Source organism: Ensifer soli, from assembly GCF_041928815.1.
Taxonomy (GTDB): Bacteria; Pseudomonadota; Alphaproteobacteria; order Rhizobiales; family Rhizobiaceae; genus JBHFEI01.
Genome location: NZ_JBHFEI010000006.1, coordinates 167,447 through 278,204 on the forward strand (window position 1 = coordinate 167,447; position 110,758 = coordinate 278,204).

General features: G+C 65.6%; 113 protein-coding genes (2 of these 113 cut by a window edge). 55 read left to right on the forward strand and 58 right to left on the reverse strand.

Annotated features, from left to right (window positions below; genetic code table 11):
- The 4 genes in view from ACEVQ6_RS11210 to cysG are tightly spaced (at most 17 nt apart) and all read right to left on the reverse strand, a layout consistent with a single transcriptional unit that may run on beyond the window.
- Positions 1 to 392, reverse strand: the 5' portion of a protein-coding gene (locus tag ACEVQ6_RS11210) for a DUF934 domain-containing protein (RefSeq protein ID WP_374889056.1). Its footprint begins 112 nt before the window's first position; 392 of the gene's 504 nt are visible here — the first part of the coding sequence; the start codon lies at positions 390 to 392; its stop codon lies off the left edge, out of view.
- Positions 392 to 2,065 (reverse strand): nitrite/sulfite reductase, encoded by a 1,674-nt coding sequence (locus tag ACEVQ6_RS11215; protein ID WP_374889057.1) that lies wholly within the window; start codon positions 2,063 to 2,065, stop codon positions 392 to 394. The genes ACEVQ6_RS11210 and ACEVQ6_RS11215 overlap by 1 nt, the downstream gene beginning before the upstream one ends.
- Before the next feature lie 17 nt (positions 2,066 to 2,082).
- Positions 2,083 to 2,388: a DUF2849 domain-containing protein gene (locus tag ACEVQ6_RS11220; protein WP_374889058.1), complete on the reverse strand. Its 306-nt coding sequence runs from the start codon at positions 2,386 to 2,388 to the stop codon at positions 2,083 to 2,085.
- 13 nt (positions 2,389 to 2,401) lie between these two features.
- Entirely contained in the window at positions 2,402 to 3,850 is a 1,449-nt protein-coding gene (gene cysG / locus ACEVQ6_RS11225) for a siroheme synthase CysG (protein ID WP_374889059.1), read from the reverse strand.
- 229 nt (positions 3,851 to 4,079) lie between these two features.
- Between cysG and ACEVQ6_RS11230 the strand changes: the two genes are divergently transcribed.
- The 5 genes from ACEVQ6_RS11230 (at position 4,080) to ACEVQ6_RS11250 (ending at position 7,990) form a co-directional block, all read left to right on the forward strand.
- Positions 4,080 to 4,667: a deaminase gene (locus ACEVQ6_RS11230; RefSeq protein ID WP_374889060.1), complete on the forward strand. Its 588-nt coding sequence runs from the start codon at positions 4,080 to 4,082 to the stop codon at positions 4,665 to 4,667.
- Positions 4,668 to 4,670: 3 nt separating this feature from the next.
- Complete coding sequence (mazG, locus tag ACEVQ6_RS11235) at positions 4,671 to 5,501, forward strand: nucleoside triphosphate pyrophosphohydrolase (RefSeq protein ID WP_374889061.1); 831 nt, start codon at positions 4,671 to 4,673, stop codon at positions 5,499 to 5,501.
- Positions 5,502 to 5,795: 294 nt separating this feature from the next.
- The gene (locus tag ACEVQ6_RS11240; protein WP_374889062.1) at positions 5,796 to 6,062 is read left to right on the forward strand and encodes an usg protein; all 267 of its coding nucleotides are present in this window, start codon (positions 5,796 to 5,798) and stop codon (positions 6,060 to 6,062) included.
- Positions 6,063 to 6,129: 67 nt separating this feature from the next.
- The gene (locus ACEVQ6_RS11245; RefSeq protein WP_374889063.1) at positions 6,130 to 6,948 is read left to right on the forward strand and encodes a methyltransferase; all 819 of its coding nucleotides are present in this window, start codon (positions 6,130 to 6,132) and stop codon (positions 6,946 to 6,948) included.
- A 151-nt stretch (positions 6,949 to 7,099) separates the two neighbouring features.
- Positions 7,100 to 7,990 carry an NAD(P)-dependent oxidoreductase gene (locus tag ACEVQ6_RS11250; protein WP_374889204.1) on the forward strand — a complete coding sequence of 297 codons (891 nt, stop codon included), beginning with the start codon at positions 7,100 to 7,102 and terminating at the stop codon, positions 7,988 to 7,990.
- A gap of 43 nt (positions 7,991 to 8,033) precedes the next feature.
- Here the strand turns inward: ACEVQ6_RS11250 and ACEVQ6_RS11255 are convergent, their stop codons facing one another.
- Positions 8,034 to 8,522 carry an Lrp/AsnC family transcriptional regulator gene (locus ACEVQ6_RS11255; protein WP_374889064.1) on the reverse strand — a complete coding sequence of 163 codons (489 nt, stop codon included), beginning with the start codon at positions 8,520 to 8,522 and terminating at the stop codon, positions 8,034 to 8,036.
- Positions 8,523 to 8,587: 65 nt separating this feature from the next.
- Positions 8,588 to 9,220, reverse strand: a complete 633-nt coding sequence (locus tag ACEVQ6_RS11260; RefSeq protein ID WP_374889065.1) for a uracil-DNA glycosylase family protein — start codon at positions 9,218 to 9,220, stop codon at positions 8,588 to 8,590.
- A 155-nt stretch (positions 9,221 to 9,375) separates the two neighbouring features.
- On the opposite strand from ACEVQ6_RS11260, the gene ACEVQ6_RS11265 reads away from it, so the two are divergent.
- Complete coding sequence (locus tag ACEVQ6_RS11265; RefSeq protein ID WP_374889205.1) at positions 9,376 to 10,911, forward strand: sensor histidine kinase; 1,536 nt, start codon at positions 9,376 to 9,378, stop codon at positions 10,909 to 10,911.
- On the opposite strand, the gene ACEVQ6_RS11270 is transcribed toward ACEVQ6_RS11265, so the two are convergent.
- The 3 genes from ACEVQ6_RS11270 to cobT form a co-directional block, all read right to left on the reverse strand.
- A complete protein-coding gene (locus ACEVQ6_RS11270) occupies positions 10,912 to 11,301 on the reverse strand; it encodes a diacylglycerol kinase (protein WP_374889066.1) in 390 nt (129 codons plus the stop codon).
- Complete coding sequence (locus ACEVQ6_RS11275) at positions 11,298 to 12,959, reverse strand: phosphoethanolamine transferase (protein WP_374889067.1); 1,662 nt, start codon at positions 12,957 to 12,959, stop codon at positions 11,298 to 11,300. The genes ACEVQ6_RS11270 and ACEVQ6_RS11275 overlap by 4 nt, the downstream gene beginning before the upstream one ends.
- Positions 12,960 to 13,138: 179 nt before the next feature.
- Complete coding sequence (gene cobT / locus ACEVQ6_RS11280; RefSeq protein WP_374889068.1) at positions 13,139 to 14,155, reverse strand: nicotinate-nucleotide--dimethylbenzimidazole phosphoribosyltransferase; 1,017 nt, start codon at positions 14,153 to 14,155, stop codon at positions 13,139 to 13,141.
- 296 nt (positions 14,156 to 14,451) lie between these two features.
- On the opposite strand from cobT, the gene ACEVQ6_RS11285 reads away from it, so the two are divergent.
- Together ACEVQ6_RS11285 and ACEVQ6_RS11290 are read left to right on the forward strand one after the other, a co-directional pair.
- Entirely contained in the window at positions 14,452 to 15,930 is a 1,479-nt protein-coding gene (locus ACEVQ6_RS11285; RefSeq protein WP_374889069.1) for a DUF1800 domain-containing protein, read from the forward strand.
- A 13-nt stretch (positions 15,931 to 15,943) separates the two neighbouring features.
- Positions 15,944 to 17,122 (forward strand): DUF1501 domain-containing protein, encoded by a 1,179-nt coding sequence (locus tag ACEVQ6_RS11290; protein WP_374889070.1) that lies wholly within the window; start codon positions 15,944 to 15,946, stop codon positions 17,120 to 17,122.
- Between the two features lie 10 nt (positions 17,123 to 17,132).
- Here ACEVQ6_RS11290 and ACEVQ6_RS11295 read toward each other — a convergent pair whose 3' ends face one another.
- Positions 17,133 to 17,522 (reverse strand): acyl-CoA thioesterase, encoded by a 390-nt coding sequence (locus tag ACEVQ6_RS11295; protein WP_374889071.1) that lies wholly within the window; start codon positions 17,520 to 17,522, stop codon positions 17,133 to 17,135.
- Positions 17,523 to 17,751: 229 nt separating this feature from the next.
- On the opposite strand from ACEVQ6_RS11295, the gene ACEVQ6_RS11300 reads away from it, so the two are divergent.
- The 5 genes from ACEVQ6_RS11300 to ACEVQ6_RS11320 all read left to right on the forward strand — a co-directional run bounded on the left by ACEVQ6_RS11300 (position 17,752) and on the right by ACEVQ6_RS11320 (position 21,356).
- Complete coding sequence (locus ACEVQ6_RS11300; protein ID WP_374889072.1) at positions 17,752 to 18,828, forward strand: extensin family protein; 1,077 nt, start codon at positions 17,752 to 17,754, stop codon at positions 18,826 to 18,828.
- Positions 18,829 to 18,945: 117 nt separating this feature from the next.
- Complete coding sequence (locus tag ACEVQ6_RS11305) at positions 18,946 to 19,299, forward strand: DMT family protein (protein WP_374889073.1); 354 nt, start codon at positions 18,946 to 18,948, stop codon at positions 19,297 to 19,299.
- Between the two features lie 311 nt (positions 19,300 to 19,610).
- Positions 19,611 to 20,393 (forward strand): adenosylcobinamide-GDP ribazoletransferase, encoded by a 783-nt coding sequence (locus ACEVQ6_RS11310; protein ID WP_374889074.1) that lies wholly within the window; start codon positions 19,611 to 19,613, stop codon positions 20,391 to 20,393.
- A 43-nt stretch (positions 20,394 to 20,436) separates the two neighbouring features.
- Positions 20,437 to 20,658, forward strand: coding sequence for a DUF1289 domain-containing protein (locus ACEVQ6_RS11315; RefSeq protein ID WP_374889075.1), 222 nt, complete (start codon positions 20,437 to 20,439; stop codon positions 20,656 to 20,658).
- Positions 20,655 to 21,356 carry a TIGR02281 family clan AA aspartic protease gene (locus tag ACEVQ6_RS11320; RefSeq protein WP_374889076.1) on the forward strand — a complete coding sequence of 234 codons (702 nt, stop codon included), beginning with the start codon at positions 20,655 to 20,657 and terminating at the stop codon, positions 21,354 to 21,356. The genes ACEVQ6_RS11315 and ACEVQ6_RS11320 overlap by 4 nt, the downstream gene beginning before the upstream one ends.
- On the opposite strand, the gene ACEVQ6_RS11325 is transcribed toward ACEVQ6_RS11320, so the two are convergent.
- The 3 genes from ACEVQ6_RS11325 to ACEVQ6_RS11335 form a co-directional block, all read right to left on the reverse strand.
- On the reverse strand, positions 21,357 to 22,124 hold the full coding sequence (locus ACEVQ6_RS11325) for an ABC transporter permease (RefSeq protein WP_374889077.1): 768 nt from the start codon (positions 22,122 to 22,124) through the stop codon (positions 21,357 to 21,359). It abuts the gene before it with no gap.
- Positions 22,121 to 23,047 carry an ABC transporter ATP-binding protein gene (locus tag ACEVQ6_RS11330; protein WP_374889078.1) on the reverse strand — a complete coding sequence of 309 codons (927 nt, stop codon included), beginning with the start codon at positions 23,045 to 23,047 and terminating at the stop codon, positions 22,121 to 22,123. Before ACEVQ6_RS11330 ends, ACEVQ6_RS11325 begins: the two co-directional genes overlap by 4 nt.
- A 286-nt stretch (positions 23,048 to 23,333) precedes the next feature.
- A complete protein-coding gene (locus ACEVQ6_RS11335; RefSeq protein ID WP_374889079.1) occupies positions 23,334 to 24,158 on the reverse strand; it encodes a sulfite exporter TauE/SafE family protein in 825 nt (274 codons plus the stop codon).
- Positions 24,159 to 24,384: 226 nt separating this feature from the next.
- Between ACEVQ6_RS11335 and ACEVQ6_RS11340 the strand changes: the two genes are divergently transcribed.
- From ACEVQ6_RS11340 to ACEVQ6_RS11365, 6 genes are all read left to right on the forward strand, one after another.
- A complete protein-coding gene (locus tag ACEVQ6_RS11340) occupies positions 24,385 to 24,765 on the forward strand; it encodes a hypothetical protein (protein ID WP_374889080.1) in 381 nt (126 codons plus the stop codon).
- A 106-nt stretch (positions 24,766 to 24,871) separates the two neighbouring features.
- Complete coding sequence (locus ACEVQ6_RS11345) at positions 24,872 to 25,735, forward strand: RDD family protein (protein WP_374889081.1); 864 nt, start codon at positions 24,872 to 24,874, stop codon at positions 25,733 to 25,735.
- A gap of 70 nt (positions 25,736 to 25,805) precedes the next feature.
- A complete protein-coding gene (gene uvrB, locus ACEVQ6_RS11350; RefSeq protein ID WP_374889082.1) occupies positions 25,806 to 28,871 on the forward strand; it encodes an excinuclease ABC subunit UvrB in 3,066 nt (1,021 codons plus the stop codon).
- Between the two features lie 36 nt (positions 28,872 to 28,907).
- Positions 28,908 to 30,860: an ATP-binding protein gene (locus tag ACEVQ6_RS11355; protein WP_374889083.1), complete on the forward strand. Its 1,953-nt coding sequence runs from the start codon at positions 28,908 to 28,910 to the stop codon at positions 30,858 to 30,860.
- 731 nt (positions 30,861 to 31,591) lie between these two features.
- Entirely contained in the window at positions 31,592 to 32,143 is a 552-nt protein-coding gene (locus ACEVQ6_RS11360) for a hypothetical protein (RefSeq protein WP_374889084.1), read from the forward strand.
- A 296-nt stretch (positions 32,144 to 32,439) separates the two neighbouring features.
- Complete coding sequence (locus tag ACEVQ6_RS11365) at positions 32,440 to 32,652, forward strand: cold-shock protein (protein ID WP_374889085.1); 213 nt, start codon at positions 32,440 to 32,442, stop codon at positions 32,650 to 32,652.
- 71 nt (positions 32,653 to 32,723) lie between these two features.
- Here ACEVQ6_RS11365 and dusA read toward each other — a convergent pair whose 3' ends face one another.
- Positions 32,724 to 33,794: a tRNA dihydrouridine(20/20a) synthase DusA gene (dusA, locus tag ACEVQ6_RS11370; RefSeq protein ID WP_374889086.1), complete on the reverse strand. Its 1,071-nt coding sequence runs from the start codon at positions 33,792 to 33,794 to the stop codon at positions 32,724 to 32,726.
- A gap of 430 nt (positions 33,795 to 34,224) precedes the next feature.
- Between dusA and ACEVQ6_RS11375 the strand changes: the two genes are divergently transcribed.
- The 3 genes from ACEVQ6_RS11375 (at position 34,225) to ACEVQ6_RS11385 (ending at position 35,918) form a co-directional block, all read left to right on the forward strand.
- Positions 34,225 to 34,428 (forward strand): hypothetical protein, encoded by a 204-nt coding sequence (locus tag ACEVQ6_RS11375; RefSeq protein WP_374889087.1) that lies wholly within the window; start codon positions 34,225 to 34,227, stop codon positions 34,426 to 34,428.
- 168 nt (positions 34,429 to 34,596) lie between these two features.
- Positions 34,597 to 35,286: a fumarylacetoacetate hydrolase family protein gene (locus tag ACEVQ6_RS11380; protein ID WP_374889088.1), complete on the forward strand. Its 690-nt coding sequence runs from the start codon at positions 34,597 to 34,599 to the stop codon at positions 35,284 to 35,286.
- Between the two features lie 101 nt (positions 35,287 to 35,387).
- Complete coding sequence (locus ACEVQ6_RS11385) at positions 35,388 to 35,918, forward strand: gamma carbonic anhydrase family protein (RefSeq protein WP_374889089.1); 531 nt, start codon at positions 35,388 to 35,390, stop codon at positions 35,916 to 35,918.
- A 121-nt stretch (positions 35,919 to 36,039) separates the two neighbouring features.
- On the opposite strand, the gene ACEVQ6_RS11390 is transcribed toward ACEVQ6_RS11385, so the two are convergent.
- From ACEVQ6_RS11390 to ACEVQ6_RS11400, 3 genes are read right to left on the reverse strand one after another with little or no spacing between them, the layout of a single operon-like run.
- Positions 36,040 to 36,438: a Fur family transcriptional regulator gene (locus tag ACEVQ6_RS11390; RefSeq protein WP_374889090.1), complete on the reverse strand. Its 399-nt coding sequence runs from the start codon at positions 36,436 to 36,438 to the stop codon at positions 36,040 to 36,042.
- Entirely contained in the window at positions 36,435 to 37,259 is an 825-nt protein-coding gene (locus ACEVQ6_RS11395; RefSeq protein ID WP_374889091.1) for a metal ABC transporter permease, read from the reverse strand. The genes ACEVQ6_RS11390 and ACEVQ6_RS11395 overlap by 4 nt, the downstream gene beginning before the upstream one ends.
- Positions 37,252 to 38,181, reverse strand: a complete 930-nt coding sequence (locus ACEVQ6_RS11400; RefSeq protein ID WP_374889092.1) for an ATP-binding cassette domain-containing protein — start codon at positions 38,179 to 38,181, stop codon at positions 37,252 to 37,254. The genes ACEVQ6_RS11395 and ACEVQ6_RS11400 overlap by 8 nt, the downstream gene beginning before the upstream one ends.
- A gap of 99 nt (positions 38,182 to 38,280) precedes the next feature.
- On the opposite strand from ACEVQ6_RS11400, the gene znuA reads away from it, so the two are divergent.
- A complete protein-coding gene (gene znuA, locus ACEVQ6_RS11405; protein ID WP_374889093.1) occupies positions 38,281 to 39,291 on the forward strand; it encodes a zinc ABC transporter substrate-binding protein ZnuA in 1,011 nt (336 codons plus the stop codon).
- A 71-nt stretch (positions 39,292 to 39,362) separates the two neighbouring features.
- Here znuA and ACEVQ6_RS11410 read toward each other — a convergent pair whose 3' ends face one another.
- From ACEVQ6_RS11410 to gndA, 5 genes are all read right to left on the reverse strand, one after another.
- Positions 39,363 to 39,710, reverse strand: coding sequence for an RcnB family protein (locus tag ACEVQ6_RS11410; RefSeq protein ID WP_374889094.1), 348 nt, complete (start codon positions 39,708 to 39,710; stop codon positions 39,363 to 39,365).
- Between the two features lie 148 nt (positions 39,711 to 39,858).
- The gene (locus ACEVQ6_RS11415) at positions 39,859 to 41,307 is read right to left on the reverse strand and encodes a TRAP transporter large permease (RefSeq protein WP_374889095.1); all 1,449 of its coding nucleotides are present in this window, start codon (positions 41,305 to 41,307) and stop codon (positions 39,859 to 39,861) included.
- Positions 41,304 to 41,912: a TRAP transporter small permease subunit gene (locus ACEVQ6_RS11420; RefSeq protein WP_374889096.1), complete on the reverse strand. Its 609-nt coding sequence runs from the start codon at positions 41,910 to 41,912 to the stop codon at positions 41,304 to 41,306. Before ACEVQ6_RS11420 ends, ACEVQ6_RS11415 begins: the two co-directional genes overlap by 4 nt.
- Before the next feature lie 102 nt (positions 41,913 to 42,014).
- A complete protein-coding gene (locus tag ACEVQ6_RS11425; RefSeq protein WP_374889097.1) occupies positions 42,015 to 43,124 on the reverse strand; it encodes a TRAP transporter substrate-binding protein in 1,110 nt (369 codons plus the stop codon).
- Between the two features lie 317 nt (positions 43,125 to 43,441).
- Entirely contained in the window at positions 43,442 to 44,872 is a 1,431-nt protein-coding gene (gene gndA / locus ACEVQ6_RS11430) for an NADP-dependent phosphogluconate dehydrogenase (RefSeq protein WP_374889098.1), read from the reverse strand.
- A 565-nt stretch (positions 44,873 to 45,437) separates the two neighbouring features.
- Here gndA and ACEVQ6_RS11435 point away from each other — a divergent pair.
- Positions 45,438 to 45,791 (forward strand): VOC family protein, encoded by a 354-nt coding sequence (locus ACEVQ6_RS11435; RefSeq protein ID WP_374889099.1) that lies wholly within the window; start codon positions 45,438 to 45,440, stop codon positions 45,789 to 45,791.
- 4 nt (positions 45,792 to 45,795) lie between these two features.
- Here ACEVQ6_RS11435 and ACEVQ6_RS11440 read toward each other — a convergent pair whose 3' ends face one another.
- From ACEVQ6_RS11440 to ACEVQ6_RS11500, 13 genes are all read right to left on the reverse strand, one after another.
- Complete coding sequence (locus ACEVQ6_RS11440; RefSeq protein WP_374889100.1) at positions 45,796 to 46,491, reverse strand: PAS domain-containing protein; 696 nt, start codon at positions 46,489 to 46,491, stop codon at positions 45,796 to 45,798.
- Between the two features lie 365 nt (positions 46,492 to 46,856).
- Entirely contained in the window at positions 46,857 to 47,792 is a 936-nt protein-coding gene (locus ACEVQ6_RS11445; RefSeq protein ID WP_374889101.1) for a lipid A biosynthesis lauroyl acyltransferase, read from the reverse strand.
- Between the two features lie 11 nt (positions 47,793 to 47,803).
- Positions 47,804 to 48,832 carry a zinc-binding dehydrogenase gene (locus tag ACEVQ6_RS11450; protein WP_374889102.1) on the reverse strand — a complete coding sequence of 343 codons (1,029 nt, stop codon included), beginning with the start codon at positions 48,830 to 48,832 and terminating at the stop codon, positions 47,804 to 47,806.
- Positions 48,833 to 48,880: 48 nt separating this feature from the next.
- On the reverse strand, positions 48,881 to 50,176 hold the full coding sequence (locus ACEVQ6_RS11455; protein ID WP_374889103.1) for a beta-ketoacyl-ACP synthase: 1,296 nt from the start codon (positions 50,174 to 50,176) through the stop codon (positions 48,881 to 48,883).
- A 12-nt stretch (positions 50,177 to 50,188) separates the two neighbouring features.
- Entirely contained in the window at positions 50,189 to 51,394 is a 1,206-nt protein-coding gene (locus ACEVQ6_RS11460) for a beta-ketoacyl-ACP synthase (RefSeq protein ID WP_374889104.1), read from the reverse strand.
- Complete coding sequence (locus ACEVQ6_RS11465; RefSeq protein WP_374889105.1) at positions 51,391 to 51,882, reverse strand: 3-hydroxyacyl-ACP dehydratase FabZ family protein; 492 nt, start codon at positions 51,880 to 51,882, stop codon at positions 51,391 to 51,393. The genes ACEVQ6_RS11460 and ACEVQ6_RS11465 overlap by 4 nt, the downstream gene beginning before the upstream one ends.
- Positions 51,883 to 51,989: 107 nt before the next feature.
- Positions 51,990 to 52,268: an acyl carrier protein gene (locus tag ACEVQ6_RS11470; protein WP_075626524.1), complete on the reverse strand. Its 279-nt coding sequence runs from the start codon at positions 52,266 to 52,268 to the stop codon at positions 51,990 to 51,992.
- An 81-nt stretch (positions 52,269 to 52,349) separates the two neighbouring features.
- Positions 52,350 to 52,778, reverse strand: a complete 429-nt coding sequence (locus tag ACEVQ6_RS11475; RefSeq protein ID WP_374889106.1) for a L,D-transpeptidase — start codon at positions 52,776 to 52,778, stop codon at positions 52,350 to 52,352.
- A 123-nt stretch (positions 52,779 to 52,901) separates the two neighbouring features.
- Complete coding sequence (cbiB, locus tag ACEVQ6_RS11480) at positions 52,902 to 53,876, reverse strand: adenosylcobinamide-phosphate synthase CbiB (protein ID WP_374889107.1); 975 nt, start codon at positions 53,874 to 53,876, stop codon at positions 52,902 to 52,904.
- Between the two features lie 82 nt (positions 53,877 to 53,958).
- On the reverse strand, positions 53,959 to 55,257 hold the full coding sequence (locus ACEVQ6_RS11485; protein WP_374889108.1) for a cobyrinate a,c-diamide synthase: 1,299 nt from the start codon (positions 55,255 to 55,257) through the stop codon (positions 53,959 to 53,961).
- The gene (cobA, locus tag ACEVQ6_RS11490) at positions 55,254 to 56,087 is read right to left on the reverse strand and encodes a uroporphyrinogen-III C-methyltransferase (protein WP_374889109.1); all 834 of its coding nucleotides are present in this window, start codon (positions 56,085 to 56,087) and stop codon (positions 55,254 to 55,256) included. Before cobA ends, ACEVQ6_RS11485 begins: the two co-directional genes overlap by 4 nt.
- Positions 56,088 to 56,226: 139 nt before the next feature.
- Entirely contained in the window at positions 56,227 to 56,646 is a 420-nt protein-coding gene (locus tag ACEVQ6_RS11495; protein WP_374889206.1) for a cobalamin biosynthesis protein, read from the reverse strand.
- A 271-nt stretch (positions 56,647 to 56,917) separates the two neighbouring features.
- Positions 56,918 to 59,059: a sensor domain-containing phosphodiesterase gene (locus ACEVQ6_RS11500; protein ID WP_374889110.1), complete on the reverse strand. Its 2,142-nt coding sequence runs from the start codon at positions 59,057 to 59,059 to the stop codon at positions 56,918 to 56,920.
- Positions 59,060 to 59,428: 369 nt separating this feature from the next.
- Between ACEVQ6_RS11500 and ACEVQ6_RS11505 the strand changes: the two genes are divergently transcribed.
- Together ACEVQ6_RS11505 and ACEVQ6_RS11510 are read left to right on the forward strand one after the other, a co-directional pair.
- Positions 59,429 to 60,214 carry a TSUP family transporter gene (locus ACEVQ6_RS11505; protein WP_374889111.1) on the forward strand — a complete coding sequence of 262 codons (786 nt, stop codon included), beginning with the start codon at positions 59,429 to 59,431 and terminating at the stop codon, positions 60,212 to 60,214.
- A gap of 78 nt (positions 60,215 to 60,292) precedes the next feature.
- Entirely contained in the window at positions 60,293 to 60,499 is a 207-nt protein-coding gene (locus tag ACEVQ6_RS11510) for a hypothetical protein (RefSeq protein WP_374889112.1), read from the forward strand.
- Here ACEVQ6_RS11510 and cobO read toward each other — a convergent pair.
- From cobO to ACEVQ6_RS11535, 5 genes are all read right to left on the reverse strand, one after another.
- The gene (cobO, locus tag ACEVQ6_RS11515; RefSeq protein WP_374889113.1) at positions 60,496 to 61,143 is read right to left on the reverse strand and encodes a cob(I)yrinic acid a,c-diamide adenosyltransferase; all 648 of its coding nucleotides are present in this window, start codon (positions 61,141 to 61,143) and stop codon (positions 60,496 to 60,498) included. The genes ACEVQ6_RS11510 and cobO overlap by 4 nt on opposite strands.
- On the reverse strand, positions 61,140 to 64,904 hold the full coding sequence (gene cobN, locus ACEVQ6_RS11520; RefSeq protein WP_374889114.1) for a cobaltochelatase subunit CobN: 3,765 nt from the start codon (positions 64,902 to 64,904) through the stop codon (positions 61,140 to 61,142). Before cobN ends, cobO begins: the two co-directional genes overlap by 4 nt.
- A gap of 58 nt (positions 64,905 to 64,962) precedes the next feature.
- A complete protein-coding gene (gene cobW / locus ACEVQ6_RS11525) occupies positions 64,963 to 66,027 on the reverse strand; it encodes a cobalamin biosynthesis protein CobW (protein ID WP_374889115.1) in 1,065 nt (354 codons plus the stop codon).
- A gap of 4 nt (positions 66,028 to 66,031) precedes the next feature.
- Positions 66,032 to 66,556 carry a bifunctional adenosylcobinamide kinase/adenosylcobinamide-phosphate guanylyltransferase gene (cobU, locus tag ACEVQ6_RS11530; protein ID WP_374889116.1) on the reverse strand — a complete coding sequence of 175 codons (525 nt, stop codon included), beginning with the start codon at positions 66,554 to 66,556 and terminating at the stop codon, positions 66,032 to 66,034.
- A 175-nt stretch (positions 66,557 to 66,731) separates the two neighbouring features.
- Positions 66,732 to 68,201: a cobyric acid synthase gene (locus tag ACEVQ6_RS11535; protein ID WP_374889117.1), complete on the reverse strand. Its 1,470-nt coding sequence runs from the start codon at positions 68,199 to 68,201 to the stop codon at positions 66,732 to 66,734.
- Positions 68,202 to 68,437: 236 nt separating this feature from the next.
- On the opposite strand from ACEVQ6_RS11535, the gene ACEVQ6_RS11540 reads away from it, so the two are divergent.
- The 7 genes from ACEVQ6_RS11540 to ACEVQ6_RS11570 all read left to right on the forward strand — a co-directional run bounded on the left by ACEVQ6_RS11540 (position 68,438) and on the right by ACEVQ6_RS11570 (position 75,698).
- Complete coding sequence (locus ACEVQ6_RS11540; RefSeq protein ID WP_374889118.1) at positions 68,438 to 68,581, forward strand: hypothetical protein; 144 nt, start codon at positions 68,438 to 68,440, stop codon at positions 68,579 to 68,581.
- Between the two features lie 770 nt (positions 68,582 to 69,351).
- The gene (locus tag ACEVQ6_RS11545; RefSeq protein WP_374889119.1) at positions 69,352 to 70,350 is read left to right on the forward strand and encodes a glycine betaine ABC transporter substrate-binding protein; all 999 of its coding nucleotides are present in this window, start codon (positions 69,352 to 69,354) and stop codon (positions 70,348 to 70,350) included.
- Between the two features lie 258 nt (positions 70,351 to 70,608).
- Positions 70,609 to 71,520, forward strand: coding sequence for an ABC transporter permease (locus tag ACEVQ6_RS11550; protein WP_374889120.1), 912 nt, complete (start codon positions 70,609 to 70,611; stop codon positions 71,518 to 71,520).
- Positions 71,513 to 72,556 carry a quaternary amine ABC transporter ATP-binding protein gene (locus ACEVQ6_RS11555; RefSeq protein ID WP_374889121.1) on the forward strand — a complete coding sequence of 348 codons (1,044 nt, stop codon included), beginning with the start codon at positions 71,513 to 71,515 and terminating at the stop codon, positions 72,554 to 72,556. The genes ACEVQ6_RS11550 and ACEVQ6_RS11555 overlap by 8 nt, the downstream gene beginning before the upstream one ends.
- 338 nt (positions 72,557 to 72,894) lie before the next feature.
- Complete coding sequence (locus ACEVQ6_RS11560; RefSeq protein WP_374889122.1) at positions 72,895 to 74,304, forward strand: O-antigen ligase family protein; 1,410 nt, start codon at positions 72,895 to 72,897, stop codon at positions 74,302 to 74,304.
- A gap of 30 nt (positions 74,305 to 74,334) precedes the next feature.
- On the forward strand, positions 74,335 to 75,345 hold the full coding sequence (gene bmt / locus ACEVQ6_RS11565; protein ID WP_374889123.1) for a betaine--homocysteine S-methyltransferase: 1,011 nt from the start codon (positions 74,335 to 74,337) through the stop codon (positions 75,343 to 75,345).
- A 5-nt stretch (positions 75,346 to 75,350) separates the two neighbouring features.
- A complete protein-coding gene (locus ACEVQ6_RS11570) occupies positions 75,351 to 75,698 on the forward strand; it encodes a hypothetical protein (RefSeq protein WP_374889124.1) in 348 nt (115 codons plus the stop codon).
- A gap of 16 nt (positions 75,699 to 75,714) precedes the next feature.
- On the opposite strand, the gene ACEVQ6_RS11575 is transcribed toward ACEVQ6_RS11570, so the two are convergent.
- Positions 75,715 to 76,413: a ferredoxin gene (locus ACEVQ6_RS11575; protein ID WP_374889125.1), complete on the reverse strand. Its 699-nt coding sequence runs from the start codon at positions 76,411 to 76,413 to the stop codon at positions 75,715 to 75,717.
- A 107-nt stretch (positions 76,414 to 76,520) separates the two neighbouring features.
- Positions 76,521 to 78,086, reverse strand: coding sequence for a trimethylamine methyltransferase family protein (locus ACEVQ6_RS11580; RefSeq protein WP_374889126.1), 1,566 nt, complete (start codon positions 78,084 to 78,086; stop codon positions 76,521 to 76,523).
- Between the two features lie 345 nt (positions 78,087 to 78,431).
- Here ACEVQ6_RS11580 and ACEVQ6_RS11585 point away from each other — a divergent pair, with 345 nt between their 5' ends.
- Positions 78,432 to 79,130: a corrinoid protein gene (locus ACEVQ6_RS11585; protein WP_374889127.1), complete on the forward strand. Its 699-nt coding sequence runs from the start codon at positions 78,432 to 78,434 to the stop codon at positions 79,128 to 79,130.
- A gap of 55 nt (positions 79,131 to 79,185) precedes the next feature.
- On the opposite strand, the gene ACEVQ6_RS11590 is transcribed toward ACEVQ6_RS11585, so the two are convergent.
- Entirely contained in the window at positions 79,186 to 79,347 is a 162-nt protein-coding gene (locus tag ACEVQ6_RS11590; protein ID WP_374889128.1) for an entericidin domain-containing protein, read from the reverse strand.
- 39 nt (positions 79,348 to 79,386) lie between these two features.
- Here ACEVQ6_RS11590 and ACEVQ6_RS11595 point away from each other — a divergent pair, with 39 nt between their 5' ends.
- The 10 genes from ACEVQ6_RS11595 (at position 79,387) to ACEVQ6_RS11640 (ending at position 88,257) form a co-directional block, all read left to right on the forward strand.
- Positions 79,387 to 80,007, forward strand: a complete 621-nt coding sequence (locus tag ACEVQ6_RS11595) for a DUF1638 domain-containing protein (RefSeq protein ID WP_374889129.1) — start codon at positions 79,387 to 79,389, stop codon at positions 80,005 to 80,007.
- A gap of 120 nt (positions 80,008 to 80,127) precedes the next feature.
- Positions 80,128 to 80,772, forward strand: coding sequence for an exopolysaccharide biosynthesis protein (locus ACEVQ6_RS11600; RefSeq protein WP_374889130.1), 645 nt, complete (start codon positions 80,128 to 80,130; stop codon positions 80,770 to 80,772).
- A gap of 19 nt (positions 80,773 to 80,791) precedes the next feature.
- Positions 80,792 to 81,565, forward strand: a complete 774-nt coding sequence (locus tag ACEVQ6_RS11605; RefSeq protein ID WP_374889131.1) for a formyl transferase — start codon at positions 80,792 to 80,794, stop codon at positions 81,563 to 81,565.
- A gap of 107 nt (positions 81,566 to 81,672) precedes the next feature.
- Complete coding sequence (locus ACEVQ6_RS11610) at positions 81,673 to 81,975, forward strand: virulence factor (protein ID WP_374889132.1); 303 nt, start codon at positions 81,673 to 81,675, stop codon at positions 81,973 to 81,975.
- Positions 81,968 to 82,546: a methylenetetrahydrofolate reductase C-terminal domain-containing protein gene (locus ACEVQ6_RS11615; protein WP_374889133.1), complete on the forward strand. Its 579-nt coding sequence runs from the start codon at positions 81,968 to 81,970 to the stop codon at positions 82,544 to 82,546. Before ACEVQ6_RS11610 ends, ACEVQ6_RS11615 begins: the two co-directional genes overlap by 8 nt.
- 4 nt (positions 82,547 to 82,550) lie before the next feature.
- Complete coding sequence (locus ACEVQ6_RS11620; RefSeq protein ID WP_374889134.1) at positions 82,551 to 83,645, forward strand: methylenetetrahydrofolate reductase; 1,095 nt, start codon at positions 82,551 to 82,553, stop codon at positions 83,643 to 83,645.
- A gap of 67 nt (positions 83,646 to 83,712) precedes the next feature.
- Complete coding sequence (locus ACEVQ6_RS11625; RefSeq protein ID WP_374889135.1) at positions 83,713 to 84,675, forward strand: methyltetrahydrofolate cobalamin methyltransferase; 963 nt, start codon at positions 83,713 to 83,715, stop codon at positions 84,673 to 84,675.
- 22 nt (positions 84,676 to 84,697) lie between these two features.
- The gene (locus ACEVQ6_RS11630) at positions 84,698 to 85,039 is read left to right on the forward strand and encodes a hypothetical protein (protein WP_374889136.1); all 342 of its coding nucleotides are present in this window, start codon (positions 84,698 to 84,700) and stop codon (positions 85,037 to 85,039) included.
- A gap of 53 nt (positions 85,040 to 85,092) precedes the next feature.
- Positions 85,093 to 87,138, forward strand: a complete 2,046-nt coding sequence (locus tag ACEVQ6_RS11635; protein WP_374889207.1) for an ASKHA domain-containing protein — start codon at positions 85,093 to 85,095, stop codon at positions 87,136 to 87,138.
- A gap of 60 nt (positions 87,139 to 87,198) precedes the next feature.
- A complete protein-coding gene (locus tag ACEVQ6_RS11640; protein ID WP_374889208.1) occupies positions 87,199 to 88,257 on the forward strand; it encodes a DNA topoisomerase IB in 1,059 nt (352 codons plus the stop codon).
- Here the strand turns inward: ACEVQ6_RS11640 and ACEVQ6_RS11645 are convergent, their stop codons facing one another.
- A complete protein-coding gene (locus tag ACEVQ6_RS11645; RefSeq protein ID WP_374889137.1) occupies positions 88,258 to 89,142 on the reverse strand; it encodes a LysR substrate-binding domain-containing protein in 885 nt (294 codons plus the stop codon).
- 118 nt (positions 89,143 to 89,260) lie between these two features.
- On the opposite strand from ACEVQ6_RS11645, the gene ACEVQ6_RS11650 reads away from it, so the two are divergent.
- From ACEVQ6_RS11650 to ACEVQ6_RS11660, 3 genes are all read left to right on the forward strand, one after another.
- On the forward strand, positions 89,261 to 89,482 hold the full coding sequence (locus ACEVQ6_RS11650; RefSeq protein WP_374889138.1) for a hypothetical protein: 222 nt from the start codon (positions 89,261 to 89,263) through the stop codon (positions 89,480 to 89,482).
- A 104-nt stretch (positions 89,483 to 89,586) separates the two neighbouring features.
- Positions 89,587 to 89,799, forward strand: a complete 213-nt coding sequence (locus tag ACEVQ6_RS11655; RefSeq protein ID WP_374889139.1) for a hypothetical protein — start codon at positions 89,587 to 89,589, stop codon at positions 89,797 to 89,799.
- A 417-nt stretch (positions 89,800 to 90,216) separates the two neighbouring features.
- Positions 90,217 to 91,221 (forward strand): GlxA family transcriptional regulator, encoded by a 1,005-nt coding sequence (locus ACEVQ6_RS11660; protein ID WP_374889140.1) that lies wholly within the window; start codon positions 90,217 to 90,219, stop codon positions 91,219 to 91,221.
- 104 nt (positions 91,222 to 91,325) lie between these two features.
- Here the strand turns inward: ACEVQ6_RS11660 and ACEVQ6_RS11665 are convergent, their stop codons facing one another.
- The 6 genes from ACEVQ6_RS11665 to ACEVQ6_RS11690 form a co-directional block, all read right to left on the reverse strand.
- On the reverse strand, positions 91,326 to 92,648 hold the full coding sequence (locus tag ACEVQ6_RS11665; protein ID WP_374889141.1) for a GGDEF domain-containing protein: 1,323 nt from the start codon (positions 92,646 to 92,648) through the stop codon (positions 91,326 to 91,328).
- A gap of 284 nt (positions 92,649 to 92,932) precedes the next feature.
- The gene (locus ACEVQ6_RS11670) at positions 92,933 to 93,766 is read right to left on the reverse strand and encodes a response regulator (RefSeq protein WP_374889142.1); all 834 of its coding nucleotides are present in this window, start codon (positions 93,764 to 93,766) and stop codon (positions 92,933 to 92,935) included.
- A 162-nt stretch (positions 93,767 to 93,928) separates the two neighbouring features.
- Entirely contained in the window at positions 93,929 to 94,192 is a 264-nt protein-coding gene (locus ACEVQ6_RS11675; RefSeq protein WP_374889143.1) for a hypothetical protein, read from the reverse strand.
- A 152-nt stretch (positions 94,193 to 94,344) separates the two neighbouring features.
- Positions 94,345 to 96,864, reverse strand: a complete 2,520-nt coding sequence (locus ACEVQ6_RS11680; protein ID WP_374889144.1) for a mechanosensitive ion channel domain-containing protein — start codon at positions 96,862 to 96,864, stop codon at positions 94,345 to 94,347.
- Between the two features lie 36 nt (positions 96,865 to 96,900).
- Positions 96,901 to 97,461: a DUF924 family protein gene (locus ACEVQ6_RS11685; protein ID WP_374889145.1), complete on the reverse strand. Its 561-nt coding sequence runs from the start codon at positions 97,459 to 97,461 to the stop codon at positions 96,901 to 96,903.
- A 144-nt stretch (positions 97,462 to 97,605) separates the two neighbouring features.
- Positions 97,606 to 97,947: a hypothetical protein gene (locus ACEVQ6_RS11690; protein WP_374889146.1), complete on the reverse strand. Its 342-nt coding sequence runs from the start codon at positions 97,945 to 97,947 to the stop codon at positions 97,606 to 97,608.
- Between the two features lie 224 nt (positions 97,948 to 98,171).
- Between ACEVQ6_RS11690 and ACEVQ6_RS11695 the strand changes: the two genes are divergently transcribed.
- From ACEVQ6_RS11695 to ACEVQ6_RS11720, 6 genes are all read left to right on the forward strand, one after another.
- Entirely contained in the window at positions 98,172 to 98,438 is a 267-nt protein-coding gene (locus tag ACEVQ6_RS11695; protein ID WP_374889147.1) for a hypothetical protein, read from the forward strand.
- Between the two features lie 126 nt (positions 98,439 to 98,564).
- Entirely contained in the window at positions 98,565 to 98,987 is a 423-nt protein-coding gene (locus tag ACEVQ6_RS11700; RefSeq protein WP_374889148.1) for an RrF2 family transcriptional regulator, read from the forward strand.
- 127 nt (positions 98,988 to 99,114) lie between these two features.
- Positions 99,115 to 100,140, forward strand: coding sequence for a sulfate ABC transporter substrate-binding protein (locus ACEVQ6_RS11705; RefSeq protein WP_374889149.1), 1,026 nt, complete (start codon positions 99,115 to 99,117; stop codon positions 100,138 to 100,140).
- Between the two features lie 6 nt (positions 100,141 to 100,146).
- Positions 100,147 to 101,004 carry a sulfate ABC transporter permease subunit CysT gene (cysT, locus tag ACEVQ6_RS11710; protein ID WP_374889150.1) on the forward strand — a complete coding sequence of 286 codons (858 nt, stop codon included), beginning with the start codon at positions 100,147 to 100,149 and terminating at the stop codon, positions 101,002 to 101,004.
- Positions 100,994 to 101,887, forward strand: coding sequence for a sulfate ABC transporter permease subunit CysW (cysW, locus tag ACEVQ6_RS11715; protein ID WP_374889151.1), 894 nt, complete (start codon positions 100,994 to 100,996; stop codon positions 101,885 to 101,887). Before cysT ends, cysW begins: the two co-directional genes overlap by 11 nt.
- An 11-nt stretch (positions 101,888 to 101,898) precedes the next feature.
- Positions 101,899 to 102,957, forward strand: coding sequence for a sulfate/molybdate ABC transporter ATP-binding protein (locus tag ACEVQ6_RS11720; RefSeq protein WP_374889152.1), 1,059 nt, complete (start codon positions 101,899 to 101,901; stop codon positions 102,955 to 102,957).
- 9 nt (positions 102,958 to 102,966) lie between these two features.
- On the opposite strand, the gene ACEVQ6_RS11725 is transcribed toward ACEVQ6_RS11720, so the two are convergent.
- Complete coding sequence (locus ACEVQ6_RS11725; protein WP_374889153.1) at positions 102,967 to 103,413, reverse strand: MgtC/SapB family protein; 447 nt, start codon at positions 103,411 to 103,413, stop codon at positions 102,967 to 102,969.
- Positions 103,414 to 103,580: 167 nt separating this feature from the next.
- On the opposite strand from ACEVQ6_RS11725, the gene ACEVQ6_RS11730 reads away from it, so the two are divergent.
- Both ACEVQ6_RS11730 and hutC read left to right on the forward strand, forming a co-directional pair.
- Complete coding sequence (locus ACEVQ6_RS11730; protein ID WP_374889154.1) at positions 103,581 to 104,387, forward strand: potassium channel family protein; 807 nt, start codon at positions 103,581 to 103,583, stop codon at positions 104,385 to 104,387.
- Between the two features lie 100 nt (positions 104,388 to 104,487).
- A complete protein-coding gene (hutC, locus tag ACEVQ6_RS11735; protein WP_374889155.1) occupies positions 104,488 to 105,195 on the forward strand; it encodes a histidine utilization repressor in 708 nt (235 codons plus the stop codon).
- Between the two features lie 4 nt (positions 105,196 to 105,199).
- Here hutC and ACEVQ6_RS11740 read toward each other — a convergent pair whose 3' ends face one another.
- The 7 genes in view from ACEVQ6_RS11740 to ACEVQ6_RS11770 are tightly spaced (at most 52 nt apart) and all read right to left on the reverse strand, a layout consistent with a single transcriptional unit that may run on beyond the window.
- Entirely contained in the window at positions 105,200 to 106,093 is an 894-nt protein-coding gene (locus tag ACEVQ6_RS11740) for a PfkB family carbohydrate kinase (RefSeq protein ID WP_374889156.1), read from the reverse strand.
- Positions 106,094 to 106,102: 9 nt separating this feature from the next.
- A complete protein-coding gene (locus tag ACEVQ6_RS11745; protein WP_374889157.1) occupies positions 106,103 to 106,750 on the reverse strand; it encodes a TenA family protein in 648 nt (215 codons plus the stop codon).
- 2 nt (positions 106,751 to 106,752) lie between these two features.
- The gene (locus tag ACEVQ6_RS11750) at positions 106,753 to 107,595 is read right to left on the reverse strand and encodes a BtpA/SgcQ family protein (RefSeq protein ID WP_374889158.1); all 843 of its coding nucleotides are present in this window, start codon (positions 107,593 to 107,595) and stop codon (positions 106,753 to 106,755) included.
- A gap of 52 nt (positions 107,596 to 107,647) precedes the next feature.
- Positions 107,648 to 108,412, reverse strand: coding sequence for a glutamine amidotransferase (locus ACEVQ6_RS11755; protein ID WP_374889159.1), 765 nt, complete (start codon positions 108,410 to 108,412; stop codon positions 107,648 to 107,650).
- Positions 108,413 to 108,444: 32 nt separating this feature from the next.
- Positions 108,445 to 109,509 (reverse strand): phosphotriesterase family protein, encoded by a 1,065-nt coding sequence (locus ACEVQ6_RS11760; RefSeq protein WP_374889160.1) that lies wholly within the window; start codon positions 109,507 to 109,509, stop codon positions 108,445 to 108,447.
- Positions 109,510 to 109,512: 3 nt separating this feature from the next.
- Positions 109,513 to 110,517, reverse strand: coding sequence for an ABC transporter permease (locus ACEVQ6_RS11765; RefSeq protein ID WP_374889161.1), 1,005 nt, complete (start codon positions 110,515 to 110,517; stop codon positions 109,513 to 109,515).
- Positions 110,514 to 110,758 carry the end of an ATP-binding cassette domain-containing protein gene (locus tag ACEVQ6_RS11770; protein ID WP_374889162.1) on the reverse strand. Its footprint extends 562 nt past the window's final position, so the window shows 245 of its 807 coding nt (coding positions 563–807); its start codon lies off the right edge, out of view; its stop codon occupies positions 110,514 to 110,516. The genes ACEVQ6_RS11765 and ACEVQ6_RS11770 overlap by 4 nt, the downstream gene beginning before the upstream one ends.

A 110,758-nucleotide genomic window follows, 5' to 3' on the forward strand; every position in this document is an offset into this window, starting at 1 on the left:
GTCGCATTGGTCACGGCGAAACTGTCGAAGCCGCAGCGCAACATCAGCGGGATCTGGTCGATCAGCACGTCGCCGACCGCGCGCAGCTCATTGGCATAGCCGAGCCGCGTGCGCAGGAGCGAGGCATGGCTGAAGCCGCGCCCGTCGTTGAAGGCGGGGAAGGCGACGGCAACGACCTCCAGGCGATAGAGATAGGGCTCCAGCCGCGTCACGTCGTCCGCCGGGCGAATGAGAACGCCGAGGCCGACCTCGTTGCTCTCGTCGGCACGCGCGATCAGGTCGTCGAGCGTCAGAAGCGGCTTCGTCGCCTCGCCGTCCGCCTTCACCTCGTCGGTCTCGACGATCCACGGGTCGCCCTCGACAAAACCGGTCTCTCTCCAGATCTTCGTCATCACGCGGCTTCCTTGGCATTGTCGCCATAGAGCGCGACCTTGAAGGGCTGGGGACCCACCCGGCGATAGGCGTCGAGGAAGGTTTCGGACGCATCCGTCCGCAGGCCGAGATAGGTCTCGACGATCGTCTCGATCGCATCGGTGACCTTCTCCGGCTCGAAACCGCGCCCGATGATCTCGCCGACAGAGGTGTTCTCGTCCGCCGAGCCGCCGAGCGTGATCTGGTAGAGCTCGGTGCCCTTCTTCTCCACACCCAGCAGGCCGATATGGCCGACATGGTGGTGGCCGCAGGCATTGATGCAGCCGGAAATCTTGATCTTCAGCTCCCCGATCTCCGCCTGCCGTGCCGCATCGCCGAAGCGGGCGGAGATTTCCTGCGCCAGCGGGATCGAGCGGGCATTGGCGAGCGCGCAGTAGTCGAGCCCGGGACAGGCGATGATGTCGGTGATGAGGCCGGCATTGGCCGTGGCGAGCCCTTGCGCGACGAGGGCGCGATAGACGGCTTCGAGGTCGGCGAGCGCAACATGCGGCAGGATCAGGTTCTGCTCGTGGCTGACGCGGATCTCGTCGAAGGCATACTCCTCGGCGATGTCGGCGACCGCGTCCATCTGCGCATCGCTGGCATCGCCCGGAATGCCGCCGATCGGCTTCAGCGAGATCGTCACCATGCCGTAATCGGGGTTCTTGTGCGGCTGGACATTCTGCTCGACCCAGCGGGCAAAGGCCGGATCGGCCTTCTTCCAGGCGGCAAGCCCCGCCCAGCCTTCCGCCCGCTCCGGCAGGGCCGGCGGCGCGAAATAGGCGGTGATCGCGCGGATGTCGGTTTCGGGCAGTGCCAGTTCGGTGTCCTGCAGGTTGGCGAACTCGGCCTCGACCTGGCGTGCGAGTTCCTCCGTCCCGGTCTCGTGCACCAGGATCTTGATGCGCGCCTTGTACTTGTTGTCGCGGCGTCCGTTGAGGTTGTACACGCGCATGATCGCCGTCGTGTAGGAGAGGAGGTCCTGTTCCGGCAGGAAATCTCGGATCTTCTTGGCGATCATCGGCGTGCGCCCCTGTCCGCCCCCGACATAGACGGCGAAGCCGAGCGCACCTGTCTCGTCCTTCTTCAGGTGCAGGCCGATGTCGTGCACCTGGATCGCGGCGCGGTCGCGCTCGGCGCCGGTGACGGCGATCTTGAACTTGCGCGGCAGGAAGGAGAATTCCGGGTGCACGGAGGACCACTGGCGCAAAATCTCCGCATAGGGACGCGGATCGGCGACCTCGTCGGCGGCGGCGCCGGCGAAATGGTCGGCCGTGACGTTGCGGATGCAGTTGCCCGAGGTCTGAAGCGCATGCATCTCGACGCTCGCCAGCTCCGCGAGGATGTCCGGCGTGTCCGACAGGCGCGGCCAGTTGTACTGGATGTTCTGCCGCGTGGTGAAATGGCCGTAGCCGCGGTCATATTTGCGCGCGATGTGGGCGAGCATGCGCATCTGCTTCGACGACAGCGTGCCGTAGGGGATGGCGACCCGCAGCATATAGGCGTGAAGCTGGAGATAGACCCCGTTCATCAGGCGCAGCGGCTTGAAGGCATCCTCCGCCAGTTCACCGGAAAGGCGGCGCTCGACCTGGTCGCGGAACTGGGCGACGCGGCCATGGACGAAGGCGTGATCAAACTCGTCGTAGCGATACATATCCTAAACTCTTCTCATCAGGCCGCCGGGCCGAGGCCCTTGTATCCGGGTGCATAGTCAATCGTCGGCCCCTCGGCGCGCACGCGCTCGCGCATGCGCAGCGGAAGGAGCCGGCCGTCCCTGTTTTCGACGTCGATGACGTTGGCGTCAACCACCGTATTGGCAAGGAAGGCGGCCTTGCCCATCGCCTCCAGCGCCGCGATGTCCTCGGCGCTTTTGACGACGCGGGCATCCTGCAGCGATTCGGCCCAGGCGCCGGACGCATCGAGCCAGACGGAAATCCCGTCGCTCAGGCGGTTTGCGGTGAGCACTTTGTCGGCCATGGATGCTGCCTTCTCAATTCACGGACAGGGATTGTGACGCCTGCGCGTCCGTCTTCGGTGGGACGGCGCGGGCCGCGAGCGGGGTGGAACGGGTAAAATCGGCGCCGGCAACGGCATCGCCGATGATGACCATCACCGGCCCGTCGAGGCCGTCGAGACGTTCGAGCGCCGGCAGGTCCTTCAGCGTGCCGTGCAGCAGCTTCCGCGCGGCGCGGCTGGCGTTTTCGACGACGGCGACGGTCGTTTCGGCCGGAAGGCCCGCCTCCAGCAGCCGGCCGGCGACGGAGGCCGCGACCGTCTTGCCCATATAGACCGATACCGTCGCGCCGGACGCGGCGAGCCGCGCCCAGTCGGGAAGGACATTGCCGTCGAGATCGTGCCCCGTGGTCAGCACCAGCGAGGACGAGACGCCGCGCAGCGTCAGCGGCAGGGCGAAATCCGCAGCCGCGGCCAGCGCCGAGGTGATGCCGGGCACCACCTCGAAGCCGATGCCGGCATCGCGCAGCGCCGCCATTTCCTCGCCGGCCCGGCCGAAGACCAGCGGATCGCCGGATTTCAGCCGCACCACGCGCCTGCCCTCGCGGCCGAGCCGGACGAGGAGCTGGTTGATCTCGGCCTGGGACTTGCTGTGGCAGCCCTTGCGCTTGCCGACCGCCAGCCTTTCGGCATCGCGCCGGCCCATGTCGACGATCGAGGCGGGAACGAGCGCGTCATGGACGATGACGTCGGCTTCCATCATCACGCGCTGGGCGCGCAGCGTCAGCAGGTCTTCCGCCCCCGGCCCCGCGCCGACGAGCCAGACATGGCCGGCAACGCTTGCCGGCGACGCCACGAGGCGTTCGGCGGCCCGGTTCGCGGCCGGAAGATCGCCCGCCCCGACATGGGCCGCGACCTCGCCCGTGAAGAAACGGCGCCAGAAGTTCCGCCGCGCCGCGCCGCGCGGCACGAGCCGTTCCGCCGCCTCGCGATAGCGCGTGGCGAGCGAGGCGAGAGCGCCGAGCGAGGGCGCCAGCATCTGGTCGATCTGGGCGCGGATCATCTGGGCGAGCACCGGCCCCGCCCCTTCGGTCCCGATCGCGACGGCGACGGGCGCGCGGTTGACGAGGGCCGGCGTCAGAAAGTCGCAGAATTCGGGCTGGTCGACGGCGTTGGCGGGGATCTTGCGCGCCCGCGCCGCCGCAACGATGGCGCGGTCCGCCGCCGCATCGCCGGTGGCGGCGAAGACCAGCACCGCATCGTCCATCTGCCGGGCGTCGAAGGCATCCGCCACCGTCTCGATGCCGTGGTCGCGAAGATGGGCGGCATAGGGCGGTTCCGGCGCATCTGCGATCGCGCGGATCCGCGCTTGCGTATTGCCGAGCAGCCGGACCTTGGCGAACGCCTCGTCGCCATTGCCGAACACCGCAACGCATCTCTGCGCCACGCAGAAAAACGCGGGGAAAGCGGTCAGTCGCTGCTGCATGGCGGAAACATCATATCCTTCGGATCGAACCGGACTATCCCCGATCGCGCCACCAAATTGAAGAAACCGGAATCCCGCAGCCGGACCGGGCGCGGTTTCCTATTCTCCCGTCCGGCGTAACCTGAGGAAATCTCTCTCACCCCTATCATATTTCGCCGCAATGCACACGGCCTCATTGCGCCGCGCGGGTATTTTCCCTTAACTGCGCCCGTGCTGAAGGGAGTGCGCCATGACATCCACGGATCTGGTCGGTCGGCTACTGACCGTCATCGAGAACGACATCCTGCCATTGACCGAGAAGGGTGTCGCGGCCGGCAACAAGGTGTTCGGCGCGGCGATCCTGCGCAAGTCGGACCTGTCGCTGGTCATCGCCGAGACCAACCACGAGACGGAAAACCCGCTCTGGCACGGCGAGGTGCACACGCTGAAGCGCTTCTACGAAATGGCGGAACGGCCGGAGACGCGCGACCTCGTCTTCCTCTCCACCCACGAACCCTGCTCCATGTGCCTTTCAGCGATCACCTGGGCCGGCTTCGACAATTTCTACTATTTCTTCAGCCACGAGGATTCGCGCGACAGCTTCTCGATCCCGCACGACCTGAAGATCCTGAAGGAGGTCTTCCGGCTCGAACCCGGCGGCTACGCCCGCGACAATGCCTACTGGCATTCCGCTTCGCTCGCCGCCCTCGTCGCCGCGGCGCCTGAGACGGAACGTGCCGCGCTCGACGAACAGTCGGCGCGGATCCGCCGGCGCTACGACGCGCTCTCCGGCGCCTACCAGGCCGGCAAGGCCGACAACGCCATCCCGCTCAACTGACCGATGAAGCCCTCCCGCGAGATAGGCGGCCTTCTGGCCGTGATGGCAGCGCTGCGGCATCCGGCGACGGGCTGCCCCTGGGACATCGCGCAGAGCTTCGCGACGATCCTGCCCTACACGATCGAGGAGGCCTACGAGGTCGCCGACGCGATCGAGCGCGACGACATGGAGGACCTGCGCGACGAACTCGGCGACCTGCTGCTGCAGGTCGTCTTCCATGCGCGCATGGCGGAGGAGGCCGGCGCCTTCGCCTTCGGCGACGTGGTCGAAGCGATCACCACGAAGATGATCCGCCGCCATCCGCATGTCTTCGGCACCGGAGAAGCGACGAGCCCCGAGGCGGTGAAGCGGACATGGGCCGAGATCAAGGACCAGGAAAAGGCCGAACGCCGGGCGCGCCGCGTGCGCCAGGGCCTGTCCGCCGAGGAAGAGCCCGGCTTCCTCGACGCCGTCACCCGCAACGGGCCGGCGCTGACCGAGGCGCTGAAGATCCAGGAACGCGCGGCGAAGGTCGGCTTCGACTGGTCGGAGCCCGCGCCGATCCTCGACAAGATCGAGGAGGAGATCGCCGAGCTGCGGCAGGCCCTCGCGGAGGACCGGCCGGAACGGGTGAGCGACGAGCTCGGCGACCTGATCTTCGCCCTCGTCAACATCGGCCGCCATACCGCGCGCGATCCGGAACTGGCATTGCGCGGCACGAACGCCAAATTCCGCCGCCGCTTCGCCTATATCGAGGCAGCGCTCGCGCTGCGCGGCACGACGCCGGAGGCAGCCACGCTCGAAGAGATGGAAACGCTCTGGCAGGACGCAAAGAGGCTGGAGCGCGACGGCTGATGGCTCGGGCGATCACCGCGCCGGTCACCCCTGCCGGACGCCCGACAGGGACCGGCCTGGAACACATCAGAAGAAGACGGAAGCAGATCCTTCCGCTCATGCCGTTCGCAGGACGTGCCGGCCGCGCAGCCACGCTCCACCTTGCGCCGGCACACTGGCAGCACTCTTCGAAAACCGCTGCTAACCCTCTGTAATTTCAATAAAAACTCCATTCCTCCGGCCTTGTCAAGACTTGATTAACCACGCGCGTGCTTCAATCATAGGGACCATCATTCAGCAACGGTGAGGTCCTGTATGACAAACGACTTCGAACTGCAGATGAAGGGCTATGGCCTGACCACCGCCCAGATCCTTTACCGCATGCCCGATCACCCCGCCGTGCTGCAGACCTATATCTGGCAGCACTACGATCTCGCCCCGGACTTCCCGGAGATGCGCGGCTTCCTCAAGTTCTGGCGCGAAAGCCTCGACGGGCCGTTGCATTCGGTGCGCTATGTCCACCGCAAGCTGATCTCGGCGTCCGAATGGCGATCGCTGAAGGGCGAACTCATCCTCCATTGACGGCATGGCTGATCGCGGGCGTTCCGGCGGATTGCTTTTCGCCGCGCCGGACCGTAAACGATCCGGCATGACCGAGATCGACGAAGACGCCCTCGCTGAAGCCTACAATCGCGCGCTCGCGCTGGAGAAATCCGGCGACCATGCGGCGGCCGCCCTCGCCTATCGCGAGGTTCTGGCGCTCGATCCGGAGGATCACGGCGGCGCCGCCGTGCGCCTTGCCGCGATGGGCCTTGGCGAAACGCCGCAAAAGGCGCCCGACGCCTATGTCGCGACGCTGTTCGACCAGCACGCCGAGGTGTTCGAGGACGTGCTCGTCGACCAGCTCGGCTATCACGTGCCCGTCCTCGTGCGCCAGCGTCTGCAGGCGCTTTCGCTCGGCCCCTTCCGCCACCTGCTCGATCTCGGCTGCGGCACGGGGCTGACCGGCGGGGCGCTGCGCGACATGACGGGCGAGATGACCGGCATCGACCTTTCGGAAAACATGGTCGAGGCCGCCCATGAGAAGGACCTCTACGAGACCCTCTACGTCGCCGAGGTGGTCGACTTCCTCGACGACAACGAGGACGGTCCCTTCGACATCATCACCGCCACCGATGTCCTGCCCTATATCGGCGCGCTGGAGCCGCTCCTCTTCGGCGCCGCCGACAATCTGGATCCGGGCGGCCTGCTGATCTTCTCGACGGAAACCCTGCCGGACACGGCCTTCGACGGCCAGGGCTTCAAGGTCGGGCCCAAGCAGCGCTTCGCCCACGCCGCCGCCTACGTCACGGAACGGCTCGACGCCACCGGCTTCGATCTCGTGGAAATGACCGAGATCACCGTGCGCCTCGAGGAGGGTGCCCCGACCCCCGGCCATCTCGTGATCGCGCGCCTGCGGCCGGAGTGACCGCCCGGCCGCGCCCGGTTCCGCCCGCCTAGGTCGAAGGTCGTCGCAAAGCCCTCCGCGGCCGTTCGGCCGACACGCGCGGGGGCAACGCCTCTGCGCCGTCGGCATGCAAGGCCTTTTCCCGCGGTGGCTCTTGCCGTAAACGACAGCGATCACCACGCAGGAGTTGACGATGGCAACAGTCGCATTCATCGGTCTCGGCGTCATGGGCTATCCCATGGCCGGGCATCTGAAACGGAAGGGCGGACACGACGTCACCGTCTACAACCGCACCTTCGCCAGGGCCGAGGCCTGGGTGGCCGAGCATGGCGGCGCCGCGGCGAGGACCCCGGCGGAGGCGGCCAAGGGAGCCGATTTCGTCTTCGCCTGCGTCGGCAACGACGATGACCTGCGCGCGGTCACAACCGGCAAGGACGGCGCCTTCTCGACACTGAAGCAGGGTGCCGTCTTCATCGACAACACCACGGCGAGCGCCGACGTCGCGCGCGAGCTTGACGAGGCCGCCCGCGCGCGCGGCGCCCATTTCATCGATGCCCCGGTCTCTGGCGGCCAGGCGGGCGCTGAAAACGGCGTGCTCACCGTCATGTGCGGCGGCGAGCCGGAGATCTTCGAAAAGGCGAAGCCGGTGATCGACGCCTATGCGCGCATGGTCGGGCTGATGGGCCCGGCCGGTGCCGGTCAACTGACCAAGATGGTCAACCAGATCTGCATCGCCGGCCTCGTCCAGGGCCTCGCCGAGGGCGTGCATTTCGGCAAGAAGGCCGGGCTCGACATCGAGAAGGTGATCGAGGTCATCTCGAAGGGTGCCGCCGGCTCCTGGCAGATGGAGAACCGCCATAAGACGATGAATGCCGGAAAATATGATTTCGGCTTCGCCGTCGACTGGATGCGCAAGGATCTCGGCATCGTGCTGGCGGAAGCGCGCGCAAATGGCGCGAAACTCCCGGTCACGGCCCTGGTCGACCAGTTCTACGGCGACGTCCAGGCCGAAGGCGGCGGGCGGTGGGACACCTCGTCGCTGCTCTCGCGCCTCGAAAAATAGGCCGTGCCGTGGCGGCGGCGCGCGGTGAGATGCGCCCGTCGCCTCAGTCCTCGCTCGACTTCGCCTGTTCCAGCACCATGTAGTCGAGCGGCAGTTCGGTCGTGTACTTGATCTGCTCCATCGCGAAGGCGGAGGAGACGTCGCGGATCTCGATCTTGGCGATCAGCCGCTTGTAGAAGGCATCGTAGGCGGCGATGTCCGGAACGACGACGCGCAGCAGATAGTCTACATCGCCGCTCATCCGGTAGAACTCGACCACCTCGGGGAATTCGCCGACGACCTCCGAGAAACGCCGCAGCCACTCGATCGAATGGGAATTGGTGCGGATGGAAACGAACACCGTCACCTTGGTGTTGATCTTTACCGGATCGAGCAGCGCCACCCGCCGGCGGATCACGCCCTCCTCCTCCATCCGCTGGATGCGGCGCCAGCACGGCGTCGTCGACAGGCCGACCTTCTTGGCGAGGTCGGCGACGGCAAGCGTCGAGTCTTCCTGCAGCAGGCGGAGAATTTTGCGGTCGAGACGATCCATGACAGGCCTTTCCGATAAATTATTCTCCGTATAGCGCAAAAAATGCTAAAATAAAGAAAAAAAATTCAAGCGATGCGGTCTTTCACCAGCGACTTCAGCAGGGGCAGCAAGTCTTCCGCGAACCAGGGATTGGCCCGGAGCCAGGCGGTGTTGCGCCAGCTCGGATGCGGCAGCGGCATCACCATCGGCGGCGCGTTGACGCGGCAATAGTCGCCAAAGCGCCGAACGGTCGCCGCGACCGTTTTTTCCGCCCGGGCGCCGAGATGCCAGAGCTGCGCGTGGCGGCCGATCGCCAGGACGAGGTCGACCGAGGGCATCGCCGCCATCACCGCCGGGCGCCAGGCCGGCGCGCATTCGCGGCGCGGCGGCAGGTCGCCGCCCTTCGCGTCGTAGCCCGGGAAGCAGAAGCCCATGGCGGCGACCGCGAACCGGTCGCGATCATAGAAGGTGGCCCGGTCGACGCCGAGCCAGTCGCGCAGCCGGTCGCCGGAGGCGTCGTCGAAGGGAAGGCCGCTCCGGTGCACGCGCAGGCCGGGCGCCTGCCCGGCGATCAGGATGCGGGCCTTTCGCGAGAGGACGGCCACCGGGCGCGGCTCGTGCGGCAGGCGGAAGGCGGGGCCGCGCGCCGGCTGGTCGCGGCAGATCCGGCAGGCGGCGATCCGCAGGCGAAGATCGTCAAGCCCGTCGTCGCCGTCCATCACCCGCCCTTTCGCCCGCCGGCCCGGTCGCCTCCAGGCAGCAAACTCTTAACGAATTGCAACTATTGTCGTTCCCGTCGACGAGGGCGCTCCGCGCGGGCGCCGCGTCCCGGTTCCGTTCGTCCTGTTCCATCGGCAGTTGCCTTACCATGACCATGCCCAGCGCCGCCAGCACGTCGACGGACAAGATCATCGTCGACAAGTCGCGCAGCCATCGCAACAAGGCTGTGTCGAAGACCGTGCGCACGACGCGCGAGCGGCTGCAGACCGGCCAGCCGAATGCCGGCAGCTTCGACCGCGAAATGCTCGGGCTCTATGTCAGCGCCGTCATGCAAGGGGCGATCGCGACGCCGATGTACATCATCGTCGTGACCGGCATCGGCCTCTATGTGATGAAGGACCTCAACCTCCTGATCTGGGGTCTGTTCGGGCTCGCCGTCAACGCATTGACGCTGATCCTTGCGCGCAAGGCCAATGCGGCGGAGATCCCGGCGGTGCGCGTCGCCGTCTGGCGCCGCCGCTTCCTCATCGCCCACACCGCCATGGGCCTCGTCTGGGCGATCTTCGCCATCACCGACTGCCGGAGCTGTTCCGGCTTCAGTTTCGACTTCTTCAAGGGCACGGCGCTGCTCATCGCGCTGGCGACGACGGCGATGGCGAGCTTCATGCTGCGCCGCGCGCTGGTCGCCACCTTCCTGCCCGTGATTCTCGCGCTCGCCGGCGCGGCGGCGATCCAGCGCGAGCCGGTCTATGTCGGCCTGACGGCGGTGATGTGCGCCGCGCTCTGCTTCCTCGAATTCATGACCAACCGGATGCACCGGGCGAACCTGCACATCCTCTCGGTCCAGTCGGAGAAGGACGACCTGATCGCCGAGCTCGAAGTGGCGAAATCCATGTCGGACGAGGCGCGCCGGCGGGCCGAGGAGGCAAACCTCGCCAAGTCGCGCTTCCTCGCCTCGATGTCGCATGAACTGCGCACGCCGCTGAACGCCATCCTCGGCTTTTCCGAAGTGATGTCGAGCGAGGTGCTCGGGCCGCTGAACAATCCCGCCTACAAGGAATATACCGACGATATCCACCGGTCGGGCAAGCACCTGCTCAACCTGATCAACGAGATCCTCGATCTCTCGCGCATCGAGGCCGGCAAATACGACCTCAACGAGGATGCGGTCCAGCTCGTCGACATCGCCGAGGATTGCATCGGCATGGTGCAGCTGCGCGCCCGCAGCAAGAACATCTCGATCGGCGAGCAGTTCGAGCCGAACATGCCGTCCGTCTGGGTTGACGAGAAGTCCATGCGGCAGGTGACGCTCAATCTCCTGTCCAACGCCGTCAAGTTCACCCCCGCCGGCGGCGAGATCACCGTCAAGGTCGGCTGGACGGCCGGCGGCGGCCAGTATCTCTCCATCCGCGACAACGGCCCCGGCATCCCGGAAGAGGAGATCCCGATCGTGCTCTCGGCCTTCGGCCAGGGCTCGATCGCGATCAAGAGCGCCGAACAGGGCACCGGCCTCGGCCTGCCGATCGTCCAGGCCATCCTCGCCAAGCATGACGGCGAGTTCATCCTGCGCTCGAAACTGCGCGAGGGCACCGAGGTGATCGCCATCCTGCCGGCAAAGCGCGTGCTGCAGAGCCTGCCGGCCGTCGAGGAGGCGCAGCCCGTCGAGCGCCGGCGCAAGAGCTTCGCCTGATCAGGCGCCGCCGAAGGCCGAGACGTAGACGACATAGGCCGCGTAGCCGGCATTGGCGAGGATCAGGCAGAGGCAGGCGAACGAGCCGAGATCCTTGGCGTTGCGCCCCATCTCCGAAATTTCCGGCGAGACCCGGTCGACGATCTCCTCGATCGCCGTGTTGATCGCCTCGAACGCCATCATCAGGAGAAACAGGATCGCCATCGCCACATACTGGAAGAAGGTCGCGCCGCTCACGGCAAAGGCGATCATCGCCGCCGCGAACGCGATCAGTTCGTGGCGAAAGGCCGATTCGCCGATGAGGCGCCGCGCGCCGCCGAAGGAGTAGCTCGCGGCGGCGAAGAGATGGCGGATGCCGGTCTGTTTCTTGACGGGAGAACCCGAAGTCATTGCTGCGTCCGTCCTTCGCTGCCGGTCGTCGCCATGTCGAGACCGCGCGCGGTGCAGGGGGCGAAGGCGTCGAGCGCGGCCGTATAGGCCGTCGTGCGCACATCCATCATCCCGAGCACGGTGTGGAAGAGGTTGTCATGCGACATGGGATGATCCGAATAGGCGAGAAGGCAGGATGCATCAAGGCCCCGCTCGTGCTGAAACGGCGTCGAGAACCAGGCGAGGAAGGGAATGTGCGTCTGCTCCACGGGGGCGATCGCGTAAGGCGCGCCGTGCAGGTAGAGCCCGTTCTCGCCGAGCGATTCGCCGTGGTCGGACATGTAGACCATGGCGCCGGCGACGCGGTCGGTATGGCGGTCGAGCGTGCGGACGATGCCGGCGAGCACGTGGTCGGTATAGAGGATCGTGTTGTCATAGGCGTTGACGATCTCCTCCTCCGTGCAGCTCATCAGCTCGGCCGTGCGGCAGTCGGGGGTGAAGCGGCGATAGGCGTCCGGGTAGCGCCGGTAATAGGCGGGGCCATGGCTGCCGATCTGGTGGATGACGATCACCGTGTCGGCCGTCGCCGCCGCGACCTTCTGCTCGAGCCCGTCGAGGAAGATCTCGTCGAGGCATTCCCCGCCGCGACAGAGCGGCGAATCGCCCTTGGCGTTCAGGCTGGCATAGTCGATCAGGCGGGCGACGCCCTTCGAACCGGTATTGTTGTCCCACCAGGCGACATCGATGCCGGCATGCTTCAGCACATCGGTCAGGTTCTCGCGGCCCTTGGCCCGCGCCGCCGTATAGGCCTCGCGGCCGAAACCGGAGAACATGCAGGGCAGAGAAACGGCCGTCGCCGTGCCGCAGCTCGTCGCATCGGTGAAGTTGACGACGTTCAGCGCCTTGAGCTCCGGGTTCGTCTCCCGGCCATAGCCGTTCAGGGAAAAGTTCATCGCCCGCGCGGTCTCTCCGGCGACGACGACGAGCACCCGGGGCTTGCGTCCCGGAACATGGGCGTCCGCCACCGTCGCGTCCCTGCCGTAGGGCGCCGCGACGATGCGGCTTTCGCTGAGGTCCTCGAGCGCATAATTGACCGCCGCGCTGATCGGCCCGGCCGGGTGAAAGAGCGCCATCACGTCGCGATGCTCGCGGATGACGAAGGCGAAGGAGGCGAAATTGGCGGCGATCAGCAGGCCGGCGCAGACGAGGCAGGAGACGATGACGGCCGCGTTGCGCCCGACCGTCCTCAGGAACGGCCGGTGCCGGATCCGGACCGCCGCGATCACGGCCGAAGGCAGAAGACCGTAAAGACAGAGATGAAGGAAGAGCGAGGGCGTCAGCATCTGCCCGCCCTCCGCGCTCGTCGTGGTCACGGCGTTGCCGATCATGTCGCGATCGATGATCACGCCGTAGCGGTCGGCGAAATAGGAACTCGCCGCCGCCGCCAGGACGAGAAGGATCGCGACCGGCTTCTGCACGTAAGGGGCGGAGACGACCGTCAACGCCGCGAAGGCGAGCAGGCAGATCGACACGCCGAAGGCGGCAAGGCTCGCCGGCGAATGGGAGAGCGCGGCGGCGGCGTGCGACCAGAAGCTGCGGTTCGTCACCGCAAGCACATAGACGAGGGTGACAAGGGTCAGGGTAAGGCTGCCGACCGCCGGCCGCCGAAGGACGATCATCGCAAGAGCTCTCCGCTGCGCATGTCGCGCTGCCTCAGCCGTGATTGTGGAGAAATGCGGGCAGGATCCTCCGCTCTCCCCAGAATTCGCCAGGCATCGCGCCCTTCATAAGAAAAACCTAAAGGAAAGGCAATGCGGCCACCCGGCGCAGGACCGCCGACCTGGCGGCGGGCGGTGTCTCAGTGGCCGGTGCTGACGCCGGCCTGCGCGAAGGTCGCCATGTCCGAATGGCAGGCGGCGGCGGCCTTGACGATCCCGGCAGCGAGCGCTGCCCCAGTCCCCTCGCCGAGGCGCATGCCAAGCGCCAGAAGCGGCGTCTTGCCGAGTTTCTCGATCGCAGCAAGGTGGCCCGGCTCGCCGGACACATGGCCGATCAGGCAATGGTCGAGCGCCGCCGGATTGGCCGCATGCAGGATGGCCGCCGCGGCCGTCGCCACATAGCCGTCGATGATCACCGGTACCTTTTCCATGCGCGCGGCAAGGATCGCGCCGGCCATGGCGGCGAGTTCGCGGCCGCCCAGACGGCGCAGCACCTCGAGGGGATCGCCGAGATGGGCGCGGTGCGTCTCGACGGCCTCATCGACCGCGGCGATCTTGCGCGCGAGGATCTCGCCCTGCGCCCCCGTCCCCGGCCCGACCCAGTCGCGCGCGCTGCCGCCATAGAGCGCCAGGTTGATCGCGGCGGCGATCGCGGTGTTGCCGATGCCCATCTCGCCGATGCACAGAAGATCCGTTCCTCCGGCCACCGCCTCCATGCCGAAGGCCATGGTCGCGGCGCAGTCGCGCTCCGAAAGCGCCGCCTCGACGGTGATGTCGCCGGTCGGATAGTCGAGCGCGAGGTCGAAGACCTTGAGCCCGAGATCGTAGGCGGCGCAGATCTGGTTGATCGCAGCACCGCCGGCGGCGAAATTCTCCACCATCTGCGCGGTGACGGAGGGCGGAAACGGCGTGATGCCGTTGCGGGCAATGCCGTGGTTGCCGGCAAAGATCGCGACCAGCGGCCGGTTGACGGCGGGCGGACGGCCGGTCCAGGCGGCGAGCCAGAAGGCGATCTCCTCCAGCCGGCCGAGCGCGCCCGGCGGCTTGGTCAGGTCCGCGTCGCGCGCCCGCGCGGCGGCGAGCGCCGCACCGTCCGGGCCGGGCAGCGCCTTGATGAGGTTGCGAAAGTCGTCGAAGGGCAGGCCGCTGGCGCTCACGATCGGATCTCCTCAAAACAAGGCGGGCGCGAACGCCCGTGTCGCGCACCGTCATAGTCAGATCGGCGCGTCCCGGCAACGCCTGCCGCCGACGGTGACGGGCCGCAGGACGACGCGGCCGCCATGCCTTTGCCACATGGCGCGCCTAGAGCATCTCCCGCAGACGTGTGCAGCGGTTTTCGCGAAAAGCCAGACGTGAAAACTGGCGACCTGAAGCAAGGGCGTGGACCTGCAGGATCGCGGCGTGCTTCAGGATGTCCCTGCACCGGTTCCCGCCGAAAGGATGCGACCTTCCCATGAGCCTTTCTTCCGCCACGCTCGCAGCGACGCGATTCGGCTACGGTCCGCGCGCCGGTGAAACCCCGCCGGCCTCCGCCGCGGACCTCATGCGCCAGCTGACGCGCGCGGCCGGGACCGCGCCTCGCTTTCCTGAAGGCGGCATCGCCGCGCGCAAGAAGGAGATCGCCCTGCTGTCGCGCATGCGCCTGACCTTCAACAGGTCGCCGCAGGGCAAGGACGAGCGCAGCAAGACCGCCTATCGCAAGGCCTACAATGCGCGGCTGATCGGCATGCTGACCCTCGACGAGCACCTGCGCTTCGTCGAGACGGTGATGTCGCCGAACGGCTTCCACGAGCGTCTCGCCGCCTTCTGGATGAACCATTTCGCCGTCAACTCGACGAAGACCGCCATGCTTCGCGTGCTCGTGCCGCTCTACGAGGCCGAGGCGATCCGCCCGGCGATGACCGGCCGCTTCGCCGATCTCGCCCGCCGCGCCGTGCTGCATCCGGCGATGCTCCTCTATCTCGACCAGCAGCGCTCGGTTGGGCCGGGGTCGCCACGCGGGCGCAAGGCCGGACGCGGGCTCAACGAGAATCTCGGTCGCGAACTCCTCGAACTGCACACGCTCGGCGCCGGGGCCGGCTACACGCAGGACGACGTGCGCAACGCCGCCCTGATCCTCACCGGCCTCGGCATCGACCGCATCACCCAGCAGACGACCTTCCGCGCCGACATCTCCGAGCCGGGCGAGCGGCAGGTCTTCGGCGGCCGCTATGGCGGGGGGAGCCGCAGTCTTGCGGACATCGAGGACATGATCGAGGATCTCGCCGCCGATCCGCGCACCCGCGACCATATCTGCCGCAAGCTCGTGCGCCATTTCATCGCCGACAGCCCGCCCGGCGACGTCGTCGACGCGATGGTCGAGGCCTGGCGCGACAGCGGCGGCCTGCTTCAGGCCGTCTACCAGGCGATGCTCGACCATCCGCGCTCCTGGTCGGAGCCGGGCGCCAAGGCGAAGCTGCCGTTCGAGTTCATCGTCTCGTCTTTGCGCGCGCTCGGCGCCGACGAGAAGGCGCTGATGCCGAAGCCGCGGCCCTTCACTGCCGCCGCCGGCGGCGAGGAGATGATGGCGGGCGCGGAGCCCGTCACGGCGATGGTGCCGGGAACCGATCCCGAACCGGTGCGCTACCGCCAGGTCGAGCTGACGGTGCCGGGTTCCGCGCGTCTCGGCCAACCGCTCTGGCGCGCGCCGAGCCCTGCGGGCTTTGCCGACGACATGGCCACCTGGATCACCGCCGGCCAAGTGACGGAGCGCATCGGCTGGGCGCGCAGGGCGGTCGCGACCTTCGGCAAGGGCGCCGATCCCCGCGCCTTCGTGCGCAGCACGCTCGCCGATTCGGCGCGGCAGGACACGATCGACACCGTCGCGCGCGCGCCAAACAGGGAGACCGGGCTGATGCTCGCCCTCGTCTCCCCCGAATTCAACCGCCGATAGGAGTGGCGCCGCGATGAATGACCTGTTCCGCCCGAGCCGCCGGCAGTTCCTTGCCGCCGCCGCCTGCTGTGCGGCCGCGGCCCCGCTCTCGACGCCGATGACCTTTGCCGCCGTGCCCGGCGAGCGCCGCCTCGTCACCATCATCCTGCGCGGCGCGATGGACGGGCTGTCGCTCGTCCAGCCCTATGGCGACCCGATGCTGAAGGTGCACCGTCCGACGCTGGCGCTCTCGCCCGGCGCCGGCCTCCTCGACCTCGACGGCATGTTTGGCCTGAACGAGGAAGCCAATGCGTTGCTGCCGCTCTGGCAGTCGGGAGAATTGACCTTCGTCCAGGGCCTCTCCACGCCCTATCGCAACGAGCGCAGCCATTTCGACGGGCAGGACGTGCTCGAAAGCGGCGGCGCGTCGGTGAACTCGGAACGCACCGGCTGGCTGAACCGTGCGCTCGCCGCCGTTCCCTCCGCCGAGCGCCGGGCGATCGACGTCAACCCCTCCGCCGATCTCCTGCTGTCCGGCCCCAATCCCGTCGACGTCTGGTCGTCGCGCACCGATCTCGACATGGGCGCGGACGAGCTCGTCTTCCTCGACCGGCTCTACCGCAACGATCCCGTCTTCGCCCGGGCGCTCGCCGAAGCCGCCAAGACCGATCTCTCCGCCGACGCGATCTACAGGCAGGACAAACGCGGCACCAAGGTCGCCGACATCGCCCGGCTTGCCGGCGGCATGCTGACGCGGGAATACCGGATCGCCAGCTTCTCGCTCGCCGGCTGGGACACCCATGCCGACCAGGTCAAGACCTTCCGCAAGCCGGCCGCCGAGCTCGCCACCGCCATCGTCACGCTGAAACAGGCGCTCGGACCCGCCGCCTGGCGCGAGACCGTCGTGCTGGCGATCACGGAATTCGGCCGCACGGTGCGCGAGAACGGCTCGGCCGGCACCGACCACGGCACGGGAAGCCTCGCGGTCGTCGCCGGCGGCGCGATCAGGGGCGGGCGCATGGCCGGCCGCTTTCCGGGGCTCGCCGAGAAGGACCTGCTCGACGCCCGCGACCTGGCGCCGACCGGCGACGTGCGCGAACTCGCGGCCGCAATGCTGCATCGCCAGTTCGGCATCACTGCGGAGACCATCACGAACCGCATCTTCCCCGGCCTCGACTTCGACCGCTCCTCGCCCTTGCTGAAGGCGATCTGACCGGCGGGGTTCAGCCTTCCCCGGGCACCGGCGTCGGCCGCCCGCCACCGTCGAGCGCGACCATGATGAAGACGGCGCCCGTCACCTTCTCCATGCGCGTGGTGAGGTAGCGCTGCGCCCAGGCCTCGACGCTGAGCGTGATCGAGGTGCGTCCGACGCGCACGACGTCGGTGTAGATGCACAGCGTATCGCCGATCTTCACCGGCAGTTCGAAGGCCATGTCGCGCACGGCGGCGGTGACGACGCGGCCGCGGGCGCGCTCGGCGGCGCGCATGCCGCTCGCCAGATCCATCTGCGCCATCACCCAGCCGCCGAAAATGTCGCCGGCCGCGTTCGCGTCGGCCGGCATCGCCTGCGTCCTCAGCGTCAGAACGCCGGCCGGTTCACCATTCGCGCCCATCCCGTCTCTCCTCTGGCCGATAGGTCTGCCGCCTTGATGCCCGATTCCCGCCGCCAAATCGACCGGCAGCGGCCGCAACGCTTCGTTTACCCTGATCGGATAAATTTCCCGGATCGGAACATCGGCAGGCGGCAAGGCCCTGACTTCGACGCATCGCCCCGGGACAGTCGCCGCCGGCACCGTGGTGATGCCGCCCCGCGTGGCGGGCGGCTTTTCGGGAGACGGCCCCTTGCGTTCTGCGTTCCTCACGCGTCTTCGCCGCTCCACCGGCTTTCTCGCCCTCTCGCTCGCCCTGACGGCCTGCAGCACCGACGGGCTTTCGCCCTCCGCCCGCATCGACGAGACGACCAATGTCGGCGCGATTCCGCCCGCCGGCACGACGGCCGCCGCGCCGGTGCCGGAGACGGATGTCGCCGCCTATCCCGTCGCCGTCGAGCCGGTTGCAAACGTGGCCGGCACGACCGCCGCGCTTTCGGCGCCGGAGGGCGGCGTCGATGTCGACGCCATGCTCGGCGTCGGCGGCGTCACCGGCCTTGCTGAGGAGCAGAGCCGCGAGATCGGTTCGCTGCCGCCCGGACCGCAGCCGGTGCCTTCCGACGCCGAAACCGGAAACGCCCTGCCGGCCGCGCGATCGGTGCGCGACGCCGAGTCCGTCCTCGCCGAGCGCAGGCGGCTGACGAAGGACGAGGTCGCCTTCCTGCCGCGCGCCGCCAATCCGGCACGCCTCGACGACGCGCCGACCGGCGACGGCATGCCGTCGACCGAAGCCGCCTGCCGCGCGGAACTGACCCGGCTCGGCGTGCGCTTTGCCGAGGTCCCGCCGATCTCTCAGGGCAAGTCCTGCGGCATCCCCTACCCTTTGAAGCTGAGCGGCCTGTCCGGCAACATCACCGTCAAACCCGCCGTCACCCTCAACTGCCAGGTGACGCTCGCCTTTGCCCGCTGGGTGAAGAACGAGCTCAATCCGGCCGCCCGCGCCCGCTATCTTTCCGGCATCGCCGCGATCGAGCCGATGGGCGGCTATTCCTGCCGCACGATCAATTCGCGGCGCGGCAATCCGATGTCCGAACATGCACGCGGCAATGCCATCGACATCGGCACCTTCGTGCTGAAATCCGGCAAGGAGATCGACGTGCGGCAGAAGGGTTTTTTCGCCTTCCGCGAGAAGGGGCTGCTGAAGGCGGTGCGCGGCGACAGTTGCAAGTACTTCACCACCGTGCTCGGTCCGGGCAGCGATCCGCAGCACTGGAACCATTTCCATTTCGACCTGCGCAGCCACAAGTCCGGCCGCCGTCACTGCGACTGACCGCCGACGCTAAAAAAGGCGGCCGAACATCAGTGTCCTCTTGCGGACGGCATCCGGCGCGGTAAATGCTGACGCGCCTGTCCCAGCCCTCCCGGGACACATCCCAAGGACATCTCCATGCCGTTCTCCCTCTCGTCCGCCGCCGTCCTGCCGATCCTGCTCCTCGTCGCCTCCAACATCTTCATGACCTTCGCCTGGTACGGGCACCTGAAATATACGAGTTCGCCCCTCTATATCGCCATCGTCGCGAGCTGGGGCATCGCCTTCTTCGAATATTGCCTCGCCGTTCCCGCCAACCGCATCGGCCACGAGGTCTATTCGGCGGCACAGCTGAAGACGATCCAGGAGGTGATCACCCTGATCGTCTTCGCCGGCTTCTCTGTGTTCTGGCTGAAGGAAAGCCTGACCTGGAACCACGCCGTCGGCTTCTGCCTGATCGCCGCCGGCGCCGCCTTCGTCTTCAAGGGCTGAAACCGCCTTTCTCCCTGTCGACGTCCAAGCCGAACCGGACGTCGCTGGCCGATCCCTCCGGCGGCATCGCCGATCGGCATGCCGCCGGCGGCGGGCACGGCGTCATATCCTGCACGCCCGGTCGATGCGCGACCCTGAACCTCGGCTTCGTCCCCGTCGAGGACGCCGGCGTCGCCGACGTAAACGTAGCGGGGCCGCAGCCGGTGATTGCCCGCGTGAGCGAAGACGCTTGATCCCGACAGGCGCTCCGTGACATCTGCCTGGCGGCAGCGGCGTCGGCGACAGGGCGGACCCCTTGCGGAGACGCATCGATGTTCTTGCTGGACTTCGCGGTCGACACGGGCCGCTCCCTCGCCTTCCTCAGCCGCCTCCGCGTTCCGGCCCGGGCCTTCGAAGGGTTCGACGGGCGCTACGTCCGCACGGCGCGGGCCTTTCCGGTCGCGGGCCTCGCCATCGCCCTGCCCCCGGCCCTGCTGGCCATAATCCTTGTCGCCATGGGGGCCGCGCCCCTCTTCGCCGCGACCGCGGCGGTCGCCCTTTCGGTCATCGTCACCGGCGCCCTTCACGAGGACGGGCTCGCCGACACCGCCGACGGCATCGGCGGCGGGCGCGACCGCGAGCGCGCGCTGATGATCATGAAGGACAGCCGCATCGGCACCTACGGCACGCTCTCGCTCGTCCTCGCGCTGGCCCTGCGCATCTCGGCGCTCGCGGGCGCGTTCGCCGCCCTCGGGCCGGTGGCGGCGGGCGCGGGGCTTCTCGCGGCCGCCGCCCTCAGCCGCGCGGCGATGGTCTGGCACTGGCACCACCTGCCGCCGGCCAGGAGCGACGGCGCGGCCGTCGCGCTCGGCCGGCCGGATCGCTCCGCCACGGGCGTGGCGCTCGCGACGGGTATGGCGGCGGCGCTCCTTCTCGTCGCCGGGACGGTGTCCGTCGGGACAGGACTTGCGGCACTGACGCTTGCTGCGACGGCAGCGGTCTTTTTTACCGGTTTCGTCCGCCGCCGGATCGCCGGCCATACGGGCGACACGATTGGGGCGACACAACAGGTGGTCGAGGTCGCCGTCCTTTCCGCCCTTGCGGTGGCCGCATGAGTTACCGATATTGCCATGGACACGAAGCCCCCGGAATCGCCTGATGGACTCCCCCTGCATTCTCGTCTGTTCGATCGATCTCGCCTCCGGCTACTGCTTCGGCTGTGGCCGCACGCGCGACGAGATCGCCGGCTGGATGGGCTACACCGATGCCGAACGCCGGGCGCTGATGGCGGTGCTGCCGGCGCGGGTCGCCACGCTCGAACGGCGCCCGCGCCGCGAGACGCGCCGCGCCCGCATGGCCCGGGAAGCGGGCGAACGATGATCCGCCTCGGGGTTCTGCTGGCGATCCTCGGCGTCGGGCTCGTGCTCCTCGTCGTCAACGACGACACCGGCCGCACCTTCGGCATGGACAATGACGATTTCGCCCGCGCCGTCTCCCTCACCGCCATCCTGACGCTGATCGGCGCCGGTCTCTGGCGCGGCCAGGCCCATCTCGGCGTCCAGCTCCGCCAGGCGGCGCTGTGGATCCTGATCGCGCTGGCGCTCGTCACCGCCTATGTCTATCGCGACGGGGTCGAGCGGATCGGTGCGACGGTGTTCTCAGGCCTCGTTCCCGGCCGCGCCACGGTGATCACCGACAGCGAGGGCGTTCAGGAGGTGGTGCTGCACAAGATGCTGAACGGCCATTTCGAGGCGGATACGGAGATCAACGGCACGACGCTCTCGATGCTGGTCGATACCGGCGCCAGCGCCGTGGTCCTTTCCTACGAGGATGCGCTGAGGATCGGCGTCGACCCCGCCAGCCTGAGCTTCACCGTCCCCGTGATGACCGCCAACGGCTCCGCGCTGGCAGCCCCGGTGACGCTCCCCTCCGTCGCCATCGGCCCGATCTTTCGCGAAAACGTCCGCGCCGTCGTCGCCGAGCGCGGCCGGCTCGACCAGAGTCTGCTCGGCATGACCTTCCTCTCGACGCTCGACTTCCTGCAGATGCGCACCGACGAACTGCGCCTTCGCGACTGATCAGTTGCGAAGGCGGTAGCCGGTACGGAAGATCCAGGCGAGCAGCGCCATGCAGATCGCAAGGAATCCGACGATCATGGCGACGCTCACCAGCGGGTTGACGTCGGCGATGCCGAAGAAGCTCCAGCGGAAGCCGCTGATCAGGTAGAAGACCGGGTTGAAATGGCTGACCACCTGCCAGAAGGGCGGCAGCATCGAGATGGAATAGAAGCTTCCCCCCAGGAAGACGAGCGGCGGCAGCACCAGCATGGGGATCAGGTTCAGCTGCTCGAAATCCCTGGCCCAGATGCCGATGATGAAGCCGAACATGCTGAAGGACACCGCCGTCAGCACGAAGAAGACCAGCACCATCAGCGGATGCAGGATCGACAGGTCGACGAAGAGCGCCGCCGTCGCCAGGATGATGACGCCGATCAGCATGCCCTTCGTCGCTGCCGCCCCGACATAGCCGAGCACGATCTCTGTCATCGACACCGGCGAGGAGAGGAGCTCGTAGATCGTCCCGGTGAACTTCGGGAAATAGATGCCGAAGGACCCGTTGCCGACGCATTGCGTCAGCAGCGTCAGCATGATCAGCCCCGGCGTGATGAAGGCGCCGTAGCTGACGCCCTCGATCTCCTGGATGCGCCCGCCGATCGCCGCGCCGAAGACGATGAAGTAGAGCGAGGTGGAGATGACCGGCGAGATCACGCTCTGCAAGAGCGTGCGCCGCAGCCGCGCCATCTCGAAGAAGTAGATCGCCTTGACGGCCTCGATGTTGAACCTCATGCGTCCTCTCCGACGAGCTGCACGAAAATATCCTCCAGCGAACTCTGGCGCGTGGAGATGTCCCTGAGGCGAACACCCGCCTCGGCCAGCGCCGAAAGCAGCGCGGTGATGCCGGTACGCTCGCCGGCCGTGTCGTATTCATAGACGAGCGTGGCGCCGCCGTCCCCGAGCGTCAGGTTGAAGCCGTCGAGACCCTCGGGAAGCGCGTCGATCGGCTGGACGAGCTCGATGGTCAGGAGCTTGCGGCCGAGCTTCTTCATCAGCGCCGCCTTCTCCTCGACGAGCAGGATGCGACCGCCGTTGATCACGCCGATCCGGTCGGCGATCTCCTCGGCCTCCTCGATGTAGTGGGTGGTCAGGATGATGGTGACGCCGGCGGCGCGCAGCTTCTCCACCACCTGCCACATGCCCTTGCGCAGCGTCACGTCGACGCCGGCGGTCGGCTCGTCGAGGAAGAGGATGCGCGGCTCGTGGCTCAGCGCCTTCGCGATCAGAACGCGCCGCTTCATGCCGCCGGACAGCTCGCGCAGCATGTTGTCCTTCTTCTCCCACAGCGACAGGTCGCGCAGCACCCGCTCGATATGGGCCGGATCCGGCTTCTTGCCGTGCAGCCCGCGGGAAAAGCTGACGGTGTTCCACACGGTCTCGAACTGGTCGGTGGTCAGTTCCTGCGGAACGAGGCCGATCATCTGCCGCGTCAGGCGGAAATCGCGCACCACGTCGTGCCCGCCGACCAGAACGGTGCCGGCGCTCGGGTTGACGATGCCGCAGATGATCGAGATCAGCGTCGTCTTGCCGGCGCCGTTCGGCCCGAGCAGCGCCAGGATTTCCCCCTCCTCGATGTCGAGGCTGACCGCCTTCAGCGCGGTGAAGCCGCTGTCATAGGTCTTGCGCAGGCGGGAGACGGAAACGATGGGAGGCATGGGCGGGGCTCGACCGTGGAAGGGACCGGTGATGTCGCGCTTATATGGGATGCGAGGCACCGATGTCACCGGTGGCGGGGCGGGAATTTCTCCGCGGGGAGGCAGGGCGCCTCAAGCGACGCGACGCCGTCGGCCGCGTGCCGCCTTGTTTTCGATCGGCGAAACCGTCATCCCCGGCCCGGCGGCACGGACGAACACACCGAACGGCATGGAGGACGTCGCCGCGCGAACACCGGCCCCGCTCCAGCAGGCGCATGCACCGTATCGCCGAAACGGGGAACGGACGCTATTGCCCCAGCGCCGTCTGGAAGAAGCGTGCCGAGATCAGCACGAGGAAGATGCCGAAGCCGATCTCGAGCTGGCGGCGCTTCAGCGCATGGGCCAGCCGCACGCCGAGCGGCGCGACGAGCAGCGTCACCGGAATGATCAGCGCGACGGCGATCCAGTTGATGTAGCCGGTCGAAAACGGCGGCCGCCCCGGCTCGCCCCAGCCGGCCCAGACATAGCCGATCAGCCCGGGGATCGAGATCAGCACGCCGAGACCGGAGGAGGTCGCCACCGCCTGGTGGATGCTGCGGCCGTGCAGCGTCATGAAGATGTTGTTGAACACGCCGCCGCCGATACCCATCAGGCCGGAGAGCGTGCCGAGCACGGTCCCGTAGGCAAACAGGGCCGGATGGCGCGGCAGGTCGTTGGCGACGCGCCAGCTCTCGCGGTTGAGGAACATGCGGAGCGCCATCGCGAGCGCCATCGTCGCGAAGATCAGCATCAGCGTGCGGCCGGAGACATAGGCCGCGATCACGGACGCCGCGAGCACGCCGAGCGGGACGGCGACGATCCAGGCGCGCAAAAGGCCGGTATCGACCGCGCCGCGCTTGCGATGGGAGAGGAACGAACGGATCGAGGTCGGCACGATGATGGCGAGCGACGTGCCGAGCGCCAGATGCATCGCCACGTCCTGGCCGATGCCGAGCAGCGTGAAGAGCTGGACGAAGACCGGCACGAGAATCGCTCCGCCCCCGATGCCGAACAGGCCGGCCAGCACGCCGGCGACGGCGCCGGCGGCGATCAGCGCGAGCGCGAAGGTGAAGAGTTCGGCAAGTGGCGGCATGGCAGGGCGGGTCCGGCATCAGAATCTTCGCCCACTGTCATCATGCCGTGATGCATTTCAACCAGTTTCCGCCCTGCGGTGCATGACGTGCCGTGATTTGCATCGGCCCGGCGGCAGTCCCGTTGTTCCGGACCGTTTTTCGCCGGCCTCTGCGCCGGCTTTTTTTCCGTCTTGCTTGACGTCGCAAACCGCTGGTGCACCATGGGGTGTTTTCAGGAGGAACGATATGCTCAAGATGATTTCAGTCTTAATGATGGTCACGGGTCTGATGAGCTTGCCTGCCGCTGCAGCAGGGAAAGACTTGAAAGACGCCGACCTGAAAGCCTTGCTGGAAGGCGGTAAGACATTGCAGCTCGGCGGGGCGGGCATGGGCTACACGGGAACGCTGAACCTTGCCGCGAACGGGACAGGAGCCGGATCCGCACAGACCGACAAAGGGGATAAGATCGTCATCCAGGGCCAATGGCGGATCAAGGGAAACAGGTTCTGCCGGAAATGGGAGGGGCTCGATGGCGGTAAGGAAATATGCGAGACGTGGCGTCTCGTCGCCCGGAACAACGTCGAGGTTAACCACGGAAAGAAGATGACCGGTGTGAACTCATGGTAACGCGGATCAGCGGCGAACAGACGGCGCTTTGATCACGCCGCCTGCCCGATCCGGCCGGCGTGTCTCGGGGGAATTCTCGTCTCCCGACCATCGGCCAGCCCTTTCCATGCCCGCAGTGATCGCGGAGCCTTTTCAGGAATTGCATGTCGTACCCTGCCCCGGCTGTCATCATGTCCCCGCCCGCCTCTTCTGGCGACGCGGCTTTGCCTACCTGATCGACGTCATCACCGCCAATCTCTTGATCTGGATCGTCCTGCTGGTGCTGTCGCTGGCGGCCTCCTGGTTTTTGGGTGTTTCCATGTCCGAACCGACGACCTGCGAGCAAGCGGCGACCGGCCCCGCAGTGGCGCTGATCGAGCGCGAGTGGCCCTTGGATGCCGGCGAGGAACGATTGAATATCGTCTGCCGCAGCACGTCCGTGCTGGGAGCGGGCAGCTGGCAATTCACCTCCTATACGCGATCCGGGTCCAGCTCCGACGCCTTCAGGCTGACGCGATCCGTCTCCTTCCCCGTCGATGCGCGCGGTGCGCCTCTTGCCGAAAGCGAACTGTTCCTGGAGACCGCCATCAGCGTACCGCTCGCATCGCTGCCCTGGCTGCTGACGATCGGGTTGTTCATCGTCTTCGGCGCGCAGGGGCGGCGGACGCCGGGCAAGCGGTTGATGGGTCTCCGGGTCACGACGGAGGATGGCATTCCGCCCGGTCTCGAACGCTCGCTGCGCCGTGAGCTGTGGAAGTTCATGCCTCTGCTGGCAGGAACGGTTCTCATCCTCCCCGTCCTCATAGTCGCAGTCGAGGATCTCCGCCTCCTGATCGCCTTCGCGCGTGATGGCGCCGTCCCGAATTGGGTCCTCGCGGTCGTGCTTCCGGCCGTTCTTGCCGGGGCCGTCTGGTGGCTCGGCCCCTTCCTGCGCTGGCGCGGCCAGACGTTTCACGATCGCCTCGCGGGCACGGTGGTGCGCCGCGCCTGAGGGCGCACCGTTTCCCTTTTGTACCGGCCGCCCCTTCCAATCCGGGCGGACTCTCGCCATATTCGCGGCCATGGCCAGAGCACCGAAAAAACCGTCCGGCTTCGAGGAAGCCCCGCAATCCGACTTCGAGGGCGCGCCGCTCGCGGGCAGCGTCTCCGACTGGGTGAAGCAGCTCGAGGCGGAGGCGGAGGCCGGCTCCGTCGAGACGCAGCGCTCGATCGCCTCCAAGGCCGGCAAGCACCGCAAGAGCGTCGAGATCGCCGCGTCGACGGCCAAACGCGGCAAGGCGGAGGCGCCGAGCGCCGGGCGCAGCGCCCGCGGCACCTCGATGGGTGGCTCGACCGACCCGAAGACCCGCGCCGCCGCCGGCCTCAATCCGGTCGCCGGAATGAGCGTGGCGCTCGAGGACGCCGCCGCCCCGTCCGCCGTCACCGCCACCGTCGAGGCGCTGTCGAAGCTGATCGAGAGCGGCAATCCTCTGTTCAAGGACGGCAAGCTCTGGACGCCGCACCGCCCCGCCCGCCCCGACAAGTCGGAGGGCGGCATCCCGATCCGCATGCAGACCGAATACCGGCCCTCCGGCGACCAGCCGACCGCGATCCGCGACCTGGTCGAGGGGCTCGGCAATGGCGAGCGCAGCCAGGTACTGCTCGGCGTCACCGGCTCGGGCAAGACCTTCACCATGGCCAAGGTGATCGAGGAGACGCAGCGCCCCGCCGTCATCCTCGCGCCGAACAAGACGCTCGCCGCCCAGCTCTATTCCGAGTTCAAGAACTTCTTCCCGGACAACGCGGTCGAGTATTTCGTCTCCTACTACGACTACTACCAGCCTGAGGCTTACGTCCCCCGCTCCGACACCTATATCGAGAAGGAATCCTCGATCAACGAGCAGATCGACCGGATGCGCCACTCCGCCACCCGCTCGCTGCTCGAGCGCGACGACGTCATCATCGTCGCCTCCGTCTCCTGCATCTACGGTATTGGCTCGGTCGAGACCTATACGGCGATGACCTTCCAGATGGCCGTCGGCGACCGGCTCGACCAGCGCCAGCTGCTCGCCGACCTCGTCGCCCAGCAGTACAAGCGCCGCGACATGGATTTCCAGCGCGGCAGTTTTCGCGTGCGCGGCGATACGATCGAGATCTTCCCGGCCCACCTGGAGGATGCCGCCTGGCGCATCTCCATGTTCGGCGACGAGATCGACGCCATCACCGAATTCGACCCGCTGACCGGGCACAAGACCGGCGACCTCAAATCGGTGAAGATCTACGCCAACAGCCATTACGTCACGCCGCGCCCGACGCTGAACGCCGCGATCAAGGCGATCCGCGACGAGCTGAAGCACCGCCTCGCCGAGCTCGAGAAGGCCGGCCGCCTGCTGGAGGCCCAGCGCCTCGAGCAGCGCACCCGCTACGACATCGAGATGCTGGAGGCGACCGGCTCCTGCCAGGGCATCGAGAACTATTCGCGCTACTTGACCGGCCGCAAACCCGGCGAGCCGCCGCCGACCCTCTTCGAATACATCCCCGACGACGCGATCATCTTCATCGACGAGAGCCACGTCACCGTGCCGCAGATCGGCGGCATGTATCGCGGCGACTTCCGCCGCAAGGCGACGCTCGCCGAATACGGCTTCCGCCTGCCCTCCTGCATGGACAACCGCCCGCTCCGCTTCGAGGAATGGGACGCGATGCGCCCCGACACGATCGCCGTCTCCGCCACGCCCGGCGGCTGGGAGCTCGAACAGTCCGGCGGCGTCTTCGCCGAGCAGGTCATCCGCCCGACCGGCCTCATCGATCCGCCCGTCGAGGTGCGCGCCGCCAAAACCCAGGTCGACGACGTGCTCGGCGAGATCCGCGACACCGCCGCGAAGGGCTATCGCACGCTCTGCACCGTGCTGACCAAGCGCATGGCCGAGGACCTGACCGAATACCTGCACGAGCAGGGCGTGCGCGTGCGCTACATGCATTCCGACATCGACACGCTGGAGCGCATCGAGATCATCCGCGACCTGCGTCTCGGCGCCTTCGACGTCCTCGTCGGCATCAACCTCCTGCGCGAGGGCCTCGACATTCCCGAATGCGGCTTCGTCGCCATTCTCGATGCCGACAAGGAAGGATTCTTGCGCTCCGAGACCTCTTTGATCCAGACGATCGGCCGCGCCGCCCGCAATGTCGACGGCAAGGTCATCCTCTATGCCGACCAGATCACCGGCTCGATGGCGCGCGCCATGGAGGAGACCAGCCGGCGCCGCGAGAAGCAGATGGCCTACAATGCCGAGCACGGCATCACGCCGGAATCGGTGAAGGCGAAGATTTCCGACATCCTCGATTCGGTCTACGAGCGCGACCATGTCCGCGCCGATATCTCCGGTGCGGCCGGCAAGGGCTTCGCTTCCGGCGGCCATCTCATCGGCAACAACCTGCAGTCCCATCTCGACGCGCTGGAAAAGCAGATGCGCGACGCCGCCGCCAATCTCGATTTCGAGACCGCCGCGCGGCTTCGCGACGAGATCAAGCGCCTCAAGGCCGCCGAACTCGCCGCCATGGACGATCCTCTGGCAAGACAAGAGGCGCGGAGCGCCGAAGGCGCGACCGGGAATGCAAGAAGCGCGGCGCGGAGTGCCGAAGGCACGACAGGGAGTGCAAGAAGCGCGGCGAGGAGCGCCGAAGGCGCGACCGGGAATGCAAAAAGCGGGGCGCGGAGCACCGAAGGCACGACCGGGACGGGGTCTGCGCACATCGGGGCGAAGGCGCGACGTGCCGAAGGCACCGAGGGTAACACGGACGCCGACGCCGGGGACGACGCGGCCGGTGCCTCCCTCTTCCGCAAACCCTCGCTCGACGACATGGGCCCTGGAACGGACACGGCCCGGCCGCTCTTCCGCAAGAACACGCTGGACGAGATGACCGTCGGGCGGACGGAAAAGCCGGTCTCCGGCCGCCTGCCGGAAAAGCCCGCCCCCCACGCCCCACCCGCCGGCCGCCATTCCCCCCTGCTCGAAGGCCAGCCGGACCGCGCCGATCCGTCACGGCCGCTGGTGCGGGGAAAGGTCGGCGCGGGGAGTTACGAGGACCCGGCGGAGGTCAAGCGCAAGGGCCGGACGAAGGGGAAGACGGGGCGGCCGGGTCGGTAGTGTTGTTGAAAACGAAGTTCAACGGTTGAGGTTATTATGGCAACGAGGCCGGGTATTCATCAAGATTTTCGGTATGAAAATTACTCTGCGACAATTAAAAAGGCAATATTCTCTATTGCAAATCAATTTTATATAACCAGGTCTTTCAAAAGTGTGCGCATAGGCAATAGTGATTACTACGCAATTTTAGCAAGACCTACTGATGAATTTTCCGTTTATGTTAACGCCGATAGAGAGTTAATTGTCTTATTTTCTGATTATAATACGTTTGAAATCAGAACGCTTGAAGCGTTTGATGAGTTTTATGCGACTGTCGACTCTGCGCGAGTTGATAAAAGCTTGAGGTTTCTCGTAAGTAGTGACAATGGGATCGAATCTATAATTCGACATTACTTAAGTCAGACGCCCGAATATCCAATAATAATTCCTATGACATTTACGCTAATTGAGAACTCTCGCCAAGCGCTTCTTGATGCAACTAGAAGAAATTATCTTCTCAGAGATTTATTTGGCTATCAAAATCCCCTTCGAGAAGAAACTTTTTTCTTTGGTAGACAGAACGTGGTAAATACAGTTTTAGATTTGGCAAAATCTGGTCAGTCTTCTAGTTTGTTTGGATTGAGGAAAAGCGGAAAAACATCAACTATATATGCTATTTCGCGGAAGTCGAAGGCGTTTGGATGTGTAACGTCAATTATTGATTGTCAAAATCCATCTGTGCATGCGCGAGATTATCGTGGCTTGCTAATTTTATTGTTAAATGAAGTCAGAAAAACTCTAGGTATTGGGAAGGCAATTGATACCTTAGGTGACACACCAGCGAAAATATCTGAAAATTTTGCGCAATTTATGAAATCGTTAACAGGTCAGGCGAAAGGAAAAATACTAATTATTTTTGATGAAATCGAGAATATCTCGCCGAATACGGCTGCGTCCCGTCATTGGAGGGAAGGAGGCGACTCTTTACTTTTTTGGCAGATCATTCGGTCTTTCATTCAATCGGAAGCGTCGTCGAAGATTTCCATTTGTTTGGTTGGAACCAGCCCCCATTTACTTGAATTGTCACATATTAACGGCGTCGCAAATCCAATGTACCTCTTCTCTCAGAAGAAGTTTATACCTAATCTTACATTTGATGAAACTCGAAATATGATTGAGAAGCTCGGCCATTTTATGGGGCTCACATTCTCACCAGATATTATAGCTGATATTCAGAAGACTTATGGTGGTCATCCGTTCTTTATAAGGCAAGCGTGCAGTACCATTCATCAAATATCAAGCACAAATCGACCAGTGAAAGTGTCTCAAGAAACATTAAGAATAGCGAAACAGCAGTTCTCGACTCAAATGATAGCGTATCTTTCGGAGATACTTAGGAATTTAAATGATTTCTATCCAGAAGAAATGACGTTGCTTGAAGATTTTCTCTTGAAAAAGAATTTCGATTTATTGGAGTTTGCTTCTGAGGCTCCAATCTATGTCGACCACTTGATTGGTTACGGATTGATAGAGCGTTCTGGGGCGCATTTTGATATAAAGTTTGATGCAATCAGACATGCCGTAGAACTAAATAAACCACACGAAAGTCTTGAGAAGAAGTGGGAGGAAATCCTTAGAAGAAGAAATAGTATTGAGAATGAGATTAGGAGATCGATTTTTTACAATTCAAAATTTATTACTTTAGAGGATTGGGTTGATATTTTGGAGAAGAATCTGACGTTAAAGAGATTTTCTGATTTGACATCTAATGAGCCAGCCTATCTTTTATCGAAGGAGACTAGCCCATTATATTTGACTGACCTTCTTATGATCATGAAAGATGAGCGAATTTTACCTTATATTGAAGATCGACGTTCGGATTTGCTGAAAGCAATCAATGTAGTGAACAAATTAAGAAAAGATACTCATGCTCGTGATATATCTAATTTAGAAATGACAAGTGTTAGGCAGGCATTTGAAACTCTCGAAGGAGAATTTTGCGGAATTTAAACTAAATTTCCCCCGCCCCCTCACTCCATGCCATACTCCTCTCGTCCCACCACGGATATCCCGCGAGGCGTCGCGGCGAGGTGGGGCCGGCGCGGGCCGTGAGGGGACGACGCATCGCCTCATCGTCCGGGTCCGTGCAACACGGTCTCCCTCCGGCGATCGCGGGGAGTGGCGGCATCGGATGTGCCGGCACTCTCGATCCCGCCGGACGTGCCTTGGCGGCACACAGGGGAGGTCGGGGCCGGAGGATGCCGCGGCATCGTCCGCCGGGCCTGCGAAACCCGCGCCCGGACACCGACGGCAGCACGCCGCCGGCCCCGCCCCTTCCGCAGAGAGACCGCCCGCGCGGGCAGAAACCGCCGAACGGGGCGCTGGAAAGTGCCGCATACCACCACCCGAACGAGGCTCTTTTCCGCGCCCCGTCCGCCTGCCCCCGCCGGCTCCGCCGCGCCGGGACGGCCAACCATGCCCAGCAGGCTCTGTCGAGCCGGCCGCGCTCGGCGACGACGGCGCGGACGTTTTCCCGAAAGATCGGGCCGACCCGGTGGCACGGCCACTCCGGTGGCACGACCAGTCCGGTGGCAAGGCCGCTCCGGCGGGGGGCCGGGCGGGCCTCACGCGGCCTTGAGCGGTACCCGCCCTGCGCCGCGTCCGGCCGCTGAGGCGCCGCCGCCCACAAAGGCCATGCCAAGCCGCGCCGGCCGTGCAACCGGGGGAAGGAGCCCGCGCCGATGTCCGATACCGATCTTCGATCCCTCGCCCTGCCGCTCGTCATCGATGCCATGGACCTGCCGCGCCGCCTCTGCCCGCATGGCAACTGCCGGCGCCACCGGCTCTGCCTGCGCGGCCGCGTCGAAGGCCATCCCGTCGCCTGCCTGGAGCGGCTCGATCCGGGGACGCGCGCAGAGCTCGACGCCTGCGTCGCCGTGGCGGTCGGGTTGCTTCGCGTGCTCGGCGATGCCCGCCTGCCCTTTCCCGTCTGGTCGCCCGAGGCCGGCGCGCGCCGGCGGCAATCCTTCGCGGCCGCGATGCTGCGCCGCGCCCTCCCGCTAGGCTCCGCCCGCGACGCGCTCGACGCCTGGCGCGCCGCCGCCCCGGATGGGACGCCGCCATCCGCTCCGGCGGTGCCGGTCGCTCCGGCCGTGCCGGTCGGTCCGGCCGTGCCGGTCGCGCCGGACGCTCCGGTCGCGAGGCAGACCGGGAGACAGTCGGTGAAACCATCGGCAACGCCGTCGGCGACGCCGTTGGCGGAACACGCCGCGACGGGAGCGGGCGGCGATTAAATCGCTTGCAATTTATCCGTCCTGCTGGCATCACTTTTGCCGTTCGGGCGTTTTCTATCCCGGAGACTGGACTGCTGTATGGCCCCGGAGGAGGCTTCGGGCGGGGCGAAAGCCCCTGTAGACGTTCTTTCCCCGTTATCGTGACTTCTCGACTTCGCATATCCGGTCCGGCGCCACCACGCGCGACGGCCCGGCAGGACAAGGCCAAGATCCCGGCACGCCGGGGTTTTGGCAAAACGGCCCGGCGGACGCGCTGCCGGGATGACTGAGACAACCGGGACAAGGACTTAATTCCCATGGCCACCAAGGGCACCGTAAAATTCTTCAACCAGGACAAGGGCTTTGGCTTCATCACGCCGGAAGGCGGCGCCAAGGACGTGTTCGTTCACATCTCCGCTCTGCATGCTGCCGGCATCCAGACGTTGAAGGATGGCCAGCAGGTCGTCTTCGACACCGAGCCGGATCGCATGGGCAAGGGCCCGAAGGCCGTCAACATCCGCGCCGCGTAATTCGCCCGCGCGTTTGACCGCTTGAGACGGCGCCCCTTGCGGGCGCCGTTTTCGTTTGCGGCCGGGGCCCCCTATTCCGCCGCCGCCGCGCCCGCCTCCATCGGCCCGAGGACCGCGGCAAAGGCGTCGGCGATCACCTCAGGTCCCGCGCCCGCCCGCGCCGCCTCCGCCGAGAGGATCTGCCGATAGCGCCGCGCGCCCGGCATCCCCTGGAACAGCCCGACCATGTGCCGCGTCACATGGATCAGCCGTCCCCCGCCGGCGATATGCCCGGCCGCATGCGCCATCATCGCATCCCGCACGCCCCGCCAGAGATCCGCGTCGACCGCGCGCGCCTCCGCCGCGGCCCCCGTGACCGGATGCGGAAAATGCCGGTCCACCTCCGTCAGGATCGCGCTGTCCTGGTAGGCCGCCCGCCCGAGCATCACCCCGTCCATCGCCGCGAGGTGCGCCAGCCCATCCGCCACGCCGCGAATCCCGCCGTTGATGCCGATGAAGAGATCCGGGTTCTCCGCCTTCACCCGATGCACGAGCCCGTAATCCAGCGGCGGAATGTCCCGGTTCTCCTTCGGCGACAGTCCCTGCAGCCACGCCTTGCGCGCATGCACCCAGACGCCATCCACCCCGGCCGTCCTGACGGCCGCCAGAAACGCCCGCAGGGCCGCCTCAGGGTCCTGGTCGTCGACGCCGATCCGGCACTTCACGGTCACCGGAATCGTCACCGCGGCCTTCATCGCCGCCACGCTGTCCGCCACCAGGTCAGGTGCGCGCATCAGGCAGGCGCCGAACGTTCCCGACTGCACTCGATCCGAGGGACAGCCGACATTCATGTTGATTTCGGCATAGCCAAAACCTTCGCCGATCCTGGCTGCCTCCGCGAGCTTCACGGGATCGTTGCCGCCAAGCTGCAACGCGACTGGGCTCTCGACGGAATCGAAGCCGAGCAGGCGCTGCCGATCTCCGCGCAGGATCGCGTCGGCGACGATCATCTCGGTGTAAAGCAGGGCATGGCGCGACAGCTGCCGAGCGAGAAAGCGGAAATGCCGGTCCGTCCAGTCGATCATCGGCGCGACGGCAAAGACGGGACGCCGGAAGTAATTAATTTCTTTGATTTCTTCCTCACGTTCCGATGTTCGCGCCATACCTTTTTCCTCTTAACTTTCTGCCGTTCTTGAACGCCTGCGCGCTCCGGCACACCATATGGCGCGCAACAACCCGCCATGCCCGATCAACCGCAAAGGGATCAGCACACACGTCCGCAACAGAACGGCACCGCACAGTCTCTAGCGCAGGCTCTGCTCAAAAGCGACCAGGGTCCTGTCGACCGTCGACGCTTCAGGGAAAGAAGAGGCCACCGGCATGTTCCGCCGCGCCTGCGAGGACCGTGAAAGCAGAATAAATATTGGGCATCTTGCCCGAAGATTGCCCATGTCAGCCGATCAAAACATTGCGGAACTCTAAATTTCGTGGTGTAAATTAAAGTCAGGGAGATGCCTCAGAAAGATCCTATTAAAGAGGCACGTTGGAGACACAGGCCGAACATAAAGAGGCCAGCCATCGGGAGGTCATGAGATGAACGATGATCATCTTTACCGTATCGTTGAAGTCAGCCTGAAACGCTCGAACGGTCGCAGCGACGTCGGTATCATGACGGTACGCCAGGCGCTGGAATTGCCGGTCGAGGCCGTGCTCGAATACAGCGACCCGGACCTCAACTCCCGCTCGGGCGGGAGGGCCTTCAATCGGGAGCAGCTCGTCGCTTATGCGAGCGGCTGACTCTTCCGTTATTTTCTCCGTGAGTGTCGATCGATAATCAACCGGTACGACGGTCGCCTGTTGTGAAGCCCGCACGTCGAAGGGTGACGTTTTTTGAACCCGCTCGGTTTCACGCCAGGTGTTTATGCGCTAGGCTTCGGGAATTGAGATCCCGTCTTGGAAGCCTCCATGCCCGATACCGTCTTTTCACCACCCGAGCCCGTTCTGCTGCCGGTGCTCGGAACAGCATCCTTGTTTCCCGTGCGGCGCGTCTATTGCGTCGGCAGGAACTACGAGGCGCATGCGCGCGAGATGGGACATTCGGGAGAACGGGAACCTCCCTTCTTCTTCCAGAAGAACCCCGACAATCTTGTGAACAACGGCGGTCGTTTCCCGTATCCGGCGCTCTCTTCAAGCGTTCATCATGAGGTCGAACTGGTCGTCGCGTTGAAAGCCGGAGGTGCGGAGATCGACGCGGACGGCGCCATCGCCGCCATTTTCGGGTATGGCGTCGGCATCGACTTCACCCGCCGCGATCTGCAGGCGGAAGCGAAAGCCGCCGGCAAGCCCTGGACCGCGGCAAAGGCCTTCGAGTTCTCCGCGCCCGTCTCTCCGATAACGCCGGTTGCAAGCGGGAAGCACCCGTTCGAGAACCGCATCTGGCTTTCGGTCAACGGCGATATGCGTCAGGATGCGACCACCGCGGAGATGATCTGGCGCGTGCCGGAAATCATCTGCGAGTTGTCGCGGCTGTTTACGCTCGCGCCCGGCGATGTGATCCTGACCGGCACGCCGGCCGGCGTCGGCGCGGTCCATCGCGGTGACAGGGTGGACTGCGGCGTCGACGGGGTCGCCACTCTTTCCGTGGACGTCATCTGACGGTTCATGGAAAAGAAGCAAGACCTTTCCACGGATCCGATATTCGGAGATACACGGGCTCCGTCACGACACCCTTTGCGATCGGCCTTCAGGAGACCATCATGCCGCTTTTTGCCCTCGGGGCGAGGACGCCCGAAACGCCGGCGCCGGACCATTTCTGGGTAGCGCCCGATGCCGACCTCGTCGGCGACGTGCGCGTCGGTCAGGATGTCGGCATCTGGTTCAAGGCGGTGCTTCGCGGAGACAACGAGGCGATCATTGTCGGAGCGCGATCCAACATCCAAGAGGGCGCGATCCTCCACACGGATCACGGGTTTCCGCTGACGATCGGCGCCGGCTGCACGGTCGGTCATCGTGCCATCCTTCACGGCTGCACGATCGGCGACAACTGCCTGATCGGCATGGGCGCGACGATTTTGAACGGGGCCGTCATCGGCGACAATTGCCTCGTCGGTGCCAATGCGCTGGTGACGGAAGGCAAGGTTTTCCCGGAGCGCAGCCTGATCGTCGGCGCGCCGGCGCGGGTCGTCCGCACGCTCACCGACGAGGCGATCGAGGGTTTACGTGCCTCTGCAAGCCATTACGTCGAAAACTGGCGGCGCTTCGCGCGAGACCTGCGTCGCATCGACTGACGGCGCCATCGCGATCGGCGGAGGGTTGAAGCATTTCCCGTCAAGTCCGCATCGGATACGACGCCCGGACCATGCGTCAAGACAGGGCATTTCCCGTGAACCCGTGCTCGCCGGAGAGATTTTAGCGGCAGTCGCGGCAGTGTCCGCGCACCTCGATCGTCGTCTTTTCGGTGCGGAAATCCTGAGCGGATACAAGCGCCGCGAGCCGGTGCTCGATCGCCGCGTCCTGAAACTCCGTCACCTGTCCGCAATCCTCGCAGATGGCGAAGGCGGTGACGCCGTGCTCATGGAGATGCTCGTGCGGCTGGGTGCAGGCGACAAACGCATTGAGGCTTTCCAGCCGGTGGATGAGGCCCTGCTCGATAAGCTTGTCGAGGGCACGATAGACCTGCAACGGTGCGCGAAATCCGTGATCACGCAACCGATCGAGGATCGTGTAGGCACTCAGAGGCTGGCCGGACGCGGTCAGCGCATCGAGCACGAGCGACTGGTTTCGGGTGAGTTTCGGTTGGGCCGTCATGGCGTGCCTCCCGACGCGGAAAGAGCCTGCGATGCGCGCCGCCTGAACGGCAACAGGCTGACGACGAAAAGACACAAGGCCGCGACGACGATCGAAGGACCGGAGGGCGTATCCCAGCGCAGCGAGCCAAACAGGCCGCCGACGACGGCGAGCACGCCGATCAGCGACGCGATCACCGCCATTTTCTCGGGCGAGCTGGAAAAGCGCCGGGCGGTCGCGGCCGGGATGATCAGCAGCGAGGTGATGAGCAGGATCCCGACGATCTTCATCGCGATCGCGATCACGAGCGCCATCAGCAGCATGAAGAAGAGCTGCGTGCGCTCCGGCTTCAACCCCTCCGCTTCCGCCAGCTCCGCATTGACGGTCGAGGCAAGCAGTGGCCGCCACAGGGCGACGATCGCCGCAAGGACGAGGATGCCGCCGCCCCAGACGAGATCGATATCCGCCTCGCTGACGGCCAGGATGTCGCCGAAGAGAAAGCCGACCAGATCGATCCGCACCCAGGTCATGAAGGCGACGATGACGAGGCCGATGGAGAGGGTCGAATGGGACAGGATGCCGAGCAGCGCATCGGCCGAAAGCGCCCCGCGACGCTGAAGAAAGAGCAGCAGCAGCGAGACGGTGGCGGCAACGAGGAACACGCTTACCATCAGCCCGAGATCGAAGAGGAGGGACAGCGCCACTCCGAGCAGGGCCGAATGGGCCATCGTGTCGCCGAAATAGGCCATCCGGCGCCAGATGACGAAGCAGCCGAGGGGACCCGTCATCAGCGCGACGCCGATACCCGCGACGAGGGCCCGGAGGAAGAAGTCGTCAAACATGGCGCCGGTCCTGCCGGGCGGGAGCGAGGCGCTGGTAGGCGTGCGAACAGCCGCAGTCCGGACCGTGGACATGGGCAGGCCCGCCCTCGCCTATCCCGGCCGCGCTCGACCCCTCGTGATGATGGCCGTCCTCCGGATGGCAATGTTCGGTGACAGTGCCGTCCGCATGCAGGACCCGCCCATCCGGGAGATGAGTATGATCGTGATCGTGGCTGTAGACGGCCAGAGCCTGCGCGGCACGGGCGCCGAAGAGCCTGAGATATTCCGGGCTTCGGCTGACGGCCTGCGGCGTTCCCCGGCAACAGACATGGCCGTTCAGGCAGATCACCGTGTCCGTTTCGGCCATGACCACATGAAGGTCGTGCGAAATCAGGAGAATGCCGCAGCCGGTGCGGTTGCGGATCGCCGTGATGAGGTCATAAAGCGCGATTTCCCCGGAGAAGTCGACGCCCTGCACCGGTTCGTCGAGAACAAGCAGGTCCGGGTTGCGGGCAAGTGCGCGCGCAAGGAGCGCGCGCTGGAACTCGCCGCCGGAGAGATGCTGCACCTCCGCTCCGGCAAGATGCGCGATTCCCGTCGATTCCAGCGCCGCAGCAATCTGGTGGCGATCGAGCGGCCCGGTCAACGTCATCAGCCGGCGCACCGTCAGCGGCATGGTCCAGTCCACCGACAGTTTCTGCGGGACATAGCCGATCTTCAGTCCGGCACGGCGGATGACCGTGCCTTCATCGGGCGCGAAGACGCCGATCGCGGTTTTTGCCGTCGTCGATTTTCCCGAGCCGTTCGGCCCGATCAGCGTGACGATCTCTCCCGGACGAACGGCGAGATCGACGCCGCGCACAAGCCAGCGGCCGTTGCGCCGGATCCCCGCCTGCTTCAGGGCGACGAGCGGTTGAGGATCGGAGGTCATGGTCTGCAGCATGATTTTTCCAGGGAACGCGGTTGCCAGTCGTTATCGCACACGTTATAGCATTACGCAATTGATGTAATAACATTACATCGAGAGTCCATGGAGTTTCCGATGAAAAAACTGTGCATGCTTCTTCTCGCCTCCTGCGCTCTCGGCGCCGCCGAGGCCCGTGCGGAGGCGCCGAACGTCGTCGTCTCGATCAAGCCGATCCACTCCGTCGTCGCCTCGATCATGCAAGGGGTGGGCGAACCGGCGCTGATCGTCGACGGTGGCGCCTCGCCGCACACCTACACGATGAAGCCGTCGAATGCCGCAGCACTGCAGAAGGCGGACGTGATCTTCTGGCTCGGCCCCTCCCTCGAGGCGTTCCTGACAAAGCCGCTGGCCGCCCTCGGCGGGAAGGCGACCGAGGTTGCGCTTTCGGAAGCGCCCGCGCTGACGAAGTTGCCATTTCGCGAAGGCGGCGCCTTCGAAGCGCATGATCACGGTCACGAAGGCGATCACGATCATGACGCGCATCACGATGGGCATGATCACAATGCCGCTGAGGGCGGCGAGCACGCCCATGCGCATGATGAGGACGGAGAGGAAGAGCACGAAGGGTTTGACATGCATCTGTGGCTGGACCCGAAAAACGCCGCCGTGCTCGCCGCGAAGGTCGCGGAGACGCTGGAGACCGCCGATCCGGCCAATGCAGCGCGCTATCACGCCAATCTCGATCGCTTCACCACCCGCCTGGAGACGCTTGACACAGAGATTCGCGAGACGATCGCGCCCGTGAAGGACAAGCCGTTCATCGTCTTCCACGACGCCTACCAGTATTTCGAGAAGCATTTTGGCGTTCGCGTGGCGGGATCCATCACCGTGAGCCCCGAAACCATGCCGGGCGCCGAGCGGATTTCGGAAATCCACGCCAAGGTCAAGACGCTCGGCGCGACCTGCGTCTTTGCCGAGCCGCAGTTTGAACCGAAGCTCGTCAAGGTGGTCACCGAGGGAACGTCGGCGAGAGCGGGCGTTCTCGATCCGGAAGGCGGAACGCTGACGGCCGGACCGGATCTCTACTTCGAGCTGATGGACGGCCTGGCGACATCCCTCAAGGCCTGCCTGGCGCCGGCAGGCTGAAAAAGGCGGCGGCAGGCTGAGGGAAAGCGCCGCCGGCCTCCCCGGGCGGAGGAGACCGGCGGGCATTCGGGTCATCGCGCGGCGACAAATCCGGCGATGACCCCGTTTGCGACGGAAATCAGAAGGAACTGGTTGTCGATGCGCACCCACTGCTGCCCCCTCGGCGGAGCGCGGAGCTTGTGGCGGCGATAGTCGTTGACGGCGACGATGCGCCGCCGCTCCTCGCGGCTGAGACGGTGTCCCTTTGTCCAGTGATGTCGCTTGACGACCTTGTGCCGCGTCACCGTCTTTTCGACACGCCGCTCCACGTGACCTTCTCGATGCTGGGCCACCTGATAGGATGCGCCACCCGGACCGGCATAGCTGACGGGCGCGAACAGGAACGAACTTGCGACAAGGGTGAGAAAAAGCCGTTTCATCGGGATGTCCTTTCGTTGTGACATCCCCAAACTAGGCGCGGCCCGGTGAACGGAAGCTGAAGACATGGATTACAAATATGTAATCAAATCCATGACTTATGAGATAGTTCTTTCATTCGCACCAATGCATGCAGCGGTCCGCGAGGACCTAGAATTTCGGCGGTGAATCAAGGCCGAAGGACGGTGCCGTGTCGAGCCCTGTCCCACCCGCATCGTTGCCGGGCACGAGGATATGGATGTTGTCCAGATCCTGCACGACGTCCTTGTCGAGGAAGAAGGTGACCATTTCCGGAAATGCGATCAGCAGACCGACAAGGATCAACTGAAGCACGAGCCAAGGGATCGCGCCAAGATAGATATCCTTCGTCGCGACCTGCGAGCGTGGAACGATGCCGCGCAGGTAGAAGAGCGCGAAGCCGAAGGGGGGGTGCATGAAGCTCGTCTGCATGTTGGCGCAGATCATCACGCCGAACCAGATGAGGTCGATGCCGAGCGCCGACGCGGCAGGGGCAAGCAGCGGCACGATGATGAAGGCGATCTCGAAGAAATCGAGAAAGAACGCCATCAGGAAGATGAAGATGTTGACGAAGATCAGAAAGCCGACGACGCCGCCGGGAAGCGAGGTCAGCATCTCCTCGATCCAGTGCCCTCCCCCGACCCCTTGAAAAACCAGGGAGAAGACGCGGGCGCCGAGCAGGATCCAGACAACCATCGCCGTCAGGCGCATGGTGGAATCCATGCCCTGATAGACCAGCGGCCAGGTCAGCCGACCGTTCATCCAGGCCAGCAGCATCGCGCCGACGACGCCCATGGCGCCCGCCTCGGTGGGCGTGGCAAGGCCGAGAAAGATCGTCCCGAGCACGACGAAGATGAGCGCCAGCGACGGCACCATGCCGCGAATGCATTTGCGGTAGAGCGGCCAGCCTCTCAGCGTGCGCGCCTCCGGCGGCAGCGCCGGGACCGCCTCCGGGCGGATGATGGAAAGTATGAAGACCCAGGCCATGAAGAGCAGGACCTGGACGATCGATGCACCGGTCGCGCCGATATACATGTCGCCCGGAGACTTCTGCAACTGGTCTGCCAGTACGATCAGCACGAGCGACGGCGGAATAAGCTGGGTGATGGTGCCGGATGCGGCGATGACGCCCGTCGCATGGCGGGTGTCGTAGCCGTATTTCATCATGATCGGCAGCGAAATCAGCCCCATGGCGATGACGGACGCGGCGACGGTACCCGTGATCGCACCCAGCACCGCGCCGACCAGGATGACGGCATAAGAGAGGCCGCCGCGCACGCCGCCGAACAACTGGCCGAAGCCTTCGAGCAGGTCCTCCGCCAGGCCACAGCGTTCGAGGATCACCCCCATGAAGGTGAAGAAGGGGATCGCCAGCAGCAGTTCGTTGGACAGGACCGAGAAGAGCTGATAGGTCAGATTTCCGAGGAAATCCGGCGCGATCAGTCCCAGTTCGATAGCGAGAAAGCCGAAGAACAGGCCGACGGCGGCGAGCGAAAAGGCGGCCGGATAGCCGATCACCATGAAGATGATCAGGCCGACGAACATCAGCGGCGCGATGTAGTGAATGAGAAGCTCGATCATTGCAGCGGCTTCTCATAGGCGTATTCACGGACATAGCCCGACGTCAGCGCCAGCACGCATTTGATGATCTCCGCAAGGCCTTGCAGCGCGATCAGCGCGAAGCCGAGCGGGATCATCAGCTTCGCCGGCCAGCGCGGCAGGCCGCCGGCATTGAGCGAGCCTTCGTTGGTCACCCAGCTCTCGACGAACCAGGGCCAGGTGAACCAGATCATCAGCAGGCACATCGGCAGGAGAAAGAAGATGCCGCCGAGAAGGTCGATCCAGGTGCGTGTGCGCTCACGGACCGACCCGTAGACCAGATCGACGCGCACATGCTCGTTGACCTTGAGAGTCCATGCCCCGCCGAGCATGACCATGCCCGCGAACATGTACCACTGGGCTTCTGAAAGCGTGTTCGAATTGTTGCGGTAGAGATCGAGAAGCGCGCCGAAGAAGCCGACACCGCCGACATTGCGCTCGAGCCAGAGAATGGAATCGGTGGAATAGCGGAAGACCGCATTGAAGGCCGCGATCAGCGAGGAGAACAGAACCAGATAGATCGCCACGATGCCGATCCGCCGCGACAGTTCATCGACGGCGGCGGTAAACCTCAAAGCCAATGTCACCTCTGTCCCCTTCCGCTTCTTGTGACGGATCGTGCCGCGCCGGCATTCTTCGACCGGCGGGATCAAGGCGCCGGCCCGGGGCCGGCGCCGGCATGTCGTGCGTCAGCCCAGCTTTCCGGCGCGCTGGAGCTGCATCATGAAGGTGTCGTTGGTGTATTCGGCCACCTGCTGCCACAGGAAGGTTTCCTTGCGGAACGCCTTGATCGAACCCCAGATCGTCTTGAAATCCTCGTTCTTGCCTTCGTACTCGGCGTAGACCGCCTCGGCGGCCTCGAAACAGGCTGTCAGGATCTCCGGAGAGAAGGGGCGAAGCTGGGCACCGGCGGCAACCAGCTTCTTGATCGCGGTCGGGTTCAGGTAATCGTATTTCTGCAGCATGTTGGCGTCCGTCGCCTGAGCGGCGGTGCGGACGAGCGACTGGTAGTTCCTGGGCAGTTCGTCGAACTTGGCCTTGTTGAACATCAGGTGCACGGTCGGCCCGCCCTCCCAGAAGCCGGGATAATAGTAGTAGGGCGCGACCTTCTGAAAGCCGAGCTTCTCGTCGTCATAGGGTCCGACCCATTCCGCGGCATCGATCGTTCCCTTTTCCAGGGCCTGATAGATTTCACCGCCGGCGATCTGTTGCGGAATGACCCCGAGCTTGGCGACGATCGCTCCGGCAAAGCCGCCAATGCGGAACTTCAGCCCCTGGAGGTCGGCCGCCGTCTTGATTTCCTTGCGGAACCAACCGCCCATCTGCACGCCGGTATTGCCTCCGGGAAGCGCGACAAGGTTCTGCTTGGCGAAGAAGGCATTGCAGAGATCGATACCGCCACCGTGATACTGCCAGGCATTCATGCCGCGTGCGTTGAGCGCAAAGGGAACCGCGGCGGCCAGCGCCCAGACGGGGTCCTTGCCCCAGTAATAATAGGACACCGTATGGCAGGCCTCGACCGTGCCGGCCGATGCCGCGTCGGCCGCCTGGAGCCCGGGAACGAGTTCCCCGGCGGCGAAGACCTGGATCTGGAAATTGCCGTCCGTGGCTTCGGAGACATACTTGGCGAAGACTTCCGCTCCGCCATAGATCGTGTCGAGCCCCTTGGGGAAAGACGAGGTCAGCCGCCAGCTGATCTTCGGCGCGCTCTGCGCCAGCGCAGGGGCCGCAAGGGCAGTGGCGGCCGCAGCACCTGCACCACCGAGGCCTGCGCGTTTTATGAATGAACGACGATCCATGAAAACCTCCCTTTTTTGACACCGATGCACAGCACTCGGACTGCACATATCTCCATCCCGGCGCCGAGCTTACACACTCGACTCTGTCTGTCCAGCCATCGCGACCGGCCGGGCCCCAGACTTTTGTCGAAGATGTTGATTGAGAACGAAATTGCTTAAAAGCTAGGCAAATCAACGGACTGAATGGCGGCGCGACTTCAGGCTCTCGGGTTGCGGACCACCGCCGTCCTTCGATATTCGCGAGAACAACCCGGTGACTGGAACGAAGAGAGCCCCGTAAGGGGCTCTCTCAGGCGATCATGTCGTTGGGAACGGTGTCAGGCGTTGAGGCCGCTGCCCCACGGGCCATGGTGGGAATCGGCGCCGTCGATGCGATCGAAACCGTGGGCACCGAAGAAGTCACGTTGCGCCTGGATGATGTTGGCCGTGCCGCGCGCGCGACGATAGCTGTCGAAATAGCCGAGCGCGGACGCGAGCGCCGGAACCGGCAGGCCGGCGAGAACGGCGGCGGAGACCGTTCGCCGAAGCGCACCGTCCGTTTCCGATACGAGCGCCGCGAAGGCCGGCGTGACGATCAGGTTGGCCGCATCCGGCGCCTTGGTGAAGGCGGTGGTGATCTCGTCGAGGAACTGGGAGCGGATGATGCAGCCGGCGCGCCAGATTTTCGCAATCTCCGGCATGGGCAGCGACCAGTCGAATTCTTTGGACGCGGCCGACATGACAGCGAAACCCTGCGCATAGGCGCCGATCTTGGCGGCCAGCAAGGCATTCTCGAGATCCTTGATAAACGCCGCCTTGTCCGCGACCGCAAGCGGCGCCACTTTCGGCAGGCCGAGCACGGCTTCCGCCGCCTCGCGTTCGGCCTTGGCCGAGGAAATGCTGCGGGCGGCAACGGCCGCCTCGATCGCGGTGGCCGGAACGCCCATGTTCTGCGCCTCGATCACCGACCACTTGCCGGTGCCCTTCTGGCCGGCCTTGTCGAGGATCATGTCGACGATCGGACTGCCGCTGATCGGGTCCGCCGCCGCGAGCACCTTTTCGGTGATCTCGATCAGGTAGGAGTTCAGGCGGCCCTTGTTCCAGGCGCCGAACACATCCGAGATTTCGCCGGCGCTCAAGCCGAGCCCGTCGCGCAGGATGCCGTAGATCTCGGCGATCATCTGCATGTCGGCATATTCGATGCCATTGTGGATCGTCTTGACGAAATGACCCGCGCCGTTTTCGCCGAGCCAGGCGCAGCAGGGCGTCCCGTCATATTTCGCCGCGATGGAGGTGAGCACCTTCTCGACGCGACGGTAGGACTCTTCTGTGCCGCCGACCATGATCGACGGACCGTGGCGCGCGCCCTCCTCGCCGCCCGACACGCCCATGCCGATGAAGGTCAGGCCGCTATCCTTCAGGGCGTCGAAACGGCGCATCGTGTCGCGGAAGTTGGCATTGCCGGCATCGATCATGATGTCGCCCTTCGAAAGATAGGGCTCGAGCAGCTTCATCTGCTCGTCGACCGCATCGCCGGCCTTGATCATGATGATGATCGGACGCGGCGGACGGATCGCGGCGACGAATTCCTCGATTGTCTCACAGGGCACGATCTGATCCTTGAGCGCACCCGCTTCCTCGTAGAATTCGTGCGTGCGCGCAGCCGTCCTGTTGAACACGGCGATCGTGTTGCCCTTCTCGGCGATATTGAGCGACAGGTTCGCCCCCATCACGCCGAGACCGATTAGGCCGATTTCCGCCTGCGCCATGTGTTTGCCTCCATTCGACTTTGGTTGGACGGAGTTTTGGCACTCAAATCGATTTGGGACAAGCCGGAGAGGGTGAGATTCGCCGATATCTACCGCGCCCCCCGGGATACGGACCTGACGCCCATCACGGTCGGCTGATCTCACCAAGCCCTAAGATATGCGGAGCGGAGAGGTCCGGACATGCGCGTCTATCCCTCTAAAATCGTCCATGAACCGGTCGCCAGGCCGTGGACTGCGGTCTGCCGCCTCGCATCACATCCTGAGACCATGGCACGCTTGGCGCCGGTTTCAAGCGCCGCGACGACCCCTGTATCACAGCAGGTCCGCTCGGCAGCGTCTGCTTCACTGCGCAAAACGACGTCGGCATTCTTGACAATCCCGTCGTCCTGACCGACGGAACGGAGGTCGGGAACACCCTGCGGGTCAAACCGGACGGGGCGGAGATCATGTTCTCGCCGTTTCAGTTGTCTGACACGACCGACCAGCCACGCGCCGGCGACGCGAAACGGGTTCCCAAGGATCTGAACAGGCTGAAGGACACTCTGGAAAAGGAGGCGCAGGCGCCATGAGCACGACGGACGACAGACGCCGCATCGACTATATCGAGTTCAACGTGTCCAGCATCGCCGCAAGCCGCGCTTTCTACGGCGCCGCTTTCGGCTGGACCTTCACGGATTACGGCCCGGACTATTGCGAGTTTTCCGACGGTCGGCTGACCGGTGGCTTCACGACCACCGCCCCTGTCGGCAGCGGAGGTCCGCTCGTCATTCTCCATGCCGACGATCTCGAGAAAGCGGAGGCGGCGGTCACCGCAGCCGGCGGGCGGATCGTCACACCGATCTTCGCCTTCCCCGGTGGACGCCGCTTCCACTTCGCCGACCCCGACGGCTACGAACTGGCCGTCTGGTCGAAACAGTAGCGCCTCAGGCGGCGATCGAACGACGGCGATCGGCCTGATACTGGATGATGACGATGGCGCCGATCATCCGTCCCGTTGCCGAGAAGCAGGGCTTCATCCGGCAGCGAACCACGACTGTGCGGCCCTCGACCTGCTTGGCGAAGGAGTAATCCACCATTTCGCCTGCGAAACAGCGGTCCAGATTGGCCTGGACGCGTTGCTCGAAACGCCTGAGCCCGATGAATTCGACGATATGGCGCCCGATCATGTCGATCGGACGCTGATCGAGATAGGTTGCGTTGGTCGCATTCACATAGGCGTAGCGATAGTCGGGCGTGATGACCGCGATGCGATCGGGCAGGCAATCGAGGATCACCTCGTTCAACAGGCCCTCATCCGCGAGATCCCGCGCCCGCGCGAGAAACGAGAGATGCGCCTGCTCCGGCGTCGCCTCGGAGAAATATCGCGAGATCAGCGACTGCAGGAATTTCGAGTTCCGCATCACGGAGGCAGGATCCTCGGCCTCGACACGGATGAGGTCGATGAAAAACTGAAACTGGCTGCGCGCGTCCACTGGATTGGTGACGGCCTCGCCATAGATATCCATGAGAGCAGGCTCGAGCTCGCGGTCGAGCGTGGCGATTGCATCGGCGTCGTTGTTGCGCACCGCATATTGCAGCTGGGAATACTTGAACCAGAATTGTTCGATGCGCGTCTTCATGTCCCTGTCTCCCGAAAGGGCGACGCCGGTTTGAAAGTCCGATGTGCATCGGATCGCAAGGACGGGTTACCATCAACCACCCTCCGCCTTACGGAAAACGCACCCCAACCGCGAAACGCCGATCGCCTTGGGTAATCCTACACCGAACGCCAAGGCATTCAACAGCCAAACCCAGCATGCAAAAACTCGCAGTCATTTTCCGATGAAATAACGCCGGAATGCGCCCGAAACCGTCGAAACCGAAGCCGACCGGGTTCAAAAGGCCGTTTTGACGGTCCTTGGCGCAGGATGACAGCGGGTATCGATGACCGAATCACCTGCGGTTGCATTCGATGGCACGGCGGAACGGTGCTCGTCAGCCCTGCTCAATCCGTCGCCCCGAGATCGCGCCGGATGTTCCAGCGATCGTGATACCAGAGCCACTGGCCGGGATACTCGCGCACCCAGCTTTCCACCTTGTCGTTCAGCGCCTGGGCGGTGCGGTCGACATCGACGCTGCCGTCCGCCTTGCGCGGGATCTCGAAGGCCGGCTCCAGTTCGAGCCGGAAACGGCCGCCGGGCAGGCGAATGCAGCGGGCGGGATAGACGTCGCAGCCGAACTGTCGGACGAGCTTGGCGAGAAGCGGGTTGGTCTGCACCTCGCGGCCGAAGAAGGTTGTCTTCAGACCCTTTCTGAATTTCTGATCGACCAGGACGCCGACGGCGCCGCCGCGCTCGAGTTTTCGCGCCAGGGTGAAGGAGGAACCCGCATGGGACGGCACCAGCGTGCCCATTCTCTTCTTGCGGAACTCGTAGACTTTCTCGGCGATATAGGGATTGTTCGGAGGGCGGAAGAGCACCGTGACATCAAGGCCGAAGGCGGCCCCTGCCACCGGCAGCATCTCGAAATTGCCGCTATGCGCCGTGAAGACGATGAATGGACGGGGATTGTCGCGAAGCGCGAGGAAGAGCGGAATGCCAGACACCTCGACGCGGCCCGGCTGCGGCCGTGCGGGATCGAAGTCGAAAAGCGTATCGAGGAAGACATATTCCGCCGCCAGCCGGCCCATGCTGCCCCAGCTCTCCAGCGCGATCGCCTGGATCTCCTCCTCGGATTTTTCCGGGAAGGCATTGCGCAGGTTGACGAGCGTCAACCGATGGCGGCGCGTCTTCGGGCCGACCCAGCGGGCAAAGCGATCGGCAAAGCCGATCGCGGCATCTGCGGGAAACAGCTTGAGGATTGAAAGCGGCAGAAAGGCCAGCTGGGCGATCAGCCATTGCCGCGCCCTGATGCCGGCAAGCACGGCTTTGGTCGCAAGCATCTTCACGAGGCCTATTCCACCCTCAGGATGATCTTGCCGAACACCTGCCGCGACTCCATCCGTTCGAGCGCCGTCGCCAGACCGTCGAAGCCGATCTCTGTGTCGATGACGGGATGAACGAGGCCGCGCGCCATCTTCTGCATCGCGTCCGCAATGTTCTGCATGCGACAGCCGAAGGAGCCGATCAGGCGCAGCTGCTGCTGGAAAAGCATCATCAGGTTGATGCTCGCGGAGACACCCGAGGTGGAGCCGCATGTCACCAGACGGCCACCACGCTTGAGGCAGAGCATGGATCCCGCCCAGGTCTCGGCACCGACATGCTCGAAGACGACGTCGACGCCCTTCTTCCTGGTCAGCTTGCGCACCGCGCCCTCGAAGCGATCGGTCCGGTAGTTGATGACATGGTCGGCGCCGAGCGCTCGCGCCTTCTCGATCTTGTCGTCCGAACCGACCGTGGTGATCACGGTGCAGCCGAGCCTGCGGGCGAGCTGGATCGCCGCCGTGCCGATGCCGGAGCCGCCGGCATGGACGAGGATGATCTCACCGGCTTCGAGCCGGGCGTTGTCGAAAAGCATGTGCTCGACGGTACCGAACGTCACCGGCGCGAGCGCCGCACCGACGGCATCGACGCCGGGAGGCGCCGGAACGAGCAGGCGCGCCGGAAGGTTCACTTTCTCCTGTGCGAAACCGTCGAGATGAAATCCGTGCACGCCGCCGACATGTTCGCAGAGATTGTCGCGGCCCTCTCGGCATGGGCGGCAGAGGCCACAGGTCCGAGCGCCATAGATCGAGACGAGCTGGCCCGGCAGCACATGGGCAACGCCCGGCCCGATGGTTTCCACGACGCCGGCTGCCTCCGCGCCGATCACCAGCGGCATCTTGCGCTTGGCGAAGGCCATGCCGCGCCATCCCCAGACGTCGATATGGTTGAGCGCGACTGCCTTGACGCGCAGCGTCACCTCGCCCGGGCCGGGCGCCTCGGGTTCCGGGAGGTCGACGACCTCGAGCTTGCGATCCTCAACGAGTTGCAGCGCGCGCATGGCAATGTTCCTGGCAGCTTTGCCGGCATTCTTGCCGGTCGGCACCGTTTAGGCGGGTTCCGCCGTCATGACAAGGCTGGCGTTCTGCCCGCCGAAACCGAAGGAGTTAGACAGCACCGCCGTCACCCGGGCGTCACGTTTCACATTCGGGACGACGTCGAGCACGATCGCCGGGTCGGGGTTGACATAGTTGATGGTGGGCGGAAGCGTGCCGCTTGCCATGGTCTTCAGCGAGAACACCGCCTCGACGGCGCCGGCCGCCGTCAGCGTATGGCCGATCATCGACTTGTTCGAGGAAACGGGGATATTCGCCAGCCCCTCGCCGAAGACGGTCGACATGGAGAGATATTCCATCTTGTCGTTCTCGGGCGTCGAGGTCCCGTGCGCATTGATATAACCGATCTCGCCCTCCGAAATACCGGCATCGGCGAGCGCGGCGCGGATCGTCGCAATCGCCGGCCCGCCGTCCGGGGAGGAGCGGGTACGGTGAAACAGATCAGCCTTTTCGCCGCAGCCCTTGAGGATCCCGTAGATCCGGGCGCCACGGCTCACCGCCGCCTCTAACGATTCCAGCACCAGCGTCGCCGCTCCCTCGGCGATGACGAATCCGTCCCGGTCCTTCGTGAAGGGTTTGGAGGCTTTTTCCGGCGGGTCGTTCTGGGTCGAGAGGGCTGAAAGCAGCGCGAAGCGGATCAGCGCCTCGGCGCTGACGGATCCATCGGTCGCGACCGTCAGGGCCCGGTCGGTGCGCCCCTGCCGGATCGCCTCGACGCCGAGCTGGATCGCGGTCGCGCCGGAGGCGCAGGCGGTCGAGAGCGTGACGGGCAGACCGCGGGTGCCGAAGCGGTCGGCGAGACGCTCGGAGATCGCGCCGAACAGCGACGCCTCGTGGAAGGCCGGATCGGGACGCACGCGCATCGCGGCGAGGAAACGGTTGTAGGCGTCGTTCGCCGCCTGCGGCGGGCCCGACCGGTCGGCCAGCGCGAAGCGCGCGCTCCATTCCGGCTCGATCGGCGGAGCCGCGAGGAAAAGCGGACCGTTGAAGGCGCCGGAGAGGCCGGCTTGCGCGAGGGCCTCCACGGTCGTCTCCCGCGCCATGGCGAAGGAGCGCTCGACCGGATTTGCCACCGGCAGGTCGATGAAATCGACGGTGCCGCTGATCCGCGTGGAAAGCCCGTCTGTGGGGAAGCGGGTGATAGCATGGATGCCGGACGTGCCGGCCGTCAGCGCCGCCCAGTTGTCGTCGAGCCCCTGCCCGAGCGAGGTGATGACGCCCATGCCGGTAACGGCGACCAGCGGGCGGCCGAGGTGATCGACATAGGCTTGCGCGGCGGTGATGTTCATCTGCCGGTCTCCTTACGCTTCCCGGGTCAGCACGGCGACGCCCTCGCCGCGCGCATGGCCGACCGTCGTCACCACCGCTGTCTCGGCCGGAGCGCCAGCCGGTCGGTCCGCATCTCCGTCGAAGGCAGGGACGACGGCTTTTTCGCCCAGCGCCAGCGCGGCGAGCGCGAGGCCGAGCGGAAACTGCGCCTCGATGCCATGCCCGAACAGGTCGCCATAGGCCCGCAGGGGAGCGGCAGGCAGGACGCGGCCGAGCACGTCCAGTTCCCGCCGGGTCGGCTCCAGCAATCCCGACGCGCCGGAGAACACGATGGCCGACATTGGCTCGATCGCTATCGCGGGCGCGAGAAGGCGCGTCAGCCGCTCCTCGAAAGCCGCGCCATCCCTTCCGCCACGATCGCCTTCGATCGCGGCGATCGTCGCATAGATCCGCGCGCCGCGCGCCTCGGCATGGGCGCGCGATTCGAGAACGAGAAAGGCGCCGACGGAGCCCAGCACCATGCCGCCGCCGTCCGCCTCCGTGCGTCCACGCAAGGGATGCCAGGCGCCCGCCGTGCAGCCGCCGATCGCCTCGATCAGCAGCAGAAGATCGATGCGCTCGGCATTCAGGGCGCCACCGACCAGACAATGGGTCGACTGGCCGGCGGCGATCCGCGCATGGGCCGTCTCCACCGCCGAGATGCCGGCGGCCTCCTCGCCCATGAAGGTGCGCGACGAGCCCGTCACCTTGTGAACGATCGAGATGTTGCCGGCGAGAAGGTTGGAAAGCTGCGCGAGGAACAGCGTCGGGCGCAGCTCCGTCGTCAGCTTCTCGTTGAGCAGGTGCTCGCGGTCGTTGCGTTTCAGCGCCTCGTCGACGATCAGCGAATCGACGGCGATGTCGCGTTCCCCGCCACCGGCGGCGACGATCATGTCCATGCTGCCGCAGGCATCGAGATCCGTTTTCAATCCGGCATCGTCGAGGGCAAGGCCGGCGGCGAAGACGCCGAGGCGCTGCCAGTTCTCCATCTGCCGCTGGTCGCCGCGCTTGGGGATCTGCGCCGACCAGTCGATCGGCGGCAGCGGATGGACCGGATAGGGCGCGAAGCGCTCGGTATCGATCCGGATCTCCGGCGCGCGTTCCGCCTTGAGGAGCGCCGCATGAGCCTCGGCGCCGACGCCCTGGCTGGTGACGATACCGACGCCGGTGATGACGACATCCCGTGCCGAGCCTGTCATGGTCGCTCCTCCCCTTCCGTCCGGCGGGCCATCGCCTCGATGAGGCCGACCTCTTCGGCGCGCCGGCGCACGACCGGGCCGAGCGGCACCTGGTCGAACGGAATGGTCTTCAGTTTCAGTTGCCCGTCGCAGATCTTCCTGCCGGCGGAGGTGATCCGTGCCTTGGCCACGGCATAGCCGGAGCCCTGATGCTCAAGCCGGGCCTCGATATCGAGAACGAAACCGGGCTCGACCATGCCGCGAATCTTTGCGCCGTCGACCGACATCAGCAGCGGCATGGCCGAAAATCCGTTCGCGGCCAGGAGCAGGAAGCCCGAGGCCTGCGCCATCGTCTCGATCAGGAGGACGCCGGGCACGAGCGGGTAGCCGGGGAAATGCCCCTCGAAGACGGGACTTTCACCGGGAACCACGGAGCGGGCGAGAAGCGTTTCCGCGTCGAGGTCGACACGCTCCACCCGATCGATCATCTGGAAATATTCAAGAAGCATGCGGGGTTCACGCCTGTCTCTGAATGTCGCCCCATGAAACGACCGGCCCTGCAACCTGATGGCGCCCGGCTGGTCACACAAGGTGGCGGATATATCGGCGAGACGACTCAGCCCTTGGCGGCCCGCAACGCGTCGATCTTGGCGCAGAGATTTTTCAGGACGAAATACTCCTCCGTCGAAACCTTACCCTCGTTGACGTCCTGGGTCCACTGCTCCAGCGGGATCTTGATGCCGAATTCCTTGTCGATCGCAAAGACGATGTCGAGGAAATCGAGGCTGTCGATGCCGAGATCGTCGATCGTGTGGCTTTCGGGCGTGATCGTCTCGCGATCGATCTCGCTCGTCTCCGCGATGATGTCGGCAACCTTGTCGAATGTAGCAGTCACGCGCCTACCTCATAAATAGCTGGCTTTTGGCGAAGCTATAGGTAAACGCGCCGCAAAAGCCAATGGCCTCGGCGCTCGGTATCAACGGGTCACGACGATTTTCGTATTGCCGAGGCCGTGGCGCCGCGTCAGCGAGAAGAACTGGGCCGCATTGTCCGGATGAAGCCGGACGCAGCCATGCGATGCCGGCCGCCCCAGCCGCTTCAGGTCATAGGTCGCATGCACGGCATAGCCGCCGTTGTAGAACACGGCATAGGGCATCGGCGCATCGTCGTATTTGCGCGAGCGATGGTTGCGCGACAGCCATTTCGCCTTCCAGCTTCCCTGCGGCGTGACGAAACCCTTGCGGGCCGTCGAGACCTTCCAGCGATAGGTGACGACACCGTTCTGCGAGACCGTCATGGTCTGGGACGACAGGCTGACCTGGGCGATGAGGCTGGCGGCCAATGTCGTCGAGGCAAAGGCATGGGAGAAAAGCACGGCGAGACAGGCCGCGACGAGAATGCGCATGAATCCCCTCCGGATCGCGTCAATAAAATCGTGATGTATTCGTTGGCGACGGAACGGATGATACCGGAATTTTATTCGCGGAGTCGCGGCATGACGATTTAACCTTAATCCACATATCGATTTTCAAGAAATGAGGACTGCCGGCAACAGCAACGCCAGGACCAGCAGCGTGCAGGCCCGGTAGAAAAGACGAATGCCGGCCTCGATGTCGGCCGCGCCGGCATCGCCACGCCCCTCCGGGTTCTGCATCGGCTCCTCGACGCGGACGCCGCCGTAGACGCGCGGGCCGGCAAGCTGGATGCCGAGCGTGCCCGCCATCGCCGTCTCCGGCCAGCCCGCGTTCGGCGAGCGATGCAGGCCGTGATCGCGGAGGCAGACGGCGAGCGCGCGGCGCGCCGTCTCCATGCCGTGGAGCGACCCGGCCGCGCCGATCAGAAGGAGCGCGGAGAGCCGCGCGGGCAGCAAGTTGGCCAGATCATCCAGCCGGGCGGACGCCCAGCCGAACTGCCGGTACCGCTCGCTGCGATGGCCGATCATCGAATCGGCGGTGTTCAGCATCTTGTAGGCGAGAATGCCCGGCAGGCCGAGAACGAGATACCAGAAGGCCGGTGCCACGACGCCGTCGGAAAAATTCTCCGACAGGCTTTCGATCGCCGCACGCGACACGCCGGCCTGGTCGAGCGTGGCCGGATCGCGGCCGACGATCCTCGACACGGCCCGCCTGCCGCCGGCAAGCCCCTCGGACCGCAGCGCCGAGGCGACCGCGCCGACGTGGTCGGCAAGGCTTTTCTGCGCCAAGAAGACGGCGACGACGGCGATTTCCGCCAACCGTCCCGCATCGCCGAAGAAACGGAGCACACCTGCGGCGATCCACCCGGCAAGGAGGCTCGCGCCGAGCAGCACCGCGATTGTCAGGACGCCGCCGAGACGGCGCAGCCTGTCTCCAAAGATCGGCCGGTTGAACACGCGCTCGAAGCCGGAGATCGCGCGGCCGAAAATGGCGACCGGATGGGAGAATCGTTTCCAGAGCCAATCGGGATCGCCGACAAGGCGATCCAGCACCAGCGCAGCCGCAAGCATGCCGAAGGCGGCACTCATCGAAACCGCCTCCCGTCATACCGCAGGAGCGTAAGCGACAGGCGGCGCACACCGCTCCCTTCGCGCACCTTCACCTCCGGCCTCATGCCGCCCTGTCGATCAGATGCAGGAAAGAGCCGGCCACGCGGCCGCGCCTCAGACCGGCGGTGCCGAGATCGGATCCGGCGGCGTCATGGACACGAAAGAGCGGATCAGCGGCACCTTCCGACACGATCGTCGCGTAGTGGAACTCATGCGCCATCACCGTCCCCTGAACGAAAAAGTCCTTGCCGGCTGCCGCACGGCGGTAACCGAGATGCCGGCGGCGCTCGGCAAAACTCGTCACCAGAGGCAGGAGGCCCGTCATGGGGTAGCGGACGCCGTCGGCCGCGACAAGACCCTCGCCCAGCACCATGTAGCCGCCGCATTCGCCGAAGACGACCGCCGAGCGGGCCGCAGCCCCCCTGAGCCCGGTCTTGAAGCGATGCGCCTCGGCGAGGCGGGCCGCATGGAGCTCCGGATAACCGCCCGGCAGGTAGACGGCATCGGCATCCGTCGCCGGCGCTTCGTCGGCAAGCGGCGAAAACGGCAGGATCTCGGCCCCGGCCTTTCGCCAGCCGTCGAGCAGATGCGCATAGGCGAAGGCGAAAGCGCGATCCCGCGCCACGGCGATGCGGCTGCCGGGCGGATCGAGTGCGGTGACCTCCGCCGTTGCGCCGCCGATCCGCGCGCCGCGCGCGATCGCCACGATCGATTCCATGTCGCATGTCTCGGCGACGCAACGCGCGGCGTGGGCGATGAAGGTTTCCAGCGCCGGATGCTCCTCCGCCAGGACGAGGCCGAGATGACGTTCTGGAAGCACGAGCGCCGGGTCGCGCCGCAGCGCGCCGAGCACAGGCATGGCGATGGCGGCAAGCGCCTGGCGCAGCATCGCCTCGTGGCGGTCGCTGCCGACCTTGTTGAGGATGACGCCGGCCACGGGCACGTCGGGACGAAATGCGGCGTAGCCGGACACCAGCGCCGCCACTGACTGCGCCATCCGGCCGCAATCGACCACGAGCACGACGGGAAGGCCGATGAGGGCCGCGAGATCCGCCGGCGTGCCGCTGCCGTCCATTGCCCCGTCGAAAAGTCCCATCATGGCTTCGACGATCAGCGTCGCGCCGCCCGCCGTCGCGCGTGCGGCCTGACCCCGTATCCATTCGGGACGCATCGCCCAGGGATCGTAGTTGAGGCAGGCGACGCCGCTCGCCGCGGCATGGAAGGCCGGGTCGATATAGTCGGGACCTGCCTTTCCCGGCGCAACCGCGATGCCGCGATCGCGGAGCGCGCGCATGAGGCCGAGCGTCAGCGTCGTCTTGCCCGAGCCCGACGACGGGGCGGCGATCAGCAATCCGCTCATGCCCGGTCCTTCAGCGCGGCGGCAGGGGCGGCAAGCACCCGCCCGTTCATGGCGCCCAGCCAGTCGAGCGATTCGCGCAGACGCACGACCTCTCCGAGAACGACGATCGCGGGCGCCTCGATGCGGGCGGACGCGGCATCGGCCGCCGCATGGCCGAGCGTCGTCTCGAGGACCGTCTGCTGCGGGGTGGAGGCGGCGCAGACGAACGCGAGCGGCTCGTCCGCGCGGCGTCCGGCGGCGATCAGCCGGCGGGTGATCTCGCCGATGTGTTTTAGCGCCATGTACATGACGACGACCGGCGAACCGCGTGCGACCCCTTCCCAGTCGATCACGTCCGGCACGAGGCCGGAGGCGTTGTGGCCGGTCAGGAAGGTGACGACATGGGTGACGTCGCGATGCGTCACCGGAATGCCGGCATAGGAAAGACCGCCGATCCCGGCCGTGACTCCGGGCACGATCCGGAACGGGATGCCATGCTCGACGAGGGTCAGCGCCTCCTCCCCGCCGCGTCCGAAGACGAAGGGATCACCGCCCTTCAGCCGAAGAACGCGCTGACCGGCGCGGGCGAGCGCCACCAGGCGAAGCGAAATGTCGCGCTGCTTCGGCGACGGCTTGCCGCCGCGCTTTCCCGCGAATTCAAGGACGGCGCCGGCCCGGGCGTAACGAAGGCAGCCGGCGTCCACGAGCGCGTCGTGGACGATGACATCCGCCTGCCGCAGCGCATGGGCGGCATGAAGGGTCAAAAGCCCCGGATCGCCCGGCCCGGCCCCCACCAGCCAGACGGAGCCGGGCTGCAGGACGGGAAGATCGGCAAACGGATCACATGTCATCGGCCCGCCCTTCCCCGTCGCGTTGAATCTCCGTGTGAAGTTGCGGACTCCGATTGCCAAGACATGCCGGCAAGCGCCTGGGGGGATTCATGAATCATTTTCTCAGAAAGTTGAATCAAAACATGAAGAAAGGCCGCCATCACGCGAAAGCCCCGTTATGGGGCGCGGCCACCACAGCGATCGCCGCCGTTGCCCGCGCCGAGCGGAGCTTCGGCACGGCAAGCCATCCATCCGGGCCCGCCGCCGCGAGCGCCGCCGCCTCGGCGACGCCATGACAGCCAGTATGGGCGAAAACGATGTCGGAAGGGTTGAGAAGGCGGGGCGTCAGGGCCTCGAGCGTCGCCGCGTCGAAGGTGCGGAGCGCGACGGCAAAATGGCGGGCGGCGTCGATGACGGCCGGCTCGTTCGCCCGCCGGTCCAGGGATGCGATGCAGCCGATCCGGGCGCCCAGCACACCGGCGCGGGCAAGCGCCGCCTCCGCAAGCGCGATGATCTCGGCAGCCGGCGTATTCCGTTCGCAGCCGAGACCCAGGAAAACGCAAGGCCCGGATTCCGGCATGTCGCCGCGATGATGGCTTTGCCCGGCTTCCTCTCGCGTCATGGTCCGCCTCCCGATCGGATCGCCGCGACAGTGCCGGGGACACGCCGGCCTGACGGGATGCCGGCGCGGCGGGCACGACAGCTGCGGATCACGCCCCCGTTCGGGTCGGCCTTTCCGCACGCTCTTCCGGCCCGCGCATCACGGGCACTGTCACCTTCCATTGTCTAGTGAAGGCCGGCGGAGCGGTCAAACCGATTTGCGCCATCTCCTTTGACGAACGCGCCGTCGCTCAACCGGTCGCGCATCGCGGTCGGGCCGACGGAGGCGTCAGGTCGGCAAGAGCCTCGTCCGCGGGAACGGGCTTTCCGTAGAGATATCCCTGGCCGCAGCGGCAGCCGAGCAGTTTCAGCACCTGTTCCTGCTCGACGGTTTCGATCCCCTCGGCAATCGTCTCGAGGCCGAGATCGGTGCCCATGGACAGCATGGCGCGGGTGATCGCGGCATCCTGCGGGTTGCTGATCAGGTCGCGGACGAAGCGCCGGTCGATCTTCAATGTCGTCAGGGGAAAACGCTGCAGGGAACTCAGCGAGGCGTAGCCGGTGCCGAAATCGTCAAAGGCAATGCGCACGCCGATCTCGCGCAACTCCCGGATCGCCGCCAGCGACAGATCGTCCTTGTGCAGCGCGATCGTCTCGGTGACCTCAAGTTCGAGCTGCTCCGGCTTCAGGTCGTGGCGCGACAGTGTGTCCGTCACGTGCTGCGCGAGGTTGCCGGAACGGAACTGCGCGGCAAACAGATTGACACCGACGCGGATGTCGCCTCGCCCGGCGTCGCGCCACCTTGCCATCTGACGGCAGGCTTCGTCGAGCACCCACCAGCCGATCGGCAGGGCCAGGGAACTCTCTTCCAATGCCGGAAGAAACGTGGCGGGCAGCAGCAGGCCGCGTTCCGGATGCTGCCACCGGATCAGCGCCTCCATGCCGATCACGCGCCCCTCGGTGAGCGAAACCTGCGGCTGGTAGAAGAGCCGCAGATCATTGTGCTGGAGGGCCCTGAGGAGCTCGTCCTGCGTCGCGCGCCTCAGGGCGGTCGCGTTGCGCATCTCCGGCTCGAAGAGAAACGCCGACCGGCCGCCAGCCTGCTTCGCCCTGTAGAGGGCGAGATCGGCGCTGGCGATCAGTTCCTCACCATCGCTGCCGTGAAACGGCGCGACCGCGCATCCGACGCTCGCCGTCACGTGAAAAACATTGCCGCCGAACTCGAAGGGCTCGTCAAAGGCCCGCAGCACCCGCCCCGCCACCGCGCGTACCGTCGCCGGATCGCCCACTCCGGAAAGAAGGATGGCGAACTCGTCCCCGGTGAAACGACCGATCATGACGCCGCCGTCGAAGATCGTCGGCAGGCGCACCGCCACGGCCTGAAGCAGCGAATCGCCGACGTCATGGCCGAAGCTGCCATTGACCTCGTTGAAATGATCGATATCGACAAGTAGGACCGCGGCGTTCGACGCCTGCGCGACCGCATCGACGACGAGATCCTCGAAATGCAGACGGTTGATGAGACCCGTCAGGGGATCATGATGGGCAAGTCTCAGCAGACGGGCATCGCGCTCGCGCCGCTCGGTGATATCGCGGATCATCGCCCCGATGCCGATCCCGTGCTCGTCGGTCCAGGTGGACAGCGACAGTTCGATCGGGAACTCCGTCCCGTCGCGCCGCAACGCCACGAGTTCGACGGTCTTGCCACTCAGCTTGGAGGGCACGCCGCCGGCCACGCGCGCGACCCCGTCGCGGTGGGCGCCGCGCAGGCGCTCGGGAATGATGATATCGAGCGGCCGACCGATCATGTCCTCGCGACCGTAGCCGAAAAGCTGGGTCGCGGCGCGGTTGACGAAGGTGATGCGACCTTCCGCATTGATCGCCAGAAGCGAAACGGCATTCGCGTCGGCAAATCCCATCACCGTCCGCCGCACCATCTCGGCGCGGCGCCTCTCGATCTCGTCCATGACGAGGGCCGCCATTTCCTGCAGCCTGTCACGATCCCCCCGATCGAAGCTCGCGCGCGGCTGGGTGTCGAGAATGCAGAGCGCACCCAGCCTCTGGCCGCCGGGGGCGATCAGCGGCGCACCGGCATAGAAGCGGACGAACGGAGCCTGTGTGACAAACGGGTTTTCGGAAAAGCGCGGATCTTGTGATGCGTCCGCCACCACCATCACCTCGTCGCTGCGGATGGTGTGGTCGCAGAAGGAGATCGACCGGGCGGTTTCCTCCAGCTCGAGACCGACGCGGGACTTGAGCCACTGTCGCTCGCGCCCGACAAGGGAGATGAAAACGATGGGCGCCTGGAAGAGCGAGCGCGCTAGGCGGGCGATGCGATCGAAGCGCGGTTCGGGCGCGGTACCGGCGATCTCGAACCCATCGAGCGCGCGCAACCGGCCTTCCTCGACACTGTCGAGAGCGCAAGCGGTTTGCTCCTGCTCGAGCATCCTCAATCCTCGCAACCCTGTCCGATGCCGGCAAGCGGCATGTTCCACTCCCGCGCGCGTCCTCGCGGACACAGCACACGCCGGGAAAGCCTAGGGGCGAGATGTTATCGAGTGATAAAGGTCCACACCACTGATTCACCGTGACGACCTTAACGCAACTTCAACGATTTGCCTGCAGCGGGCATACCAACCGATGTCACCGTGCCGACGAGCGCGAAAGGATCGCCTCGGTTACAAACGGGATTTGCACTTTTCGCGTCCCTCGTGCATGGATCGGAAGCCGCCGTCGCGCTTCCCGAAATCAGGATTGTCCTCTTGGCCGATCTCACCGTGCAGGTCATCGCCTTTCTCGTCGTCGCGGCGTTCGTCGCCGGGTTCATCGATTCGATCGCGGGCGGCGGCGGCATGATCGCGCTTCCGGCACTGCTCATCGCCGGAGTTCCGCCGCTCGAGACGCTGGGCACGGCGAAGCTGCAATCCCTCTTCGGCTCGGGCTCGGCGAGCCTTGCCTATGCGCGCCGTGGCCATGTGCATCTGCGCACGCAGTTGCCGCTGGCGGTGATCTCCGCAGCCGGCGCAGCGGTCGGCGCCCTGGCGGCAACCGTGATGCCGGCTTACCTGCTTCGGCTGATCCTTCCTTTCCTGCTGATCGCCATCGCGCTTTTCTTTGCCGTCAAACCCGACATTGACGACAGCGAGCGCGCGCGAAAAATCGGTGCTTTCGCTTTCGCCGCCACGCTCGTGCCGGCAATCGGCTTCTATGACGGCATCTTCGGCCCGGGCACAGGCTCCTTTTTCATGCTGGCCCTCGTCACGCTGGCGGGTTTCGGCGTGCTCAAGGCAACCGCCCACACCAAGGTGCTCAATTTCGGCTCGAACCTCGGCAGTTTCGTCGTCTTCGCCGTCTCAGGCGCCGTCCTCTGGAAACTGGGGCTGATGATGGGCGCGGGCCAGTTCCTCGGCGCGCAACTCGGCTCGCGGCTTGCGATCCGCAGCGGCGCGCGCATCATCAAGCCGATGCTGATCCTGTCCTGCGTCGCGCTCACCACGCGCCTTCTTGCCGACCCCACCCATCCGATCCGGGTCTGGGCCGGCTTCTAGTCCGGTTAAAGACCCGGAATCGATCTCTCTGGAAGAACCCGCAAGCAATTGATGGAAAACGCTTTTCACGAAGAACGAATGAAGCCGCCTGTCGCATGTCCAAAAAAAGAAAGTGCGAGCGCCTGTCCGGCGAACACTGGCTCACCGGCCAAGCTCTATTTCTCTGTTTTAACAGATTGTCCGGATGTCAAATCCGATCCGGATTTGACTGGAAATGCTTTACTCTTTTACTTTGCCGCAGTGTCCGATGCCGAAGCGATCCCGCTTCGGCTGGAAATCCTCTAGAATTCCACGCCGATCTGCGCCTTCACGCCGGAGCGGAACGGATGCTTGACGAGTTCCATTTCGGTGACGAGGTCGGCGGCCTCGATCAGGGCTTCCCTGGCATTGCGCCCGGTCAGAACGACATGGGTCATGGCCGGCTTTTCTTCCGCGAGGAAACGAAGGACCTCGTCCAGATCGATATAGTCGTAGCGCAGTGCGATGTTGATCTCGTCGAGCAGAACCATGGCATTGCCTTCGTCGCGAATCAGTTCCTTCGCCTTTTCCCAGGCCTTTTCCGCCATGGCGACGTCACGGGCCCGGTCCTGCGTTTCCCAGGTGAAGCCCTCGCCGAGCGTGTGGAACGCGCAGAGGTGCGGGAAATGCGTCTCGATCAGCGTCCGCTCCCCTGTCTCCCACGCGCCCTTGATGAACTGGACGACGGCGCAGCGCCGTCCGTGGGCGATATGGCGGAAGATCATGCCGAAGCCGGCGGTGGACTTGCCCTTGCCCTTACCGGTATGGACGATGACCAGACCTTTCTCGCCGGTCTTGCTCGCCATGATCTTGTCGCGCGCCGTCTTCTTTTTCGCCATCTTCATGGCATGGCGCGCGTCGTCGCCGACGGTCCCGTCGATGGATGCGCCGGTGTCGTGGTCGTCGTTCATGCGGTGTCCCCCTGTGCCGTCCGCAGGCCGCGCGGCGAATGCGCCGCGCGGGCGGAGTGGATTTCGAGCTCGAACCGGGCGGAATTCGACCGCGGCGTCCAGAGCCCGCGCGCGATGGCGTCGAGCAGTGTGTCGGCCATGTCGGAAAGGGCTGCCGGGTTGACCTCCTGCAGGAAGCGCCGAACCGCCTCGTCGTTGACATAGGCCGCATAGACGGCGTCGAAATGGTGGTCGCCAACGGCCCCGGTGACGGCGGCGAAGGCGTAGAGATAATCGACCGTCGCCGCGATCTCGATCGCGCCCTTGTAGCCGTGGCGCATCACGCCCGCGATCCACTTCGGATTGACCGCCCGGCCGCGCACGACGCGTCCGATCTCCTCCTCCAGCGTGCGGATCACCGGCCGCTCGGGCCGCGAATGGTCGTTGTGATAGATCGACGGCCGGGCGCCGGCCAGCATCTCCACCGCGGCCCCCATGCCGCCCTCGAATTCGACATAGCCGTCGCTGTCGAGCAGGTCGTGTTCGCGATTGTCCTGATTGTGGACGACGGCGTCGAGACCGGCGAGCCGTTCCTCCAGAAGATGGCGCGCACCGCGGCCTTCCTCGCCGGCGCCATAGGCATGGCCGCCGAAGGCGAGATAGGCGCCGGCGATCTCCGAGCGGTCGTTCCAGCCGCCCCCGGCGACCAGCGCATCAAGGCCTGCGCCATAGGCACCCGGCGCCGAACCGAAGACGCGGTAGGAGGCCTGACGCTGCGCCTCGGCGGCATCGACGCCTGCCGCCTGCAACCGCCGCCGCGCATCCCGCATCGCCGATGCAACCCGGTTGTCATCGTCGTCCTCGTCCAGCATGCCGACGGCGCCGACCGCGCGGTCGAAGAGCGCGATCTGGTCGGGAAAGGCATCGCGGAAAAAGCCGGAGACCCTCAGCGTCACGTCGATGCGGGGGCGCCCCAGAACGGCGAGCGGCAGGATCTCATAGCCGGTGACGCGGTGCGACACCGGATCCCAGACCGGCTTCGTGCCGATCAGCGCCATCGCCTGGGCGATGTCGTCGCCGCCGCTGCGCATGTTCGACGTGCCCCAGGCCGTCAGGCCGAAGGCGCGCGGCCAGTCGCCGTGGTCCTGAAGATAGCGGCGGATCAGGAGCTCGGCCGACTTGCGGCCGAGGTCGTAGGCGGCCGGCGTCGGCACGGCACGGCTGTCGACCGAATAGAAATTGCGGCCGGTCGGCAACACATCCGGTCGGCCGCGCGTCGGCGCGCCCGAAGGGCCGGGCGGGACGAAACGGCCGTCGAGGCCGGCAAGCAGCATCGCCCTCTCCGACGGGCCGCAGGCGAGGATCGACGGTTTCAGGACCGTCTCCACCTGATCGAGCACTGCCTTGGTCCGGTGCCATTCCGGCGGGCAGGCCTGTTCGCCGGAAACGAGGGCCGTCGCCATGCGCTCGATGCGGTCGACGGTGTCACCGGCCGTGCGCCAGCGCTCGTCGGACATCGCAGCAAGCATGTGCGGCCGGGGCGCCTCCCACGGTGCCGCCATGGCGCAATCAAGCGGATCGAAGGCGGCGGCGCCGCTTGCCAGCCCCGCATCGGCGGCGATCGCGCGATGGAGGCTCTCCTTGTCCTCGCCGCGCGGCGCACGGGCGAGCGCCACGGTCAGATCCGTCAGCAATCTGCCCTCCGGCGATACGCCGAAGACATGCAGTCCGTCGCGGATCTGCATCTCCTTGAGGTCGCAGAGATAGGCGTCGAGCTTTTCCAGCGCACGGTCTTCGGCGTCCGTGCCGGCGATCCCCGCGTCCCGGTCGAGGCCGCTGTCGCGCACGAGATCGAGGATCTGCCGGCCGAGCAACTTCAGCCGGCGCGGATCGACGCCGGCGGCATCGTAATACTCGTCCACGAGCGATTCGAGATCGGCGAGCAGCCCGTGATTGCCGGCCCGCGTCAGCGGCGGCGTCAGGTGGTCGATGATGACGGCGCCGCTGCGGCGCTTGGCCTGCGTCCCCTCGCCCGGATCGTTGACGATGAAGGGGTAGAGATGCGGCATCGGGCCCAGCACCGCCTCCGGATAGCAGGCGGCCGAAAGCGCCAGCGCCTTGCCGGGCAGCCATTCGAGCGTTCCGTGCTTGCCCATATGGACGATCGCATCCATTCCGAAGACCGACCGCAGGAAGAGATAGAAGGCGAAATAACAGTGCGGCGGCACAAGGTCGCCCGCATGGTAGGTCTCCTTGATGTCGACGTCGCGGCCGCGCGGCGGCTGGATCCCGACGATGACATTGCCGAGCGAAAGCAGCGAGAGGCGGAAATGACCGTCGCGGACGGCGGGGTCGGCGTCCGGCTCACCCCATCTGTCAACGACCTCACGCTGAATCTGATCGGGAAGCGAACGGAAGAAGTCGTTGTATCGACGGAGGGAAAGCGCCTCGCCGATGTCCCGGCTTTCAACGAGACGCGCGATCAGGCCCGCGCCGTCAGCGGGCAGGTCGTTAACGGCATATCCCGCCTCGGCCAGCGCGCGCAGCACCTCGACCGTGCCGGCGGGCGTGTCGAGCCCGACCCCGTTGCCGATCCGGCCGTCATTGCCCGGATAATTGGCGAGGACGATCGCGACCCGTCGCCGCGCCGGCGACGTGCGCCTGAGCCGCACCCAGCTGGCTGCAAGACGCGCGCAAAAGGCGATGCGGTCGGCAAGCGGCTCATGGCCGACGATGTTCGCCTCCACCGTCTCGTCGTAAACGGCCGCGGACTTGAACGAGACGGCGCGCGCGAGGATGCGGCCATCCACCTCCGGAAGCGCGACGTTCATCGCCAGATCGCGCGCCATCAGCCCTTGCGACGACGCCTCCCAGACGGGACGCGACGACCCGGAAAACACCACCTGCAGAACCGGCGCGTCATTTGTCTCCAGCACCGTCGGCTGGCGTGCGGCGCCGGGCGCCGACACGGCAAAGCCGGTGGCGTTCAGGGTGAGGTCCGGCCGGACCTCGGAGAAGATCGTTTGCAGCGTCGCGACCGACACGGCATCCTTCAGACTGGTGACGAAGACGGGCAGCGCGCGCAGGCCCTCCCTCGCCAGCGCGGAGACGAGCGCCTCGACCGGACGCGTCTCGCCGCTCTGCACGAGGGCACGGTAGAAGCAGACGGCGACGGTCGGCGAGCTGCCCTCATCGGCAGCGGCGAGCGCCTTCCAGCGTTCCACGCCGACGACACCGCTGCCCGGCCACCAGATGCCCGCCTTGAGCAGGGCGCGGGCGGCAACCGGCATCTTCCCCTTGCCGATCAGTGCCTGGCAATAGCGCAGGAACAGGCCGGCATTGTCGACGCCGCCTTCGGTAAAATAGTCCCAGAGCCGGCGCCGATGCGCCGCGGACACGGTGGAATAGGGGTCGAGCCCGGGATCCGGCTTGTCGCAGCCCGGCAGCACGGCAATGTCGAAGCGGTGGGTGACGGCGGCGGCGTAAAGCGCCTCCAGCAGATACTGGAAGTAGCTGGCGCCGCCGAGCGGACGGACGACGACGAGGCGCGCATGACGAACGGTGCGCTCGACATAGGTGTCGACGGACATCGGATGCTTGAGCGCCAGCAGGTTCGCGAGCCGCAGTGTCGGCGCATCCTCGAGGCCACGGCGGGCCGCGGCGACCGAGGAGAGCTCGGTGTCGGCCGCCGAAAGAAACAGGACGTCGCCCGGCGACTGGCCGAGATCGATCGCCTCATCGCCGTCGGCGATCGATCCCCTCTGCGCTAGAAGGAGGTGCATCGCGGCTTTCCCTCGCGGCGAAGCGGACGGGCCGTTCCCCGGACACGCGCCATGATGTTCAAGCCACCGCCGCGATCGCGCCGCGTATGGCAGCCTCATCGAGATCGTGCAGACCGATGACGACGAGCCGCGTGCCGCGCGCCTCGCCGGGCGCCCAGGGACGGTCGAAATAGGTGTCGACGCGCGCCCCGACCGCCTGCACGAGCAGGCGCATCGGTTTTCCAGGCACGTCGGCGAAGCCTTTCAGTCGAAGGATGTCATGGGCCGCGATCACCGGCTTCAGCCGCTCGACGAAAGCGGCCGGATCGGCGATCTGGCCGAGCTCGACGACGAAACTGTCGAACTCGTCGTGGTCGTGCTCCTCGCCATTCTCGTGTTCGAGTTCATGATGGGATTTGCGGTTGGCGATGTCGTCCTCGGTGCCGACGCCGAGCCCGAGCAGGATCGCAGCCGCGACATCGCCGTTGCGGGCCTCGATCATCGCGGGCTTGCGCGCCGTGCGCGCCGCGACCTCGTCGCGCACGGACCGAAGCCCGGCTTCGTCGACGAGGTCGGCCTTGTTGAGGATGATCAGGTCGGCGGCCGTCAGCTGGTCCTCGAAGAGTTCCTCGATCGGGCTTTCATGGTCGAGAGTGTCGTCCTCGGCGCGCAGCGCGTCGACCTTGTCGTGGTCGTCGGCAAACCGTCCGGCGGCCACCGCCGCGCTGTCGACGACGGTGACGACGCCGTCCACCGTCACCTGGGTGCGGATGTCCGGCCAGTTGAACGCGGCGATCAGCGGCTGGGGAAGCGCGAGGCCGGAGGTCTCGATGACGATATGGTCCGGCCGGCGATCGCGCTCCAGCAGTTTCGTCATCGTCGGAATGAAATCGTCGGCGACCGTGCAGCAGATGCAGCCATTGGTCAGCTCGATGATGTCGTCCTCGCTGCAGGCTTCCGCCCCGCAGCCCTTCAGCACGTCGCCATCGACGCCGAGATCACCGAACTCGTTGATGATCAGCGCGATGCGCCGGCCTTCCGCGTTCTGCAGAAGATTGCGGATCAGCGTGGTCTTGCCGGCTCCGAGGAAGCCGGTGATCACGGTCGCGGGGATCTTGCCATGGTCGGCGGCGTGCTGGTTCATCGTCTCATCCCTTCATTTTCAACGGCAGGCCGGCCGCGATGAAATAGACCTCGGCGGCACGCTCGGCCACCCGCTGGTGCAGGCGCCCGGCATGGTCGCGAAAATCGCGCGCCATGCGATTCTCCGGCACGATGCCGAGGCCGACCTCGTTGGACACGAAGATGACGCGTCCGGCAAGGCCGTCGACCACGCCGCAGAGCCGGTCGAACTCGACCGGAAGATCACGCTCTGCCATCATCAGGTTGGTAACCCACAGCGTCAGGCAGTCCACCAGTATCGTGCGCTGCGGCACATCGATGTCCAGAATGCGACCGGCAAGGTCAAGCGGCTCCTCGTGGTTGATCCAGGGCGCGCCGCGCCGAAGACGGTGTTCGTCGATGCGCGCGCGCATCTCGTCGTCGAAGGCCTGGCCGGTCGCGACGTAATGCGGCGGCGCGATCGACATCAGCGCCAGCGCTTCCGCAAACCGCGACTTTCCCGACCGGGCCCCGCCGAGAACGAGGACCGCACCCTTCCCGGCTTCCGTCATGCGCCCTGCCCTCCCAATGCCGCTCCGCCGCCACCCGGCGCATCCGGACGGCGGCGGAGCGGGCGCGCGCGAAAGAGGGGACGATTCGTAGAAAAAGAGGCGTCCGTCTCGGGTTGATCGCGGCGCGGGCCAACAGGCCTCCATTTGACATAGGAAGGGTGCGACGAGGTGTCAATCACGCGGGCGAACCTCCCGACAGCAGGGTGTCGAGCCAGCGCCGGTCGAGGACGCGTTCGAGCGCGGCGGCGATCTCGTCCAGTGCCGCATCGACCGCAGCGCGATAATTGCCCCCGCCCGCCCTGATGCCGAAACTGGCGAGCAGGGCAGCCCGGTAGGCGTCGCTGGCAAAAATCCCGTGCAGATAGGTGCCGGTCACGCGACCATCGGCGGAGGTCGCGCCATCGGGACGGTGTCCGATCCGCACCGGTGCACGCGTCGTATCCGGTCCCTGCGTCTTACCGAGATGGATCTCGTAGCCGGAAAGCGGCACGTCATGCTCCAGCGACCAGGCCTCGACATTGCGGACTGCCTTTTCCGCCTGCATGACCGTCTCGACATCGAGAAGCCCGAGGCCGTCGGTGTCCGTGACGCTCCCTTCGAGACCCAGGGGATCGCTGACGCGCCGGCCGAGCATCTGGTATCCGCCACAGAGGCCGATGACGCGCCCGCCGCGCCGGACATGACGCTTGAGATCGTCATCCCAGCCCTGCGCCCGAAAATCGGCGAGATCCGCGATCGTCGACTTCGATCCCGGGACGACCACCAGACCGGCATCGGCGGGCAGACGGTCGCCCGGCCTGACGAAAACCAGGTCGACGGCGGGCTCGGCGGCCAGCGGATCGAGATCGTCGAAATTGGCGATCCGCGACAGGACGGGGACGGCAACCTTGAGCGCGCCGTCTCCGCCGCGCACGAGCCTTTCCAGAACGACCGAATCCTCCGCCGGCAGGCGCGCGGCGGCGGCAAGCCACGGGACGACCCCGAAACAGGGCCAGCCGGTGAAGCCACGCACCGCCGCGATGCCGTCGTCGAAAAGCGACACGTCGCCGCGAAACTTGTTGATGATGTAACCGGTCACCATCGCGCGATCGCCGGGATCGAGGATCGCATGGGTGCCGACCAGCGAGGCGATGACGCCGCCGCGGTCGATGTCGCCGACGAGCACCACCGGCACGCTTGCCCTCGTGGCAAAGCCCATATTGGCGATGTCGCCCGCGCGCAGATTGATCTCGGCCGGAGAGCCCGCGCCTTCGACGATCACCAGGTCCGCTCCCTGTCCGACCCGGGCGAAACTGTCGAGCACGGAGGCCATCAGCCCCGGCTTCAGTCTCTGGTAATCGCGGCCCCGCGCCTGCCCGACGACCTTTCCCTGGACGACGATCTGGCTGCCGGTCTCCGATTGCGGCTTGAGCAGGACCGGGTTCATGTGGACCGAGGCCGGGACCCGGGCCGCCAGCGCCTGAAGCCACTGCGCACGGCCGATCTCGCCACCGTCATCGGCGACGGCGGCATTGTTCGACATGTTCTGCGGCTTGAACGGGCGGACGGTCAGGCCGCGATTAGCGGCCAGCCGGACGAGGCCGGCGACAAGGACCGTTTTTCCGACATCAGAACCGGTCCCCTGGAGCATGATCGCGCGTGTCATGAAGGCGATGTAGCATTGTGCCCGCCCGGCGGAAAGCCTTGAAATGCCGCAGTTTGGCCATGTTTCCACAGGCGTTGGGCCGGGTCGTGCCATGCAGTCCGCGCAGGCCTGCCATGCCTGTCCTTTTTGCGACATCGCACGGCGGCGCGAGCCTTGCTTTCGCCCCTTAAAAAGCCTACATCCGCGTCATCGAAGCAACGACGCGGCACATCGCCCGAAACCCAAGGCCAACACCCATGCTCTTCATCTTCTCGAAGGCTCACAGCGTACAGATCGCCTGGAACTCCCTCGTCCCGGCCGCCCGCTCCAACGTCCGCAATGTCGTCGCCGATTCCCCGCTCGGACCGCTCGGCTTCATCCGCACGCGCAACGTCGGCTGAACCGTCCGCGCATCCTCAGGAGTGCTGCCGCATCATACGAACCGCATCCGCCCGGATGCGGTTTTTTTGTTTGGCGACGATGGCCGGATGCAAAACGCAAGAAGCCGCACGCGTCTTTTCGCAGTGCGGCTCAGTCGGAATGAAGAAAATCTGCTGCGTCCGTCGCAGGGGCGGGAACGCGGTCCGGGACGCACAACCTGATCCGGACCGACGGCAGTGTCCCCCGCCGCAGGTCCACAATTAGCGCGACAATCTTACCGGATGGTTAGTACGGCTCCGGCGATCCGGCGATTTCCCGGAATTTTCAAAATTTAATTCGTTCACGCAGAAATTATTTGCCACGACGCAGATCGGACAGCATCTGTCTGCATTGAAACAAATGCCACCAGAGCGCGAAACGGTGAATTCGAATTTACGCGCATCGCGTGGGCATTTGCCCAAAATGAACTCCCTCCACTGCGATTTCAACGGCTTGCACGCGGCGGTATCAGGCCATGGATGCGGCCGGCCTGCGCGGAAGGCATATTGGGAGGTTGATTTCTCTGTCGGAATACATAGGCTCACCTCAACGGTAAACAAAGGCCCGGGCTGGCGACAGGGTTCCGCAGCCGGGGATCGAAGACAAGACGAAAAACCGTTTCGGCATGGGGAACGCGCCGTGAGCCGGGGCTCCCGCTGCCTCTTCCCCATCGGGTCGCCGGATGTTGCAGGATCCGGCCGGGCCTTTCCTTCGAGTGCTGCTCCATTAAGACTGGGAGGTCTTAAGACACATGAAGAAACTTCTCGCTTCCACGATCATGGCCGCCGGCATCTATGCGCTCGCCGGCTCCGCCCAGGCCGCCGAGTGCGGCGACGTCACCATCGCGGAGATGAACTGGGCGTCCGCAGGGGTCGCCGCCTGGGTCGACAAGATCATTCTCGAAAGCGGCTATGGCTGCACCGCGACGCTGGTCACCGGCGACACGATGCCGACCTTCGCCTCGATGAACGAAAAGGCGCAGCCGGACATGGCGCCGGAAATGTGGGTCAATGCCGTGCGCACCCCGCTCGACGCGGCGATCAAGGAAGGCCGCCTGATCCAGGCCGCGCCGCTCCTTTCGGAAGGCGGCGTGGAGGGCTGGTGGATCCCGAAGTTCTTCGCCGATGCCCATCCCGACATCAAGACCGTGCAGGATGCGCTGAAGCACCCCGACCTTTTCCCCGCCCCGGAAGATCCGTCGAAGGGCGCCGTCCACAACTGCCCGTCGGGCTGGAACTGCCAGGTATCGACCTCCAACCTCTACCGCGCGCTCGACGCCGACAAGGACAACTTCACCCTGGTCGACACCGGCTCGGCCGCGGGCCTCGACGGCTCGATCGCCAACGCCTTCGAGAAGAAGGCGGGCTGGCTCGGCTATTACTGGGCGCCGACCGCAATCCTCGGCAAGTATGAGATGACCCGGCTTTCGTTCGGCGTCGATCACGACAAGGCCGACTGGGACGCCTGCACCGCCGTGCCGGACTGCCCGACGCCCAAGGTCAACTCCTATCCGCGCTCCGACGTCTTCACCGTCGTGACCAAGGCCTTCTCCGAAAAGGCGGGCGTCGCCATGGACTATGTCAAGACCCGCCAGTGGGACAACGGCACGGTCGGCAAGGTGCTCGCCTGGATGGACGAGAACCAGGGCACGAACGAGGATGCCGCCAAGTACTTCCTCGCGAACTACCAGGACATGTGGACCAAGTGGGTCGCGCCGGACGTCGCCGAGAAGGTCAAGGCCTCTCTCTGACCGACCTTTGCGCAAGGGCAGCGGATCATCGAGGGGGGTCCGCTGCCCTTCGCGTCTCCTGAACACGCCGGACCGGTTGCGGGCATCGACAGCAATGCGTCGCAACCGGTACAGTCGCGGATCGCGGGACACGGTATCTGACAGGAATTGACCGGGGGCCTGAACGTTCTTCTCCAGGCCCGAAACAGAATGTGCGACCTTACGGGATGTCCTCCCCTTTTTCACGCACGCGCCGGATAACAAAAAAGGGGAAAATTCATGGCACTTGCTTGCGATCTGCTGCCGCAATCTCTCTGTAAGTTCCCGTCGCTGGATTCCGGCACTATGCTGGCGATCCGCAAGACGGTCGATACGGGCTTCCGGGACTTCGTCCGCGCCTATGGCACCTTCATCGACGCACTGACCAATCCGTTGCAGTGGTTCCTGAACTGGCTCGAGGGCCTGTTCGTCGGCTCGCCGTGGATCCTCGTGCTCGCGGCGATGGTCGCCGTCGTCTATTTTGCCAGCCGCGACGCGAAGATCACGATCGGCACCGCGCTCGCGATGCTGGCGATCGGCGTCGTCGGCCTGTGGCAGGATACGATGATCGCGCTGTCGATGGTGACGGTCTGCACGCTGATCTCGATCGTCGTTGGCATTCCGATCGGCATCGTCATGGCGCGCTCCGACAGGGCGCAGGGCGTGATCAACCCGATCCTCGACGTGATGCAGACGATGCCGAGCTTCGTCTACCTGATCCCGGTAGTGATGATCTTCGGCATCGGCAAGGTGCCCGGCCTAATCGCCGTCGTCATCTACGCGGTGCCGCCGATGATACGGCTGACCAATCTCGGCATCCGCCTGGTCGACAAGGAAGTGCTCGAGGCGGCCGACGCCTTCGGTTCGTCGAGCTGGCAGCGGCTGAAGAACGTCCAGATCCCGCTGGCGCTGCCGACCATCATGGCCGGCATCAACCAGACCATCATGATGTCGCTCGCCATGGTCGTCGTCGCATCGATGATCGGCGTCGGCGGTCTCGGCCGCAACGTGCTGCAGGCGATCAACAACCAGTTCTTCACCGTCGGCTTCCTCAACGGCTTCGCCCTCGTCGCGATCGCCATCATTTTCGACCGCACCAGCCAGGCCTACGGCAAGCGCCTGCAGAAGCATTCGGAGGTCATCCATGGTTAGTCATGCAATCGAGGTGAAGAACCTCTACAAGATCTTCGGTCCGCGCGGACGCGATTTCGTCGACCAGGTCAAGTCCGGCATGGGCAAGGGCGAACTCAACGAGAAGCACGGGCATGTGCTCGGCCTGCAGAACATCAACATCTCCATGCCTGCCGGCGGCATCATGGTGGTGATGGGGCTTTCCGGCTCGGGCAAGTCGACGCTGATCCGCCACATCAACCGGCTGATCGACCCGACCTCGGGCGAGGTGCTCTATGACGGCGTCGACGTCTGCAAGATGAACGAGAACGACCTGCGCGAATTCCGCCGCCACAAGACGGCGATGGTGTTCCAGAAATTCGCGCTGCTTCCACACCGGACCGTCATCGAGAACACGATCTACGGCCTGGAAATCCAGGGCGTGGAGCGCGGCGAGAGCGAGAAGCGCGCACGCGGCTGGATCGAACGCGTCGGCCTGAAGGGCTTCGAGAACCATTACCCGAACCAGCTCTCGGGCGGCATGCAGCAGCGCGTCGGCCTCGCCCGGGCGCTGACCAACGACGCCGACATCCTCCTGATGGACGAGGCCTATTCGGCGCTCGACCCGCTGATCCGCGTCGACATGCAGACCGTTCTCCTCGACCTGCAGAAGGAGTTGAAGAAGACGGTCGTCTTCATCACCCACGACCTCGACGAGGCGCTGCGCCTCGGCGACAAGATCGCCATCCTGCGCGACGGGCGTGTCGTCCAGCAGGGGACGGGACAGGAGATCGTGCTTAACCCCGCCGACGGCTACATCACGGCCTTCGTCAAGGAGGTCAATCGCGGCCGGGTCATCAATGTCGAGACCATCATGCGGCCGCTCGACGGCGAGCCCCAGGGGATCGCGATCCGGACGGGAACCGTGCTCGAGACCGCCGCCCGGCAGATGACGGCCGCCAGCCAGACCGTCGGCCATATCGTCGACGCCAACGGGACGCCGGTCGGAAAACTGGACCTCGCCGCGATCATTTCGGCCATGGTGACGCCGACGACGCATGAGCGAAGGGCGGCCTGACGCAGCCCCTGTCGTGCCTCTCCCGCCGAAGCGACGTCGCTTTGGCAACGGAGAGGACGTCGACATCGAAAGCATGGCGCGTTCCGGATGCTCCCGCTTTGGCCGGATATGGCCGCGCTCCCCTGCCCCGCCCTCGTGCGGGGCTTTTTCGTCGGCGCTGGCGCGGGTGCCCGCCGACGTCGTAGAGAGATGGCTTGGGAACGGGGCAAGGTGATGTGCGACAGGCCGGCGGCGGCGGGAGATGCTTGACGGAAGATTAACCGGGACCGCCGACAATGCGGCCGGTTTGCGCCAGTGCCGGCCAGTGTCGGCGGGCGTGCGGCCCCGGAAGTTCAGCGATGACGACGAAGCCTGCTCCCCCGTCCGTTACGATCGCCGTGCCGTCGCTCTCAGACGGCAGCGGCAAGCGCGTGGTCGCGGTGACCGCCGCGTTGCTTTCCGGCTTCGGCCTGTTCATCATCGTCCTGACCCTGATCCCCTTCTTGAGTTCCGCCGACAACGCCGCGAGAACGACGAACGAAGGCAACATGATCAACCAGGTCGGCTATCTCGGCCTCGGCGGCATCTACCTCTTCGCCATGATGGTCATCGTCGAGCGCAAGCTGCTCCTGCGCCTGATCTCGCCGTCCTGGATCGTCATCTTCGCCATCGCCTTTGCCTCCTGCCTTCAATCCTACGATCCGACGGCCGCGGCGCGCGGGCTGACGCAGAGCCTGATCGCCATGATCCTCGTCGCCGGCACGCTGACCCTGCCGCGCTCGGAGCGCGATTTCGTCCAGGCGGGCGCGAATGCGATGCTGATCCTGATCCTCATCGACTATGCGGCCCTCGTCGTCGCACCCGACCGGGCGATCCACAGCGCCGCCGGCGGCGAGCCGTGGCATGCCGGCTTCTGGCGCGGCCATCTCCTGCATAAAAACGTGTCCGCGCCGGTCTTCTCCATCCTCGCGATGTTCGGCATCTATTGCATCCGCTCGGGCCTGACACTGCGGGGGACGCTGATCACGCTGCTCGCGGTCAATTTCGTCCTGCACACCGGCTCGAAGACGACGCTCGGTTTCCTGCCGATCGCCATCGGCCTCGTCCTCGGCGGCCGGATGATCGGCCGGCCGGGCCTCACCATCGTCGCCCATCTCTTCCTGACCGTGGTGATCTTCGGCCTGACGGTCGGCACGGTCTTCTCGCCGACGCTTCTTGCCGCCACCTCCGCCATTCTCGCCGACGCGACCTTCACCGGCCGCGACGCGATCTGGGACTTCGCCATCGCCAGCATCCCGGACAAGCTCTGGTTCGGTCACGGCTATGCGAGCTTCTGGCTTTCCCCGGTGATCATGGCGATGGAGAAGAACTTCGAGGCGAGTTGGGACGTGCGCGGCATCGTCACCGGCCACAATACCTATATCGACGCCGTGCTGACCTTCGGCCTCCCGGGCGGCCTGATCATGATCTTCCTGATCTTCTTCAAGCCGTTGCTCGACTATCTCGGCGCCTGCCGGCTCTCGGGCGCCTCCGCCTTTGCCGACTTCTGCGCGATGGCGGTCATCTTCATGACCTATGCGGCAATGCTCGAAAGCTTCGTCCTCAACCGCGCCGATCCGATGTGGATGCTGACCGCGCTCGCCGTCTTCGGCCTCGGCCTCGCCGCGCGCCATCCGCTGCGCGGCGCGCGAAAACCCGCCCCGGACATCCAGGCGCGGCGACGATACTGGCGGGAGCGGTTGCAATCATATAAAGATATCTTTATATGATTGGACAGACCAACGATCCGGGAATCATCCATGTCCAATCCGCTCTCCGACCTTCTCGCCGAGAAGGGCATCCTGCTGGCCGACGGCGCCACGGGCACGTCGCTGTTTGCCATGGGGCTCGAGGCCGGCGAGGCGCCGGAGCTTTGGAACGAGGCGAAGCCCGAAAACATCGTCAAGCTGCATCAGGACTTCGTCGATGCCGGCGCCGACATCATCCTCACCAATTCCTTCGGCGGGACCCGCCACCGGCTGAAGCTGCACCAGGCAGACGACCGGGTTCATGAATTGAACCGGAAGGCTGCGGCGATCGCGCGCGCGGTCGCGGACAAGGCGCCGCGCAAGGTGATCACGGCAGGCTCCGTCGGTCCGACGGGAGAACTGCTGCAGCCGCTCGGCGCGCTCAGCTATGACGACGCCGTGGAAGCCTTCGCCGAGCAGATCGAGGGGCTGAAGGCGGGCGGTGCGGACGTCGCCTGGATCGAGACCATGTCCTCTCCGGAGGAAATCCGCGCGGCAGCGGAAGCGGCGGTGAAGGTCGGCCTGCCTTACGTCTATACGGGCTCCTTCGATACCGCCGGCAAGACGATGATGGGCCTGCATCCGCGCGACATCCATGGCGTGGCGAAGGATATCGGCGAGGGCCCGATCGCCGTCGGCGCCAATTGCGGCGTCGGTGCGGCCGACATCCTCTCCTCGCTTCTCGACATGACCGGTGCGGATCCGTCGGCGACCGTGGTCGTCAAGGGCAATTGCGGCATTCCCGAATTCCGCGGCTCCGAAATCCATTATTCAGGAACGCCGCCGCTGATGGCGGATTACGCGCGGCTGGCGATCGATGCCGGCGCCCGGATCATCGGCGGCTGCTGCGGCACCTCCTGTCAGCATCTGGCCGCCATGCGGCAGGCGCTCGACACGCACAAGGCGGCAAGCCGTCCGACGATCGAGACCATCGTCGAGCGCATCGGGCCGCTGCGCAACAAGACGGCAGACGCAACGCCCACCGCCGCTCCGCGCGAGCGCGGGCGGCGCCGGCCGAGCTGACGGCGATGGCGGCGGGTTCCGTTCCCTTCCCGGATCGCGACACGGTGGCGGGAAAGCTCGCCCGCCTCGGCGAGGAGGACCAGGCCTTCCTGCGCCTGCTCCTCGAAAATCCGGCACAGGACGAGCAGGTGATGGAAGGTGTCTACCGCCATCTCGATCTGGCCGCGCAGGCACCGTTCCTCAACACGCTGAAGCTCGACCGGCTGGGTGCCTGGCTCGGCGACACCGCGCCGGCCCGGCTGCAGATGCGGCTGATGGAGGCGGCGAAATCCGGACAACATCCCGCCTATGACGCGTTTCGCGCCGGGCTCGCCCGCTCCGGCGGCCTCGAACGCGCCTATCCGAAAGTCTGACCGCAAGGCACAGCGATCAGCGGCCGACCATCGCCTCCATATGGAAACGCAATTGTTCGGGCGGATAACGCAGCGCTGCCCCGACCGGGCAGGCGTTGCGGGCCTGGCAACCGGCGGCGATACAGTGTGATCCGGCAACGGTACCTGTCACATAGGCATGGCAGGTCGCGGCATCGAAGCCGGTCGCGGTAACAGCGCCTGCGGGACAGGCGGACCCGCAAGGCTTCCCGGCGCAGCTTTGACACGGAGGCGGATGCCATGCCGGTTCCGGCTCCGGCCAGGGCAAGCAAAAGCCGAGGGCCGCCCGATAGGCATGCCACAGCCCATGTTGCGGATGGATCAGGATGCCGAGCGGCGACCGCGACAGGCCTTCGGCGCGCATCGCCCATTGCTGGAAAGGCTGGTAGGGGCGGTCGGACGGGTAGAAGGCGACGGCACCATGGGCCGTGGCAATGCCGCCGACGACCGCCTTCGACCAGCGATCCAGCGGATCGGCAAGCGATTGCGACTGCGTCGCCCTCCAGCGACGGAAAGGCGACCACAGCGAACCGCCGACCGGCCCGACGAGAACGATCGAGCGGACCAGTGCAGGCGAACCGTCCGGCCCCGCCTCGTCCGAACCGAAGGAGAAAGCGCCGCGCAGAAACAGGCCATGGGCGGCGAGATCCTGCCGCAGGCGATCGACCTCGATCGGAGAGGGCGTCCGCGTCTTCATTTCGGTTTCGGCCCCTGCCGATGGTAGTGCGGCCGCCAGACCTCCTTCTGGATCAGGTCGGCCACCTGCCCCGCTCCGCCTTGCTCCCTGGCGAGATCGGGATCGCTTCAGGTGAAGGCGTCGGGCATCGAGTCCTTCCGCCCCGCGATATAGGCAAGCAGCGCCTCGTCGAGCGCGGCGTCGAGCGGCGGCGCCTCGTAATGGTCGAGCCAGGACCGGGCCAGGGCGTTGGCCCGCTCCTCGATCCGCTTCTGCCCCTCGACTTCCCATTGCTCGAACGAGTTGTTGTCGGCGAGCGGGGAACGGTAGAAGGCGGTCTGGAAGTTCGCCTGGGTGTGCGCGCAGCCGAGATAGTGGCTGCCCGGGCCGACCTCGCGGATGGCGTCCAGCGCCTGGGCGTTTTCGGAAAGATCGACGCCCTCGGCCATCTTCTGCATCATGCCGAGCTGGTCCTGGTCGATCATGAACTTCTCGTAGGACGAGACGAGGCCGCCCTCCAGCCATCCGGCCGCGTGCAGCACGAAATTCGTGCCGGCGAGCAGCGTCATGTTCAGCGTATTGGCCGATTCGTGCGCGGCCTGCGCATCGGGAACCTTGGAGGCGCAGAGCGAGCCGCCGGTGCGGAACGGCAGGCCGAGCCGCCTTGCGAGCTGCGCCGCGCCGTAGGAGACGAGCGAGGGTTCCGGCGTGCCGAAGGTCGGCGCGCCCGACTGCATCGAGATCGAGGCGGCGAACGTGCCGAACAGCACCGGCGCGCCCTTTCGGATCAGTTGGGTGAAGGCGGCACCGGCGAGCACTTCGGCAAGGATCTGCGTCAGCGTGCCGGCGACCGTCACCGGGCTCATCGCGCCGGAGAGGATGAAGGGCGAGATGACGCAGGCCTGGTTGTGCCGGGCATAGACCTTGAGCGCGCCGACCATCGTCTCGTCGAAGACCATCGGCGAGTTGGCGTTGATGAGGTTCAGCGTCACGCAGTTGTTCTCGACGAAATCGTCGCCGAAGACCAGCTTCGCCATCGCCACCGTGTCCTCGGCGCGTTCCGGCGCCGTCACCGAGCCCATGAACGGCTTGTCGGAATATTTGATATGGCTGTAGACCATGTCGAGATGGCGCTTGTTCACCGGCACGTCGACCGGCTCGCAGACCGTGCCGCCCGACGAATGCATCGATGGCGCCATATAGGCCAGTTTCACGAAATTGCGGAAATCCTCGATCGTCGCATAGCGGCGGTTGCCCTCGAGGTCGCGGACGAAGGGCGGGCCGTAGACGGGGGCGAACACGGTCGCCTTGCCGCCGATCTCAACGCTGCGGGCGGGGTTGCGCGCATGCCAGGTGAACACCGGCGGGGCGCTCTTCAGGAGGTCGCGGCAGAGACCCTTCGGGAAATGGACGCGCTCGCCGCGCACGTCGGCGCCGGCCGCCTTCCAGAGCGCCAGCGCCTCGGCGTCGTCGCGGAACTCGATGCCGATCTCCTCGAGAACGAGGTCGGCATTGGCCTCGATCAGTGTGAGGCCTTCCTCGTCGAGGACCTCGTATTCGCGGATCCGGCGGGTGATGTAGCTCTGCTGCGGCCCGGCGCCGCCGCCGCTGCGCGAGGCACGCCGCGCCGCGGCACCCCGACCCTCGCGGCTCCTGCGCCCCGTCGTCTCCTGCACAGCCTCGATATCCGTCATGATCGTCCTCTCCCGCCTCCAGGCCCGCCGCGCGGCCGGACCGAATACAAAGCGCTCTTTCACGTTTTCGACTATGCTACCAACCGGCGGAAGCGGCGATGGTCTCGCAGCGCCACGATTTGGCGCAGCTTAGACACATGCGGCGGCAACGAAAATCCTCATGGCGCGAATATCTTGTTTTTGTTAGGCTTTGACACCAGGTCCGGAACGGCGGCCAAGATCCCGTCGTTTTTCATCGCATGCGACGTCGTATTCGAAAGGGGAATCCGCGATCATGGGCACTAGGATCGACAGGCGGCGGAATCTCGCACCCGAAGCGCGCGCCGGGAACTGAGGAAACCTGACATGGCAGACGACGACATCATTCTCGAGGAGCTTTCCGACGAGGAACTCGTGCAGCAGATGCATGACGACCTCTATGACGGACTGAAGGAGGAAATCGAGGAGGGGACGCGCATCCTGCTCGACCGCGGCTGGGCGCCCTATGACGTGCTGACCCAGGCGCTGGTCGAAGGCATGCGCATTGTCGGCATCGACTTCCGCGACGGCATCCTCTTCGTCCCCGAGGTGCTGCTCTCCGCCAATGCGATGAAGGCGGGCATGACGATCCTGCGCCCGCTGCTTGCCGCCACCGGCGCGCCGAAGCAGGGCAAGGTCGTGATCGGCACCGTCAAAGGCGACATCCACGACATCGGCAAGAACCTCGTCGGCATGATGATGGAAGGTGCGGGCTTCGACGTCGTCGATCTCGGCATCAACAACCCGGTCGAGAACTATCTCGACGCGCTGGAACGCGAGAAGCCGGACATCCTCGGCATGTCGGCGCTTCTCACCACGACGATGCCCTATATGAAAGTGGTCATCGACACGCTGAAGGAAAAAGGCCTGCGCGACGATTACATCGTGCTCGTCGGCGGCGCGCCTCTCAACGAGGAATTCGGCAAGGCGATCGGCGCCGATGCCTATTGCCGGGATGCCGCGATCGCGGTGGAGACGGCGAAGGATTTCCTGAAGCGGCGCCACAACCAGCGCGCCGGCGCATAAATACAGAAAAGGCGACGCCGTTTCGGGGTCGCCTTTTCCATGCCATGAAGGCCGGTCAGTTCTGGGCGGCGCGGTCGACGCTGCGGCCGGCGTCCTGCGTGGCATCGACGGCGTTGGCGGTGTCACGGCCGACGCCGCGGATCGTGTTGCCGCATGCGCTCAGCGTGGCGACGCTTGCGAGCAGGATGCCGATGGTTGCGATGGTCTTGACCTTCATATGCTTATGTCCTCGATGATGGGTCCAACGAAAGCGGCGATGACACCGTCCACTTCGCCGGGGAAACGCGCGATCGCGGGAAAAGTTCACGTGATCGCCTGCGGCGCGATCGCGCGCGAGGTGCTGGCCGTCTGCGAGGCAAACGGGCTCTCCCACATCGAGCTCACCTGTCTGCCGGCGATCTTTCACAACACCCCGGAAAAGATCGTTCCGGGACTTCGCTCGGCGGTGGCGGACATCCGCGAGCGGAGCGACGGGCGGATTTTTATCGGCTATGCCGACTGCGGCACCGGGGGCCTGCTCGACGCCTTCTGCCGCGAAGAGGGCATCGCGCGGATCGAAGGCCCGCACTGCTATTCCTTCTTCGCCGGCAATGCCGACTTCGCCGGAAGGTGGGAGGACGACATTACCGCCTTCTTCCTCACCGATTTCCTGGCCCGCCAGTTCGAGGCCTTCGTGATCGAGCCGCTCGGCCTCGACCGGCATCCCGAATTGCGCGACATCTATTTCGGCCACTACCGCAGGCTTGTCTACCTGTCGCAGCAGCATGACCCGACCCTCGAGGAGAAGGCGCGCCGGGCCGCCGAGAGGCTGGGGCTTGCCTTCGAGCATCGCCACACCGGCTATGGCGACCTGACCCGCGCCCTGGTCGACGCCTGACGGCGCGAAACCGTCCGTTAGGGTTTCCGCGATTTTAGCCATCTGCCGGCGAGGCAGGTTAAGCGGCCGATAAATGCCCCCACGCCATTCTGCCGGCAGTGCAGACACGAGGGGAACGGGATGACGCAGGCAGCAACGATCGCGGGCGAGCCGGCCGCAGCCGCAAGCAGGACGGAAACGCGCCATCTCTCGCATGTCCTCCTGGCGCTCTCCGCGCAGGCGACGGGCAAGGTCAGCGTCCGGGACATCTCCGTCGCGCTCGCCGACCGCTCCTTCGGCGCGTTTCTCGTCGTCTTCGCGCTGCCGAACCTCATCCCGCTGCCGCCCGGCGCCACCTGCATTCTCGGCCTGCCGCTGATCTTCGTCGCCTGGCAGATGGTCGCCTCACGCCAGAGCCGCATCTGGTTGCCGAGACGGCTTGCCGACTATGCTTTCGAGAGCGCCGCTTTCGCCGACATCGTCCGGCGCATCATGCCCTGGCTGGTCAGGGCCGAACGGCTGGTGAAACCACGGGCCTGGTTCCTCGACGGCAGGGTCGGCGAGCGGACGACAGGGCTGCTCGCCCTTGTCCTCGCGATCGTCGTGTTCCTGCCGATTCCGCTCGGAAATTTCCTGCCCTCGGTCGCGCTCGCGATCATCGGCTTCGCCCATACCGAACGCGACGGGCTGGCGCTGGCCGCCGGCTGCGCGCTCGGCCTCGTGTCGCTGATCGTCGCCTTCAGCGTGGTTCTGGCGGCCGGGGCGGTCTTCGCTCTCCTGTTCTGACGCATCGGGAACCGATCCCATGACGACACAACCGCCCCGCATCGTCGTCGTCACCGCCGGCGGGCTGAACCCGCAGGTGATGATCAACGCGCTCGTCGCCCATTTCGGCTCGGTCACCGTCCTGCGCGAACAGCCGGAATCGAAGGCAACCTTCCTCCGGCGCCGCGCACGGATGCTGGGAATGGCGACGGCCTGCGGACAGCTCGCCACCATGGTCGTGTCGAGATTCGGGAAGCGGCTGATGCAGCGGCGCACCCGAGAGATCCTCGACCAGTACGGCGCTTCGGCGGCCGAGAACACCGCCGCGACCGTCATCCCGATCGGCTCGATCAACGGCGATGACGGCCACCGGGCGCTTCGCTCGCTGGCACCGGAGGTCGTCTTCCTGATCAGCTGCCGGATGCTCTCGCGGCGAACGCTCGCCCACATCCCTTGCCCGGTCATCAACTTCCATGCCGGCATCAATCCCGCCTATCGCGGCCTGATGGGCGGATACTGGGCGCGCGTCAACGGCGACGAGGAAAACTTCGGCGCGACGGTGCACCTCGTCGACGAGGGCGTCGACACCGGCGGCATCCTCTACCAGGCGCGGATGACGCCGTCCGCGTCCGATACGCTGCACACCTATCCGCTGCTGCAGACGGCGGCGGCCACCGGCATCGCCATCCGCGCCATCGAGGATGCGCTGGCCGGCAGGCTCCGGACGCTCCCCGCCGAGGGGCCTTCGCGGCAGTGGTATCATCCGCCGGTCTGGACATGGCTCTACCATGGCCTCGCGCGCGGAATCTGGTAGAAGCTCCAGGGACGGCGTCGCTTTTAAGCACGGCTTTCGTCGTGGCGAGAGAGGCGGGCGGCGGCCCGGGCGGCGCATTGTCCGCCCAAGAGGAGTTTCGACAAGCCATGCCCGATCGCATCATCGTCTACTGGCGTGACATCCCCGCGCAGGTCATCATCAAGCAGGGCCGCAGAAGCGCCAAGCGCGAGCTGTCGCTGCGCTTCACCGAGGCGATCGACATGGCGGCGATGCGCAGCGGCGCCGCCGAGACCGACGCCTATCTCGCCGAATGGCGAAAGGGCGACCCCACGCCCGTCGGCGACGACCTCGAAGCCGAGGCGGACATCGCCGTCGCCGAGATCGAGGCGGCCTATGACCGCGAACGCCTCGTGGCGCTGGCCAAGGCCGGAGGCCGCGACAATGGCTGACGCCGCACCGCAGAAGGGAAATGCCGCGCCGCAGAAGAAGGCCGCGACCGGCGCCTATACGCCGGCCGGCGTCTCGCCCAACCGGCGCGCGCGCCGCAGCTATGCCGTCAGGCTCTGGGCCGTGCGCCATTCGCGCTTGCTTGAATGGTTCTACAGCCGCTTCGCCAACATGTTCCTGGCTCTGCACCCGGTGTGGAAAGCGCTCGGCTATGCCCGCGTCGAAGGGCCGGTGACCTTCGTCGAGCGCAACGTCAAGGGCTTCCTGTTCGACTGTCGCATGTGCGGCCAGTGCGTGCTGTCGTCGACGGGCATGTCCTGCCCGATGAACTGTCCGAAACAGCTGAGAAACGGCCCCTGCGGCGGCGTGCGCGCCAACGGCAACTGCGAGGTCGAGCCGGACATGCCCTGCGTCTGGGTCAAGGCCTGGGAAGGATCGCGCGCCATGGTCAAGGGCGATGCCATTCTCATCGTGCAGAAGCCGGTGAACCAGTCGCTGCGCGAAACCTCCGCCTGGCTGAGGGTCACTGCACAGGCGGCGGACGCTCGTGAACAGACGGGCAAGGGTGTGTGACGGCATGGCGCATATAGACGAAAATCCGCTCGGCGTGCACCTGCCGCTCGACGCGCTGCCCGGCCATTCCTCGCTCGGCCGGCTGGAACGGGTGCTCAGGCGCGGCGAATTCGCCGTCACCGCCGAACTGAACCCGCCGGACAGCGCCGACCCGGAAGACGTCTATGCCCGCGCCGCGATCTTCGACGGCTGGGTCGACGGCATCAACGCGGTCGATGCCTCCGGCGCCAACTGCCACATGTCCTCCGTCGGTATCTGCGCGCTGCTCACCCGCATGGGCTATGCGCCGATCATGCAGATCGCCTGCCGCGACAAGAACCGCATCGCCATCCAGGGCGACGTGCTCGGGGCCGCGGCGATGGGCGTCGCCAACATCATGTGCCTGACGGGCGACGGCGTGCAGGCCGGCGACCAGCCGGGCGCCAAGCCCGTCTTCGACCTCGACTGCATGTCGCTGCTCGAGACCGTGCGCACCATGCGCGACGAGAAGAAGTTCCTTTCCGGTCGCAAGCTGACCACGCCGCCGAAGGTCTTCCTCGGCGCGGCGATCAATCCCTTTGCGCCGCCCTACGATTTCCGTCCCTACCGGCTCGGCAAGAAGATCGAGGCCGGCGCCCAGTTCGTCCAGAGCCAGTACTGCTTCGACGTGCCGATGTTCCGCGACTACATGAAGAAGGTGCGCGACCTCGGCTTCCACGAAAAATGCTTCATCCTCGTCGGCGTCGGGCCGATGGCCTCGGCGAAGACGGCGAAGTGGATCCGCTCCAACGTCCCCGGCATCCATATTCCTGATTCGGTGATCAAGCGGCTCGAAGGCGCCCAGGACCAGAAGAAGGAAGGCAAGCAGCTCTGCATCGACATCATCAACGAGGTGAAGGAGATCGAGGGCGTGTCCGGCGTCCATGTGATGGCCTACCGGCAGGAAGAATATGTCGCCGAGATCGTCCACGAGTCCGGCGTTCTGAAAGGGCGCACCCCGTGGAAGCGGGAAGCCAATCCCGGCGACAGCCGCGTCGCCGAGCGCATGGGCGCGATCAAGGGCGGGCGCACGGAGAACCAGCAGGAGATGGCCGGGGCCGCAGCGCAGCAACCGCATTGACCTTTTCGCCAGACCACGACATTCGTCCCATTGCGGCGCCCTGCGCCCTCCGACAGAAGGATCGACCATGACCCGCACCATCGTTGCCTCCGCCACCCGTGAAATCGTCATCGGCTTCGACCAGCCCTTCTGCGTCATCGGCGAGCGGATCAACCCGACCGGCCGCAAGAAGCTCGCCGCCGAGATGATGGCCGGCAATTTCGAGACGGTGATCAAGGACGCGCTGGAGCAGGTGGCAGCGGGCGCGACCATGCTCGACGTCAATGCCGGCGTCACCGCGGTCGATCCGAACGCGACTGAACCGGGCCTGCTGATCCAGACGCTGGAGATCGTCCAGGGCCTCGTCGACGTGCCGCTCTCGATCGACAGCTCCGTGACGGCGGCGATCGAGGCGGGCCTGAAGGTCGCGAAAGGGCGGCCGCTGGTCAATTCCGTCACCGGCGAGGAAGAAAAGCTCGAGGCCATCCTGCCGCTCGTCAAGAAATACGACGTGCCGGTGGTGGCGATCTCAAACGACGAGACCGGCATTTCGATGGACCCGGACGTTCGTTTCGCAGTTGCGAAGAAAATCGTCGAACGCGCGATGGATCATGGTATAAAGCCCGAGGACGTCGTCGTCGATCCGCTGGTCATGCCCATCGGGGCGCTCGGCGATGCCGGCCGTCAGGTCTTCGCGCTGCTCAGGCGCCTGCGCGAGGAGCTGAAGGTCAACACAACCTGCGGCCTGTCGAACATTTCCTTCGGCCTGCCGCATCGCCACGGCATCAATGCCGGCTTCATTCCGATGGTGATCGGTGCCGGCATGACCTCGGCGATCATGAATCCCTGCCGCCCGCAGGAGATGGAAGCCGTGCGTGCCGCCAACGTGCTGAACGGCACGGACGCGAACTGCGCCAACTGGATCATGACCTATCGCGACCACAAGCCGGCCGAAGCCGGTGCCGCAGCCGCCACCGCCGCTCCGGCGCCCGCGGGCGGACGGCGCGGTGGCCGCGCGGCGCGGGCGGGCGCCGGTGCAAGGACGGAATGATCCGTCCGGAAAGACAGGACGAATGTTTGCAAGTGCCGCATTGATGCAGGAAATGTCCGCCCTGTGGTTCACCGCCCCGATGGTGATCGCGACCAGGACGCAGGAAATGATGATGGCGGCGATGGCCGGCCGCTCCTCCGACTCCAAGGAGATGCACCGGATGGTGACGGAGAAGCTCGCCGCCGCCGGCGAGAGCATCGTCGCCTTCAACATGGCCGTCGCGGCGGAAAGCATGACGTTCTGCCTCGCCGTCGCCACCGGCCGCATGGCCGGCCTTGACGCGACGGCGAACCGGCTCGCGGTCGCGGCTCTCAAGCCTTATGGAAAGCGCGTGCGCGCCAATGCGCGCCGCCTGTCGAAATAGGAATTCTCCCCGTGTCGCTCAGCGAAAACAGGGCCGACCCCCTCGTCCTCTTCATGCCGTCGGGACGGCGCGGGCGCTTCGCGGTCGGCACGCCGGTCCTCGATGCGGCCCGCGCGCTCGGCGTCTATGTCGAAAGCGTGTGCGGCGGACGCGGCATTTGTGGCCGCTGCCAGATCGAGGTGCAGGAAGGGCAGTTCGCCAAGCACGGCATCACCTCGGCGAACGAGCACATCTCCGGATTCGGCCCGAAGGAAATCCGCTACGCCTCGCTGCGCGAACTGAAGGACGGCCGCCGTCTCTCCTGCTCCGCCACCATCCTCGGCGATCTCGTCATCGACGTGCCGCAGGACATCGCCGTCAACGCGCAGGTGGTGCGCAAGGCGGCCGACGAGCGGGTGATCGCCCGCAACGCCGCCGTCCATATGTGCTATGTCGAGGTGGAAGAGCCCGACATGGAAAAGCCGCTCGGCGATCTCGACAGGCTGAAGGCCGCACTGGCGCGCGAATGGAAACTTGATGCCGTCGACGTCGACTTCCATGTCCTGCCGGGCCTGCAGACGATCCTGCGCAAGGGCGAATGGAAAGTCACCGTCGCCATCCACCGCGACCAGGCCGAGGAACGGCCGCGCATCGTCGCCATCCACCGCGACCAGGCCGAGGAACGGCCGCGCATCGTCGCCGTCTATCCGGGCCTGAAGAACGAGGCCTATGGCATTGCCTGCGACATCGGCTCGACGACGATCGCCATGCATCTCTCCTCGCTGCTCTCCGGCCGCACCGTGGCCTCGGCCGGCACATCGAACCCGCAGATCCGCTTCGGCGAAGACCTGATGAGCCGGGTCTCCTACGTGATGATGAATCCCGACGGGCGCGAGGCGATGACCCTTGCCGTGCGCGAGGCGCTGAACGGGCTGATCGACAGGGTCTGCGCGGAAGGCGGCGTCTCGCGCGCGGACATTCTCGACGCCGTCTTCGTCGGCAATCCGATCATGCACCACCTCTTCCTCGGCATCGACCCGACGGAACTCGGCGGTGCCCCCTTCGCGCTGGCCGTCTCCGGCGCCGTGCATCTGAAGGCCTCCGAGATCGGCCTGCCGCTCAACCCCGGCACGCGCGTCTACGTGCTTCCGTGCATCGCCGGCCATGTCGGCGCCGATGCGGCCGCCGCCACGCTGACGGAAGGCCCGTACCGCCAGGACGAGATGATGCTGCTCGTCGACATCGGCACCAATGCCGAGATCGTGCTCGGCAACCGCGCGCGGACGCTCGCCGCCTCCTCGCCGACCGGCCCCGCCTTCGAGGGCGCGGAGATCTCCTCCGGCCAGCGCGCCGCCCCCGGCGCGATCGAGCGCGTGCGCATCGATCCGGTGACGCTCGAACCGCGCGTGCGCGTCATCGGCATCGAGCCCTGGTCGGACGAACCGGGTTTCGCCGAGGCGGCGGCGAAGATCCCCGTCACCGGCATCTGCGGCTCCGGCATCATCGAGGTCGTGGCCGAGATGTATCTCGCCGGCCTCGTTTCCGAGGACGGCGTCATCGACGGGTCGCTTTCCGCCCGCTCGCCGCGCATCCTCGAGAACGGCCGCACCTTCTCCTATCTGCTGCACGACGGCACGCCGCGCATCACCGTGACGCAGAACGACGTGCGCGCCATCCAGCTCGCCAAGGCGGCGCTTTATGCCGGCATCAAGCTGCTGATGGACAAGCAGGGCATCGACCATGTCGACCGCATCGGCCTTGCCGGCGCCTTCGGCACCTTCATCGATCCGAAATATGCGATGGTGCTCGGCCTGATCCCGGACTGCGACCTCGATCGGGTCAAGGCCGTCGGCAATGCCGCCGGGACCGGCGCGCGCATGTGCCTGCTCAACCGCGACCACCGTCGCGAGATCGAGGACACCGTCACTCGTATCGAGAAGATCGAGACGGCGCTGGAGGCGAAGTTCCAGGAACATTTCGTCCATGCGATGGCCCTGCCGAACAAGGTGGACGCCTTCCCGCATCTGTCTGCCGTCGTCAGCCTTCCGGAACGTCGCGTCCCTTCCGCCGAGTCGGGCGGCGAATCCGGCGGAAGGCGTCGCCGGCGCACGCGGGAGTGAATCCGGAAGCCCTGTGGAACAAGCCGCCGGTGGCAACGTTCTCACGCTACCGTGAACCAGATCGCCCTCACCATCACCGCAAAACCCGCGCCCGCCGAAGAGGCGGAAGAGCGCCTCGTCTATCTGTCCGCCATCGAGGCGGGCATCTCGCGCAGGGCCGGCAAGAACGGTTTCCTCTATTATGACACAGGCGGGAAGAGGATCACCGACCGCGACGCGCTCGACCGCTTCGCCCGTCTCGCCATACCTCCGGCTTACACGGATGTGCTGATCGCCGAGGATTCCAACGCCCATCTTCAGGCGGTCGGCACCGATCTGCGCGGCCGGCGCCAGTACCGCTACCATCCGGACTGGTCGGCCGCGCGGGCACGCCAGAAATTCGCCCTGCTGCCGGCCTTCGCCGCCGCGCTTCCGGACATCCGCGCATGCGTCGACCGGGACTTGAGGTTGCGAAGGTCTGGCATGGCCAAGGCGCTCGCGACCGTCGTCGCCCTCCTCGACCGCCTGATGATCCGGGTCGGCAACGCCGTCTACGCCGAGGAGAACGGCTCCTATGGACTGACGACGCTGCGCAACCGGCATGTGAAGATCGACGGCGCGAATGTGCATTTCGCCTTCAAGGGCAAATCGGGCAAGGAATGGCGCCTCAGCCACAGCGACCGCAGGATCGCCGGCGCGATCCGCATGCTGCATGAATTGCCGGGCCACCATCTGTTCCAGTATGTCGACGAAGACGGGGAAAGCAGGCCGATCCGCTCCGAGGACGTCAATGCCTATATCCGCGATGCCTCGGGCGGCACCTTCAGTTCCCGCCAGTTCCGCACCTGGGGCGCGACGCGACTGGCGGCGATGGCACTCGCGGCGCAACCGCCGGCCGAAAGCGCGCGCGAACGGGCCCGCCAGATCAATGCGGCGATCGATGCCGTCGCCGCGAAGCTGGTCAACACGCGCGCCGTCTGTCGTGCGTCCTATGTTCACCCCCGCGTGATCGAAGACTTCGAGACGGGGGCGCTTGCAACGATCGCGCGCGCACGGTCGAGCCGCAGCGAGCGCCTCAGACAATGGATGGACGAGGAGGAGATCCGCGTGCTTTCCTGGCTGAAGCGGGCCGAAGGCTGATCAGCCGAGCGCCGAGAAGGCCTCGCGCACATGCTCGGCGACGGCGAGCACAGGCGGCGAGGGATTGTCGGCGATCTTGAGCCCGATCCGGTAGCTGCCGAGCTCGGGCAGGCCATCCTTTTCGCCGAGCTGCACCAGATCGCCCTGCACGAGATAACGCGGCAGCGGCGCGACCGCGAGATCGGCCTGGATGGCGGCGCGCTGGCCGGTCGTATGGGCACTGAGGAAGGCGACGCGAAAATTCCGACCCGCCTGCGTCAGGCGCTCGGTCGCATCGGCCCGCCAGACGCAGCCATCCTCCCACATCGACACCGGCAGCGGATCGCGCAGATGTGCCGTACCGCTGCGCGCGCCGGCCCAGACCAGCTTTTCATCGCAAAGGAATTCGCCGCCCGTCATGCTTTCCGCAGTCAGGCTGTTGTAGATGGCGATGTCCATGCGGTGTTCGTCGACGCGTTTGCGCATCGCCGTGCTCATGCCGATCGACACATCGACGGTGACGTTGGGATAGCTTTCGGCGAAGCGCTTCAGCACCTGCGGAAGAACGCGCTCACCGATGTCCTCCGGTGCGCCGACCCGCACGACGCCGCTCATGTCCGGCATCAGGAAGCGTGAAACCGCCTCGTTGTTCAGCGCCAGCAGCCGCCGCGCGAAGCCGAGCAGCACCTCGCCGTTCGGCGTCAGCGACACGGAGCGGGCATCGCGCAGGAAAAGCACGCAGCCGAGGGTCTCCTCGAGCTTCTTCACCTGCATGGAGACCGCCGACGGTGTCCGGTAGACGGTTTCCGCCGCGGTCGTGAAGTTGCCGGTTTCGGCGATGGCCACGAAGGTCTTCAGCACGTCCAGTTCGAGCAGCGGCAGCGCATGCCGGAACATCATGTTCATCGCGGGATCCTTCAATCAGAAATTCTGAACGATACGCTCATTTCATTTCGTTTGATTGAACCTCGAACGCGGCGCACAGTCAAGCTCGAAAGCAGCGGATCACAGAGGAGACGCACCGATGTCCATCCCCGTTTCGCCCGCAAGGATCCGGTTTCACGACAGTCATGCAACGCATCGCCTGCGCCTGACGGTCGATGCAGTGATTGCCCTCTGGCGGTGTCGCCGGGAGGCGCGCCGCATCGCCCGCCATCGCCGGCTCGCCTTCGACGCGCTCAAGCGCCTGCCCGACACTGTCCGCCGGGACCTCTACCCCGGCATCGACGCGATAAATCAGAAATGATGATGAATGACATCAATCATATTCGTTTGATTGATGAAAGCGGTTGCGGCATGGAAGAGAGCATGGTCGCGACCTTTTGATCCACCCTCAAAAGGAACCATCTTATGGCTTACATCACCTCCCCCGCCCTCGGCCGGCAGACGACAACGGCCGCTGCGGCGTCGTTCGTGCTGACGTCGCTCATGGCCGCGCATGCCCGTGTCTCGGCGGAACTGAAGCGGCGCAGCGATGCCCGCATGCTGGAATCGCTGCCCTACGAGACCTTGAAGGATATCGGCTTTCCCGTCGCAGGCAGCGGTTCCGACGCCCGGGCATGATCGACGGACCGTGCCGACCACGCGCCGGGCGCCCTGCCTCGGGCGACGGCAGGACATGAAAGGGCGTTCCACCACCGGCGGAACGCCCTTTCCTTTGCCTCGTCTTGGGTGCGTCGCAAAACGACGCCTCGTCAGATCTCGGCGATCGCGTCGCAATTGGAAAAGCAGGTCTCGTATGCCTGCGAATTAAGCACCGGCCCCGAATGTCGCGCATGGACCTCTTAGAGCGTTAGAGCGACGGAAACCGGTCATTTCTGATCGATTCACGACAAGCATCATTGTTTGTGATCGATCGATCCATGTCGCAATTCATTTGTCCCTTCCCTGTCGCCCGCATTCATGCCAATGTCGTATTCAGACAAGCGAGGCGGGTGCGCGCACGCAAGGAATAGCAACCGCCGCGCAAGGGACCCCGACATGACCAAGCCTCTGACGATCAAGCGTTCCCTCGTCTTCTTCCTCGTGCCCAATTTTTCGATGCTGCCCTTTTCCGCGGCAATCGAAACGCTCCGCATCGCCAACCGCATGCTCGGCTACGAGGCCTATACCTGGCGCCTGGCCTCCACGGACGGGCAGAAGGTCCTGTCGTCGAGCGGCATCGGGCTGGAGGTGAACACGTCCCTTGCCGACGAGCGCAAGTTCCTCGGCGGCGAGAACCGGCCGTCCATGGTGCTCGTCTGTTCCGGCATCTATGTCGAGGATTTCAGCAACAAGTCCGTGTTCGCCTGGCTGCGCGAGGTATACAATCGCGGCGTTTCCGTCGGCAGCCTCTGTACCGGCGCCCATGTGCTGGCGTCGGCCGGCCTGCTCACCGGCAAGCGCTGCGCCATTCATTGGGAAAACCTGCCGGGCTTTGCCGAAGCCTTCCCCCAGGTCGACGTCTTCGCCGATCTCTACGAGATCGACAGCAACATCTATACCTGCGCCGGCGGCACCGCCTCGCTCGACATGATGCTGAATCTGATAGACCAAGACTTCGGCGAGAACCTCGTCAACCGCGTCTGCGAGCAGGCGCTCACCGACCGCGTGCGCGGGCCGCACGACCGCCAGCGCCTGCCGCTGCGCGCCCGCCTCGGCGTGCAGAACGCCAAGGTGCTGTCGATCATCGAGGTGATGGAGGCAAACCTCGCCGAACCCCTGTCGCTGCTCGACATCGCCTCCGACGCGGACCTGTCGCGGCGCCAGATCGAGCGCCTGTTCCGCCAGGAGATGGGCCGGTCGCCGGCACGCTACTATCTGGAGATCCGCCTCGACCGGGCCCGCCACCTGCTGCTCCAGTCGTCGATGCCGGTGGTGGAGGTGGCGGTCGCCTGCGGCTTCGTCTCCGCGTCGCATTTTTCCAAGTGCTATCGCGAGCTTTACAACCGCTCGCCGCAGCAGGAGCGCGCCGAGCGCAAGCTGACCCTGCAGGCCGTCCGCTAGGGCCTGTCCAGCCGAGGCGGGACCGTTTCGGCATCGGCAATACGGCAGGAACAAGAGAAGAGAGCGCTATTGACCGAGGCGCGATCGAGTGCTGTGCCGTCGCCTCAGGAGGCGGCGAGGAGCATCATCTTGCTCTCCGACATGACGCAATTCCGCCCGGCACTTTTCGCCATGTAGAGGAACTGGTCGGCGGCATTCAGGTAGTTGTCGAAGGATTCGCGCGCGGCGATCAGGGCAAGGCCGATCGAGATGGTGATCGAGATTTCCTCGTCGTCGGCTAGCACGCGGGTCTTGGCGATTTCCAGACGCAGCGCGTCGCAGAAATAGCCGGCGTCCTCGATCGACAGGCCGTTGAAGAGGATGCCGAATTCCTCGCCGCCGAGGCGGGCGAGCAGATGTTCCTCGCCGACGAAGCTGCGCAGGCGCCGGGCCACCGCCTTCAGCACGAGGTCGCCGACCTCATGGCCATAGGTGTCGTTCAGCCGCTTGAAATGATCGATGTCGAAGATCGCGATGCAGGTGCTGAGATTGCGGCTCAGCGAGCGCTCGACGAGCCGCGGACCGGTCTCGAAGAAATAGCGCCGGTTGAAGAGGTCCGTCAGATAGTCGCGCGCGGCGACGCGGTGCAACGCCCGCACCCGGGCATGGATCTTCGCCACCTGGAACAGGCGGCGTTCGAATTCCGGCATGGACAGCGGTTTGGCGAGGAACTCATTGCCGCCGCGATCGAAGAAACCGGCCGCCTCGGCGGGATCGGTGCCGAGACCGATGACCGCGACCTGCTCCTCGCTCGCCTGGCGGCGAATGCGCGTCAGCAGCGCGGCGCCGCCGGTGTCGCCGAGCGCCATGTCGACGACGACGATGTCGACGCTCGTTCCGGAGGCCAGCATCGACGAGACCTCGTCGCCCGTCAGGGCTTCGACGACGCGGAAGCGCTGGCGGCGAAGATGGCCGGCGAGCGCATCACGCTCCCACCTGTCCGGCATCGCCAGCAGCACGGTGGTTCCGACGCTGGTCAGCACGCGGTCGACCAGCACGATCACCTGCTGGATCGATTCGGGCTGGTGCTTGATGATGCAGCCGACGACATCGCGCTTCATCACCTCGTCGCGGGTGCGGTCGTTGAAGGCGGCGGTGAAGACAATCGCCGGAATGCCGTGCGCCACGACGAGGTCGAGCGCCTGGCAGTTCGGCGCGTCGGGAAGGTTGAGATCGAGGACGGCGAGCGCGAAGCCGCCTTCGCCGCCCTGCAGTTCGGCTTCGAGGTCCTTCAGGGTGGCACAATGGGTTACGTGCAGGCCGTAGGTCGTCTGGAGGCCAAAGGTGAGCGCCGTCGAAAACATCCGCGAATCCTCGATCAGGAGGATGCGCTGGTCGGAATGCTTCAGAATTCCCTGCCCCGCCAGGGGGCCGCCGCCAAAGCTCACGTCAAGGCCGTCCTTCGCTGAGCCGCCGCACCGGGGTTGAAACGCCGTCGCGTGCTCGGAAAATCGTCGTGTGGCATGGGATCCCGACACGGCAGCCGCGTCCGGATCCCACGCCGGAAAGTTCAACCCTCGTCACGCGTCAAAGCCGCGGCGTCCTCATGCGAGTGCGAGCGGTGGCGAGCGGAAAACGCCTGCCCCGAATGCCCTAAAGCGAGACATATCAAAGACCTCGGTCGTTGATATTGCGTAAACGCCCGGACACAAAGCTGCGGATGCCGGTCCCGTCAGGCGGGGACCGCCACCTTTTTTTCGGGCGCGCGCATGCGCGACAGCGTGTCGAGGTTCTGGTTGACGCGGCAATAGAATTCCTCGTTGACGAAGGGCCTGACGACGAAGTCATTGCCGCCCGCCTTGAGGAAACGGGCCGACAGCAGGCGGTTGGAAGAGGACGAGACCCCGATGATACGGATCTGGTGCGCCCCTTGCGCTGCCCGGATGCGCCGCGTCAATTCGAAGCCGTCGATATCCGGCATGTTGTAGTCGGTGATGACGAGGCCGATATCCGGGTTCTTGCGCAGCACATCGAGCGCCGCCGCGCCGCAGTCGGCCGTGCTCGTGCGGAAATTGTAGCGTTTGAGCTGCGTCGTCAGGATGGCGCGCGCCGTCGGGCTGTCGTCGACGATCAGCACGTGGTGCCGGTGGTTGGTGAGGAAGCGGCAGACCGATTCGGCCAGCATATCGACGGCGAAGACGCTGTCCTTGATGACGTAGTCGACGATGTCCTTGGCGATGATCGCCTCACGCATGCTCTCCTGGAACGTGCCGGTGAAGACGATGGTCGGAACGCTCATGTCGATCAGGTAGTTGAGCGCCTCGCCGTTTTCTGCGCCCGGAAGGTTGATGTTGGAAATGGCAAGTGCCGCCGGAAAACTGGCATTTTCGATGGCGAAGGTGAGGTCGTCAAAATCCTTGCAGACGATGACGTCGATATCGAACAGCTCCTTCAGCCGCTTCGACACCATGGATGCGAAAAGATTGGAGTCCTCCGCCAGCACGATCCGGTGCTGCTGCAGGGATTCGCCGGAATAATACATCCCGGACACGCCGAAAAATGACATGGACTGCCCGCCTGAAAAATGTCCCCCGCATGATGCTAGCCGGCAAAGGCTTGCCCGGCCGTTAACGAAAGCCGCGTGGGACGGCGAATATCGACGGGCCGGGCGCGAAAACGACCCAAAGCGGGACAGAGGCGGCGGGATACGCCCTCGCGGCGCATCGCTTTACTTCACGACGGCGGAGCCCTTGACGATCTCGACCGCCTCGCCGCCGGCAAGACCGATGCGGTCGCCATTCGGCAGGGTGATGAAGCAGCCGGCCTCGCACACCGTTTCCGTTCCGCCCGGCGCGATCGCCACCTCCATCGCGTTCTCGCCCTCGACGATCGTCACCACCGCCGTTTCGGCGTCGCTGTTGGTGATCGAGGCCGCACGCGCCGCTCCCGTGAGGGCGAGAGCGAGGACACATGCAGTCAGAACGCGTTTCATGGACATCCGGCGCCGATGCGCCGCCCCTTGGACCCCGGCCGGAACGATGCCATACCGCTCCTGTCGCCCGTCGGAACGCGGAAGCAACACTTCCGCTTCCTTGCGAGTGTATCTATCCGGGCGGCGCTGAACAGGGGGTGAATGCGGTAACCTCAGAGAAGGTCGGATGCGGCGCGGCGGCGTCGACGATGCCGGTTGCGGCTGGATCCCGCCGACTTCGCAGCGGCGGCCGCTTCGGTCTCGACGCGCATCGGCGTTTCCTCGGGCACCTTCGGTTCGAGCCCTTCGCCTTCGGGCGCAGCGTCCGTCACCGGCGGGTCCGCCTTGCTGAACGGCATGCCGAGGCCCTCGGCCCGGAAGCGTTCGAAGATCGCCAGCCTGAGGTCGTTGCGCACGCCGGCGCCGTTGACGATGTCGGCGAGGAACACGCGCAGTTCGAAGGTCATGGTCGCCTCGCCGAAGGCGCTGAAGACCGCGAGCGGGGCGGGGTTACGAAGGACGAGCGGGTGTCCGTCGGCGATCTCGGTCAGAAGATCCATCACCCGGCGCGGACTGACGTCGTAACTGACGACCACCGGGATATCGGTGCGGCCGAGCTTGTTGCGATGCGTCCAGTTGCCGACCGAGGCGTTGATGAACAGGGAATTCGGCACCATGATCGACTGGCGCTGGAAGGTCTCGATCTCGGTGGCGCGCACCGAAATGCGGCGCACGAAGCCCTCCGTCGTGCCGGTCACCACCCAGTCGCCGACCTTGAAGGGCCGCTCGACCAGAAGGATGAGGCCGGAGACAAAATTCGAGACGATGTTCTGCAGGCCGAAACCGACGCCGAGCGACAATGCCCCGGCGACGAGCGCGAGGCTGGAGAGATCGAGCCCGGCAGCCGAAATGCCGAAGAGACCGGCAAGGCCGACGCCGAGATAGCCGACGCCCGTGCGGATGGAATTGCGCACGCCGGCATCGACGCGCGAACGCGCCATGACATTGTTGTCGAGCCAGCGCTGGAACCAGCGCGTCACGACATAGCCGAGGATGAACAGAAGGACGCCGGCGAGAATCCCGACGAGCGAGATCGTGATCGTGCCGATGCGGATATCGGTGACCGCGCGGTAGGCGAAGGACTGGATGTCCGCGATCTGGAAGCCCCATTGCAGGAAGATCAGTGGCAGGAAGATAAAGGCGACCAGCGCATAGATGGCGAGACCGGCGACGAGGCCGATCTGGTCGAGGGTCACCTGCTCAAGGCCGAACCGGCTCTCCAGCTGGCGCCCGGCGACCGTGTTGGCGAAGGCGTTCTGCTTGGCGACTGCCTTGCCGGTCAGGAGACCGATATACATCGTCGCGACGACGGCGCCGGTGACGACGATCTGCGTCGCGATGAAGCGCGAGAGGCCGACATAGCCGGCGAGCGCCGAAGCGATCAGCACCGCACCGGCGAGAAGCAGCAGCATCCGTATGGCCCGCGGCCAGGGCCGGCCGGCGTCCGATTCCTCGCCGCTCGCCGAAACAAGCGGACGGATGAAGGACATGGCGATCAGGATCAGGCCGATGACGATCGAGGCGACGAAACTTTTCACCACGGTGAGCACGACCGGCGAGCCCAGCACCTCGCTGACGGTGCCGAGCACGAAGTCGAGCGTGTTGACCACCGCCATGGCGAGGATCGTCCAGGACAGCAGGCGGGCGCCGCGATCCGACACCGCCACGAGGCGCCAGGCCGGATCGGCGGGCGCCAGCACGGCCCGGGTCAGCGTCGAGAGGAAAAGCATGGCGACGGCGGCCGCAAGCGTGATTGACACGATCGGCGCGATGTCCGTCCTCAACACGTTGAAGCTCTGGAGGAACAGATAGCTCGACGCGGCGAAGGCGCAGGCCGCGACCGTCGGGATCAAGGTCGAGAAGAAGGCCGTCGACAGGCGGGTGAGGTAGCCGGGCTCGCTGTCCGAACGGCGTCGCCCGACCAGCGGCGAGAACAGCCGGTCACTGCCCGCGAGGAAGAAGAGCCCCGCGCACAGTGAAAGGAAAATGGCGGAAAGAAGCTGTACTTTTTTGAATTTCCATACAAAATTCAGCCAGCTCTGCACGTTTCGCGCCAGCACCTGCCGCTCGACGGACAGCGCTGCCCAGCCATCCGAAAGCACTGTCCGGTTGATGTCGGTATATTTCAGCAGCGTGTTGGAAAACAGCGCGCGCCGGGTCGCGGTGATCGATTTCGACAGTTGCGTCGCGGCCACCGAGAGCGTTTCGGCCTGGCCGGTCAGCGCGTTGATCTCGCCGCGCTCGGCATTCAGCCGGTCGCGTTCGGCCGTGACAGCGGCGGCCTCGGGCGGCGCGCCCTCGCCCGGCGGATCGCCGAGCTCCGTCAGCCGCGCCTTGATCTCGTCGAGCCTCGGGCGGCTTGCGACGGAGAGGGCGAGGATCCGCTTGGCGACGTCGTCGACCTCCACCTTCAGTTCGGAAAGGCGCGTATCGTCAGTGCTGAAGCGGGTCGCGAGGTCCGTGAGCCGGTCGAGGTCCTTGCGCATTCCCTCGAGCTCGCTCGTGCCGGCGGAGGCTTCGGCCGCGGGCGCGGGCGTCGCGTCGGGCTGCTGCGCCGGCGCGACCGTCGAAAGCGCGAGAGAGAACCACAGAGCCGCGATCAGGCGGACGACGATCAGGCGGAGGGTGGTCATCGGCACGGGAGAGGATCCTTCAGGCGGCGCCGGCGGTCAGAAGCCAGCGCCCGGCTCGGCCAGGTAAGCCTGCTCGGCATCGGTGGACGCGCGGCCAAGACTGGCGTTGCGATGCGGGAAACGTCCGAAGCGGCGGATGACGGCGAGATGGCGCTCGGCATAGTCGAGATAGAGCGGATGCCCGAGCGCGGTCATCAGGTCGACGCTGCGCAACTGGTCGTCCAGCGCCTCCGAATGCTCGAAGGGAAGGTAGAAGAAGACGCGCCGATCCTCGGCGACCGCCTGGTCCGCACCGGCGGCGAGAGCCGCCCGCGCCTCGCGCAGAGCCAGGCCGTCCGTGGCAAAGGCGAGCGGTGTGGCGCGGTACATGTTGCGCGGCAGCTGGTCGAGGACGATGATCGCCGCGAGCCGGGCCTCGGGCGTGTCGCGCCAGACGAGGCCATCCTGCCGGGCAAGCGCCAGATGGGTCGCGCGAAAACGGCGCACGCATTGCGCGTCAAGCGCATCGGAGGCCTGGAACCACTGTTCCGGCGCCAGTTCCTCGAACCAGAAGGTCAGGACCTCTTCGGGCGTGCAGACGCTTTCGGATATGATCATGGCCGGCCTCTCCCTTGGCTGCGCTGTCGCGGGCACCGGCAGATATACCGCATCAATGCCGGCGCGACAGGGGCAAAGACGCCCTCCTTCCCGCCCGATTGCGGCAGGAGCGCGGCGCGTGGAGGAGAGCCCGGCGACCGGCCGTCAGCGTTCGCGCAGGAGACCGGGAACGGTCAGGCCGCCCGGCCCGTATTGCCTGCGGCCCGATTCGCAGGCACTCGGCGCGTCGCCGCGCCGCATCTCGCCTTCGCGGGCATTGGCCATGGCGTCGATCACCTCGTAGTCGCGCCTGTGCCGGCCGATCTGCTGGCCGATGGCGATCGTGGTCACCGAGACCGTATCCATTTCGAGGGACGGACAGACCCGGGCGAGCGCCACGACATCGGCGATCTTTTCCATCAGGTCGTCGCGGACGCCGGCCGCGAGGGCGGACGAGGGAGAAAAAACAGGAAGGAGAAAGAGCATGAAGGAAGCATACAGTCTCATGAAACGACCGTCTCCGTGGCACCTCCCTTGAGGCCATAGTGACGCATCTGGCCGCCAAGGCAAGGGGGCGTCCCGGCGCCGCGCATGCTCCGCGCAAGGTCCGCGCAGCATCGGGGAGATTTTTCTTTCGGCGCGGATACGGACGGGAACAAAAGGGCGGTGCATTCGTATAGCATGGTCGGGAAACCACTCCGCCTTCACCACCCTTCCTCCGGAGTTCGAGCATGAAACGCATCGCCCCCGCTCTCGCCGGCCTGCTGCTCCTCAGCGCCTGCACGACGCCCGCGCCGCTGGAGCCGATCCCCGGCAGCATCACCTACAACGGCCAGCCGCGAACGCGGCTGACAAAAGCGCCGGTCGGCAGTCTCCTTTCGCACCAGTTCAACGACGCGTTCGGACGCCGGGTCTACGAGACCTATGTCGTCGAACCGGACCGCTCTCTCCGCCTCGTCAACCGGCGCCGCGCCGTCGCGTTCTTTCCGAGCCCCTGACCGGAGGCAAGACGCGTGATGTCCCTGTCCGGTTGCACCCTCGCGCACGAATGCCTATACGCTCGCACATGGACAGGATCGAAAGCGGCCGGACGGGGCGCGACCGGCCGCGCGTGGACGCTTGTGATGATTTCCCAGAAAGCCAAATATGCGATGCGGGCGCTGGTCATGCTGGCGCGGGCGAAACCTGGGGAAACGGTGAGTATTTCCGACATCGCCCGCCAGCAGGGCATTCCGAAGAAGTTCCTCGAACAGATCCTCCTCGACCTCAAGCACCACGGCATCGTCACCAGCCGGCGCGGCAAGGCGGGCGGCTACCTGCTGCTGAGGCCGGCCGACGCGGTCAGCTATGGCGAGGTGCTGCGGCTGATCGACGGACCAATCGCGCCCTTGCCCTGCCTCAGCAAGGTCGCCTACAGGCGCTGCGGCGACTGCCCGGAGGAAAGCGCCTGCGAGGTGCGCAGGGTCTTCGCCCGCGTCGCGGCTTCCAGCCGGGAGATCCTCGACACGACGACGCTGTCCATGAGCCTCACGGAATTGTCGGAGTAATTGATTTCCGCATTCCGGCGCTTGAAAGCATGGTTTTCCCCGCGTACCGATAGAAAACGAAACCCACTGCGTTCTGAAACACGACCCGACTGATAGAGTATCGTTACACAATCAACGGAGGTGGATGATGAAGGCCAGAACTTTCTCGAAATTCCTGACGGCGGCACTTCTCGCCAGCGCCATCCAGGTCGGCGGGCTCGGCTTCGCCTTCGCCGACCAGACGATCCTCAACGTGTCCTACGATCCGACACGCGAGCTCTACAAGGATTTCAACAACGCCTTCGCCGAAAAGTGGAAGGCGGACACGGGCGAGACCCTGACCATCCAGACATCCCATGGCGGCTCTGGCAAGCAGGCCCGCTCCGTCATCGACGGGCTTGACGCGGACGTCGTCACGCTGGCGCTCGAGGCCGACATCGACGCGATCGCCGAGCAGACCAAGAAGATCCCGGCGGACTGGAAGACACGCCTCGACAACAACAGCGCGCCCTATACCTCGACCATCGTCTTCCTCGTGCGCAAGGGCAACCCGAAGGGCATCAAGGACTGGGGCGACCTCGTCAAGGACGACATCCAGGTGATCACGCCGAACCCGAAGACATCGGGCGGCGCGCGCTGGAACTTCCTCGCCGCCTGGGCCTGGGCCCGCACGGCCAACAACGGCGACGACGCCAAGGCGCAGGAATATGTGACGGAGCTTTTCAAGCACGTCCCGGTCCTCGACACCGGCGCGCGCGGCTCGACGACGACCTTCGTCCAGCGCGGCCTCGGCGACGTGCTGCTCGCCTGGGAAAACGAGGCCTATCTCTCGCTCGACGAGCTTGGCCCCGACCAGTTCGAGATCGTCACCCCGTCGATCTCGATCAAGGCGGAACCGCCGGTCGCCCTCGTCGACGGCAATGTCGACACCAAGGGAACGCGCAAGGTCGCGGAAGCCTATCTCGACTACCTCTATTCGGATGTAGGACAGAAGATCGCCGCCAAGCATTACTACCGCCCCTTCAAGCCCGAACTCGCAGACCCCGCCGACACCGCCCGTTTCGGCGACCTGAAGCTCGCGACTATTGACGATTTCGGCGGATGGAAAGAAGCTCAGCCGAAATTCTTCGGGGACGGCGGCGTCTTCGACCAGATCTACAAGCCGGGGCAATAACAACTTATGACCGCAGTCACCGCGAAACGGTGGAGCTTTCGTCAGCCGAGCGTCATTCCGGGATTCGGATTGGCGCTCGGCGTCACATTGACGTGGCTCGTCCTCATCGTCCTCATTCCGTTGTCGGGACTTGCGATTCGTTCGAGTTCGCTCGGCTGGAGCACGTTCTTCGCTCTCGCCACCGACCAGAGAACGCTGAATGCGCTGCGCATCAGCTTCGGCACCGCCTTTGCCGCGGCGATCATCAACGTGATCTTCGGCGTCATCCTGGCCTGGGTGCTCGTGCGCTACCGCTTTCCAGGCAAGCGCGTGATCGACGCCATGGTCGACCTGCCTTTCGCGCTGCCGACGGCGGTGGCCGGCATCGCGCTTGCCTCGCTCTATGCCCCGAACGGATGGATCGGCAGCCTGCTGGCGCCGCTCGGCATAAAGGTCGCCTTCACGCCCCTCGGCATCGTCATCGCGCTGGTCTTCGTCGGCCTGCCCTTCGTCGTGCGCACCGTGCAGCCGATCATGGAGGAGATCGACAGGGAGGTCGAGGAAGCGGCAGCGACGCTCGGCGCCAACCGTTTCCAGACGATCAGCCGCGTGCTCCTGCCGGGCCTGACGCCGGCGGTGCTCACCGGCTTCGCGCTCGCCTTCGCCCGCGGCGTCGGCGAATACGGATCGGTGATCTTCATCGCCGGCAACCTGCCCTATGTCTCCGAGATCGCGCCGCTTCTGATCGTCATCAGGCTGGAGGAGTTCAACTATCCGGCAGCCACCGCCATCGCGATGATCATGCTGATCATCTCCTTCACCATGCTGCTGATCATCAACATGATCCAATCCTGGAGCCGTGGACGCTATGGTTATGGCGCTTGATACTGGCGTGACGACGGGCACGGCACGGCGCACCACCGAAACGGTGCGCGCCGCGACCTCGGAAAGCCGCCTGGCGCGGCGCATCCTGATCGCGCTCGCGCTCGGCTTCGTCGCGCTCTTCCTGCTTCTGCCGCTGACCGCCGTCTTCGTCGAAGCCTTCCGCAACGGTCCGGAAGCCTTCCTCGACGCGCTGGTCGACCCCGAAACCTTTTCCGCGATCCGGCTGACGCTGATCGTCGCCGGCATCGCCGTGCCGCTCAATCTCGTCTTCGGCGTCGCCGCCGCCTGGGCGATCGCCAAGTTCGAGTTCAAGGGCAAGGCCTTCCTGACCACCCTGATCGACCTGCCCTTCTCCGTCTCCCCGGTGATTTCCGGCCTCGTCTTCGTGCTGCTGTTCAGCAGCCACAGCCTGCTCGGACCCTGGCTGCAGAGCCACGGCATCCAGATCCTCTTCGCCGTGCCGGGGCTCGTGCTCGCGACCGTCTTCGTCACGTTCCCCTTCGTCGCCCGCGAGCTGATCCCGCTGATGCAGGAACAGGGCACGGCCGACGAGGAGGCGGCCCTGTCGCTCGGCGCCTCCGGTTGGCAGACCTTCTGGTACGTGACCCTGCCCAACATCAAGTGGGGCCTGCTCTATGGCGTGCTGCTCTGCAACGCCCGTGCCATGGGCGAGTTCGGCGCCGTCTCGGTCGTTTCCGGCCATATCCGCGGCATGACCAACACCATGCCGCTTCAGGTCGAGATCCTCTACAACGAATACAGCTTCGTCGGCGCCTTCGCCGTCGCCGCCCTCCTCGCCCTGCTCGCGCTCGTCACGCTCGTGCTAAAGACGGTGCTGGAAATGCGCTACAGCGCCGAGATCGCCGCCAGCCGCCGGCATTGAAAGGTTCGACCATGGAAGTCCGCGTACAGAATATCCGCAAGGAATTCAGCCAGTTCCCGGCGCTCGACGATGTGTCGCTCGACATCCGCTCGGGCGAACTGATCGCGCTGCTCGGCCCTTCCGGCTCGGGCAAGACGACGCTGCTGCGGCTCGTCGCGGGGCTGGAAACGCCCTCGGACGGCATCATCTATTTCGGCAACGAGGACGCCTCGAAAAAGACGGTGCAGGAGCGCAACATCGGCTTCGTCTTCCAGAGCTATGCGCTGTTCCGCCACATGACCGTGCTCGACAACGTGTCCTTCGGCCTGAAAATCCGCCCCTCGGGCCGCCGGCCGTCCGCGCAGGCGATCCGGGCCCGGGCGCTCGAACTGCTCGATCTCGTGCAGTTGACGGGGCTTGAAAAGCGCTACCCCGCCCAGCTTTCCGGCGGCCAGCGCCAGCGCGTCGCGCTTGCCCGCGCCATGGCGGTGGAACCCAACGTCCTGCTCCTCGACGAGCCCTTCGGCGCGCTCGACGCGCAGGTGCGCAAGGAGCTCAGGCGCTGGCTGCGCGAGATCCACGACCGCACCGGCCACACGACGATCTTCGTCACCCACGATCAGGAGGAGGCACTGGAACTCGCCGACCGGGTCGTGGTGATGAGCAAGGGCCGGATCGAGCAGACCGGCACGCCGGACGAGATCTACGACCGCCCGAACTCTCCCTTCGTTTTCTCCTTCATCGGCCAGTCGAACGCGTTGCCGGTGCGGGTCGAAGGGGAAAAAGTCTGGCTCGACGATCGCCTGATCGGGCTTGAGGCCCGCGGCGAGCCGGATGGGCCGGCGGATCTTTATTTCCGCCCGCATGACATCGAGATCCTCGACGGCTGCGGCGGCTGCATTGCCGGCGTCGTCGCCGGCAGCCGGCGCGTAGCGGGCACGCGTCACGTGGAGGTCAATATCGGCGCCCGCCAGCCGCAGATCGAGGTCGAACTGCCGCCGGAAACGCCGGCGCCGGAAGGCGCCCGGCTTGCATTCCGTCCGAAGCGCTACAGGCTCTTCGCCCGTCGCGAGGCGGCGGTGGCCGCCTGAACGGACGGCCTATTCGAGCGGCGCCGATTCCGGCGGTCCTCGCCGCAGGACGAGCTGCATGCGGTGGATGGCGACGAAGATCGCAAGCGCCATCACGCTTGCCGTGACCGCGATCTGCCAAAGGCCGAGGCCGGCGGCAAGCCCCACGGCACCGGCGAGCCACATGCCGGCTCCTGTCGTGATGCCCTGGACCTCGCCGCGCGACAGCACGATGAATCCCGCAGCCAGGAAGGCAACCCCGCCTGTGATCGCCTCGACGAGACGGGAGGGATCCATCTGCACGTTCTCCCCGGCAAAAGGCGGGGCGTTGACCAGCTCGATCGCGACGATGGTGAAGACGGCGGAGGCGAGACAGACCATCATGTGCGTCTTCAGGCCGGCCGGACGGTCACGCCATTCGCGCTCGATGCCGATCAGGGCTCCGAGGATGGCGGCGAGCAGAAGGCGCGCAACCATCACCGGGAATCCGAGATGCGTTCCGTGGCCGATCGTCCCGATAAGTTCTGACATGTCGCGCAAACGCGCGAGCGGGCTTCCGGTTCCACGCCGGCGACCGGATCGAGATCGCGGCGGCGCGATCCCCGCCTTGACCCGGCGGCGCTTCGCCGCCATGGTCTGCCGCCATGACCCATGCCGAGATCGACGACGACGCGCTGACCACCCATCCAATCACGCGTCTTCGCCGGCTCTTCCGCGCGCTCTACCACGGCAACAGCCCTGTCGCCTTCGGCTTCCAGATCAGCCTCGCGGTCATCGACCTCCTGATCATCGCCTTTTTCGTCTTCGGCCCCTATCTTCGAACCGGCCCCTCCTACCTGATCATCGACTATGTCGCGGCCGTCTGGATCTTCCTCGAACTCGCCGCGCGGGCGCTGATCGCGCGGGGACCGCGCGAATTCCTCGCCCGGCCAACCACTTGGGTGGATGCGGTGGTTCTCGCCACGCTGCTCTTCCCCGCGCTCCTCTTGAATTTCGCCTTCCTGCGGGCGCTGCGGATCTGGACGCTCGCCAACAGCCGCATGATGCGCAGCCTGCTCAAACGTTGCCGGCTGAAGGCCCATGAGGACGTTATCCGTGCCTCGATCAACCTCGTCGTCTTCCTCTTCCTCGTCACCGGCTTCGTCTATACCTTCTTCTTCTACCATCTCGACGGCATCAGCGGCTTCGTCGACGCGCTCTATTTCACGGTGGCGACCGTGACCACCACCGGCTTCGGCGACATCACATTGCCGGGAACGGCGGGAAAGCTCACCTCGATCATCGCGATGATCATCGGCATCTCGCTCTTCGTCCGCCTCGCCCAGGCGGTGGTACGCCCCTTGAAGGTCACCTTCCCCTGCCCACGCTGCGGGCTGCAGCGCCACGATACCGACGCCGTGCATTGCAAGGCCTGTGGCGAGATCCTCAACATCCCCGACGAAGGCCATTGAAGCCCGCGCAAGACGGTTTCCCCGGATCATATTTGACTATACAAATCAACCTGTCCCGCATCGCCGAAGCATGATGCGGGCGCCGGAGATGGACAGCGGGATGACGACGATCCACCAGCGCATCTTCGCCGACATCGAGGCGAAGATCATGAGCGGCGAATGGCAGCCGGGCCATCGCATCCCCTTCGAGCACGAGCTGGAGGCGGAGTACCGCTGCTCGCGCATGACGGTCAGCAAGGCGCTGTCGGCGCTCGCCGATCGCGGCATGATCGTCCGGCGGCGCCGGGTCGGCTCCTTCGTCACGGCGCCGCAGATCGACCGGACGGTGCTCGACATCCAGGACATCGCAACCGCGGCGAGCGCGGCCGGCCATGCCTACGAATTCCGCATTTTCGGGCGGGAGGAAGGAGTGCTGACGTCCGGCGAGGCAGCACGGCTCGGCGAGACGGCCGGCGCGCCCGTGCTCCGGGTGCAGTGCCTGCATGTCGTCGACGGCAGGCCCCATGCGCTCGAGCGGCGCCTCATCCTGCTTCACACCGTGCCGCAGGCGCGGGATGAGGCGTTCCTACAGATGCCGCCCGGAACCTGGCTGCTCGAGCAGGTCGCCTGGACCGAGGCACGCCATGTCATCCGTGCCGTCGCCGCCGATGCCGCGACCGCGCAGCGCCTCGAACTGGCGCGGGGCGACCCCTGCCTGCTGCTCACCCGGCAGACCTGGCAGAACGGCAGGACGGTGACGGCGGTCGAGATCACCCATCCGGGCGACCGCTATCAGTTCACCGGCGTCTTCCACCCCTCGTCCAGATAGGGCGTCAGGCAAGAATGCCGGCCAGCTCGCTCACGCTCGGGAATGCGGAATGGGTGCCGGGCCGCGCCACCGTGATCGCGGAAGCGCGCGCGGCGTCCTCGATCGCGCGGCGGTCGAGACGGCCCGAGCGCAAGGCCGCCGAGGCCAGCGCAACCGAAAGGAACGTGTCGCCGGCGCCGGTGGTGTCGACGACATCCACCGCAACGGCGGGAACGCGGCAGACGCCGTCCCGATCGGCCAGAAGCGCGCCCTCGCCGCCCGCCGTGAGCACGACCTGCCCGACGCCGCGCGCGAGGAGATGCGCGGCGGCCTCCGGCCCTGTCGCTCCGGTCAGAGACAGCGCCTCGCCGCGGTTGAGGCAGACGATATCGACAAACGGCCAGAGCGACGGGAAATAATCCCGCACGGGCGAGGGATTGACGGCCGTCACCATGCCGCGCCGTCTCGCAGCAGCGAGGACGGCAGCGGTCGTCTCCCGCGACAGGTTGCCCTGGACCACGAGGCGATCGCCGGAAGACGCATGAACGAGCCTTTTCTCCACCTCATGTGGGGCCAAACCTTCCGCCGCCGCCGCCGTCGAGAGAATGGCGTTTTCGCCGTCAGGCAGCCGGAAGATCAGGGAGTGATCGGTGGAGACCCCTTCGATCTCGACGAGATCTGCGATCACCGGCTCGGGCAGGATCGCCTGTCGGATCGCCGCCGCGCGCGCATCGTCGCCGATTGGCGCGACCAGGGTCGTGCGGAGCCGCGCTCGCGCGAGCACGATCGCCTGGTTGGCGCCCTTGCCGCCGAGGTCGCGCGGACCGGTACGGCCGAGCACGGTGGCGCCGGGCGCCGGAAGCGCGTCGACGAACATCGTCTCGTCGATGGTGACGTTGCCGACGACGAAGGCCTGCATCGTCCCGCCTCAGAGGTAGGGCGCGTGGTGGAAGTCGATCTCAAGCTGCATCGCCCGGCCGAAGATGCCGCTGAGCCGCCCCTGTTCCGCGTCGCCGAGCGTTTCGCCGGCGGCATCCAGCTCTGCCTTCAGCCAGTTCGCCTGGTCGGCGAAACCGGGATCGACATGCAGATCGACCCATTCCTTCAGCAGCGGATCGCTGATCGCACAGGCCGCCGCCTGCTTCGACCAGGTCCAGTACATCCATTCGGCGGCGAACATGGCCGCGACCGTATCGAGGAAGCCACCGTCGCGGGCGATACCCAGCATGCCGGCGCGAAAAGCCACGACCTCCGGGATATCGACATCATAGGTCGAGGGGTCGATCGCGCGCGTGGCAAAGACCTTCTCGAAATAGGCGATCTGGTGATTGGCGAGCGCATCAAGCACGGCGATCAGCCAGCGCTTCTGCGCGATCGTCCCGGCCTTCGCCGTCGCATAGGCGAAGATGGACATAGCGGTGTCGACGAAGGCGCCCTCGAAGACGAGGTAACGCTCGAACTGTTCCTTCGTCAGCCGGTCGGCCTTGACGTCCTCGACGAAGCGATGCGCCAGCATCGCCTGGAAGACGGCATCGTTTTCGCGGAGAATCCGCTCGGACAGGGTTTCCCTTGCCATGGTCAGCCTCCCAGTCCTTCTGCCGCCACCGCGCGGAACTCCCGCACCCGCGCCGGATCGACCGGGTTCCACCAGACGCCGTCGACCTTCAGCGAGGAGGCGACGATGACACCGTTGGTGCGGCCGAGGATCGCGACGATGTTGTCCTTCGTGACGCCGGAACCGACGAGCAGCGGCAGATGGGTGGCGGCCGCGATCTCGTCGATCTCCTCGAGCGTGGCGGCATTGCCGGTGCGCTGGCCGGTGGCGATGATGCCGTCGGCGTCGAAGAAGGCGAGGTCGCGCGTCAGTTCCCCGATGGAGCGGTCGGCGACGATCGCGTGGCTGCCATGCTTCACATGGCTGTCGGCAAAGACCTTGACGTGCTCGGCGCGCAGAAGCGCGCGGTAGCGCAGCGCCTCGCCGGCCCGACCCTCCATGAAGCCTTCGTTCGCCACATAGGCATTGGCCCACTGGTTGACGCGGATGAATTTCGCGCCGCCCGCCATCGCCACGGCAAAGGCCGGGATCGGCGCGTTGGCGAGCACGTTGATGCCGAGCGGCACGCCGATCGCGCGCGCGATCCGGTCGGTGACGACGGAGAGGAAGCCGGTCGTCTCCGGCCCCATGTCCTCCGGCTTCGAGAACGGGATGTCGCCGTGGTTCTCGATGATCAGCCCGTGCAGGCCGCCTTCGATCAGCGCCTCAGCGTCGCGCATGCAGAGATCGTAGAGGCTGTTCATGTCGGCGCCGCGATAGCGGGGCGCGCCGGGAAAGGCCGGGCAATGGATCATGCCGATCAGCGCCTTGTCGACGCCGAAGATGTCGCGAACGGCATGGGCCTCGCGATCCGAAATCAGTTGCATGGGCGTGTCCTCAAGGGGTCGCGGGCGGGATCGGGATCCCGCCCTTCGGGGCTCAGAGCTTGGTCATCCAGCCGAGGATGTTCTTCCAGAGGATGCCGTAGCCCTCCCAGGCACAGAAGGCGGGGGACAGCCAGTGCGGCCCGATGTCGGAGGTCCACACCGCGGTACGGCCCTCGCCGTAGCCGCCGAGGACCAGCAGCGGATGGCCGCCTTCGCTTTCCGGCAGGCGGGCGACGACGTCGGCACCCTCGCGCAGCTCCACCTCGTTGACGCCGAGGAGCAGCGGCCAGTCGCCGGCCGGAATGCCGGCAAGGATCGGATGCTGCGGCTTGACGATCTCGGCGACGAGGCCTTCGGGGATCTCCACCCGGTCGTCATAGGGCAGGCAGGTGACCGGCAGCACGTCTTCGACCGGCGTGCGGCGCCAGCGTGCCTTGCCGTCGATGCCCTGGAAGGAGAAATAGCCGCCGCACATCAGAAGGCCGCCGCCCTTCTCGACCCAGGCCTTGATCAGCTTCAGCCGGTTCGGCACGGTGCGCGAATGCAGCCAGACCTCCGGCGGCAGCAGCAGCGAATTGGCGCCGATGTCGGAGAGGATGATGCCGTCATAGGCGTCGAGGCCGGCCATGTCGAAGGGGAATTTCTCCACCGCTTCGTGGGCGGGCATGTAGGTCAGTTCGAAGTCGCTGCCCTTCAACGCCGCGACGAGCGGCTCGGCGCCGAGATGGAAGGTGACGCTGCCGAACTGGTCGAAACCCTTGTAGTGGGTGGCGGAACTCACCCAGCTTTCGCCGACGAGGAGGATTTTCTTGGTCATGGTCGTGGTCCTTGCAAAAAGGGAGCGCGGGATCAGGCGGCCTCGAACACCGAGCGCGGATTGGCCGTCATCAGCCGCACGAGGCTTTCGTCGTCGAGGCCGTGCCGTTTCAGGCGCGGCAGGAAATGTTTGAGGATATAGGCGTAGCCGTTGCCGCCATACCGGGTCAGCATCATCTTCAGGAAGACGTCGTGCGACAGAAGGATGCGGCCGAGATGGCCCATTTCCACCAGCCTGACGATGGCGCGGGCGCATTCCTCGTCGCTCGGGCACTGCACCTGCTGGTCGGCATAGAAGAAATCCATGCCGATCATGTCGTATTCGAGGAAGGCGCCGCGCTCCGCCAGTTCGCTCTGGTAGGCAAGGTCGCCATGCGACGGGTTCATGTGGCAGAGCACGGTGTGGCGGAGATCCCCGCCCTCCTCCGCGACGATGTCGAGCACCCGGTGGCCGAAGCGGAACCAGCCGGGCAGGTGCACCATCAGCGGCAGGCCGGTGCGCACCTGCGCCTGCGCCGCGCCGCGCAGAGATTTCTCCTCGTCCGCCGTGAAATCGGAGGAGACGCCGATCTCGCCGATCAGCCCCGGCCGGACGCCCGTTGAGCCGACGCCGTCGAGCGCCTCGGAGACGATGTCGTCCGCGATGTCCTTGACGCTCATCGCCGAAAGTTCCGGCGGATGGGACGAGCCGAGATAGTAGCCGGCGCCCATGACGATGTTGAGCCCGGAGGCCTCGGAGATCCGCTTCAGCGCGGCCGGTTCACGGCCGATGCTCTTGCAGGTCGGCTCGACGACGGTGCGGCCGCCCTGTTCGGCAAAGGCCTTCAGTTCCTCGATCGCCAGCGGCTCGTCGTCCAGTGTGATGTTGTGCTTGTTGACGAAGGGATCCTGATGCAGCTCGCCGAGGATCTCGATGCAGACGAAACTGGTCGCCAGATACTGCCGCTCCGGCGTCTTCGGCGCGTGCCACCAGCAGGAGCAGTCGTTGAGGATGTGCTCGTGCATCAGCGTGACGCCGAGGCTCGCGACGTCGACGGCGCCGGTGACCGTCACAACCTTGCCCGAGCGGACGTGACCTTCGGAAAGTTCATCGACCATGAGTCATCTCCTCTTCGCCGCGCCGAAGCGGAAATTGGTGGTGAAGATCCGCGTGTTCAGCCAGATGGCGACGAGGATGATGGCGCCGGTGACGATCTGGGTGAAGAAGGGCGAGATGTGCATGAGGATCAGGCCGTTGCCGATGACGGCGATGGTCATCGTGCCGAGCACGGTGCCGAGCATCGTTCCGCGCCCGCCCATCAGCGACGTGCCGCCGAGCACGACGGCGGCGATTACCTGAAGCTCGAAGCCGACCGCCGCATTGGACGAGCCCGAACCGAGCCGCGCGGCGATCAAAAGGCCCGCCACGGCGCAGGCGATGCCGGCGACCATGTAGACCGAGGTGATCACCCATTTCGCCGGCATGCCGACGCGGCGCGCGGCTTCCATGTTCGAGCCGACGGCGATCACCTGCCGGCCGTATTTCGTCGCGGCCAGCACGACATAGCCGACAACGGTGACGACGACGGCGATGAGCGCCGGGATCGGCACGCCGGCGATCACGCCGCGCCCGAGTTCGAAGAAGCCCGGCGCGTCCTTGATCGGGATCGAATACCCTTGTGTCAGATAGAGCGCGAAGCCGCGCAGGATCGACAGGCCCGCCAGCGTGACGATGAAGGCGGGAATGCCCTGATAGGCGACGAACCAGCCCTGCGCCAGGCCGGTCACCGCGCCGAAGGCGATCATGGCGACGACGACGGAGGGCCAAGGATAGCCCATCGCCATGATGATCGCGGCGAGCGCATTGATCAGCGCCACCTGCGAGCCGACCGAAAGATCGATGCCGCCGGTGATGATGACGAAGGTCATGGCGATGGCGACGATCAGGATGGGAGCCGCCTGCCTGACCACGTTGAGGATGTTGCCGAGCGTCAGGAAGTTGTCGCTGCCGAGGGTGAAGAGCACCATGCAGAGCAGGAAGAAGATGGCGATCGAGAGCACCTGCGCGTGCTCGGCGACGAAATCGGCGAGCGGCGAGCCCTGGGCCCGTTCGGTATAGGCGGTCAATGGCGTGCTCCTTCGCCGACGATCAGCTTGACGAGGTCTTCAAGGCTGGTGTTGCCGATCTGCCGTTCGGCGACCTTGGTGCCTTCGTACATGACGGCGATGCGGTCGCAGACGCGGAAGAGATCCTGCAGCCGGTGGGTGATGAGGATGACGGAAACGCCTTGCGCCTTGACGCGGTTGATGAGCGCCAGCACCGCCTCGACCTCGGCCACGGCGAGCGCCGATGTCGGCTCGTCCATGA

Bases quoted from the DNA above. Each gene is read 5' to 3' on its own strand.
- ACEVQ6_RS11215 (WP_374889057.1), bottom strand. From the start codon at position 2,065: ATGTATCGCTACGACGAGTTTGATCACGCCTTCGTCCATGGCCGCGTC.
- ACEVQ6_RS11220 (WP_374889058.1), bottom strand. From the start codon at position 2,388: ATGGCCGACAAAGTGCTCACCGCAAACCGCCTGAGCGACGGGATTTCC.
- cysG (WP_374889059.1), bottom strand. From the start codon at position 3,850: ATGCAGCAGCGACTGACCGCTTTCCCCGCGTTTTTCTGCGTGGCGCAG.
- ACEVQ6_RS11230 (WP_374889060.1), top strand. From the start codon at position 4,080: ATGACATCCACGGATCTGGTCGGTCGGCTACTGACCGTCATCGAGAAC.
- mazG (WP_374889061.1), top strand. From the start codon at position 4,671: ATGAAGCCCTCCCGCGAGATAGGCGGCCTTCTGGCCGTGATGGCAGCG.
- ACEVQ6_RS11240 (WP_374889062.1), top strand. From the start codon at position 5,796: ATGACAAACGACTTCGAACTGCAGATGAAGGGCTATGGCCTGACCACC.
- ACEVQ6_RS11245 (WP_374889063.1), top strand. From the start codon at position 6,130: ATGACCGAGATCGACGAAGACGCCCTCGCTGAAGCCTACAATCGCGCG.
- ACEVQ6_RS11255 (WP_374889064.1), bottom strand. From the start codon at position 8,522: ATGGATCGTCTCGACCGCAAAATTCTCCGCCTGCTGCAGGAAGACTCG.
- ACEVQ6_RS11260 (WP_374889065.1), bottom strand. From the start codon at position 9,220: ATGGACGGCGACGACGGGCTTGACGATCTTCGCCTGCGGATCGCCGCC.
- ACEVQ6_RS11265 (WP_374889205.1), top strand. From the start codon at position 9,376: ATGCCCAGCGCCGCCAGCACGTCGACGGACAAGATCATCGTCGACAAG.
- ACEVQ6_RS11270 (WP_374889066.1), bottom strand. From the start codon at position 11,301: ATGACTTCGGGTTCTCCCGTCAAGAAACAGACCGGCATCCGCCATCTC.
- ACEVQ6_RS11275 (WP_374889067.1), bottom strand. From the start codon at position 12,959: ATGATCGTCCTTCGGCGGCCGGCGGTCGGCAGCCTTACCCTGACCCTT.
- ACEVQ6_RS11285 (WP_374889069.1), top strand. From the start codon at position 14,452: ATGAGCCTTTCTTCCGCCACGCTCGCAGCGACGCGATTCGGCTACGGT.
- ACEVQ6_RS11290 (WP_374889070.1), top strand. From the start codon at position 15,944: ATGAATGACCTGTTCCGCCCGAGCCGCCGGCAGTTCCTTGCCGCCGCC.
- ACEVQ6_RS11295 (WP_374889071.1), bottom strand. From the start codon at position 17,522: ATGGGCGCGAATGGTGAACCGGCCGGCGTTCTGACGCTGAGGACGCAG.
- ACEVQ6_RS11305 (WP_374889073.1), top strand. From the start codon at position 18,946: ATGCCGTTCTCCCTCTCGTCCGCCGCCGTCCTGCCGATCCTGCTCCTC.
- ACEVQ6_RS11310 (WP_374889074.1), top strand. From the start codon at position 19,611: ATGTTCTTGCTGGACTTCGCGGTCGACACGGGCCGCTCCCTCGCCTTC.
- ACEVQ6_RS11315 (WP_374889075.1), top strand. From the start codon at position 20,437: ATGGACTCCCCCTGCATTCTCGTCTGTTCGATCGATCTCGCCTCCGGC.
- ACEVQ6_RS11320 (WP_374889076.1), top strand. From the start codon at position 20,655: ATGATCCGCCTCGGGGTTCTGCTGGCGATCCTCGGCGTCGGGCTCGTG.
- ACEVQ6_RS11325 (WP_374889077.1), bottom strand. From the start codon at position 22,124: ATGAGGTTCAACATCGAGGCCGTCAAGGCGATCTACTTCTTCGAGATG.
- ACEVQ6_RS11330 (WP_374889078.1), bottom strand. From the start codon at position 23,047: ATGCCTCCCATCGTTTCCGTCTCCCGCCTGCGCAAGACCTATGACAGC.
- ACEVQ6_RS11335 (WP_374889079.1), bottom strand. From the start codon at position 24,158: ATGCCGCCACTTGCCGAACTCTTCACCTTCGCGCTCGCGCTGATCGCC.
- ACEVQ6_RS11340 (WP_374889080.1), top strand. From the start codon at position 24,385: ATGCTCAAGATGATTTCAGTCTTAATGATGGTCACGGGTCTGATGAGC.
- ACEVQ6_RS11345 (WP_374889081.1), top strand. From the start codon at position 24,872: ATGCCCGCAGTGATCGCGGAGCCTTTTCAGGAATTGCATGTCGTACCC.
- uvrB (WP_374889082.1), top strand. From the start codon at position 25,806: ATGGCCAGAGCACCGAAAAAACCGTCCGGCTTCGAGGAAGCCCCGCAA.
- ACEVQ6_RS11355 (WP_374889083.1), top strand. From the start codon at position 28,908: ATGGCAACGAGGCCGGGTATTCATCAAGATTTTCGGTATGAAAATTAC.
- ACEVQ6_RS11360 (WP_374889084.1), top strand. From the start codon at position 31,592: ATGTCCGATACCGATCTTCGATCCCTCGCCCTGCCGCTCGTCATCGAT.
- ACEVQ6_RS11365 (WP_374889085.1), top strand. From the start codon at position 32,440: ATGGCCACCAAGGGCACCGTAAAATTCTTCAACCAGGACAAGGGCTTT.
- dusA (WP_374889086.1), bottom strand. From the start codon at position 33,794: ATGGCGCGAACATCGGAACGTGAGGAAGAAATCAAAGAAATTAATTAC.
- ACEVQ6_RS11375 (WP_374889087.1), top strand. From the start codon at position 34,225: ATGAACGATGATCATCTTTACCGTATCGTTGAAGTCAGCCTGAAACGC.
- ACEVQ6_RS11380 (WP_374889088.1), top strand. From the start codon at position 34,597: ATGCCCGATACCGTCTTTTCACCACCCGAGCCCGTTCTGCTGCCGGTG.
- ACEVQ6_RS11385 (WP_374889089.1), top strand. From the start codon at position 35,388: ATGCCGCTTTTTGCCCTCGGGGCGAGGACGCCCGAAACGCCGGCGCCG.
- ACEVQ6_RS11390 (WP_374889090.1), bottom strand. From the start codon at position 36,438: ATGACGGCCCAACCGAAACTCACCCGAAACCAGTCGCTCGTGCTCGAT.
- ACEVQ6_RS11395 (WP_374889091.1), bottom strand. From the start codon at position 37,259: ATGTTTGACGACTTCTTCCTCCGGGCCCTCGTCGCGGGTATCGGCGTC.
- ACEVQ6_RS11400 (WP_374889092.1), bottom strand. From the start codon at position 38,181: ATGCTGCAGACCATGACCTCCGATCCTCAACCGCTCGTCGCCCTGAAG.
- znuA (WP_374889093.1), top strand. From the start codon at position 38,281: ATGAAAAAACTGTGCATGCTTCTTCTCGCCTCCTGCGCTCTCGGCGCC.
- ACEVQ6_RS11410 (WP_374889094.1), bottom strand. From the start codon at position 39,710: ATGAAACGGCTTTTTCTCACCCTTGTCGCAAGTTCGTTCCTGTTCGCG.
- ACEVQ6_RS11415 (WP_374889095.1), bottom strand. From the start codon at position 41,307: ATGATCGAGCTTCTCATTCACTACATCGCGCCGCTGATGTTCGTCGGC.
- ACEVQ6_RS11425 (WP_374889097.1), bottom strand. From the start codon at position 43,124: ATGGATCGTCGTTCATTCATAAAACGCGCAGGCCTCGGTGGTGCAGGT.
- gndA (WP_374889098.1), bottom strand. From the start codon at position 44,872: ATGGCGCAGGCGGAAATCGGCCTAATCGGTCTCGGCGTGATGGGGGCG.
- ACEVQ6_RS11435 (WP_374889099.1), top strand. From the start codon at position 45,438: ATGAGCACGACGGACGACAGACGCCGCATCGACTATATCGAGTTCAAC.
- ACEVQ6_RS11440 (WP_374889100.1), bottom strand. From the start codon at position 46,491: ATGAAGACGCGCATCGAACAATTCTGGTTCAAGTATTCCCAGCTGCAA.
- ACEVQ6_RS11445 (WP_374889101.1), bottom strand. From the start codon at position 47,792: ATGCTTGCGACCAAAGCCGTGCTTGCCGGCATCAGGGCGCGGCAATGG.
- ACEVQ6_RS11450 (WP_374889102.1), bottom strand. From the start codon at position 48,832: ATGCGCGCGCTGCAACTCGTTGAGGATCGCAAGCTCGAGGTCGTCGAC.
- ACEVQ6_RS11455 (WP_374889103.1), bottom strand. From the start codon at position 50,176: ATGAACATCACCGCCGCGCAAGCCTATGTCGATCACCTCGGCCGCCCG.
- ACEVQ6_RS11460 (WP_374889104.1), bottom strand. From the start codon at position 51,394: ATGACAGGCTCGGCACGGGATGTCGTCATCACCGGCGTCGGTATCGTC.
- ACEVQ6_RS11465 (WP_374889105.1), bottom strand. From the start codon at position 51,882: ATGCTTCTTGAATATTTCCAGATGATCGATCGGGTGGAGCGTGTCGAC.
- ACEVQ6_RS11475 (WP_374889106.1), bottom strand. From the start codon at position 52,778: ATGCGCATTCTCGTCGCGGCCTGTCTCGCCGTGCTTTTCTCCCATGCC.
- cbiB (WP_374889107.1), bottom strand. From the start codon at position 53,876: ATGAGTGCCGCCTTCGGCATGCTTGCGGCTGCGCTGGTGCTGGATCGC.
- ACEVQ6_RS11485 (WP_374889108.1), bottom strand. From the start codon at position 55,257: ATGAGCGGATTGCTGATCGCCGCCCCGTCGTCGGGCTCGGGCAAGACG.
- cobA (WP_374889109.1), bottom strand. From the start codon at position 56,087: ATGACATGTGATCCGTTTGCCGATCTTCCCGTCCTGCAGCCCGGCTCC.
- ACEVQ6_RS11495 (WP_374889206.1), bottom strand. From the start codon at position 56,646: ATGCCGGAATCCGGGCCTTGCGTTTTCCTGGGTCTCGGCTGCGAACGG.
- ACEVQ6_RS11510 (WP_374889112.1), top strand. From the start codon at position 60,293: ATGAAGCCGCCTGTCGCATGTCCAAAAAAAGAAAGTGCGAGCGCCTGT.
- cobO (WP_374889113.1), bottom strand. From the start codon at position 61,143: ATGAACGACGACCACGACACCGGCGCATCCATCGACGGGACCGTCGGC.
- cobN (WP_374889114.1), bottom strand. From the start codon at position 64,904: ATGCACCTCCTTCTAGCGCAGAGGGGATCGATCGCCGACGGCGATGAG.
- cobW (WP_374889115.1), bottom strand. From the start codon at position 66,027: ATGAACCAGCACGCCGCCGACCATGGCAAGATCCCCGCGACCGTGATC.
- cobU (WP_374889116.1), bottom strand. From the start codon at position 66,556: ATGACGGAAGCCGGGAAGGGTGCGGTCCTCGTTCTCGGCGGGGCCCGG.
- ACEVQ6_RS11535 (WP_374889117.1), bottom strand. From the start codon at position 68,201: ATGACACGCGCGATCATGCTCCAGGGGACCGGTTCTGATGTCGGAAAA.
- ACEVQ6_RS11540 (WP_374889118.1), top strand. From the start codon at position 68,438: ATGCTCTTCATCTTCTCGAAGGCTCACAGCGTACAGATCGCCTGGAAC.
- ACEVQ6_RS11545 (WP_374889119.1), top strand. From the start codon at position 69,352: ATGAAGAAACTTCTCGCTTCCACGATCATGGCCGCCGGCATCTATGCG.
- ACEVQ6_RS11550 (WP_374889120.1), top strand. From the start codon at position 70,609: ATGGCACTTGCTTGCGATCTGCTGCCGCAATCTCTCTGTAAGTTCCCG.
- ACEVQ6_RS11555 (WP_374889121.1), top strand. From the start codon at position 71,513: ATGGTTAGTCATGCAATCGAGGTGAAGAACCTCTACAAGATCTTCGGT.
- ACEVQ6_RS11560 (WP_374889122.1), top strand. From the start codon at position 72,895: ATGACGACGAAGCCTGCTCCCCCGTCCGTTACGATCGCCGTGCCGTCG.
- bmt (WP_374889123.1), top strand. From the start codon at position 74,335: ATGTCCAATCCGCTCTCCGACCTTCTCGCCGAGAAGGGCATCCTGCTG.
- ACEVQ6_RS11570 (WP_374889124.1), top strand. From the start codon at position 75,351: ATGGCGGCGGGTTCCGTTCCCTTCCCGGATCGCGACACGGTGGCGGGA.
- ACEVQ6_RS11575 (WP_374889125.1), bottom strand. From the start codon at position 76,413: ATGAAGACGCGGACGCCCTCTCCGATCGAGGTCGATCGCCTGCGGCAG.
- ACEVQ6_RS11580 (WP_374889126.1), bottom strand. From the start codon at position 78,086: ATGACGGATATCGAGGCTGTGCAGGAGACGACGGGGCGCAGGAGCCGC.
- ACEVQ6_RS11585 (WP_374889127.1), top strand. From the start codon at position 78,432: ATGGCAGACGACGACATCATTCTCGAGGAGCTTTCCGACGAGGAACTC.
- ACEVQ6_RS11590 (WP_374889128.1), bottom strand. From the start codon at position 79,347: ATGAAGGTCAAGACCATCGCAACCATCGGCATCCTGCTCGCAAGCGTC.
- ACEVQ6_RS11595 (WP_374889129.1), top strand. From the start codon at position 79,387: ATGACACCGTCCACTTCGCCGGGGAAACGCGCGATCGCGGGAAAAGTT.
- ACEVQ6_RS11600 (WP_374889130.1), top strand. From the start codon at position 80,128: ATGACGCAGGCAGCAACGATCGCGGGCGAGCCGGCCGCAGCCGCAAGC.
- ACEVQ6_RS11605 (WP_374889131.1), top strand. From the start codon at position 80,792: ATGACGACACAACCGCCCCGCATCGTCGTCGTCACCGCCGGCGGGCTG.
- ACEVQ6_RS11610 (WP_374889132.1), top strand. From the start codon at position 81,673: ATGCCCGATCGCATCATCGTCTACTGGCGTGACATCCCCGCGCAGGTC.
- ACEVQ6_RS11615 (WP_374889133.1), top strand. From the start codon at position 81,968: ATGGCTGACGCCGCACCGCAGAAGGGAAATGCCGCGCCGCAGAAGAAG.
- ACEVQ6_RS11620 (WP_374889134.1), top strand. From the start codon at position 82,551: ATGGCGCATATAGACGAAAATCCGCTCGGCGTGCACCTGCCGCTCGAC.
- ACEVQ6_RS11625 (WP_374889135.1), top strand. From the start codon at position 83,713: ATGACCCGCACCATCGTTGCCTCCGCCACCCGTGAAATCGTCATCGGC.
- ACEVQ6_RS11630 (WP_374889136.1), top strand. From the start codon at position 84,698: ATGTTTGCAAGTGCCGCATTGATGCAGGAAATGTCCGCCCTGTGGTTC.
- ACEVQ6_RS11635 (WP_374889207.1), top strand. From the start codon at position 85,093: ATGCCGTCGGGACGGCGCGGGCGCTTCGCGGTCGGCACGCCGGTCCTC.
- ACEVQ6_RS11645 (WP_374889137.1), bottom strand. From the start codon at position 89,142: ATGAACATGATGTTCCGGCATGCGCTGCCGCTGCTCGAACTGGACGTG.
- ACEVQ6_RS11650 (WP_374889138.1), top strand. From the start codon at position 89,261: ATGTCCATCCCCGTTTCGCCCGCAAGGATCCGGTTTCACGACAGTCAT.
- ACEVQ6_RS11655 (WP_374889139.1), top strand. From the start codon at position 89,587: ATGGCTTACATCACCTCCCCCGCCCTCGGCCGGCAGACGACAACGGCC.
- ACEVQ6_RS11660 (WP_374889140.1), top strand. From the start codon at position 90,217: ATGACCAAGCCTCTGACGATCAAGCGTTCCCTCGTCTTCTTCCTCGTG.
- ACEVQ6_RS11670 (WP_374889142.1), bottom strand. From the start codon at position 93,766: ATGTCATTTTTCGGCGTGTCCGGGATGTATTATTCCGGCGAATCCCTG.
- ACEVQ6_RS11675 (WP_374889143.1), bottom strand. From the start codon at position 94,192: ATGAAACGCGTTCTGACTGCATGTGTCCTCGCTCTCGCCCTCACGGGA.
- ACEVQ6_RS11680 (WP_374889144.1), bottom strand. From the start codon at position 96,864: ATGACCACCCTCCGCCTGATCGTCGTCCGCCTGATCGCGGCTCTGTGG.
- ACEVQ6_RS11685 (WP_374889145.1), bottom strand. From the start codon at position 97,461: ATGATCATATCCGAAAGCGTCTGCACGCCCGAAGAGGTCCTGACCTTC.
- ACEVQ6_RS11690 (WP_374889146.1), bottom strand. From the start codon at position 97,947: ATGAGACTGTATGCTTCCTTCATGCTCTTTCTCCTTCCTGTTTTTTCT.
- ACEVQ6_RS11695 (WP_374889147.1), top strand. From the start codon at position 98,172: ATGAAACGCATCGCCCCCGCTCTCGCCGGCCTGCTGCTCCTCAGCGCC.
- ACEVQ6_RS11700 (WP_374889148.1), top strand. From the start codon at position 98,565: ATGATTTCCCAGAAAGCCAAATATGCGATGCGGGCGCTGGTCATGCTG.
- ACEVQ6_RS11705 (WP_374889149.1), top strand. From the start codon at position 99,115: ATGAAGGCCAGAACTTTCTCGAAATTCCTGACGGCGGCACTTCTCGCC.
- cysT (WP_374889150.1), top strand. From the start codon at position 100,147: ATGACCGCAGTCACCGCGAAACGGTGGAGCTTTCGTCAGCCGAGCGTC.
- cysW (WP_374889151.1), top strand. From the start codon at position 100,994: ATGGCGCTTGATACTGGCGTGACGACGGGCACGGCACGGCGCACCACC.
- ACEVQ6_RS11720 (WP_374889152.1), top strand. From the start codon at position 101,899: ATGGAAGTCCGCGTACAGAATATCCGCAAGGAATTCAGCCAGTTCCCG.
- ACEVQ6_RS11725 (WP_374889153.1), bottom strand. From the start codon at position 103,413: ATGGTTGCGCGCCTTCTGCTCGCCGCCATCCTCGGAGCCCTGATCGGC.
- ACEVQ6_RS11730 (WP_374889154.1), top strand. From the start codon at position 103,581: ATGACCCATGCCGAGATCGACGACGACGCGCTGACCACCCATCCAATC.
- hutC (WP_374889155.1), top strand. From the start codon at position 104,488: ATGACGACGATCCACCAGCGCATCTTCGCCGACATCGAGGCGAAGATC.
- ACEVQ6_RS11740 (WP_374889156.1), bottom strand. From the start codon at position 106,093: ATGCAGGCCTTCGTCGTCGGCAACGTCACCATCGACGAGACGATGTTC.
- ACEVQ6_RS11745 (WP_374889157.1), bottom strand. From the start codon at position 106,750: ATGGCAAGGGAAACCCTGTCCGAGCGGATTCTCCGCGAAAACGATGCC.
- ACEVQ6_RS11750 (WP_374889158.1), bottom strand. From the start codon at position 107,595: ATGCAACTGATTTCGGATCGCGAGGCCCATGCCGTTCGCGACATCTTC.
- ACEVQ6_RS11755 (WP_374889159.1), bottom strand. From the start codon at position 108,412: ATGACCAAGAAAATCCTCCTCGTCGGCGAAAGCTGGGTGAGTTCCGCC.
- ACEVQ6_RS11760 (WP_374889160.1), bottom strand. From the start codon at position 109,509: ATGGTCGATGAACTTTCCGAAGGTCACGTCCGCTCGGGCAAGGTTGTG.